Below are 115,343 nucleotides of genomic sequence, written 5' to 3'. Positions count from 1 at the left end.
CCGCGCGCAGGATCCCCAGGAAGGACTCCACCCATTCGGCGCGGTTGAACGCCAGGACGGCGACGTGCTCGCCGGGGCGCACGCCCGCGCCGACCAGGTGGCGGGCCAGCCGCTGTGAGCGCTCGCGCAGGGCGCGGTAGGTGAGCCGCCGGGGACCGGCGACCAGGGCGGTCCGGTCGGGCACGGCGTCGGCGACCGCCGCGAACAGGCGGGAGAGGGAGAAGGTGGCGTCCGGGGACGCGAAGGTGGGCACGCCTGACCTCCCGGGCACGGTCGAGGGGGCCGTCCACGGCACGGGGCTCGCGGCGGCTGGGTGGCTGTTGGTGCGACCGTACCCCTCGGAGGAGGGGCCGACCGCCGTCGGGGCTGTGGAGCGCGTCACCAGGGTCGTTATCGCAGGTCACCACGGATGTGATGGTCCCGCTCAGAGGGTGTGCGCGGCGTTTCGCGGGCGGGTTTTCGGGCATCGCCTCCGCGCTGTGATCTCTCCCACCCCTTGTGGGCTCACCGGATCATCTGCTCAACTCTTGGAGACCTCCCGCCGAAGGGGCGCGATCCGGCCCGACGGTGGGTATCAACTGTCTGACATCGGTCAATGGTGATCGGAGCGGCTAGATGGGCAACACCCAGAACCTGGGACAGCGGGACTCCGCCGGGAACCCCGGTGGAGAGGCACTCTCCGGCGCGGACCACATCGCGCTCGCACGGGCGCGGTCGGCGCACAACTACTCACCCCTTCCCGTTGTGATCGCCGAGGGCCGTGGCGCCTGGGTGACCGACGTCGAGGGCAGGAGGTACCTGGACTGCCTGGCCGGGTACTCGGCCATGAACTTCGGCCACCACAACCCCGACCTGCTCGCGGCGGCGCACCGGCAGATCGACCGGGTGACCCTCACGAGCCGGGCCTTCTACAACGACCAGTTCGGCCCGTGGGTCAGCGCCCTCGCCGACATGGTCGGCAAGGAGAAGGTCCTGCCGATGAACACCGGCGCCGAGGCGGTGGAGACCGGCATCAAGGTGGCCCGCAAGTGGGCCTACGAGGTCAAGGGCGTACCCGAGAACGAGGCGACCATCGTCGTGGCGGGCGCCAACTTCCACGGCCGCACCACCACCATCGTCTCCTTCTCGTCGGACCCGGAGGCCAGGACGGGTTTCGGTCCCTACACACCGGGTTTCCGGTCGGTGCCCTACGGTGACGCCGAGGCCATCGAGGCCGCCATCGACTCCACGACCGCGGCGGTCCTCATCGAGCCCGTGCAGGGCGAGGCCGGGGTGGTCGTGCCGCCGCCGGACTTCCTGCCCCGGGTCAGGGAGATCTGCGACCGCGAGCGGGTGCTGTTCATCGCCGACGAGGTGCAGTCGGGCCTGGGCCGCACCGGGACCGTTCGGGCCTGTGAGCACAGCGGAGTGGTCCCCGACGCCTACCTGTTCGGCAAGGCGCTGGGCGGCGGCATCCTGCCGGTGTCGGCGATGGTCGCCGACGAGGACGTGCTCGGCGTCATCCAGCCGGGTCAGCACGGCAGCACGTTCGGCGGCAACCCGCTGGCCGGTGCGGTCGGGAGCACGGTCGTGCGGATGCTGACCGAGGGCCCCTACCTGGAGAACGCGCGGCGCCTGGGCGAGGTGCTCAGACGCCGCCTCAAGGAGTTCGTGGGCGACGGGGTGGTGTCCGCGCGCAGCATCGGGCTGTGGGCGGGCATCGACGTCGACCCGTCACTGGCCTCGGGCCGGGAGCTGTGCGAGCGCCTCGCCGACCACGGCGTCCTGGTCAAGGACACCCACGGCTCCACGGTGCGGATGTCGCCGCCGCTCGTGATCAGCGAGGAGGACCTCAACTGGGGTCTGGACCGCTTCGCCGAGGTGATCCGGGAGCTTCAGGCGGGCCGGTAGGGACAGCGCGGGGCCGTGCGCGACCGCCGGTCGCGCACGGCGCCCCGGGGGCGGCGGCGGTGGCAGTGGCCCCGCTCCGGATCTGCGGCACGGCTCGCCCGCCTCGTGCGCAGGCGCCGGTTCCCGCCCGTCCGGGAGCCGCGTTCCACGGATCCGTCCGGTGACCGGAAGGCCGGGGCGGGCGCGGGGCGCGTGCGGCCGTGCGGCCCCGCAGCTCGGAGCCGCAGCGTGGAGCCGTCTTCTTTCAGGTCAGGGGGCGTCGGCCTCGTTGTCGGGCGCCTCGGTGGCGAACTCCGGGTCGAGCGGTCCGCCCAGTTCCGACCGCAGCTGCTCGGGGTCGACCTTGTCCAGGGTCTCCCGGGCCACGTAGACCTCCCGCTCGGGGCCCTCCACGATCTGTAGGCGCACCCGCTCGGCGATGGACAGCTGCCCCTGCGCGGTGGGGTGGAAGCTCGCCCGGTCCACGCGCAGGCCCTCGCCCAGCTGCCCGAGCACGATCCCGTTCAGCCAGGCCGCGTCGGCGCTCACCTCGTGCCCGCTCAGGGCGGAGAAGGTGTTCACGTACTCCACACTGCCGGTCTCGCGCCCGCCGTAGACGTCGCCGTCCGCCAGGTAGACCGTGTCGCGGATGAGCTCGTTGAACCGCTGGGCCAGACCGTTCAGCCACAGCTGGTCGCTCCTGGTCAGCGTGTAGTACATGCCCGGGGGGTCCTCAGGGAACAGCCGCGGGTAGCCCAGCACCAGGATGCGGGCGTCGGGCGCGCGGTCGCGGACCTCCCCGAGGATCTCGGTCAGGGTCTCCTCGAAGGTCCTCATCCGCCTGTCGACCTCCTCCTCCTGCTCGACGCAGACGCTGCTCTCCAGGAGCGGCATCCGCACCATGCAGGTGCGCAGGACGGGGATGAAGCCCAGATCGTTGCCGCCGATGCCCAGGGTCACCAGGGACGTGTTCTCGGTGACCCGCTCGATCTGCGACTCGGAGGTGCCGATCTGCTCGATCATCTCCGAGCCCTTGTGGCTGCTGCACGCGTAGAAGGCCAGCGAACCGGCGAAGTCGAACTCCTCGGCGATCACCCGGGGGTAGGCGTTCTCCGAACGCCAGCAGCCGCCCGCCTCGGCGGTGTCGGGGGCGTAGTCGCCCGCGCCGTCACCGGAGGAGTAGGAGTCGCCCAGGGCCACGTAGTTGCCCCACAGCGCGGCCTCCTCGGGCTCCATCCGGACCCGCCAGTCGGTCTGCTCCTCCTCGGTGAGCGGGGGGAGCTCCTCGGCCGGGCACACGCCGTCGGTGGCCTCGCACCACAGCGCCACCAGGCCCTCACGGGTGGCGGGCAACGCCAGGACGGCCACCATGACCAGGATCAGCGTGACCGAGACGGCGGCGGCGACCCGGGACCGCCGACGCCGTCGGCGCGGGCGCCCGTCACCGCCGTCGCTGCCGCTGCCGTCGCCGTCGTCCGTTCCGTCACCGGAACCGCCGTTGTCGGAGCCTCCGGTGTCCGTCGGGTCGCCGGTGCCGTCCGCGTCCTCGTCGGAGGAGTCCTCTCGGGCGGGTTGTGCGGAACCGCGAGCCCCGTCCCCGTCGGAGGAACTCCCGGGGGACGCGGCTGCCGGATCCTGTCCGGCGTGCGGGTCCTCCTTCGGCTTCCGGGGGGCGGCGTCCGGTACGCGGCCGACGGCGGAGGGGTTCTCGGGGACCGGCTCCGGCGCCTCGGGGCCCTCACCACGCGCTGACACGGCCGTTATCGCCTCCCCAGGTCCCGGCGGGCTGTCGTCACCTCCGCAAGACTATCCGGGACGGTTCGCCGCGATGACGTCCACGACCCGGTCGACGTCGGCCCCGCTCAGCGTCGCCCGGGCGGTCAGCCGCAGCCGGGACCGTCCGTCCGGGACCGAGGGCGGGCGGAAGCAGCCCACGCGCACACCCGAGGCCAGGCAGGCGTCACGCCATGCCAGGGCGGTTTCGGGAGAGGGCGCCAGCACCGACACCACGGCGGCGTCCGGGGTGCTCGCGGGCAGCCCGCGCCCGCGCAGCCCCTCCGCCAGCCGCCGCGCGCGGTCGCGCACCGCGTCGGCCAATCCGGGTTCGGCGCGCAGCACGCGCAGCGCGGCCAGTGCCGCGCCCGCCGCGGCCGGTGCCAGCCCGGTGTCGAAGACGAACGTGCGCGCGGTCTCCGTCAGGTGGCGGACCACCCGGCGCGAACCCAGCACCGCGCCGCCCTGGGAGCCCAGCGACTTGGACAGGGTCACCGACACCGCGACGTCGTCCGCGCCGCGCAGTCCGGCGGCGGTCGCCGTCCCGCTCCCGCCGGGCCCCACCACGCCCAGGCCGTGCGCGTCGTCCAGCAGCAGGGCGGCTCCGTGCCCGCGGGCCGCGCGCGCCAGGGCGGCCGCGTCGGTGAGGTCGCCGTCCACCGAGAACACGGTGTCGCTCAGCAGCAGGGCCCGTCCCCTCGCCGTCGCGAGCGCCTCGGCGGCCCGGTCGGCGTCGGCGTGGTCGTAGAGCGCCACGCGCGCCCCCGAGGCCCGGGCCAGGCGGGTCGCGTCGATGAGGGAGGCGTGGTTGTGGCGGTCGCACACCAGCAGGGGAGGGGCGCCGCCGTCGGGAGCGGCCAGCGCGGTGACCATCGCCAGGTTCGCCGCGTACCCGGACGAGAACACCAGAGCGGACTCCGCGCCGTGGAAGTCGGCGAGTTCGCGTTCCAGCTCCCGGTGCAGGCCGGTGTCCCCGGTGACCAGCCGCGATCCGCCCGCGCCCGCGCCCCACACGCGGGCGGCGTCCCCGGCTGCGGCCACCACGTCCGGGTGGCGCAGCAGTCCGAGGTAGTCGTTGCCCGCCAGGTCCAGCAGGCCGTCGACCGCGGGCCGGGGCGTGGCGTACCGCGTCAGCCCGGCCTCCGCGCGTCTGTGGGCGGCGCCGTCCAACCACGCGAAGGGGTGTCCCGGGTGCAGCGCACGCGCGGAGCGCGCACGGGCCGTGGCGCGCAGGGGCCACGGGCGGCGGGTGGACGGTGCGGTGGCGGCGGTGCTCGGCATACGCGGGACGGCCTCCTGGGTCGTGGGCGCGGTCGTGGTCGGACGCACTCCGGTCGGGTCGCGGCGGACGGGGGAGGCGGCGGGCGACGCGCGGGGGTCGGCCGCGGATGCCTGACGCGCCGACGAGGCGGGCGCGACGCGGGGCACCCGGCCCGGGCGTGCCGTCGCCGCGCGTTCGGGCCGGAAGGAGGGTGCGTCCCCGGCAGGGACCGACCCAGCGGCGGCCAATCCCGCTGGGGCGGTCCGGTCCTTCGTGCCAGGGAGGCGTCTACGACTCTGCCGTCCGGCGCACCCGCGCGTCATTCGCCGAAGCCCACAAAGATCCGCCCGGATTCCTGGTGGGACCGCACGGGGGCGCGCACGGGCGCGGGGTGAACAATGGAGCCCCATGACCCCCACGCCACCCGCAGCAGCCGGACACCGGGCGCACGCGGACCGGTCCGCCCGGATCCGCGCCGCGGACACCGCCCACCTGTGGCACCCCTACACCACCGTCCCCGCCGCGGAGCGGCCGTACGTGGTCACCGGGGCCGAGGGGGCGACACTGACCCTGTGGTCGGAGGAGGGCGAGCACCGCGTGGTGGACGCGATGTCGTCCTGGTGGTCGGCGATCCACGGCTACCGCCACCCGGTGCTCGACGACGCGGTGCGGCGTCAGGCCGACGCGTTCAGCCACGTCATGTTCGGCGGGCTCACCCACGGGCCCGCCGCGGACCTGGCCGAGGCCCTGGTGACGATCACCCCGGAACCGCTGGAGCACGTCTTCCTCGCCGACTCCGGCTCGGTGGCGGTGGAGGTCGCCATGAAGATGTGCATGCAGTACCACCGCTCCACCGGCCGCCCCGGGCGGCGCCGCTTCCTCACCTGGCGGGGCGGCTACCACGGCGACACCTTCCACGCGATGAGCGTGTGCGACCCGGACGGCGGCATGCACTCCCTGTGGGGCGACGTGCTGCCCGCCCAGGTGCACGCGCCCGCGCCGCCCTCCGGGTTCGGCGCCGAACCCGACCCCGGCTACGTGGCCGCCTTCGAGCGCCTGGCTGCCGAGCACGCCGACGAGCTGGCCGCCGTCATCGTCGAACCCGTGGTGCAGGGCGCGGGCGGCATGCGCTTCCACCACCCGGGCTACCTGCGGGAGCTGCGGCGGATCGCCGACGAGTACGGGCTGCTGCTGGTCTTCGACGAGATCGCCACCGGCTTCGGCCGCACCGGTGAGCTCTTCGCCGCCGACCACGCCGGGGTCGCTCCCGACGTCATGTGCCTGGGCAAGGCGCTGACCGGCGGCTACCTGACCCTCGCCGCGACGCTGTGCACCGCACGGGTGGCCCGGGGCATCGCCGAGGGCGAGGTGCCGGTGCTCGCCCACGGGCCCACGTTCATGGGCAACCCGCTGGCCTGCGCGACCGCGCTGGCCTCGGTGGACCTGCTGACCGGCGGCGACTGGAGGGGCGACGTGGCGCGGATCGGGACCGGCCTGCGCGAGGGCCTGGCCCCGCTCGAAGGGCTGCCGGGCGTGCGCGGAGTGCGGGTGCTCGGCGCGATCGGGGTGGTGGAGCTGGACACGCCGGTGCGCATGGCCGAGGCCACGCGGGCGGCGGTGGAGGCGGGGGTGTGGCTGCGGCCCTTCCGCGAGCACGTGTACGCGATGCCGCCCTACGTGTGCACCTCGGAGGAGGTGGCCGCCGTCGCCGACGGGATGGCCGCCGCGGTGCGGGCCTGCCTGGAGGAGCGCCGGTGAGCGTCCTGGTGGTGACGGGGACCTGCACCGGGGTCGGCAAGACGGTGGTCACCGCGGCGGTGGCCGCGCTGGCGGTCGCGGCGGGGCGGCGGGTGGCCGTGCTCAAACCCGCCCAGACCGGGGTGGGGCCCGGCGAACCCGGCGACGCCGACACCGTGGCCGGGCTCGTCCCGGGCGTGACGACGGCGGAACTGGTCCGCTACCCCGAGCCGTTGGCCCCCGCCACGGCCGCCGCCCGTTGCGGGGCCGAACCCGTGCGGGCCGAGGCGGTGGCCGAGGCAGTGTGGCGTCTGGCGGGAGCGCACGACCTGGTGCTGGTCGAGGGCGCGGGCGGCCTGCTGGTGCGGCTCAACGCCGAGGGGCAGACCCTGGCCGACGTCGCCGTTCTGCTGTCCGCGCCGGTCCTGGTGGTGGCCCGACCCGACCTGGGCACCCTGAACGCCACCGCGCTGACCGCCGAAGCGCTGCGTACCCGCGGCCTGTCCCCGGCCGGGGTGGTGGTGGGGTCCTGGCCGGACCGCCCGGACCTGGCCATGCGCTGTAACCTCACCGACCTGCCCGCCATGGGGGCGGGTCCCCTGGCGGGCGTCGTGCCGCGGGGCGGCGGGACGCTGGACCCGCGCGCGTTCGCGGACCTGGCCCGCCGCTCCCTGGCGCCCCGCCTCGGCGGGGACTGGCGGGTCGGCTCCGGACCCGGGGTCAGGCGGGAGGGGGAACCGGCGAGGACAGGGTGAACGCCCGCGCGCCCGGCCCGTGTCCGCGCAGCCACGCCGCGCGCTCCCCGGCCTCCTCCGGCGTCACCGGGGTTCCCGCCGCGGACCACCACAGCGTGCGCTCCACCTCCGGGAAGGCGCCGCTGTCCGCGCGGAAGGCCAGCACGTCCCGGTGCGCCGCCTCCACGAAGGACCGCAGGTCGCCGGGGGAGCACCACAGCGAGACGAGACGGATGTGGTCCCCCTCGTCGAGGAAGTGGACCTCCTCCAGGTGTCCGGGATCCCGTCGGGCCCGTTCGCGCAGGGCGGTGGCGAACGCGCCGAGGTGGCGGCGGTCGCCCCGCAGGACGCGCGCCTCCACCAGCACCGGCCAGCCACCGCGGGGTGTGGGACCATCTTCCCGGGCGCGGTTCGGACGGTGGCGGGGCGTGCGGCGGACGGTGTCGTGTCGGCGCTGGGCGAGGAACTGCATGACCGCTCCCGGGAAACTGGACTGCTGTCGTAGGGTCCACTCTGGCTCTGGTGGTATCCCCTCTGGCAATGCCAGTATGAAATCCGGGGACCACTCCCCACAGATCCAATGGAGGGGAAAATGGACTCTTCTCGGAGCTCCGCCGAACTCGCCGACCTCCTCGGCGCCTGGCCCCGGGGCGGTGGGCCCCTCTACCGGCGCCTCGCCGACACCCTGCGCGAGCTCGTCGACCAGGGCAGTCTCGCCCCCGGTGAGCGCCTGCCCTCCGAGCGCGCCCTCGCCGCCAGCCTCCGGGTGAGCCGCACCACCGTGGTCTCCGCCTACGACGCCCTGCGCGCGGACGGCATCCTCGACAGCAGACAGGGCAGCGGCACCCGCGTCAGCAGCCGGGTCGCGCCCGTGCGCTCGGACGGCTGGACCGCCAACGGCACGGGCAACCCCATGTACCGCAACCTCTTCCAGCGGGAGGAGGGACTCATCTCGGCCGCCTGCCTGACCACCCCCGCGCTCCCCGGCGTGGAGGAGGCCATCCGCCGGGTCGTGGCCGAGGACCTGCCCGCCCTCATGGCCGAGGGCAGCTACCATCCCAGCGGCCTGCCCGCGCTGCGCCAGGCCGTCGCCGACCACTACACCGCCCGGAACCTGCCCACCACCGCCGACCAGATCGTCGTCACCACCGGTGCCCACCAGGCCGTCAACCTGGTCGCCCAGCTCTACCTGCGCAACGGCTCGCCCGTCGTGGTGGAGGACCCCAGCTTCGCGGGCTGCCTGGACCTGATGAGCGACCGGGGCGCCCGATTCCTGCCCGTGCCCCTGGACGAGCAGGGCCTGGACGCCAACGGCGTGCGCCGCGCCGTGGCCGAGCACGCGCCCCACCTCGTCTACACGATGCCCTCGTACCACAATCCCACCGGCACGATGATGTCCGCGGCGCGCCGCCGCGAACTGGGCGAGCTGTCCGCCCGTCACGGTGTGCCGGTGCTGGAGGACCACGCCTACACCGGCCTGCGCGCCCCCGACGAGCCCCCGCCGCTGGCCGCGTTCGCCCCGCGCGGGGCCGAGGTCATCACCGTGGAGTCGCTGTCCAAGATCGGCTGGGCCGGGCTCCGGCTGGGCTGGCTGCGCGCGCCCGCCGAGATGGCCCTGCGCCTGAGCCGCCGCAAGGTCCTCGCCGACCTGGCCAGCCCCCTGCTCGACCAGGCGGTGACCGTGCGCCTCCTGGAGCGCTACGACGAGCTGTCCCGGCAGCGTTCCGCGCTGATGCGCGAGGCCCTCGACCACATGGAGGGGTTGCTGCGCGGGGCCCTGCCCTCGTGGGAGTGGCGGCGCCCGGACGGCGGGGCGGCGCTGTGGGTGCACCTGCCCGGGGTGGAGGCCCGCGCCTACGTGCAGGTCGCGCTCTGCCACGACGTGGAGCTGGTCCCGGGCTCGGTCATGTCGGCGTCCGGCGGGGAGCGCCACGCCGAGTGGTTCCGGCTGCCCTTCGCCTACGACGCCCCCACCCGTGAGGAGCTGGTCTGGCGGCTGGCGCGGGCCTGGCGCGAGCTCGACCGGCACGGGCCGGTGGAGGCCGACCCGGTCCGCCTCGTGGTCTGACGCCCGGGGCCGGGGCCGGGTGCGTGGGGCTCGGAGACGGGGACCCCGGTCACGCGGACCCCGCACAGGCGGGGCCCGGGGACCCCGTACACGCGCGAGGGCGGCATCACCGGTGGGTGGTGCCGCCCTCCGCCGTGTCCGGCGACGAGCCGGACGGGGGACCGGGGCTAGCCGATCTTGACCCCGCGGGCGTTGCTGAAGCGCTCCTGGACGTCGGCCCAGTTGACCACGTTCCAGAACGCCTTGGCGTACTCGGCCTTCACGTTCTTGTACTGGAGGTAGAAGGCGTGCTCCCACATGTCCAGCATCAGCAGCGGAACGGAGCTGAGGGCGGTGTTGCCCTGCTGGTCGTAGAGCTGCTCGATGACCAGGCGCTGACCCAGCGCGTCCCAGGCCAGGATCGCCCAGCCCGAGCCCTGGATGGTGGTGGCCACAGCGGTGAAGTGCGAGCGGAAGGCGTCGAAGGAGCCGAACTGGTCGTCGATGGCCGCGCCCAGCTCGCCCTCGGGCTTGTCACCGCCCTCGGGGGACAGGTTCTTCCAGAAGATGGAGTGGTTGACGTGGCCGCCCAGGTTGAAGGCCAGGTTCTTCTCCAGCATCGGGATGGTGCCGAAGTCGCCGGTCTCCCGGGCCTCCGCCATCTTCTCCAGAGCCGTGTTGGCACCGGCGACGTAGGTCGCGTGGTGCTTGTCGTGGTGGAGCTCCATGATCTGACCGGAGATCCACGGCTCCAGGGCCGCGTAGTCGTAGGGCAGTTCGGGAAGCGAGTACGGCGCAGACATCTCTGACGCACCTTTCCAATGACGCGGTTCGTCGTGTTCACCAGCGATGGGATCGCCTAGGCAGCAAGCTATCAGTCGGGCGGCGGCTCACCCGATGTCAGGCTCTTTACACTCCGACACGGGAATAAACCGAGGCCGCGGGCCCCGCTCCGGAGGAGCGCGCCCCGTGCCCGCGGCCGCCGCGACCCGTGGGGGAGCGCTCCGCGGCGGACGGCCCTCACGGTCGGGCCCACCACCGCCTCCTTCCGCACTGCCCGGCACGGTCGCTCCCAATCCTCGCTTTCGCGGTGAAATCCCCGCGAGTGCGGACACAGGGGCGGGGAACCCACGGAAAGCGTCGGCCGGTGTCCGTTGCCGCCGCGCAGAATTCGCAGGTGGGAGAGGAGGAATGCGCCGTCCCGGCGACGCGCGCGCACCGTGTTTTTCAACGCCGCCCCCGGGACCGCCACACGGCCGCCCGCGCACACTCCCGCGCCTGTCGCTGAGGAGGCCCTGCGGGAGGCCAGCGGGTGGTGGGGGCGGGCTCCCCGACGCCCCGGGAAAGCCTCGGATGCGCGAAAATGAGAAGCGCATGATGCTCGGGTGAACGGAAGGCGAATTGCGTGTAATCCAGGTTTCGATTCCCCTTCGGAGGCGTCCGTTATTTCCTCGAAGGGCTAAGGTCGAAAGCGTCTGAGCGGATTGCCGCCGTTCCCGAAGCACCGGGCGAAGCGGCAGTTCAGTGCCGGGAAACCAGCCCTTCCCCTCTCATCCCCCCGCGGCCCGCGCCCGGCGGAACCGTGTCGAAACTCCCGTGGAGGTATCCGCCCATGCGGTCGCTTCGCAGCCGTCTCCGTCCACTCCTGGTCACCGGCGCGGTGGTCGGCGCCGCCGTGCTCTGCGTACCAGCCGCCCTGGGGATCGCGGGCCTGATCGGCTGGACGGACGTGCTCACCCTCACCTTCCTCGGCCTGCTCGCCGGTGCCGTGGGCGTGCTCGGGCTGGGCACGCTGCTCCTGTACCGCAGGGTGGGCGCCCTCTCCAGGAGCGTGGCCACCTCGATGGACACCCACAGCCGCCGAGTCACGGAGGCGCTGGGCCGCGAACGCCTGGAGACCACCCGCGCCCTGGACGGCGTCCGCGAGCGCGTCGCCCACCTCCAGGACCACGCGCTGCCCAAGGTGAGCCGCGACCTCAAGAGCGCGGTCTCCGTACAGGGACGCGACGACTACGAGCAGCAGGTCGCCTGGACCGAGTTGCGCGAGTACCTCGACACCGCCGCGTTCATGCCGCCCCTGCGCGGCTGGGCCGCCTCCCCCGACGTGCTCCGGATCCTGGTCCGCCAGATCGACCGGCTGCGCCCCGAACTGGTCGTGGAGTGCGGCAGCGGCGCCTCCAGCGTCTGGATCGGCTACGCCCTGCGCCGCGCGGGCACCGGCAGGCTCGTCGCCGTCGAGCACGACGCCCGCTACGCCGAGCTCAGCCGCGAACTGGTGGCCGCGCACGGGCTCGACGACATCGTCGAGGTCCGGCACGCCCCGCTGGTCGAGATCGCGAACACGACGGTCACCGTCAAGGGCAAGGAACTGCCCACCGCGGACCGCTGGTACGAGGCCTCGGTCTTCGCCGACCTGGAGGGCATCGGCCTTCTGTTCGTCGACGGCCCGCCCAAGGCCACCGGCCTCCAGGCCCGCTACCCGGCCCTGCCCGTCCTGCTGCCGCGCTGCACCGAGGACGCCGTCATCGTCCTGGACGACGCCGCGCGCGTGGACGAGCGCGCCATCGGTGACCGCTGGCTCACCGAGTACCCCGAACTCCAGCGGACGGAGGAGGCCGCGGAGAAGGGCGCCCACGTCTTCAGCCGCAAGGGGCTCTGACCCCCACCACACCTTTCCGCACGCACCACCCGACGGGCCCGAGTCCGACCCGACACACCCGAGGTCACCCGATGATCACCACCGCCTTGCGGCACGCACTGCGCGCCCGTGGCAGCGAGGCCGCCCTGCTGTGCCACGTGGGAGCCGACACCCGTTCCGTCCTGGCCGGGCTGCCGTTACGCCCCGCCGACCTCCTCCTGGACCTGGACGCCCATCCCCTGGGGCAGGCCGTGGAGGTCCCGGGCGCCGAGATCCGCAACGGTGAGCCGGAGGTCGGACTCGTCGCGGTCCTGGCCGCCACGCCCACCGACCTGAACCGCGCCCTCACCGTCTCCACGCACCTGCCCCGGGCCGTGCACGTCCTTGTCGCGCTGGCCGCCACTCCCGGCCACCAGGAGCCCCCGCTCCCGGCCTCCCCGGGCATGGGCCAGTGGCGCGACCTCCAGGAGGTGCGAGTGCGCCGCGTGGACAAGAGCGGCTGGCTGTGCGAGCTGTTCTTCCCCAACGGCGTGGACACCGCTCAGGCCGTGGACGCCGTCGTGCACGGCGCCCGAGGCCGCCGAAGGGCCCCCGCGATCGCCCCGATGGCGGTCCTCAACGGGCCCGAGGCCGCCCTGTGGCGGCCCGGCGACACCGGCGCCCAAGGCGTGGTCGCGGAGGGGCCCGTCCCGCTGCGCCGGGTGACCCCCTTCGGCGACATGGCGCTGCGCGTGTCCGGGAGCGCGGAACGGCCCGAGTGGACCGACCCGGTCGTCCCGGTCCTGGACCGCTCCACCACCGGTGCCGACTCCTGGGCCCGGATCTCCGGACCGGACGGACCCGCCCGGGTGCGCGAGGCGGTACCCGACGCCGTGCACGCGGTCGCCCCCCTGGACGAGCTCACCGTCAACCCCATCGGCTTCGACAAGTCCGAGAAGGGGCCCCTGGGCGATCTGACCGTCCACGGCGACCGCGCGGTGGTCCGCGTGGGCAACAAGGACCTGGTCGCCGTCGCCGCCGACGGCACCGTCACCGACGTCGACCTGGCACGTCTGCGCCATCTGCGCGGCGTCCGGGTGGACTGGTCCGGGCACACCGGACCCAGCGCCGCGGTGCGCGCCGTCGCCTCCCTCGCCGCGGGGGGAGTGCCTCTGCTCAGCGGTCCGGTGCCTTCCTGGGCGGCCGGACTCGGCCCCTCCCTCACCGATCTGCTCACCGCGGGCGCCGAGGCCGACCTCTCCGACCGGCTCAGTCGCGAGGAGCACAGCATTCGCCTGCGCCGCGCCGCCCTGCGCGACCACGGCCAGCGCTCCCGCTGGCGGGCCCTGGGCGCCGAGGCCGGGATCCCCCTGCCCCGCGAACCCCGGGTGTCGGTCATCCTGTGTACGCGCCGTCCCGAGATGGTCGGGTTCGCGCTCGCCCAGATCGCCCGGCAGCGCGGAGTGGACCTGGAGGTGGTGCTCACCCTGCACGGCTTCGCGGCCTCCCGGCCCGAGGTGGCGTCGGCCGTCGCCGAGTTCACCGCCAAGGGGTTGCACCTGGTCGTCCACGAGGCCGACGCGGGCCAGATCTTCGGCTCGGTGCTCAACGACTCCGTCGACCGCGCCTCGGGCGACCTGATCGCCAAGTGGGACGACGACGACTGGTACGGCCCCGACCACCTGTCCGACATGGTGCTGGCCCGCACCTACTCCGGCGCCGAGCTCGTCGGCACCGGCCAGGACTTCGTCTACCTCCAGGAGGTGGACCTGACCGTGTGGCGCAGCCGCGAGTCGGAGACCACCACCCGGTTCATCGCCGGGGGCACCATCCTCACCGACCGCGTGGTGATGGAGGAGAGCGGCGGCTTCCGGCCGCTGCCCCGCGCCATCGACACCCAGCTGCTCCTCGCCGTCAACCGGGGCGGGGGCCGTATCTACCGGGCCCAGGGTCTGGGCTACGTGCTGCGCCGCACCGGTGGCGGCCACACCTGGTCCGAGGACATGGGCTACTTCCTGCACAACTACACCAGACAGTGGCTCGGCTGGCGCCCCAGCGCCCTCCTGGAGGGCGAACCCTCGCCCCTGGGCCAGCCCGCCACCGAGTACACGGGGGAGATCCGTTGACCACGCTTGACATGACTCCGGAACCGGTCTCCGGCGACCACGCGCACGCACCCGTCCTGCCCCGGGCGCGGATCGACTACAGCGACCAGCCTCGTGCGCGGCGCAACGACCACGCGGTGCTCCAGCCGCCCGCGGTCGGCGCGTGGACCCCGACCCTGTCGGTGTCGGTGGTCATCCCGGCTCACGGGCACCCGGACAAGCTCGCGCTCGTCCTCGCCTCGCTGTCCGCGCAGAGCTATCCCGCGCACCTGACGGAGGTGATCGTGGTCGACGACGGCTCCCCCGAGCCGCTCACCCTGCCGCCGGTGCGCCCGGAGAACACCCGACTGATCACCTCGGCCCCCGGCGGCTGGGGTTCGGCGCACGCCGTCAACAGCGGAGTGGCAGTCTCCTCCGGCCAGGTGGTCCTGCGCCTGGACGCGGACATGCTGGTCTACCGCGACCACGTCGAGTCGCAGATGCGCTGGCACCACCTGGTCGACTACGGGGTCGCGCTGGGCCACAAGCTGTTCGTGGACTTCGACCCCGCCGCGATGACCCCCGAGTACGTGGCCGCCGAGGTGCGCGAGGGGCGCGCCGCCGAGCTGTTCGACCGAGAGACCGCCGACCCGCACTGGGTGGAGCGCCAGATCAACCAGAACGACCGGCTGCGCAACGCCGGGCGCCTGGCCTACAAGGTGTTCATCGGCGCCACCGGCTCCCTGCACCGCACCCTGTTCGACGCCGCGGGCGGCCTGGACGGGGAACTGGTCCTGGGCGGCGACACCGAGTTCGCCTACCGGGTCTCCCAGCAGGGCGCCCTGTTCGTGCCCGACCTGGACACCAGCAGCTGGCACCTGGGGCGCTCCCAGATGCAGACCCGCCGCGACGCGGGGACCCGCTACCGCTCCCCGTTCGTGTCCAACCGGGTACCCGACTTCCACCTGCGCCGCAAGCGCCCCGAGCGGGTGTGGGAGGTGCCGATGGTCGACGTGGTGATGGACGTGGACGGCGCCACCCTGGAGGACGTGGACACCACCGCCTCCGCGCTGCTGTCCGGGACCACTCCCGACATCCGGTTGTGGCTGGTCGGCCCCTGGGACGAGCTGGACGAGGGGCGGCGTTCCCCGCTGGACGAGGAGCGGCTCGACCTGCGGCTGATCCGGGAGACCTTCCGCGGGGACGCCCGGGTGCGCCTGGTCGAGGCCGCGCCCGCGCACGACGCGCGTGTGCCCTTCCAGCTGCGGGTGCCCGCCGGGGCGGCGCTGCGCGCCAGCGCGGTCACCGACCTGGTCGACACGGCCAACAAGAGCAAGGCGGGACTGCTGTGCTCGCCCGTGCCCGGTGCCACGCGGGGCGACGGCGTTCTGCGCATGGAGCGGGTCTCCGCCTACGCCAGGGCCCGCCACCTGTGGCCCGAGGCGACCCCGGAGGAGCTGGACCGAGGGGTGGAGGAGGTCTGCGGCACCCACTGGATGCCGGGAACGGACCTCGTCATCACGGACGGGGGCGAGGCGACCGGGACCGAGGACGTCGAGGCGCTCAAGCGCAAGCTCGAACGCGCGCTCGTCGACGCGGACAGGATGCGGGCACGAGCCAAGCGGGCCGAGCGCAAGCTGCGCTGGTTCACCCCCGGGCTCACCCGCAGGGCGCTGCGCAAGCTGGCGCGCTGAACACGCGGCCCCGGCCGGGAGGGGACCCGCCCGGTCGGGGCCGCGCTCGCGTTCCGGGGCCGCTCCGGGGAGGCGCGGGCTCCGGAAGGGGCCCTCAGGGCACCCAGAGGCCGAGCGACTCGGCCACCAGGGCGGGCCGCTCCTGGCCCTCGATCTCCACGGTGTGGGTCGTGGTGACCAGGTAGCCCTTGGGGGTCTCCCGGACCGAGCTGAGCTCGATGCCGTCGCGGATGCGCGAGCCGGACACGACCGGCTGGAGGAAGCGCACCTTGTTGAGCCCGTAGTTGATGGACATGCTCGGCTTCCTCGTCAGCGAGATCGCCGACTGGGAGAAGTGGGCCAGCATCGACAGGGTGAGGAACCCGTGCGCGATGGTGCCCCCGAAGGGGCCCGCGGCCGCCCTCTCCGGGTCGGTGTGGATCCACTGGTGGTCCTGCGTCGCGTCGGCGAAGAGGGAGATCCGTTCCTGGTCGATGGTCACCCAGTCGGTGTGGCCCAGGTGCTCGCCCTGGGATGCGAGCACCTCTTGGATGTCGGCGAATACGCGCACCGCGCCTCCACGGTCGTCGGGTCCGGAAACGGGGGCCGGACGGTGCCGCAACTCTACCTAACGCTGTTCGGTTAGGGGGAGGGAACCCGGCCGGGCGCGGCGGGGCTGGGCTGCGGTGGCTGGAGTCTCGCTGGTCAGCGCCGCCGCCGGGCGCCGTTGACGCGACCGCGCTCCACCCGGGCCTCGCGCGGCCCGTCGGCGTCCACGACCAGGGCCCGGGCGGTGCGCTCGGCCACCGCGGCGCGGTCCACCGTGTGCCCCAGACCGCTCTCGGTCAGCGGGACCGGCACCACGCCGTCGTGCGCGCGCACGGGCGGGAGCACCAGATCGCGGCCGCGGTTCCCGGCTCCGGGCATCTCCACCGGAAGCGAGGCCCCCGACAGCGAGGCCAGCGCGACCGTCGCGGCGCGGCCGACCCCCGTCACCGCCGACGAACCGCACCACACCCGCCAGCCCGCGTCCACGGCGCGGTCCACCGCGCGGCGGGCCGCCGTGAGGCCGCCCAGACGGGCCGGGTCCACGTTCACCGCGCCGCCCGCCTCGGCCCGGACCGCCTCGGTGAGGTCGTCCACCGACTCCAGCGACCGGCCCAGTGCCACCGGCGTGCGCAGCTCGGCGGCCAGCCGGGCGTGCGCCGCGAGGTCGCCCGGGGCGAAGGGGTCCTCGACCGCCAGCAGGCCGAGCCCGTCCAGGACGCGCAGCGCGTCCAGGTCGGCGGGGGACTCGGTGTAGCGGCAGCCCGCGTCCGCCTGGAGGACCAGGAACGGGAAACTCGACTGCACCGCGCGCACCACGTCGGCGTCCCAGCCCGGGGCGATCTCCAGCCGGATCCGCCGGAAACCCGAACCCACCTGGCGGTTCACCTCCGTGACCACCGACTCCACGGCCACCTGGCGGGGCAGCGTCACCCCCGCGGTGAGCGCGGTGCGCTCCCCGCCCAGGGCGTGCGAGAGCGGGGTGTCGCGCTGGCGGCTCCACAGGTCCCAGCAGGCGGTGTCCAGGGCACCGGCCACGGCCGGGTCCCAGGGCAGGTCGGCCCAGGCCTCGCCCGCCTCGGTCGGACGCCGCCAGGAGTGGCTGAGCAGGGCGGGGGCGAAGGCACGGGTCAGGGCGTCCCACTGGGCCCCGCTGGCCTCGGACAGCTCTCCCCAGCCGCTCACGCCGTCACCGTCGGCCACCCGGACCAGGACGGGGCCGTCGGCGCCGGAGCCGCGGCCGCCGGCCGGGGGCCGCAGCCGGATCAGCTCGAGTTCGACGATCCGGGTCGCGGTCGCCGAGCCGGTGTGTGCCACGCTGTCCCACCTCGGTACTCGTCCTCCCGCGTTCGGCCGCAGAGCCGGACGCGCGGGCTTTCCCCCCGACCGTACCCCCGGCCGACCTGCGCGACCACCCCGAACGGTGCGGTCCGCGCCACCCGTTCGGCCGGGCGGCGCGGACCCCCGGACGGGCTCCGTGCCCGCCCGGGCGACGTGCTGTCCGTGCTCATGTGCTGCCGGGGCCGACGTTTTCTCATGCATGACAGCCCCGGCAGTCCTCACTCGGAAGAGACGACTCCACCGGCGCGCCACTCGGGCGCGCTGATGTCGCCGCACTCTATGTCGGACTCGTCGTCGGAACCCGTGCCACCCACGAGCACGACGCTGTCACCGTCGGCGGCGACGGTGGTGCCGTTCTCATCGAGCAGCCGTAGTGGACCGTCCAGAGCTGAGTACCCCTCAGGCCAGGAGACCAGGTACCTGTGTCCATCCTCGGCGGTGACGGTGAAGCAGGCCAGCCCTTCGGCGGCGGTCCCCGACAGCGTCCCGGCCAGCTGTGCCTCACCATGGCCCTCGTCAGCGCCGGTACCGGTGGAGAGAACCTCCAGCTCGTCCGTCGCGTTGGAGCAGCCGAGAGCGAGCAAGGACATCGTGGCGGCGACCACGAAAGCCGTGGGGCGGGCCCTCCTACGGTCAGTTCGTGAGAATCGAGGTTCCATTTTCCGCACCATCCAGATAACTCACTGACACGAACACCGAGATGGAGCCTACCCGCCCGTGGTGGATGCCGATTTCACGGGTGTGTCGTGTTCGGCGGCGCGGGGCGGCGTCTGCCTTGTTGGGACCCTCCGTCCGGCCCGTCCCTTCGACAGAAACAGTGACCAGTGCCTGTCCTGATGCCGCGTCGGGTTCGACGGCGGGCTCGGAGTCGACGGGGATCCGGCCGGTTCACTCCGCCTCTGCGCGTAGGAATGGATTTCAATTAGTGATGCATCTGGGCAGTATTTTTTTCATGCTGCTTCTCTGGTGTTGCTTCGAACGCTCCAGTGCCGATGGGCCGAGTGCGGTGGAAACATGAATGATGGGTGAATCAAAAAACCCTTTGGGGCGAGTCGGTCCCGGGTGTGGAATGGGTCACGGCGAGCGTGGGGCGGGTGCGCGGCTCGGCGAGTCGCCGACAGCCAGCGAGAACGTGCTGGTGCGACCGGTGGCCCGCTGCCTGTCGGTTTCCACGATGGTCCCGCATGGTGAGCGGTATTGCCGTCCCCCCGAGCCCGTGCCGAGTCTCCCCGGACCGCGTCCCAGCCCCTCCGGCGCCGCTCTGAACAGCGTTCGAACGGGATGCCCCAGCCGAACACCTCGATGAGTCGCTCACGGCGGGCAACTGACTTCCTGCGTCGCGACGCCCCTGGGAATTGGCGTGTCGCGCGGCGGCTCCGCCGCCGACTACTCGTGGTTCAGCACCTCGTCCAACGGGCGGTGCTTGGTCCCGTGAGCCTCGGCGACCGGGGCGGAGACCACGTCGCCGTCGAAGGTGTTCAGGCCCCCGGCCAGCGCCTCGTCCTCGTTCATGGCGCGCCGCCAGCCCTTCTCCGCCAGTGCCACCGTGTACCGCAGGGTGTCCTTGGTCAGGGCGTGCGTGGAGGTGTTGGGCACCGCGCCCGGCATGTTCGCCACGCAGTAGAACACCGTGTCGTGCACGTGGAAGGTGGGGTCGGCGTGCGTGGTGGGGCGCGAGTCCTCGAAGCACCCGCCCTGGTCGATCGCGATGTCCACCAGCACCGCGCCCGGACGCATCCGCGACACCAGCTCGTTGGACACCAGTTTGGGCGCCTTGGCCCCCGGCACCAGTACCGCCCCGATCACCATGTCCGACTCCAGCACCGACAGCTCCAGCTCGAAGGCGTTGGACACCACCGTCTTGACCCGGCCCTGGTAGAGGGAGTCCACGTGCCGCAGCTTGTTCACGTTCAGGTCCAGCACGGTCACCTCGGCGCCCATGCCCACCGCGATCTGCGTCGCGTTCAGGCCGGAGACGCCCGCGCCGATCACGGTCACGCGCGCCGGGCGCACGCCCGGCACCCCGCCCATCAGCACGCCGCGCCCGCCGTTGGGCCGCTGGAGGGTCACCGCCCCCATCTGCGGGGCCAGGCGGCCCGCGACCTCCGACATCGGGGCCAGCAGCGGCAGGGAGCCGTCCGGCAGCTGCACGGTCTCGTAGGCGATGCCGGTCACCCGCCGCTCCAGCAGGGCGTCGGTGCACTCGCGCGAGGCGGCCAGGTGCAGGTAGGTGAAGAGGGTCTGCCCCTCCCGCATGCGGTGGTACTCGGCCGGGACCGGCTCCTTGACCTTCAGGACCAGCTCACCCGCGGCCCACACCTCGTCGGGGGAGTCCAGGATGCGCGCGCCCGCCGCCTCGTACTCGGTGTTGGAGATGGAGGAGCCGAGGCCCGCGTCGCGCTCGACGACCACCTCGTGGCCGCGGCGGACCAGTTCGTGGACCCCGGCGGGGGTGATGGCCACCCGGTACTCGTGGTTCTTGATCTCGCGGGGCACGCCGATGCGCACGGTTCCTCCTACGGGTATCGCCGTTGATACCCCCACTGTGAACTGCGGGGGTGCCCTGGCGCCATCGCCAACATGCATCGCTGTCGACGATCTTGCTGACAGGGTGTAAGACCGATGTGTGGCCTGGGACACGGGTACCTGCCCGTGGTGCGCGGGCTCAATCCTCCCGGGAGCCCACCGCTCCGTAGGCCGCCGCCCCGGGCGCGGTCAGTCCGGGCGCTGTCGCTCCGGGCACCGCTCCACCGGGTGCTGTCGCACGGGTTGCCGTCAGTCCGGGCGTCGCCCTAACGGACGCCGCCCGCCGGGCGGCCCGAGATCCACACCCGCTCCACCCGGCCGGTCAGCTCCCGGCCCGCGTAGGGGCTCGGGTCCGCCGGGGGGATCGCCACCCGCGCGCCGGGATCGAAGGCGACCAGGTCGGCGTCGAACCCCGACGCGATCCGCCCCTTGCCCACCAGCCCCAGCAGTTCCGCCGGGGCCCGCGCCGTCCACCGCGCGAGGTCGGCCAGGCCCCGGCCGCGCCGGTGCGCCGCCGTCCACAGCGCCGACAGGCTCCACTCCAGCGTGTACAGGCCGTGGGCGGGCAGGTGCCCCGACCCCACGGTGGTGATCGCCGAGTCCCGCGCCAGCAGCGCGCTCCACAGCGCCTTGCGGTTGGCGTCCGAGCGCAGCGGCGGCCGACAGGCGTGCGCGGGCGACTCCGGCGCCAGCGACTCCGAGGGCAGGCACAGGTAGTGCGGGCAGGTGTGCGCCGTCAGCGCCACCCCCACAGCCCCCGCCGCCGCCAGCAGCGCCGCGCACTCGGCCGCCGTGAACGACCCCACGTGCGTGCGCGTCCCCACCGAGCGGGCCGCCGCGATCACCCGCTCCAGCCCGCGCCGCTCCGCCCGGGGCGGCCGGTGCTCCGCGGCCAGCGGCGGGGTTCCCAGCTCGGCCGCGTCCTCGGCGTGCACCAGCAGCACGCTGTCCAGCGCCGCGAGTTCGGCCATCGCCTTGCGCAGCTGGGCGTCGTTCAGCGCCGCGACGTCCGGGGCGCCCCCGTCCGACAGCGAGCAGTGGAAGGCCACCGCCCCCGCGGACTGGAGGTCGGCCAGGTCCAGCGGGCCGGTGCCCGGGGCCACCCCGCCCAGGAACAGCACCGGCACGGGGGACAGGGCCGCCGCGCGCTGGTGCGCCCCGAGGGCGTCCGGGCAGGTGAGGGCGGGTCGCGCCGGGGCGGGGGAGGCCACCACGCAGGTCACCCCGCCGCGCAGGGCGGCCGTCCCCGTCCGGCGGTAGGACTCGGCCAGGCCCTGTCCGGGCACGTGCACGCCGGTGCCGACGTCCACCGCGCCGGGCAGCAGCGCCACGTCGCCGAGGTCGGTCGTCTCGTGGGCGGGCATGTGCGCGCCGTGGGCGCCCACGGCCTCGATCCGACCGTCGCGCACCCCGACGGAGGCGGGCCGGACCCCCTCGGGGGCGACCACGCGCGTGGACCTGACCACACTGTCGTACACGGCCATCCGCCGTCCCCTTCGCTGCGCTCGCTGGAGGATGTGCTGAGAGGCGCCACGGGGAACCGTGGCACGGGAGGGGAGGCCGGACGCCGAAGGCGGGGGAACCGTCGTCTCGACCGGATCCGAGCGTATCGCGAAGAGCCCCGCCGCACGGGGGAATCCGACATCCCGGCCCCCGCGCCGCCCCACCGGAGGGGCGAGGGGGCGGCGCCGATCACCTCCGGCGACCCTTCCGACCGCCCGTCGGCTCTTCCGTCCGCCCCGCGGGCGCCCCGGATCCGCCAGCGGGGGTGTACGGGGAAGCCCAAGTCCGACACTGTGTAGTAGACGGACTAACCTTGGTCGAGGTGTTCCTCCGTGCGCGGCCCCTGCCGGAAAAGTTCCGGACAGCGGCGAGGCGGTCACACGGCCAAGGGCGCTGACCAGCCAGTTGTAACGAGACCGACGACGGAGTGGCGCGTGGCTCCTCCCGCACAGAACCAGAAGTCCCCCCTCAAGGAACACCATGACGACGCCCCGGGCACGGGGCGGGCGCCCCTCTTCGCCGCCGCTGCCGCCGCCCTGTGCCTGACCGGCCTGAGCCTGACCCTGGTCCTCGGCGGAGCCGCCTTCCCCGAGGTCATCCCCGGGCTGCCCGACGCCGGAGAGGCGGTCCGCTGGGGCCTGCCGCTGGCCAAGGTCACCATGGACGCCTCCGCGGTCGTGGCGATCGGCCTGCTGCTGCTCGCCGCCGTCCTGCTGCCCTCCCACAAGGGCAGGCTCTCCCCGCAGGCGACCGCCTACGTGCGCGCGGCCAGCTGGGCGGGCCTGGTCTGGGCCCTCGCCGCCGTGTTCACCCTGTACTTCCAGGCCGCGGAGTTCCTGGCCCGCAAGGTCGGCCAGATCAGCGTCGACGAGGTCACGGCCTACGCCGGGTCGGTCTCGGGCGGCATCGCGCTGATGTTCGTCGTCCTGCTCACGACCGGCATCGCCCTGTTCGGCCGCACGGCCACCACCGCCACCGGCGGCCTGTGGCTGCTCGTCCTCGCCCTGGCCGCCACCACGCCGCCCGCGCTGACCGGCCACTCGGCCTCCTCCGGCTCGCACGAGCTGGCCGTGACCGGGCTGGCCCTGCACGTGGTCTCCATCAGCGTGTGGGTGGGCGGCGTGGCCGCGCTGACCTACCACGCGCTGCGGCGCGACGCCCAGGACCCGTCGGCGGCCGCCAACCGCTTCAGCCGCCTGGCCCTGTGGGCCTACGTCGGCGTGGCCGTCAGCGGCGCGGCCAGCGCGCTGGCCCGCCTGTACTCGATCGAGGACCTGATCGCCACCGAGTACGGCCTGATCATCCTGGTCAAGATCATCCTGTTCGGGGTCCTGGGCGCGTTCGGCTACATGCACCGCGAGTTCGTCTTCAAGCGCCTGGAGGACGCCCCGCGGGGACCGGCGGGGGAGGTGTTCCGGCGCCCGCTGTTCCTGCGCGCGGCGCTGGCCGAGGTGCTCGTCATGGCCACCGTCATCGGCGTGTCCGTCGGTCTGGGGCGCACCGCGCCGCCCCCGCCGCTGGAGGGCACCGTGGACCCGGCCGCCGCCATCCTCGGCTTCCCCGTCCCGCCGCCCATGAGCGCCCAGACCCTGCTCACCCTGTGGCGCCCCGACCTGTTCTTCATCATGGTCGTGCTCGTCGCGGGCGGTCTGTACGCGGGAGCCGTGGTCCGGCTGGTGCGCCGGGGCGACTCCTGGCCCGTGGGGCGGACGGTGGCCTTCGCGGCGGGGCTGGTGACGATCGTGGTCACGCAGCTCACCGGGTTCGCGACCTACTCCATGGTGCTGTTCTCGACGCACATGATCCAGCACATGGTGCTGTCGATGCTCACCCCCATCCTGCTGGTGCTGGGTGCGCCGATCACCCTGGCCCTGCGGGCGCTCAAACCCGCCGCGCGGCGCGGGGACCGGGGGCCGCGCGAGTGGCTCAACCTGTTCCTCAACAGCCGTTTCTCCAAGACGGTCACGCACCCGGCGATCGCGGCCCCGCTGTTCGTCTTCAGCCCCTACGTGCTGTACTTCACGCCGCTGTTCGGCACGCTGATGAACGACCACCTGGGCCACCTGCTCATGGGTGTGCACTTCCTGCTGGTGGGCTTCCTCTTCTACTGGATCATCGTGGGCGTGGACCCGGCGCCGAGGAAGGTGCCCTTCCTGCTGCGCATCCTGCTGCTGCTGGTGGTGATGGGGTTCCACGCCTTCTTCGGCATCACGATCATGATGCAGTCCGAACCGCTGGCGATGGACTACTACGGCCAGTTCGACATCCCGTGGCTGGAGGACCAGGCCGCGGACCAGTACGCGGGCGGCGGCGTCGCCTGGGCCCTGGGCGAGATCCCCACCGCGCTGGTCATGATCGCGCTGGTGCGGCAGTGGTCGCGCGACGACGAGAAGCAGGAGCGCCGCCGGGAGCGCCACAGCCGCCGGGGCGGCTCCGACGACGCCGACATGGACGCCTACAACGCCTACCTGGCCGAACTCGAACGCCGCTCCCGGGGCGCGGGCCCGGCCGCGGCCACCGCGTCCCCGGAGGCGCCGCCGCGGACCGGCGAGGAGTCGGGGACGCGCGGCGCGCCGGTGGCGGAGGCCGGGGACGACGACCCCGATCCCGCCGCCAGCAAGGGCGGCTGACCCGACACGCGGGGGCGCACCGGCCGGTGCGCCCCCGCCGTCGTCCCGGGCCCGTCCCGGAGGGTGAAGGTCCCTGGCGCCGGGGCGCACGGTGGTGTTGGCTCGGCCCCATGAGGAGTTTTCGCTTCGGAACCAACATGCTCGCGGACGAGCCCGGGGACTGGGCCGACGTCTGCCGCGCCGTCGAGGCACAGGGCTTCGACGTCCTGCTGGCCCCCGACCACCTGGGCATGGCCTCGCCCTTCGTCCGCCTGGCCGCCGCGGCCGCGGCCACCAGCCGCCTGCGGCTGGGCACCTACGTGCTCAACAACGAGTTCTGGAACCCGGCGCTCCTGGCGCGCGAGGCCGCCACCCTCGACCAGGTCTCGGGCGGGCGCTTCGAGCTGGGCCTGGGCTCGGGCCACATGAAGTCGGAGTTCGACGACGCGGGAATCCCCTGGCGGCCCCACGCCGAGCGGACCGCGAACCTGGCCGCGGCCCTGGACGAGCTCGACCGGAGGCTGGCCGAGGGCGGCCAGGAACCCCGGCCCGTCCAGCGCCCCCGGCCGCCGCTGCTGATCGGCGGGCACGGGGCCGCGACCCTGACCATGGCCGCCGAGCGGGCCGACATCGTGGGCTTCAGCGGGCTCACGCAGCGGCGGCGCCGCAGACTGGGGGAGTTCTCGGTGGCGGACTCGGCCGAGACCCTGCGGCGGGTGGAACTGGTCCGGGAGCGGGCCGCCGGACGCGGGTACGAGTCGAGCGTGCTCGTCCAGATGGTGGCGGTCACCGACGACGTGGAGGCGACCACCGCCCGGATCCTGGAGCAGGCGGGGCCCGGGGTATTCCCCGAGGGGGAACCCGTGTGGAAGAACCCCTACGTGCTGATCGGCACCCCGCGGGAGATCGCGGACACGATCCTGGAGCGCCGCGAGAGGTACGGGTTCAGCTACGTGGTCACCCAGGCGCCCTACCGCGACGCCCTGGCCGAGGCCATTCCCCTGGTCCGGGCGCAGGAGGGACCGGACTGAGGGGCGGATCCGCGAAGCGGCGCGCCCCGTGCCGGAGGGCACGGGGCGCGCGGACGGAAGGTACGGGGTCAGACGGCCAGGGCGGCCACGGAGGCCCCCACCAGCCCCAGGACCAGGCAGATCAGCAGGGCCGCGGCCAGCAGCGGCAGGGAGGGCCGGAGCGAGGACAGCGCGGCCTGGCCGCCCCCCGACGACTGGCGGCGGGCCACCACCGGCAGCATCACCACGTTGACCGCGCACAGGACGGCCGCGACGCAGGCGGCCGCGGCGAACGCCGCCCAGAAACCGGTCCCGGCGGACAGCGTGTTGGCCGCGGCCAGGGTCGGCAGCGCGATCAGCACCACCACGGAGGCGATCCCGAACGCCGCCCGCGACCGGGGTGAAGCCCCGCGCGAGCTCCCGGAGACGACGAGGAGCAGACCGAGCAGGGCCGCCATCAGGATGGCGCCCACGACTCCGAACACGGCGATGTTGACCAGCGAATTCACGCTCGCCATTGTCGCACCGAAGCGGAGGTGCCCGGATCCGGGGTGGACGTGCGCGGTCAGCCGGTGTGCTCCACCCGCGAGCCCGCCGCCGTCTTGACCACCCTCAGGCGGGTGGACACCCTCTGCCGCAGGTCGGCGACGTGGCTCACCACGCCCACCGCCCGTCCGCCGTCCCGCAGCCGGTCCAGGACGTCCAGTACCTCCTCCAGGGTGTCCTCGTCCAGCGTGCCGAACCCCTCGTCCACGAACAGCGTGTCGATGTCGGCGCCGCCCGCCTCGGCGCTGGCCACGTCACCCAGCCCCAGGGCCAGCGCCAGCGAGCTGAAGAACGTCTCCCCTCCCGAGAGCGTGGCCGGGTCGCGCTCCACTCCCGTCCAGGCGTCGACCACCCGCATGCCCAGGCCCCCGGCCGAGCGCGCGCGCCCGTCCCCGGCGGCCTTGTCCACCGTGTAGCGCAGCTCGTACCGGCCGTCCGACATCGTCACCAGCCGGTCGTTGGCGGCGGCCACCACCTGCTCCAGGCGGGCCGCCAGCACGTACGCCGACAGGCGCACGTTGTCGGCGTTGTCGGAGGAGGTCCCGGCGGTCAGGCCGCGCAGCCCCTCGGCCACCGCGTAGCGGCGCAGCGCCGGTTCGCAGTCCCGCAACCGCAGGACGAGCTCCTCGCGCAGGGAGGCGAGCCGACGCGCTCGCTCCTCCAGCATGCTCCGCCAGGCCACCGCGCGGTCGGCGGCCTCCGACGCGGTCCGCGCGGCGGCGGCCAGTTCCTCCGGGTCCGGGACGGGAAGCCCCCCGGCCGCGGCCAGCTCCGGGTCGGCCAGCGACGCCTCGACGGCGGCCAGGGCGCCGTCGAAGGAGCGGGCGCGCTCGCGCAGCGCGCGGCGCCGCTCCTCGTCCAGCGCGGCCTCCCACACCCCGGCCTCGTCGGCGAACCGGGCGTCGGCCCGCTGCCGCTCGGCCTCGGCGACGGCGGTGCGCAGTTCGTCGGCCGCGCGGTCGCGGTTGACGGCCGCCTCGGCCGCGGCGCGCAGCAGGTCGGCCTCGCCGCCCAGCCTGGCGATCCGCTCGTCCAGTCCGGCGTCGTCCCCGCGCGCCCGGTCCAGCAGCGCGGTCAGCCTCCCGTGCTCGCGGACGGCGTTGTCCCGGTCGGCCCCGACCTGGGCCTCCTGCCGGGTCAGCTCGCCCTCGCGGGTACGGGCGCGCTCCAGGTCGCCGGTGACGCGCTCCAGCTCCTCCTCCACCCGCCGGGCCTCACCGGCGGCGGCCCGGGCCTCCGCCAGCGCCGCGGCGTGCGCCTCCACCTCCTCGCGGACGGTGTCGGCGGTGCCGTCCTCGGCGCGCTCCCGCGCGGCGGTGCGCCGCTCCCGCAGGGCCACCACGGCGCTCTCGGCCTCCGTACGGCGGGAGGCGGCGGTGTCGGCGGCCGTCTGGGCCCGTCGCTCCTCCTCGGCCGAGACCAGGCCCTCCCCGGAGGGCCGGGCGGGGGAGGGGTGCTCCAGCGATCCGCACACCGCGCACGGCTCTCCGTCGGCCAGCCCGGACGCCAGTTCGGCGGCCATGTGGGTGATCCGGCGCTCGCGCAGGTCGAGGGCGCGGTCGCGGGCGGTCTGCGCCTCGTCCACGGCCCCGCGGTAGCGCTCCTGCGCCTCCGCGAGCTCCCGGCCCAGCCGCTCGTACTCCGCGGCGGCGTCGAGGCGCCTGCGGGCGGCGGCCAGGGCGGTCTCGGCGGCCCCCTCCTGCCCGGCCTGCTCGTGGAGGCGCCGCAGCTCGGCGGTCAGCGCCTCCACCCGGGGCGGAAGGGAGGCAGCCAGTGCGCGCTGGCGCTCCAGCTGCGCGGCGATCTCGTCCAGGCGTGCGGTGAACGCGGTGACGGAGCGGCCCAGTGACCGGCGGCGCTCGGCGTCCGCGCGCAGCGCGTCCAGGCGGGCCAGCTCGTCCCGGCGCTCCTGCTCGGCGGCGCCCAGCTCCTCCCGCGGCACCGCCGCGTCGGGCCGCGCGGAGAAACCGGGCAGCCCGCCCACCAGGGCCAGGTGGTCGGCGACGGCCAGCTCGGCCTTGTCCAGCTCGGTGCGGCGGTTGTCGCGGGCGCGCAGGAAGGGCAGCACCGACTCGGCGCGCTCGGCGTCGTCGAGCTGGGCGTCGATCGCGGCCCGCCACGCGGTGTGCTCGGCCAGCTGGGCGCGGCGCCGACGGGCGTCGGCCAGCCGTTCCTGGCGGACGCGCAGATCACGCCCCTCGGCCAGGGCCCGCTGGGCGTCCTCGCGGGCCCCGGTGAACTCCCCGGCCACCTGTCCGGCGTCGTGTGCGGTCGCGGCGGTGACGACGGCCAGCTCCGCGGCCCAGGCCGACAGCTCCTCGGGCGGTTCGGGGGCCCGGGAGCGGCCGACCTCGGCGATCCGGTCCGCGACCGCGCGCACCTGCCCGTTGGCCGTCCGGACCTCGTGTTCGAGCCGTCTGGCGTGCGCGCCCAGCCACGTCTCCACGTCCCGGAACAGCCGGGTGTTGAAGATGCGCTCCAGGGACTCGCGGCGCTCCTCGGACTTGGCGCGCAGGAACCGCGCGAAGTCACCCTGGGGGAGCATGACGGTCTGGCAGAACTGCGCGAGGGTCAGGCCCAGGAGGTCGTTGACGAACTGCCCCGCCTCGTCGGGGCGGGTGGTGACGCCCTCCCACCTGCCGCCGGTGAACTCCTTGACGACGACCTTGGTGTTCTGCGACACCGTGCCGGTGCCCCGTTTCTTGGGGCGGTCCCAGCGCGGCTTGCGCTCGATCCAGATACGGCGTCCCTGGATCGTGAACTCCAGGACCACCCGGGGTTCGGCGTCCAGCGGCGCGTGGTCGCTCTTGGGGGAGCGGTCCTTGCCGCGGGCGCCCGGCACGCTGCCGTACAGGGCGAAGCACACCGCGTCCAGCACGGTGGTCTTGCCCGCGCCGGTGGGGCCGTGGATGAGGAAGAGCCCGCCCGCGCTGAGGCGGTCGAAGTCCACCTTCTCGGTGCCCGCGAAGGGGCCGAACGCCTGGACGGTGAGGGTGTGCAGCCGCATCAGCGCGTCCCCTCCTGGAGCCGGACCTGCTCGACGGCGGTGTTCACGAGGGCCTCCTCCTCAGGGGTGGCGGGGGTGCCGCGGGCCCACTCCACGAAGTCGCCGACCACCTGGCGCTCGCTGCGGTCGGCGACGGAGGCGGCGACCGGACGGGTGTCGGCGGCGCCGCCCTCGGGGGCGAAGTCCAGGACCAGCACGTGGGGGAAGCGTTCGCGCAGCCGGTCCATGGGGTGGGCGGGCCGGCGCGGGTCGGTCAGGGTGATCTGGAGCCAGTGGCCGGTGCGGGACTCCCACTCGGGACGGGTGAGCAGGTCCTCGATCCGGCCGCGGATCCGGGCCAGCGGGCGGGGGACGGGCGCCGCGGCGAACTCGGCGCCCGCGAGGCCGTCGGCGTCCAGGTCCACCAGCCAGTAGCCCTTGACGTGGTGCTCCTCGGAGAAGGAGTAGGCCAGCGGGCTGCCCGAGTAGCGCACGGACGGGGTGATGGTCTGCCGCCCGTGCAGGTGGCCCAGGGCCACGTAGTCCACCCCGTCGTAGACCGGGACCGGCACGTGCGAGGCGCCGCCCACGGAGATGTCGCGTTCGCTGTCGGAGGGCTCACCACCGGTCACGAACGCGTGCGAGAGGACCACCGACCGGGTGCCGGGCCGCTCGGCGAGGTCGGCGCGGACCAGGTCCATGGCGTGCCCGAGGGCCGCCGCGTGCCCCCGCTCGGGCAGGTCCCAGTGGTGGCGCGCGATCTCCGGTTCCAGGTAGGGGATGCCGTAGAAGGCCACGGGTCCGTGCTCGTCCTCGATGACCACGGGGGTGCCGACGCCGTCCAGGGAGCTGCGCAGGTGGACGCCGGAGGCGTCGATGAGGCCGGTGGCGAAGGACATCCGCGCCATGGAGTCGTGGTTGCCGCTGATGAGGACGGCCCGGGCCCCGGTCTCGCGGATCCGCCCCAGGGCGCGGTCGAAGAGCCGGACCGCGTCCACCGACGGCAGGGCGCGGTCGTAGAGGTCGCCGGCCACGACCACCACGTCGACCCGGTGTTCGCGGATCGTCTCCACGAGGTGGTCGAGGAAGGTGGCCTGGGCGTCGACGAGGTTCTCGCGGTGGAAGGAGCGGCCCAGGTGCCAGTCGGAGGTGTGCAGCAGGCGCATGGCACTGGACACTACCGAAGCCTGGCGCTCCGCGTGCGGACAAGAGCCGCCCTGTGGACGACCTCCGGGGCGGCGTTCGCCGTGGTGCTTCAGTGCGTCGGGGCGTCAGTGCTTGCGGGCGAGGGTGAGGCCGTCGCCGATGGGCAGCAGAACCTGTGTGACGCGGTCGTCGGAGACCAGCCGGTCGTTGAAGTCGCGGATCCCCCGCACGGCCGCCGACGTGTTCTCGTGGTCCACGACCCGCCCGTGGGAGAGGGTGTTGTCGGCCAGGATCAGGCCGCCCGGCCGGACGCGGGGGACCAGCTCCTCCCAGTAGCCGACGTAGCCCTCCTTGTCGGCGTCCACGAAGGCCAGGTCGAACCGCGGCTCCTCGGGCAGCGCCCGCAGTGACTCCAGGGCAGGGCCCAGCCTCAGGGTGATCCTGTCCGCGACCCCGGCGCGCTCCCAGTACCGCCGCGCCACGGAGGTCCACTCCTCGCTGACGTCCAGGGCCAGGAGGCGACCGCCCTCGGGGAGGCCGCGCGCGAAGCAGATCGACGAGTAGCCGGTGAAGGTCCCGATCTCCACCACCTCCCGTGCTCCGCAGATCCGGGTGAGCATCGTGGTGAAGGCGCCCTGCTCGGGGCCGATCTGCATGCCCCGGTGGTCGGGGAACAGCCGCGCGGTCTCCTCGGCCAGGTCCGCCAGGACCTCGTCCACGGGCTCGCTGTGCTCGACGACGTAGGCGTGCAGTTCGGGGCTGAGGCCCTCTGTGGTTCGTGTCACGCCCGACAGCCTAGGCCAGCCGGGGCCCGGCGGACAGGTGCCGGGCCGTTCCGGGGGCAGTCCGAGCGCGGCCTCGGCGGGAGCGGACCTCGTCGGAGGGCCCGCGCGCTCCCCCGGGGGGCGCTGGCGCGGAACGCCCCATCTGCCCTCTAGTACTCGGGCATCAGCGCGGGCCAGTCGAAGAGGTAGATCGTCCCCACGATGACGCCGATGGTCAGCAGCGGGGTGACGAACTTCTGCTCGACCGGGCCGTCGGTGACGAAACCCTTCCCCTGGCCGAAGCGCTTCTTGAAGAAGGGCCAGAAGATCGGCACGCCCATCTTGGTGATCATGTCGCCGAAGAAGTGCAGGACCACGCCGAAGGCCACCGCCAGGCCCAGCCAGCTGTAGTTCACCCCGGCGGTGAACAGCGCCAGCGTGATGCCCGCCGTGGCCATCGCGTTGATGACCCCTGACGCGACCTTGTTCTTGTCCAGGCCGAAGCCCAGGCCCTGGAGGGCGATACCGATCAACAGGAACACGAAGACCTGGACGGCCAACTGCGACCACAGCGCCAACAGCTGTACCAGCACGCCCATGAGCACCGCGAAGAAGAACGAGTGCGTTCCCATCCGGTGCCCGCCGAACAGGAAGCCGAGCATGCCGCTCAGCACCTCGGTGACCTTGCCGTAGGTCTTGGTCACCGTGGCGCTCTTGTGGTCCAGATCGGGCAGCAGGGCCGCACCGGCGCAGACCAGGGCACCGGCGATGACCTCACCGGGACCCAGGTGGAAGCTGAGTCCAAGGAATTCCCTGCCCTGGACCAGCGGAACGACCGCCATCCAGCCAACCACGCCGCTCAGTGCGTGCGAGTGCCCCATCATGGCGGGAACCGTAGCGGAGTACGGCATTCACTGCCAACGCGGGGTGTCCGCCGACGGCACGCCGGTCACCCAGCGCACACGGCCTGCTCCTCCGCGGCCCTCCGGGCGGCGCCCTGTCGCCACCCAGCGTGTGTCCGCGACCCCTCTCCGTGCTGTCACGGGCCCTCTGTGTGCCTTTTCGCGTCCCTTCCGTGCCCGTTCCGCACTCCGACCGCCCTTTTCCCGCGTGTCCCGGACATTTCCGGTGACGGTTTCCGGACGTCTTTCCGGCGGCATTCTCCGGGCCGAATCCAAACCGATGTCGCGGCGCTCCACGAAGGTCATTGACGCTCGTCGCCGTCCGTTGGTAAACAACCACCAACCCCCAGGTGGCGTGCCACCGACCCACGATCCTCTGACAGGAGGGGCCGCACATGAACGCCCACCACCCTCCCCCCGGTTCCCTCGTGCGACGCGCCGCCCTCCCCCTCGGTGCCCTCGCCCGCACGCTCCTCGGCGGTACCGCCCCCCACCGGGCGCCCTCCTCCCGTCACGCCCTCCTCCGCCGCGCCGCCGCCACGACCGCCGCCCTGTTCCTCCTCGCGGGCACCACCGCCGTCCCCCTCCCGGCGCAGCCCGCCTCCGCGGACACCTCCGACGGCGAGACCCTCAGCATCGCCACCGCCCAGCAGGTGGACTCCTTCAACCCCTTCACCGCGCAGCTCGCGATCACCACCAACGTCCTGCGGCACGTCTACGACTCCCTCGTCACGGTCGACCCCCAGACCAACCAGCCCGCCCCCTCCCTCGCCGAGTCCTGGGAGTCCAGCGACGACGGCCTCACCTGGACCTTCCACCTGCGCGAGGGCGTCCAGTTCTCCGACGGCGAGCCCCTGACCGCCGACGACGTGGTCTGGACCTTCACCACCATGATGGAGAACGAGGCCGCGGCCGTCGCCAACGGCAACTACGTCTCCGGCTTCGAGTCGGTCACCGCCGAGGACGACCACACCGTGGTCGTCGAACTCGACCAGCCCCAGGCCACCATGACCTCCCTCAACGTCCCGATCGTCCCCAGGCACGTCTGGGAGCCGATCCTGGAGCGGGAGGGCGACGCCTTCGCCGACTACGGCAACGAGGACTTCCCGACCGTCGGCAGCGGTCCCTTCGTCCTCACCGGCCACGACCGGGGCCGCTCCATCACGCTGGAGGCCAACCCCGACCACTGGCGCGGCGCCCCCGGCTTCGAGCGGATCGTCCTGCGCTACTACTCCGAGAAGGACGCGGCGGTGGAGGCGCTGCGCAGCGGCGAGGTCTCCTTCGTCTACGAACTCACCCAGGCGCAGGCAGCCGCTCTGGAGTCGGCGGAGGACATCGAGGTCAACACCGCCGACGGCAAGCGCTTCCAGGCCTTCACCATCAACCCCGGCGCGGTCACCCAGGACGGTGAGGAGTTCGGCGACGGGCACCCCGCCCTCGCCGACCGCACCCTGCGCCAGGCCATCGTCATGGCCATCGACAACCAGGAGATCGTCGACAAGGGGCACGGCGGCGAGGCCGTGGCCGCGGGCGGCTACATCCCGCCCCGCTACGAGGACTTCCACTGGGCGCCCGAGGGCGAGGAGGCGGTCCTGGACTTCGACCCCGAGGCGGCCAACACGATGCTCGACGAGGCCGGGTACGAGCGGGGCGAGGACGGCGTGCGCGTCTCCCCCGACGGCGACCGCCTCGAACTGCGCATGCACGTGCACCAGGACCGCCCCGACAACGTCAACACCGGGCTGGTCCTCGTCGAGCGCCTGGCCGACATCGGCATCGAGGTGGAGAACCTCACCGTCGACCCCGGCGTGCTCAGCGACGCCCTCTTCGCGGGCGAGTACGACCTCATCTTCACCGGCTGGACGGTCAACCCCGACCCCGACTACGTGCTGAGCATCCACACCTGCGGCGCGCTGCCCACCGAGCCGGGCACCATGCAGGGCGACGCCTACTTCTGCGACGAGGAGTACGACGAGCTCTACGAGGCCCAGCTCGCCGAGTACGACCGCCAGGCCCGCGCGGAGATCATCCACCAGCTCCAGGAGGTCCTCTACCGCGAGGCCGTCGTGAACGTGCTGGCCTACCCCAACATCATGGAGGCCTACCGCACCGACCACATCGCCTCCATCCAGTACGAGCCCGCCGAGGGCGGCAACATCTGGGGCCAGGACGGCTACTGGGCCTGGTGGTCGGCCGAACCCGCGGCCGAGCGGGCCGCGGGCGCCGCCTCCGGGCCCTCCGCCGGGGTCTGGATCGGCGTCGGGGCCGCCGTGCTCGTCCTCGCCGCGGTCGGGGGCTTCCTGCTGCTGCGCCGACGTTCCACCATGGAGGACCGCGAGTGACCACTGCTCCCACCGCCGCGGGAGGCCCGCCCGGGGAGGACAAGCGCGGCGGCCCCTCCCCGGCGGAACCCGCCGGGCCGGGCCGCGCCCGGCGCGCCGCGCGCTACGTGGCCGGACGGCTGACGACCGCGGCGGTCTCCCTGGCCGCCGTGGTCGTCGCCGGGTTCTTCCTCTTCCGGATCCTGCCCGGCGACCCCGTCCGCGCCATGACCGAGGGCCGCGAGGTCAGCGCCGAGCAGCGCGAGGAGCTGCGCCGCCAGTTCGGGCTCGACGAGCCGCTGTGGCAGCAGTTCCTCGACTACGCGGTCGGCCTGCTCCGCCTCGACCTCGGCACGTCCTTCCAGTACCGCGAGCCCGTCACCGAGCTCATCCTGGACCGGCTCGGCCCGACCATCCTGCTCGCCGGGACCGGCACGGTCGTCGCCGCGCTGCTGGGCCTGTTCCTGGGCGCCCGGGCGGGTTGGAGGCCGGGCAGCCGCTCCGACCGGGCCAACACCGCCGTCGCCCTGTTCTTCTGGTCGGTGCCCACGTTCTGGCTCGGCCTGCTGCTCATCGTCTTCCTGGCCTCCGGGCGCGGGTCCGTGCCCGGCATGTTCCCGACCGGCGGCATGGTCGACCCCCGCACCGGCGGGGGCCTGGAGACCGTGCTGAACACCGCCTGGCACATGGTGCTGCCCGTCACCACCATGGTCGCGGTCATCTACGCCCAGTACCTGATGATCATGCGCTCCTCGCTCATGGACGAGAAGGGCGCCGACTACCTCACCACCGCGCGCGCCAAGGGCCTGCGCGACGCCCTGGTGCGCCGCAGGCACGCCGTGCCCAACGCCCTGCTGCCCACGGTGACGCTCCTCTTCCTCAACCTCGGACAGGTCGTGTCCGGGGTGATCCTCGTGGAGACCGTGTTCTCCTGGCCCGGCCTCGGACAGCTCTTCTACTCCGGCCTGCGCGTACCCGACCTCGGCCTCGTCCAGGGCCTGTTCGTGGTGTTCGCGGCCTCGGTGATCCTCATGAACCTGCTCGCCGACCTGGTGTACCCGCTGCTCGACCCCCGGGTACGCCCGTGAACGCCCCCGCCGGGACGCCCGGCAGCCCGAGCGACGGGGAGAACAGCCCCTCCGTCCGGTCCGAGGGCCACGACGGCGGTCCCGCGGGTCCCGGCGGCCGACCCACCGGGGGAGGCACCGCCACGGCGACCGCGCCGCCGCCGACCACACCGCCCTCGCCCCGCGCCCTCGCCCGCAGACGCCGCCAGGAGGCCCTGCGCCGCTTCACCCGCGAGTACACCCGCAACCGCGCCGGGATGGTCGGCCTGACCGCGCTGCTGGCCATCGGCGCCCTGGCCCTGACCGCGCCGCTCTTCGTCGACCAGGCCGACCTCACCGTCACCGGCGCGCCCGGCACCGCCTACCAGCCGCCCAGCGCCCGGTTCCCGCTCGGCACCGACAACTTCGGCCGCTCCATCCTGGACCTGGTCGTCTGGGGCTCGCGGGTCTCGCTCACGGTGGGCTTCCTGGCCACGGCCGTCTCCGTGGTCCTGGGCACCCTGGTCGGGGTCACCGCCGGGCACTTCGGCGCCTCCGGCGGCCCCGCGGGGCGGTTCGTGTCCTCGGCGCTCATGCGCGTCACCGACTGGTTCCTGGTCCTGCCCACGCTCGTCCTGGCCGTGGCGCTGGCCGCCGTGCTGCCGCGCGGCACCGGAACCATCATCATCGCCATCGGCCTGACCGTCTGGCCCGCCACGGCACGCCTGGTGCGCGCCCAGACCCTCGCGGTGGAGGCGCGCCCCTACGTGGAACGGGCCCGCGCCCTGGGAGGCGGCCACGGCCACGTCATGCTCTGGCACGTCCTGCCCAACGTCATGCCGGTCGTGCTCGCCCAGACCACCCTGCTCGTGGCCACCTCGATCATCGCCGAGTCCACGCTGGCCTTCCTGGGCGTGGGAGACCCCACCACGATCTCCTGGGGAGGCATCCTGGACGCGGCCCGCAACGCGGGCGCGATCAGCTCCGGGATCTGGTGGTACATGGTCCCGCCCGGTCTGGCGATCGCCGTGGTCGCGCTGTCCTTCACGCTGTGCGGCCGGGCCCTCGAATCCGTCATCAACCCGCGACTCCGGGAGCAGCGTTGACCTCCCTCCTCGACGTCCGCGACCTGCACGTCACCTACAGCACGGGCGGCGGCGACGTCCCCGCCGTACGCGGCGTGGACCTGTCCCTGGACCCCGGTGACACCCTTGGCCTGGCGGGGGAGTCCGGCAGCGGCAAGTCCACCGTGGCCCTGGCCCTGCTGCGCCTGCTGCCCGAGACCGCGCGCATCTCCGGCGAGGTGCTGCTGGAGGGCGAGAACGTCCTGGACATGCGCTGGGGCCGCCTGCGCGCGGTCCGCTGGGCGGGCGCCTCCATCGTCTTCCAGGGCGCCATGCACTCGCTCAACCCGGTCCGGCGGATCGGACAGCAGATCGCCGAGCCGATGGGCGTGCACGGCACCGTCCCCGCGGCGGAGGCGCCCGCCCGTGTCGCCGCCCTCCTCGAACAGGTCGGCCTGCCCGCCTCCCGCGCCCGCGACTACCCCCACCAGCTGTCCGGCGGGCAGCGCCAGCGGGCCATGATCGCGATGGCGCTGGCCTGCGAGCCGCGTCTGGTCATCGCCGACGAGGCCACCACCGCCCTGGACGTGATGATCCAGGCCCAGATCCTGACCCTGCTGCGGCGGCTCGTCGCCGAGCACGGCATCGGCATGCTGATGATCAGCCACGACCTGTCGGTCCTGGCCTCGACCTGCGACCGGGTCGCGGTCATGTACGCGGGCCGGGTCGTGGAGCAGGGACCGGCGCGGGAGGTCGTGCACGAGCCCGCGCACCCCTACGCCAGCGCGCTCAGCGCCGCCTTCCCGCGTATCGGCGACCCGGCCTCGCGCCTGGCGCCCCGGGGCCTGCCCGGCGATCCGCCCGATCCCGCGGACCCGCCCTCGGGCTGTGTGTTCCGACCGCGCTGCGCGGTGGTCGAGACCGTGTGCGCCACGGTCGACCCGCCCCTGTGGCCGGTGGACCCCGACACCGAGGGCGCGTCCACCCGGCAGGCGGCGTGCGTGCACGTGGGCCCCGCCCGGCCGCTGACCGCCACCGGGGACGACGGGGGCCGTCCGTGACCGCGACCGCCGCACCCACCGAGGAGACGCGCCCGTGAGCACCACCGAGACCGACTCCCACGAGACACCGCCCACCCGCGGGGAGGAGGCGGCCCCCGTCCTGAGCGCCCGGGGGGTGGAGGTCGCCTTCGCGGCCGGGTTCGCCCCCGGCGGGGGCCGGGGCACCGCCCGCGCCGTGGACGGCGTCAACCTCGACGTCTCCGCGGGGGAGATCGTGGCCCTGGTGGGGGAGTCCGGCTGCGGCAAGACCACCCTGGCCCGCGTCCTGCTGGGCCTGGAACGGCCCACGGGCGGCGACGTGGCCTTCGAGGGCGCCCCGCTGCGCTACGGCTCCCGTGACATGCGCCGCTACCGTCGGCGGGTGCAGCTGGTGCAGCAGGACCCCACCGGTTCGCTCAACCCGCGCCGCACCGTCTACGAGTCCGTGGCCGAGGGGCTGCGCATCCACGAGGGCACCGTGTCCGACGAGTCCGAGCGGGTCGGCGCGGCGCTGTCCAAGGCGGGCCTGCGCCCGCCGGACCGGTTCTTCCCCCGCTACCCGCACGAGCTGTCGGGCGGCCAGCGCCAGCGCGTGGTGATCGCCGGGGCGCTCATCCTGGACCCCGAGGTGCTGGTGGCCGACGAGCCGGTGGCCTCCCTGGACGCGTCGGTGCGCGGCGAGATCCTGCGGCTGCTCCTGGACCTGCGCGCCGACCTGGGGCTGTCGGCCCTGGTGGCCACGCACGACCTGGGCCTGGCCTGGAACATCGCCGACCGGGTCGCGGTGATGTACCTGGGGCGCGTGGTGGAGCTGGGCACCGTGGAGGAGGTCCTGGCCGCCCCGGCCCACCCCTACACCCGGGCGCTGCTGTCGGTGCTGCCGGAGGCGGAGGGGGAACCGGTGGTGCTCTCCGGGGAGCCGCCGGACCCCAAGCGGGTGCCCCGGGGCTGCCGTTTCCACCCGCGCTGTCCGGTGCTGGCCTCCGGCGAGGCCGAGCGCGCCGGGGTGGCCGACCGCTGCCGCACCGTGGACCCGGCGATCCTGGCGGGCGGTGCCGAGCGGCGGGTGGCCTGCCACTGGGCGGCGTCCGACGCCACCGGCCGTGTGCGCGAGGGGGAACCGGCCTCAGGCTGAGGCGGTGCGAGGCCTCCTCCGCCGCGCTGACCACGGACGTCTCCACGTCCTCCCTTTCCATTCCCGCTTTCCGTGACCGTTTTCGGACAGGAGAAGAGAGTGATTCGTCCGGAATAGGGCTTTTATGGGGCAGGTTTGGGATCGACATGACGCACGAAACCTTTGCCTCCGACACCCTGGCCCCCGCGCCACGGCCCTCCCTCTTCACCACCGACCGCGACTTCTGGCACGGCCGGGAACTGGACCTGGACGCCTACCTGGCCCGCGTGGGCCTGTCCGGCGACCTGCCGCCCACCCTGGAGACCCTGCGCGCCGTGCACCGCGCGCACCTGGCCGCCATCCCCTTCGAGAACCTCCAGCTCGTCCTGGGCCGCCCCGTCCCGCTGGACGTCCCCGCGCTGGTGGACAAGATGGTCCTGGGACCCAGAGGCGGTTACTGCTACGAGCAGAACCTGCTGTTGGCGGCCGTGCTGGACCGGCTGGGCTTCTCCGTCACCGGCTTCGCCGCCCGTGTGCTCTCCGGCGGCGCGGGAGCCCCGCGCCCGGCCACGCACGCCCTGCTGCGGGTGGACCTGGAGGAGGGGCCGTGGCTGGCCGACGTCGGCTTCGGCGGGGGCGGCCTGCTGGAGCCGGTCCCCTTCGCCGACGGCCACCAGGAGGTCCAGGGCGGCTGGGGCCTGCGGCTGGACCGCGTGTCCGAGGTGGGCGAGGACGAGTGGCTGCTGCGCTCCTTCGACGGCCGCGGCTGGCGTCCGCTCTACTCCTTCGCGGCCACCGCGATGGTGCGCCAGGACTACGCCGTCTTCAGCCACCACCTGGTCACCCACCCGCGCTCCCCGTTCCTGGGCAGGCTGATGGTCCAGCGCATCGGACCGGGCGCCCAGCACGTGCTGATGAACACCACTCTGACCACCACCGCGCCCGACGGCACCCGCACGGAACGCGAGGTGCCCGTGGAGGAGGTGGGACAGGTGTTGCAGGAGGTGTTCGGTATCGGCCTTGACCAGGACGAACGGTCCGTCATCGAGAGGCGTCTCCGGGAGTTCACCATGGTGTGACCGGCATCACACAGCGGTGGGTGGGGGCGCGCCCACCCACCGCGACGTCCCTCACCACCTGGCCTCCCGCCGCCCAGGCTCCCCGTCCGTATCGGGAGTGTCGCGGCAACAGCGGAGATTCATGGACATCGCGCACGTTCGGCATGAGGACCGGATGGGCAGGATCATCGGGGCGCCGCCCGGCGGGGGCGGCCGCTCGCGAGGGGACAGCCCATGGCCCACCACATGACCACGGAAGACGTCCACGAGTACATCAACGGCGTCTGTTTCAAGACCGGCCCTCCCGGCAAGGTCGGAGCCGAGGCCGAATGGCTGGTCGCCGACTCCGCGGACCCGACCGCACCCGTTCCCGTCGACCGCCTCGCGGCCCTGGTGGAGTCCTGCGGCCCACCGCCCTCGGGGAGCGGCGTCACCTTCGAACCCGGCGGACAGCTCGAACTCAGCTCGCCCGCCCTTCCGGGACCGGCCCGGGCGCACGCGGCGCTCTCCGCCGACCTGGACCACATCGGCAAGGCCCTCGCCGAGGCCGGGCTCCACCTGGTCGAGACGGCCCTCGACCCCGTGCGTCCGCCCCGGCGCCAGCTCCGGGAAGCCCGGTACACGGCCATGGAGCGCTTCTTCGCCCATCACCGCCAGCCCAGCGGCTACACCATGATGTGCAGCACCGCCTCGCTCCAGGTGTGCCTGGACACGGGGAAGGATGCCGACGACGTCCGCGACCGCTGGGAACTCGTCCACCGGCTCGGCCCGATGCTCGTCGCCGCCTTCGCCAACTCCGCCGTCTGGCGGGGCCGACCCACCGGGTGGAAGTCCACCCGCTGGGCGATCTGGGCGGCCACCGACGCCTCCCGCACCCGGTCCGTCCTGGACTCCGGCAGCCCCGCCGACCCCGCCACGGCGTGGGCCGAGTACGCGCTGGCCGCCAGGGTCCTGGCGGTCCCCGCGAACGAGGGCCCCTGGACCCCCGACCCGGGTGTCACCTTCGCCCAGTGGCTCAGCGGACAGGGCCCGCGCCCGGTCACCCGGGCCGACCTGGAGTTCCACCTCAGCACCCTCTTCCCGCCCGTGCGCCCGCGCGGCTGGTGGGAGCTGCGGATGATCGACGCGCTGCCCGTGCGCTGGTGGCCGGTCCCGGTGGCGCTCGCCGCCGCCCTGGTCGACGACCCCCGCGCCCGCGCCGCGGCCGAGGAGGCCACCGAGGAACTGTGCGGGGGCCGCTTCCCCGACCGCCACCTGTGGCTGCGCTCCGCGCGCCTGGGCATGGCCGACCCCGACGTGGCCCGGTGCGCCCGCGCCTGCTTCGACGCCGCGGTCGAGGCCCTGCCCCGCATGGGCGCCGCCTCCCTGGCCGCGCTGGTCGACGACTACGCCGACCACCACACGCGACGCGGGCTCAGCCCCGCCGACACACGGCCGACCGTGCCCGGACCGCGCCCGGCGCGGGCGGAGCGCGTACGGTCCGCGGCCCCGGACCCCGGACACGCGGAAGGAGCACGGTGAACCACGAACAGGAGCTCGCCAAGGAGCGCATCGCCGCCGAACTCGACCGGGCCAGGGACCGCAGCAACGGGCTGACCCTCGACGCCCTCGACGAGGGGGAGCTGCTCGCCCAGCACTCGCCCCTGATGTCGCCGCTGGTCTGGGACCTGGCGCACGTGGGCAACTACGAGGAGCAGTGGCTGCTGCGCGCCGCCGGTGGGCGCGAGGCGCTGCGCCCGGACATCGACATCCTCTACGACGCCTTCGAGAACCCGCGCGCCGAACGGGTCAGCCTGCCGCTGCTGCGGCCCGAGGAGGCCCGCGACTACAACGCGCGCGTGCGCCGGGAGGTGCTCGACGCGCTGGAGGCCGCTGATCTCACCCGGACCGGGGCCGGCCCGGACGGCGAACGTTCCCTGCTGGACGCCGGATTCGTCTTCCACATGGTCATCCAGCACGAGCACCAGCACGGCGAGACCATGCTCGCCACCCACCAGCTCCGCAGGGGCGAGCCGGCCCTGCTGGAGGAGGCCGGGCTGGTCACCGCGCTGCGTCCGCCGGTCCGGAGCGAGGTGTTCGTACCCGAGGGCCCCTTCACCATGGGCACCGACGACGATCCGTGGGCCTACGACAACGAGCGCCCCGCACGCACCGTCGACCTGGGCCCCTACTGGATCGACACCGGACTCGTCACCAACGCCGCCTACCAGGAGTTCATGGACGACGGCGGCTACCAGACCCGCCGCTGGTGGACCCGCGACGGCTGGGAGTGGAAGGAGAGGCGGGGAGCCCTCTCCCCGGCCTTCTGGACCCGGGAGGGGACCGGGTGGTCCCGCCGCCGGTTCGGCCGCCAGGAGATGGTGCCCCCCGACGAACCCGTGCAGCACGTGTGCTTCCACGAGGCCCGGGCCTACGCCGCCTGGGCGGGCAAACGCCTGCCGAGCGAACCCGAGTGGGAGAAGGCCGCGCGGTTCGACCCGGCCAGCGGCCGGTCCCGGCGCTACCCGTGGGGCGACGCCGAGCCCGGACCCGGCCACGCCAACCTGGGCCAGCGCAGGCTCGGCCCCTCCCCGGCCGGGCTGCACCCCGACGGCGCCTCTCCGCTGGGCGTCCAGCAGCTGATCGGCGACGTGTGGGAGTGGACCTCCACCACCTTCACCGGCTACCCGGGGTTTCGCTCCTTCCCGTACGAGGACTACTCGAAGGTGTTCTTCGACGACGGGTACAAGGTGCTGCGGGGCGGTTCCTGGGCGACCCATCCCACCGCGGCCCGCGCCACGTTCCGCAACTGGGACCACCCGGTCCGACGGCAGATCTTCAGCGGGTTCCGCTGCGCGCGCGACGCGGAACCCGCCTGATGTGCCGACACCTCGCCTACCTGGGGCCGCCGCGCACGGTGCACGACCTGCTGTACGCGGCGCCCCACTCGCTGCACGTCCAGTCCTGGGCGCCGCGCATGCAGCGGTACGGCACCGTCAACGCCGACGGGTTCGGCGTCGGCTGGTACCCCCCGGGGGACGGCCGCGCCGAACCGCTGCGCTACCGCCGCGCCATGCCCGTCTGGGGTGACGCCTCCTTCGCCGACGCCGCCCGCGCCATCACCTCCGGGTGCGTGGTGGCCGCCGTGCGCGACGCCACCGTCGGGTTCGGCTCGGAGGAGTCGGGCGCCCAGCCCTTCCGCGCCGACCGGCTGCTGTTCAGCCACAACGGCGCGGTGGAGGACGACGAGGCGCTCAACGCCGCGTTCGCCTCGCCCCCGCCGCGCGGCGCGCTGGACGCCCGCGCCGCGCTCGACTCCGCGCCGCTGTTCGCGCACACCGTACGGCTGTGGCGGAACTCCCAGGACCTGTCCGCAACCCTGGCCACCGTGGTCCGGGAGGCCCGCAAGCACTCCGGGGGCCGCTACAACCTGCTGGCCAGTGACGGCGAAACCCTCGCCGCCACCGCGGCCGGGGACACCCTGTTCACCCTGCGCGAGCCGGACGGCGGGGTCTTCCTTGCCTCCGAACCCTTCGACGACGCCCCCGGATGGCGTGAGGTGCCCCAGGACTCGGTGGTCACGGCCACGGGGGAGCGCACCGAGGTCCGACCGATCGACTGACCGGCTCCGCCCATCTTTCCGACACCACCTGTCCCGGGTACATCTTCGGGGACACAGGAGGCACCATGTTCCGGATTGACCGAAACCTGACCGCGGACGACCTCGACAAGGCGCTGCGCACCGACGTCGCCGAGGGGCTGACCGCGAGGCCCAAGCGGCTCCCGCCCAAGTGGTTCTACGACGAACGCGGCAGCTCCCTCTTCGAGGAGATCACCGCCCTGCCCGAGTACTACCCCACCCGCGCCGAACGCGCGATCCTGGAGCTGCGGGCCGACGAGATCGCCGCCGCGGCCGGTGCCGAGGCGCTCATCGAGCTCGGCTCCGGATCGGGGGTCAAGACCCGTCTGCTCCTGGACGCGATGCGCCGCCAGGGCCGTCTGACCCGCTTCGTGCCCGTCGACGTCAGCGGTGACTTCCTCGACTCCTCCGCCCGCCGCGTGGCCGACGACCATCCCGGTCTGGACGTGCACGCCGTCGTCGGCGACTTCGAGGAGCACCTCGGACTGCTGCCGGTCAGCGGGGAGGGCGGGCGCCAGCTGCTGGCCGTCCTGGGCTCCACCATCGGCAACCAGGAGCCGGGGCCGCGCGCCGCCTTCCTGCGCGCCGTCCGCGCCGTCCTGCGCCCCGGGGACTCGCTGCTGCTGGGCGCCGACCTGGTCAAGGACCCCGCCCGCCTGGTTGCCGCCTACGACGACTCCCAGGGGGTCACCGCGGCCTTCAACCGCAACGTCCTCGCCGTCATCAACCACCGGCTCGGCGCCGACTTCGACCCGGGCGCCTTCGACCACGTGGCGCGCTGGAACGCCGAGCGGGAGTGGGTCGAGATGCGGCTGCGCTCCCGGGCCGGCCAGCGCGTGCGGGTCGCCGGCCTGGACCTGGAGGTCGAGTTCGCGTCCGGGGAGGAGATGCGCACCGAGGTCTCCGCCAAGTTCCGCAGGGAGGGGCTGACCGCGGAGCTGGATGCGGCGGGGTTCGCCCTCACCCACTGGTGGACCGACCCGGCGGGGGACTTCGCGCTCACCCTGGCCGACGTCCGCTGACACCGCAGGACCCGGCCCCCGGCCACCGGTGGCGCGGCTCACCGGCTGACCGGCGGCGCGGCCCGCCTCCGCCCGCTGGCGAGGGCGGCCCGGCCCGTCCGCCCACGTCGCGGGCCGGGCCGCGACGACCCGCGTCCCGGGCTCCGGTACGCTCGTGCCGTGTTCAAGGTAGGAGTTTTCGGCGCCGACGGGCGCATGGGGTCAGAGGTCGTCCGAGCGGTGCAGGGCGCCGACGACATGGAACTCGTCGCGGGGGTGGACGCCGCCAGCGACAGGGACGCGGTACTGGGGGCCGACTGCGTCGTCGACTTCACCCACCCCGACGCGGTGATGGACAACCTGGAGTGGCTCATCGGCCACGGGATCCACGCCGTCGTCGGCACCAGCGGGTTCGACGAGGCCAGACTGGAGCGCGTGCGCCGGATGCAGGAGGCGAAGCCGGGGGCCAAGGTCCTCATCGCCCCCAACTTCGGCATCGCCGCCGTCCTGATGATGCACTTCGCGCGCAGGGCCGCACCGTACTTCGACTCGACCGAGATCATCGAGCTGCACCACCCGAACAAGGCCGACGCCCCCAGCGGCACCGCCTACCGGACCGCCGAGCTGGTCGCCGAGGCCCGCCGCGAGGCCGGGACCGCGCCGATGCCCGACGCCACCACCTCCGAGATCCCCGGCGCCCGGGGAGCCGACGTGGAGGGCGTGCGGGTGCACGCGCTGCGCATCGCCGGGCTCATCGCCCACCAGGAGGTCGTGCTCGGCACCGACGGGGAGACCCTCAAGATCCGGCACGACTCGATGAACCGCACCTCGTTCATGCCGGGCGTGCTGCTGGGCGTGCGCGGGGTGGGCGGCCTCTCCGACCCCCTCACCGTGGGCCTGGACACCCTCCTCGACCTGGACTAGCGGGCCGACCGGAACCGTTGCCGGTGTGGTGCACGGGGCCTGACCCGTGGTGCCGACGGGGGCGCTTGCCGGTCACCGCACGGGGCCGCGCCGGGGAAGGCGCGGCCCCGTCCCGTTTCACGCGCCGCGGCGGCAGGTGAGGAACAGCTGGACCTCGGGCCGGGCGCCCTCGGGCTCGTAGGAGACGACCCGCTCGTCCTCCACGACCAGCCCGGCCCCCTCCACCACCCGGCGCAGCTCCCTGTTCGGGTAGCCCGACACCCGGATGTCCGTGCCCAGGAACGGGATCGGGGCGTCGTCCAGGTCGGCCTCCACCATGGACAGGCACAGCAGGCCGCCCGGGACCAGGGAGGCGCGGACGCGGCTCAGCGCCTCGGGGATGCGGGCCCTGGGCAGGCACAGCAGGGAGAAGAACGCCACGATGGCGTCGTAGGAGGACTCCGCGGGGTCCAGGTCGAGGATGTCGGCCCGGACGAACGTCGCCTCCGGCACGTTGCGGCGGGCGATCTCGACCATCCGCCCGGAGATCTCGTAGCCGGTGACCCGTGCCCCCGCCGCCACGAGCTGCCGGGCGGTGGGCACGCCCGTACCCGAGCCCAGGTCGAGCACGTGCGCGCCGGGCGGCAGCAGGTCCAGCAGCCGGCGCACCCGGTCCTCCTGGCCCTCCTTGCGGGGGAAGGCCTCGTCGTAGCGTTCTCCGATCGCGTCGAACGCCGCGGCCTGGAGGGCCGAGCGCCGTGCCCACTCCTCCGGGTCCGGAAGGTGGTCGAGGGGGTCGGGGGCGGTGTTCTCGCTTGGCACGGTGTCGTCTCTCCCTGCCGGGTCGTACGCGCGTGTCTGGGGTGCGCGCATCCTAACTCCTCCCCGCCGGACCGGGGCACAACGCGGCCTCCCGGCGTTCGGCGCGTCGTCTCAGCGTGCGTCCGCCACCGGCAGGTCCAGGCCCTCCAGGGGCGCCTCCGGCTCCTCCAGGGGCGCCTCCGGGTCCAGGACGGGGGGCGGCGGCCACCGGGGCGTCGTTGACCGCGGGGACGACCAGCTCGACCGTCGACCCGCCGCCGACCAGCTCGCGCACGCTCACGGCCAGCTCGGTGCTCCCGCGCCGCACGGTCACCTCGTCGCGAGCCCCGGGAGCCTCGGCCGGGTTGCCTCCGGAGCAGGCGGTCGCGATCAGCGTCAGCGCCGCGGCGATGAGCGCCACGGCGGTCGTGCGGGGGCCGCCATGCCCCGGAAGGCTGGGACCCGTGGGTCTCCCGGCGGTCACGGGCGCGTCCGGGCCCGCTCACGAAGGGTTCGCCGGCCGCGGGCGGTCACCGCCTCACCCCAGGAGCAGGCCGACCGAGAACAGCACGCCGAACGCCATCTGGAGCCTTCCCGTCTCGCCCAGGCCCAGCACCAGGTCGCGGCCGGTCTGGCCGCCCAGCACGCGCCGCAGCGGCGGCACCGCCAGCGGCACCGACACCAGCACCAGCGGCGTCCACCAGAACACCGGGGTCAGCACCAGCGCCGCCGCGTAGGAGAGCGCGATCGCGCCCCCGTACAGGCGGCGGGTGCCGGTGTCGCCCAGCCGCACGGCCAGCGTGACCTTGCCGGTCTCGCGGTCGGTCGGGATGTCGCGCAGGTTGTTGATCACCAGGACCGAGCAGGAGAGCAGGCCCACCGGGACCGACGCCACCCAGGCCTGCCACGGCGCGGAGCCCAGCTGCACGAACACCGTGCCCACCACGGCCACGAGGCCGAAGAACACGAATACCGAGACCTCGCCCAGGCCCCGGTACCCGTACGGGCTGCGACCCCCCGTGTAGTACCAGGCCGCAGCGATCGCCAGGGCGCCCACCAGCAGCAGCCACCACGAGGACGTGGCCGCCAGCACCAGGCCCACCGCCCCCGCGAACGCGAAGCTGCCCAGGGCCGCCGCCAGCACCTGCCGCGGGGCGGCCAGACCGGTCGCGGTCAGCCGGGTCGGCCCGGTCCGCGCCTCGGTGTCAGTGCCCTTGACGCCGTCGCTGTAGTCGTTGGCGAAGTTCACGCCGACCTGGAGCGCCATGGACACCACCAGGGCCAGCAGCGCCTTCCACCAGACGAACCCGTCCAGGGCGAAGGCCAGGGCCGTGCCGACCGCCACCGGAACGACCGAATTCGGAAGCGTACGGGGGCGCAGCCCCGAGACCCATTCACTGACCGTGGCCACGCTCCGGCCCTCCCCGCTCACCACCGGCGCGCCCGTGCGCGCCGCGACAACCACCCCACGTTAGACCCTGTCAGCGGCGCTCCCGCCCGCGCCCCGGCGGGGGGAGCGTTCGCGCCCCGGTGAGGGAGCGTCCGCGGCCCGGACCCGCCCGCGCCCCGGCCCCTCCCCGCACCTACTGGGAGATCGCCGCGTGCAGGCGCACCATCGGCAGCAGCCGCCCCATGTCGATCTCGCGGCGGGCGCCGTCCGCGCGCCACCCTGAGGCCTCGAAGAACGCCCGCAGCGCGTTGTCGGCCTCGGGCACCCACACGTGCAGGGTGCCGAAACCGTCATCGACCAGGTGGTCCACGCAGGCGTTCACCAGGCGGCTGCCGTGCCCCTGACGCGCCCGGGCGGGGTCCACGTGCAGGGCGAACACCTCCGCGTCCGTGGCGGGCCACAGGTCCGGGTCCCCGGCGGGGCCGAACGCGGCGAAGCCCACGACCGTGCGCGTCCCCTCCACCTCGTCGGTGGCCACCACCAGCCGGTGCCGGGAGGTCGGCGGCGACTCCAGGGCCGCCGTCCACTGCTCGCGGAACCGCTCCCGGGCCTCCTCACCGCCCAGCGCCCCCGACACCTCGTCGGGCAGCAGCGCCCCGTACACCGCCCGCCACGACGCCACCTGGATGTCGACCACCGCTTCCACGTCGGCGGTACGGGCGGGGCGGACGAACCGGGCACTGGACACGGAGGACTCTCCTTCGGGGTGGGCGACACGCCTGGTGACAAGATCACCTACGCCGGAGTTTCCGGACCTTGCCACAGCATGGGAACATCTACGTTGTGAGCCTCATTATCAGAGTTATCGTGAACGCGCTCGCCCTTTGGGCGGCTGTCCTCCTGATCGACGGCATCGAAGTCACCGCGCAGGACACGGTCGGCCAGATCCTGGTCTACCTCGCCGTCGGCGCCATCTTCGGTGTGGTCAACGCGGTGATCAAACCGATCGTCAAAACGGTCGGATGCCTGTTCTACGCTCTGACCCTGGGGCTGATCGGCCTCCTGGTGAACGCGCTGCTGCTCCTGCTCACCAACTGGATCGCGGGCCTGTTCGACCTGCCCTTCCAGATCGACGGGTTCTGGCCCGCCTTCTGGGGCGCGATCGTCGTCACCATCGTCAGCTGGCTGCTCAGCATGTTCCTGCCCGACGGCAACGACGACTAGCCTCTTTTTGCGGACCCCGTCCGCCCTGAACTGCGGGCGGCCCCCGGGCCCGGCCGGATGGCACGGGCCCGGGACGGGTAGGTTCGTCTTGCCGGGGACCACCAACCTCGACCCACGAGGACGGTGGACCGGACGGGGCCCGGCCCCGCGCCCCCGCCACGGGGGCACCACAGATCTTTCCCGCGACCGTCGCGCATCCGCCGGTCGCGGTGGCGCACACGCAGCGCCGACCACCCGTGCCCGAGGCATCCGCACGGGAGACCACAACTGTTTCGGAGTACACCGAGAGGAGGAGGGGCAACCACGGACCCCACCGCCCGCGGGCGGCGGTCCGCACGCCTTTCACACACGATGATGGACACCAAGAACCGCCCGTTCGGCAAGATGTTGACCGCGATGGTCACTCCGATGCTGGAGGACGGGGAACTCGACTACGAGGGCGCGGCCCGACTGGCCACCTACCTCGTCGACGAGCAGCACAACGACGGCCTCGTCATCAGCGGCACCACCGGCGAGTCGCCCACCACCAGCGACGACGAGAAGGACCGGCTGCTCCGGTCCGTCCTGGAGGCGGTCGGCGACCGCGCCACGATCGTGGCCGGGGTCGGCACCAACGACACCCGCCACAGCATCCGGCTGGCCAAGGCGGCCGAGAAGGCGGGGGCGCACGGTCTGCTGACCGTCACCCCGTACTACAACAAGCCGCCGCAGGAAGGCCTCATCCGGCACTTCACGTCGATCGCCGACTCCACCGAGCTGCCGGTGATGCTCTACGACATCCCGCACCGCACCGGGACGCCGATCGCCTCCGAGACCCTGGTCCGCCTGGCCGAGCACCCGCGCATCGTCGCCAACAAGGACGCCAAGGACAACGTCGGCGCCAGCTCCTGGGTCATGGAGCGCACCGACCTGGCCTTCTACTGCGGCACCGACATCCTCAACCTGCCGCTGCTGTCCGTCGGCGCGGCCGGGTTCGTCAGCGTCGTCGGCCACATCGTGGGCGCCGACCTGCGCGACATGATCGACGCCTTCGAGAAGGGCGAGGTCGGTCAGGCCCTGGCCATCCACCGCCGTCTCACGCCGGTCTACACGGGCATGTTCCGCACCCAGGGCGTCATCACGACCAAGGCCGTCCTCAACCTGTTCGGCCTGCCCTCCGGGCCGGTCCGCACCCCGCTCGCCGACGCCTCCGCCGAACTCCAGGCACTCCTGCGCGAGGACCTGGCCGCCGCGGGTGTCAAGGGCCCGATCGGGCTCGCCCCGCACCAGGCCGTCCCCGCCAGCGCCGTCGCCGTCGAGCGCCTCACGGAGGGATCCGTATGAGCCACCCGCACCCCGAACTGACCTCGCCGCCGCCCCTGGGCAAGGGCGTGCTGCGCATCGTCCCGCTGGGCGGCCTCGGTGAGATCGGCCGCAACATGACGGTCTTCGAGTACGAGGGGCGCCTGCTCATCGTGGACTGCGGCGTGCTCTTCCCCGAGGAGGAGCAGCCCGGCGTCGACCTGATCCTGCCGGACTTCGAGTACATCCGGGACCGGCTCGACGACATCGAGGCGGTCGTGCTCACCCACGGGCACGAGGACCACATCGGCGGCGTGCCGTTCCTGCTGCGCGAGCGGGCCGACATCCCGATCGTGGGCTCCAAGCTCACCCTGGCGCTGATCACCGCCAAGCTCGGCGAGCACCGCATCAAGCCGGAGACCGTCCTGGTGGAGGAGGGCGAGCGGCACGAGTTCGGCCCCTTCGACCTGGAGTTCTTCGCGGTCAACCACTCCATCCCGGACGCGCTGGCCGTGGGCATCCGCACCCCGGGCGGGTCGGTGCTGCACACCGGTGACTTCAAGATGGACCAGCTGCCGCTGGACGGGCGCCTGACCGACCTGGCCGGGTTCGCCCGTTTCGGTGACGAGGGCGTGGACCTGCTGCTGTCGGACTCCACCAACGCCGAGCAGCCCGGCTTCATCATCAACGAGCGCAACCTGACCGAGGCCATCGACAAGGTGTTCCGGCAGTCCGAGAAGCGCGTCGTGGTGGCCTGCTTCGCCTCGCACGTGCACCGCGTCCAGCAGGTCATCGACGCCGCCGTCCAGCACGGGCGCAAGATCGCTTTCGTGGGCCGCTCCATGGTCCGCAACATGAACATCGCTCGCGACCTGGGCTACCTGAGCATCCCCGGTGACACCGTCATCGACGTCAAGCAGCTCGACCAGATGCGCCCGGACGAGGTGCTCCTGGTGTGCACGGGCTCGCAGGGCGAGCCGATGGCCGCGCTCAGCCGCATGGCCAACCGGGACCACCAGATCCGCATCGAGGAGGGCGACACCATCCTGCTCGCCTCGTCGCTGATCCCGGGCAACGAGAACTCCGTCAACCGGGTGATCAACGGCCTGACCCGCTGGGGGGCCAAGGTCGTGCACAAGGGCAACGCCCTGGTGCACGTCTCCGGCCACGCGCCCGCGGGCGAGCTGATGTACGTGCTCAACATGGTGCGTCCGCGCAACTTCATGCCCGTGCACGGCGAGTGGCGGCACATGCGCGCCCACGCCGACCTCGCCAAGCTGACCGGTGTCCCGAACGACCGGATCGTCATCGCCGAGGACGGCGTGGTCGTCGACCTGCACAAGAACCGGGCCAGGATCGTCGGCGCGGTGCAGGCCGGGTACGTCTACGTGGACGGTTCCTCGGTCGGCGACGTCACCGACGCCGCGCTCAAGGACCGCCGGGTCCTCGGCGAGGAGGGGTTCATCTCCGTGGTCGTGGCGGTGGACTCCGGCTCCGGCAAGATCCTGGGCGATCCCGAGATCCACACGCGGGGCGCTGGCATCGGAGCCGACGCCTACGACGACGTCATCGACCGGATCCAGGACGCGCTGGACAAGGCGGCCCGGGACGGGGTCAACGACCCCCACCAGCTGCGCCAGCTCATCCGGCGCAGCGCCGGCCGCTGGGTCAACGAGACCTACCGGCGGCGGCCCATGATCATCCCCGTCCTGGTCGAGGTCTGACCGGACAGCCGACGACGAACGGCCCGACGCTGCCCCGCGGCGCGTACGGGCCGTTCGCGTTTCCGGGGCTGTTCGCGTTTCCGGGAGCGGGACCAGCGGTGGGGCGGGGCGCACAGCGGCGTTCGGGCGACACGCCGCGCCGGATACGGGCGCCGGGGGTGGACGCCGCAGTAGGCTGCCCGCCGTGGCGGGCCGTCCTGCCCGACCGTCAGCACGACCCCGTCCCCTGGAGGTGACCCCATGGCCACGCGCGCCTCCTCCGGCGGTTCCGGACGCAAGAAGCCCGCCGCGCGCAAGCCCGCGGCGAAGAAGCGCATGCCCGACGGACCCATCGCCTTCGCCGTCACCATGTTCGGCCAGTTCCTGCTGGTGCTGTGGAAGCTCGTCGCGCACACCGTCGGCGGCTCCGCCCGCGCGGTCGGCCGCGGCGCGCGCGGCCTCGACCCCGACCTGCGCCGCGACGGGGCCGGGTTGGTCCTGCTGGCCGCGGGCGTCCTCATCGCCGCCGCCGTGTGGTGGAACAGCGACGGGCTGCTCCTGGAGTACACCCGCGCGGTCGTGGTCGGCGCCTTCGGCACGTTCTCGCCGATCCTGCCGCTGCTGTTCCTGCCGATCGCGGTCAGGCTCATGCGGACCCCAGGTGACAGCAAGGAGGGCGACGCCGGGCGGCTGCTCATCGGCTTCAGCTCGATCATGCTGGGCCTGCTCGGCCTCATCCACATCGCCCACGGCATCCCGCAGCCCTCCGAGGGGCTGGGCACACTCCAGGAGGCCGGCGGGCTCATCGGCTTCGTCGCCTCGGGGCCGCTCAGCGCCGTCGTCACCCCGTGGCTGACCGGTGTCCTGCTGGCCCTGGTGCTGGTCTTCGGGATCCTCGTGGTCACCGCCACCCCCATCCGGCGCATCCCCGAACGCCTCCAGGCCCTGTTCGGCGCGCTCATGGAGCGCGACACCGGCCCCGACTCGGGCATCGGCCTGCTGGGCGCGGAGAAGAAGAAGCCCGCCAAGCCGCGAAAGAGCGGGCCCAAGAAGGGGACGGGCACGGTCGCGGGCGACCACGAGCGCCCCTACGACAGCCCGGTGCTGCCCGACGAGCCCGTCGCCCCCGCCCTCACCGACGAGGAGGAGGCCGCGCGGACCGGTGCCGGGGCCCCGGCACCGGTTACGGCCGCGGCCGAGGAGGAGACCGGGCCCAGGGGAAGGAAGGCCGCCCGCGCCAGGCGGGAGGTCCCCGACCCCACTCCGGCCCCCGCCACCACCGAGCAGCTCACCATCCCCTCCCGCGTGGTGGAGGGCGACTACGAGCTGCCCGCGCCGACCATGCTCAAGCCCGGCAGCCCGGTCAAGCCGCGCACCAAGGCCAACGACGAGGTCGTCGACGCCCTGTCGGGGGTGCTCACCCAGTTCAACATCGACGCCGACGTCACCGGCTTCACCCGCGGGCCGACGGTGACCCGCTACGAGATCGAACTGGGTCCCGCGGTCAAGGTCGAGAAGGTCACCGCCCTGGCCAAGAACATCTCCCTGGTGGTCAAGAGCGCGGACGTGCGCATCCAGTCGCCCATCCCCGGCAAGTCCGCGATCGGCGTGGAGATCCCCAACACCGACAAGGACCTGGTGAGCCTGGGCGACGTGCTGCGCTCGCCCGCCGCGACCTCCGACGACCACCCCATGCTCGTGGGCCTGGGCAAGGACGTCGAGGGCTCCAACGTGGTCGCGAACCTGGCCAAGATGCCGCACGTCCTGGTCGCCGGCGCCACCGGCGCGGGCAAGTCCACCTGCATCAACGGGCTCATCACCTCGCTGATGATGCGCGCCACCCCCGACGAGGTGCGGATGATCCTGGTCGACCCCAAGCGGGTCGAGCTGACCATGTACGAGGGCATCCCGCACCTGATCACCCCCATCATCACCAACCCCAAGCGGGCCGCCGAGGCCCTCCAGTGGGTGGTGGGGGAGATGGACCGGCGCTACGACGACCTGGCCGCCTCCGGGTACCGGCACGTGGACGACTTCAACGCCGCCGTGCGCACGGGGGAGCTGACCGCCCCGCCCGGCAGCGAGCGCCAGTACGAGCCCTACCCCTACCTGCTGGTCATCGTGGACGAGCTGGCCGACCTGATGATGGTCGCCCCCCGCGACGTGGAGGACGCCGTCGTGCGCATCACCCAGCTGGCCCGCGCCGCCGGTATCCACCTGGTGCTGGCCACCCAGCGGCCCAGCGTCGACGTCGTCACCGGCCTGATCAAGGCCAACGTGCCCTCCCGCCTGGCCTTCGCCACCTCCAGCCTCTCCGACAGCCGCGTCATCCTCGACCAGCCAGGCGCCGAGAAGCTGGTCGGCAAGGGCGACGCGCTCTTCCTCCCGATGGGCGCGGGCAAGCCCATCCGCCTCCAGAACGCCTGGGTGTCGGAGAAGGAGATCCGGGCGATCGTCGACCACTGCAAGAAGCAGTCCGAGCCCAGCTACCGCGAGGACGTGGCGGCCCCCGACACCAAGAAGAAGGAGATCGACGAGGACATCGGCGACGACCTCGACCTGCTCCTCCAGGCCGTCGAGCTGGTGGTCACCACCCAGTTCGGGTCCACGTCCATGCTCCAGCGCAAGCTGCGCGTGGGCTTCGCCAAGGCGGGCCGCCTGATGGACCTCATGGAGAGCCGCGACGTGGTCGGCCCCAGCGAGGGCTCCAAGGCCCGCGACGTGCTCGTCCAGCCCGACGAGCTGCCCGCCGTGCTGGCCGACATCCGGGGTTCCTGATCCGCGCCGCCGCGTCCGGGCGGCGGCGTCCGGGCGGCGGCGTCCGGGCGCCGACCCGCACCCGGGAAGCCGGGCTTCCTGCCCGGTGTTACGGCCTTTCCCGAAACTCCACTGGCATCCCTTAAAAACTGGCATGCCCGATTTGGTGGGATCTTGGAGGCTTCATGGGGCGTGGTGACCTGCGCGAAAGCGCCCCGGGCGGCAGAGTGGTCTCTTGCAGCTACACACAGTCGCGGGGGGAGTGCGCATGGCGACGATCGGTCAGACCCTGTCCGCCGCCCGGGTCGCGGCGGGGTACACGGTCGCGGACCTCAGCATCCGTACACGTATCCGGGAACCCGTCCTCACGGCCATCGAACAGGAGGACTTCCTCTCCTGCGGTGGGGACTTCTACGCACGCGGCCACATCCGCCGCGTCTGCCGCACGCTCGGCCTGGACCCGGCGCCGCTCCTGGCCGAGTACGACCGCGAGCACGCGTCCCGCGCCATACCCGCCTTCGTCCCGCCGCAGCGCCACCCGGCGTCCGTGCCCGAGGCGGCGCGGGCGGCCGCCGCCGCGCGCGCCGAGCTCCGCCCCGGGGAGGACGGGGAGGCGGTGATGGCCCACCGCTTCGGCGAGGACGACTCCGGTGTCGGCGCCCAGCGCTGGGGCCACTTCGAGCGCAGGCAGTTCCTGACCCGCCAGCCCGACGAGGAGCACCGGGAACACCAGGAGCCCCGCAGGCCGCGGCGGGCCGGGTGGATCCCCGGCCCCCGCCAGAGCGCCGAGGGGCGCCGCCCCCGTGTTCGGGCGCCCGCAGCCCGGGCCCCCCAGGCCGGCCCCCCGCGGGGCGGCCCCGCCGAGGGCAGGCGCCGGGGCAACAGGCACCAGGGCGGCAGGCACCAGGCCGGCAGGCACGGCGGGGGAGCCCCCGTCGCCCGCCCCGTGGTCGTCGCCGACCGCCGCCGGCCCGTCGACGCGGTCCGCCGCCACTGGCCCTGGGCCGTGGTCGGGGCCATCTTCCTCCTGGCGCTCTTCGTCGGGATCCGCACCTGGCAGGACTGGGACGCGGGCAACCCGCTGCGCTCGGCCTTCGACTCCTCCACCACCGAGAGGACCGTCGACTCCGCGGTGGGGGCGGAGGAGGCCGCGGCGGCGCAGGAGCCCGTCGAGTTCACCGTCGAACTCAAGGCCTCCGGGCGCAGCTGGGTCGAGGTCACCGGCGCCGAGGGCGAGGACCTCTACGTCGGCTACCTGCTGGAGGGCGACGTCAAGGACTACGTGACCGAGGACATGCTCAACCTGTGGGTCGGCGACGCCGGAGCGGTCAGCGTGACCGTCGACGGCGAGAACTCCGGCCCCCTCGGGCTTCCCGGCGAGGTCAAGGAGATCGTGATCGGCCCGGACGGCGTGCGGCGGTGACCGGGCCGCGCCCCGGCCCGGTTCGTTCCGGGCCGGGGTACGGGCGGGTGAGCCGACCAAGGTAATGTGGGGGGCTGCGGGCGGCGCCAGGCGACGCCGTGTACCGAGCACGGCCGAGCGGCCCGGTCCGGGACGGCCCCCCGCGCCACCCGAAGCTCTCCCACACGCTTGGAAGCCATGTCATCGCGCCGTACTGTCTCACTCGTCACCCTGGGGTGTGCGCGTAACGAGGTCGACTCCGAAGAGCTGGCCGGGCGTCTGTCCGCGGGCGGCTGGGACCTCGTCGAGGGCGACACCGAGGCCGACGTCACCATCGTCAACACCTGCGGGTTCATCGACGCGGCCAAACAGGACTCCATCGAGACCCTCCTGGAAGCGGCGGAGAACGGCGGCAGAGTCGTCGCCGCCGGGTGCATGGCCGAACGCTACGGCTCCGAGCTGGCCCAGGCCCTGCCCGAGGCGCAGGTCATCGGCTTCGACGACTACGCCGCCATCACCGACCGGCTCGACGACGTCGTGGCCGGGAGGACCCTGGTCCCGCACGACCCCCGCGACCGGCGCACGCTGCTGCCCATCAGCCCGGCCGAGCGCGACGCCTCCCAGGCCCACGTCCCCGGCCACGCCAGCTTCGCCGACGCCGCCGGGGCCGAGGGCACCGAGCTGCCCTACCGGGCCTCCGTCCCGCGCCGCCGCCTGGTCGGCGGACCGGTGGCCAACCTCAAGATCGCCTCCGGCTGCGACCGGCGCTGCACCTTCTGCGCCATCCCGACCTTCCGGGGCGCCTACCTCTCCCGCCGCCCCGACGACATCGTGCGCGAGGCCGAGTGGCTGGCCTCCGAGGGCGTGCGCGAGGTGTTCCTGGTCAGCGAGAACTCCACGTCCTACGGCAAGGACCTGGGCGACGTGCGCGCCCTGGAGAAGCTCCTGCCCCGCCTGGCCGCCGTCGAGGGCCTGGAGCGGGTCCGGGTCAGCTACCTCCAGCCCGCCGAGGTCCGCCCCGGCCTGGTGGACGTGCTCACCGGAACCCCCGGCGTGGTGCCCTACTTCGACCTGTCCTTCCAGCACGCCAGCGGCACCCTGCTGCGCCGCATGCGCCGCTTCGGCGACCGCGAGCGCTTCCTGGAACTGCTGGACACGGTCCGCGAGCGCGCTCCCGAGGCGGGCTCGCGCTCCAACTTCATCGTGGGCTTCCCCGGCGAGACCGAGGCCGAGTTCGAGGACCTGGTCTCCTTCCTCTCCGAGGCACGGCTGGACGCCATCGGCGTGTTCGGCTACTCCGACGAGGAGGGCACCGAGGCCTTCGACCACGGGGGCAAGCTGCCCGACGAGGTCGTCGCCGAGCGCGTGGACCGGCTCAACCGCCTCTCCGAGGAGCTGATGACCCAGCGCGCCGAGGAGCGGATCGGTTCGGAGGTCACCGTCCTGGTGGAGACGGTGCTGGAGGACGGGGCCTACGAGGGTCGCGCCGAGCACCAGGCCCCCGAGGTGGACGGCAGCACGATCCTCTACGGTGAGGGCCTCGCCGTCGGCGACCTGGTGCGCGCCACCGTCATCCAGTCGGCCGGCGCCGACCTCATCGCGGAGCAGGACGAGACCCACGGGGAAGCCGCGGACAGATGAGCACCCCCGACCCCGCGGCCACCCCCGCCCCCCGCGTCCCGCTGTGGAACATCGCGAACATCCTCACGATGAGCCGCCTGGTCATGGTTCCGCTCTTCGTGTGGTTCATGTTCCTGGACGGCTCATGGTGGCGGTTCGCCGCCTTCTCCGTCTTCGTGCTGGCCGCCATCACCGACCGCGTCGACGGCGAGATCGCCCGCCGGCGCAACCTGGTCACCGACTTCGGCAAGATCGTCGACCCCATCGCCGACAAGGCGCTCACCGGCTCCGCGCTGGTGGTGCTCTCCCTCCAGGGCGACCTGTGGTGGTGGGTGACCATCGCCATCCTGGTCCGCGAGTGGGGCATCACGGCGCTGCGCTTCGCGGTCCTGCGCTACGTGGTCATGCCCGCCAGCCAGGGCGGCAAGCTCAAGACGGTCCTCCAGATCGTCGCGATCAGCGTCTACCTCTTCCCGCTCCAGGTACTGCCCTTCAGCGAGGTCTTCGTCTGGTTCGCGCACATCGTGATGGCCGCCGCGCTGGTGGTCACCCTGTGGACCGGTCTGACCTACGTGTTCGACGCCGTCCGCGCGGTGCGCGCCCGCAAGGGCCGCGCCGAGTGACGGGGGAGCAGGGCCCTCCGGGGCCCGGCCCCGACCCGCGTGCCGGAGCGCTCGCCGCGGCCGGGGCCGCCCACCGGGCCCTGCTCGCCGCCGGAGCCACCTGCGCCACCGCCGAGTCGCTGACCGGCGGCCTCGTCGGCGCCCACCTCACCGCGATCCCCGGCGCCTCGGGCACCTACCGGGGCGGCGTCGTGGCCTACGCCACCGACGCCAAGGACAGCGTCCTGGGTGTGCCAGGGGACCTCCTGGCCGAGCACGGCGCCGTCCACCCCGAGGTGGCCGAGCACATGGCGCTCGGCGTCCGCCGTCTGCTGGGATCGGACTACGGCGTCGCGGTGACCGGCGTGGCCGGACCCGATCCCCAGGACGGCCAGCCCGTCGGCACGGTCTTCGCGGCCGTCGCCACGCCCGACGGTGCCACCCGGGGCCGCCGTTTCCGTTTCACCGGGGACCGTGCGGGTATCCGATACCGCACGGTCGAGGGGGCGCTGCTGCTCCTGGACTCGGCTGTGCGCGGGAGCACGGAGGAAAACACCCGGAGTTAGACTTTCCGGGCTGTTCTTCCTTTCCCCACCCTTGGGAACAAAACCACCCCCGGGCGGGGTTCCCCCTCCAGCGAACAGGACGGCAAGAGGTGCCCGAATCGGGCGTGGGGCAGGTACGGTGGTGTATATGAAGGTCGCTACCGGTGGGAGGGAGCGCGAATGATGGTCCTGCTTCGTCACCTACTTGGTGACGTGCTCAGGCGGCTCCGGCAGCGCCAGGGCCGCACCCTCCGTGAGGTGTCGGCCGATGCACGTGTATCCCTCGGTTACCTGTCGGAGGTCGAGCGGGGGCAGAAGGAAGCCTCTTCCGAACTGCTCTCCTCGATCTGCGGGGCGCTCGGCGTCCCGCTCTCACAGGTACTGAGAGAGGTCTCCGACCAGCTCGCCCTCGCCGAGCTCCAGGAGGCCGCGCTGCTGGGTGACGCGGTCACGACCGACCCCGTCTCCGCCCAGGACCTCGGCATCGACCCGGTACCGGATCGCGTTCCCCAAGTCGCCGACATGGTGGGGGTCTGACCCCTCCTCGGAACTGTCCGTCCATCGTCACCGTGACCACGACGAAGGAGCCGACCATCCGGTCGGCTCCTTCGGTGTTCACGGGACCTTCGCGCGCGGCGGCGGTCAGCGGTGGGTGTGGTTCACCCAGGCCTCGGGGTCCTCGGCCAACGACCGCACCTTCTCGGGCAGCTCGTTGGTCACCAGGTGCTGGAGGTTGACGCCCTCCAGGATCGCGCGCTCGCTGGCGCGCAGGGCGATCCACACCTGCTGGAGGCTGCGGGCCGCGCCGTCGTAGTCGACGTGTTCGGGGCGTTCCCCGCGCACGTTGGCGAGCGGTCCGTCGACCGCGCGGATGATGTCGGCCAGGGAGATCTCCCCCGCCGGACGGGCCAGCCAGTAGCCGCCGACGGGACCGCGCTGGCTGCGTACCAGACCGGCCCGGCGTAGCTGGGTGAGGATGTTCTCGAGGAATTTTCCGGGGATGGCCTGCGCGCGTGCGAGCTGTTCGGCCGTCACCGGCCCCTCGTCGGCGACGGCGAGCTCCGCCGCCGCGCGTAGCGCGTAGTCGACCCGGGCTGAAAGGCGCATGCTGTGATTATGCCGTGTGTAAGTGGGCGAATGGGGCACCGGGCGTCGACGGGAACGCCGACGACCGGGATGCTGCAGGCTAAGGGTACTTCTCCTACCGGGTTGCGGGGACATCGGTGACGTTCCCGCTCCCGGGGGTGTCCCGTCCCAGTATGTCCGCCGCGGTGACGCCCGTCACCGGAACGCGCCGACCCGGACGGTCGCGGACCGGCCGGGTCGGGGAGTCGAGCCAGGGCGCTCAGTTCACGCCGGGGGAGGGGACGCCCACCGGCGCCCCCAGCAGCTCGGCCGCGCTCAGTCCGTTCACGTGCGCGGCGCCGTAGGTGCTCACGTGCGCGCCGCAGTCGGGCCGCCAGATGGGCAGGCCCATCTCCACCACCACGGCGTCGGGGTGCGCGCTGAGCAGGCGGTTGACGAGTGCCTGGGCGGAGGGGTAGCGGTGCGCGTCCCGCACCACCACGACCAGGTCGCGGTCCCGGGCGCTGGCGGCCAGCCGGTCAGCGTGCGCGACGTCGGGGGAGACCCGCTCGGTGCCCGGGAACCAGGGGGACAGGCCCCAGGGGACCTCTCCCACCGCCATGCCGGAGGGAGCGTCCACCTCCACCACGTAGGGGTCCGCCAGCGGCGGCAGGTCGCCGTCCACGCGCACCGCGCGGCGGGCGCCGACCAGGCCCACCCCGTCGGCCGCGGGCACGTCCGAGCGCCGGGTCTGGGCCGTGCGGATCCAGGTGCGCAGCTCGGCGTTGCGCCCGGCGGCCTCCTCCAGGCGCTCCCCGGACAGGCGTCCCTCCCGGACCGCGTCCACCAGCGCGGCGCGGATCAGCTCGACCTGGTCGGCGTAGACGAACCGGCCCAGGCACAGCAGGTCCACCCCGGCGGCCACCGCGCGCACGCAGGCCTCGGGGATGCCGATCCGGCCGCTGACGCCCTGCATGTCCATGGCGTCGCTGACCACGGTGCCGGTGAAGCCCAGCTCGCCGCGGAGCAGGTCGTTGAGGATGCGCGGGGTGAGCGTGGCGGGGCCGTCGCCGCCCAGACCGGGCATCTCGATGTGCGCGGTCAGGATCGACCGGACGCCCGCCTCCACGGCCGCGCGGAACGGCAGGAGCTCGCGGCGGCGCAGCAGGTCGGCGTCGGCCTCCACGCGCGGCAGCACGTGGTGGGAGTCCTGGGAGGTGGCGCCGTGGCCGGGGAAGTGCTTGGCGCACGCGGCCACGCCCGCCTCCTGGAGGCCGAGCACGGCGGCGGCCGCGTGGCGGGCCACCAGTTCGGGGTCGGAGCCGAAGGAGCGGGTGCCGATCACCGGGTTGTCGTCGGCGACGTTGACGTCCACCGAGGGCGCCAGGTCCAGGTTGAAGCCCAGCTCGGCCAGGCGCCCGCCCAGGGAGCGCAGGGTGGCGCGGGTCAGGCCGGGGTCGTCCACCGCGCCCAGAGCCGCGTTGCCGGGGTAGTCGCTGCCCTGCGCCTGGCCGATGCGGGTGACGTCGCCGCCCTCCTCGTCCAGGGAGATCAGCGGGGTGTCGGTGACCCCGGCCAGGGTCGCGTTGAGCGCGGCCACCTGCTCGGGGCCGTCCAGGTTGTTGTGGAACAGACAGACGCCGGAGATCCCGTCCGCCAGACCCTCCAGGACCCAGCGCGGGGCTTGGTAGGACTCGAAGGGCACCAGCAGCGTGGCGTTGGCCAGACGCGCCAGGGTCGGGTCGTACGGCATGACGAACTCCGTTCGGTGAGCGAAGGGGTGCCCGTGGTCGGGCAGACGAAGGGCGGAGAAGCGGGGGGAGGGGGCGAAGGCGGAGGGCGCGCCCGGGGCGGGACCCGCGGTGTCCGTCGCGGGACCCGCCCCGGCGGGAGGGGCGTGGTCAGCCCTTGACCGCGCCCATGGTCAGGCCGGAGACCATGCGCCGCTGGACGAACAGGAAGAAGATCATCACGGGGATGGTCAGCAGGGTGGAGGCGGCCATGATCGGTCCCCACTCGGTGCCGAACCGGCCGAAGTAGTAGGACAGGGTCAGCGGCAGCGTGTAGTTGTCGGTGCTGCGGCCCAGGAACGTCAGCGCGACGATGAACTCGTTCCACGCGGTGATGAAGGCGAAGATGCTCGCCGCGACCAGGCCCGGTGCGACCAGGGGCATCAGGATGCGCCAGAAGACGGTCCAGGCGTTGGCGCCGTCGATGGCCGCGGCCTCCTCCAGCTCCTTGGGCACCGCGGCCACGAAGCCCCGCAGCATCATGATGGTGATCGGCAGGGACACGGCCGTGTACACGATGAGCAGGCCGGACAGGTTGCCGAGCAGCTCCACGCCGCTGATGTCGGACAGCTGGCGGAAGTTGATGAAGATGGAGATGATCATCGCCTCCATCGGCACCATCTGGATCACCAGCAGCAGGATGATGAAGGCGGTGCGCAGCCGGAAGCGGAACCGGGCCACGGCCACGGCGGCCAGCAGCGACAGGAACGCGCCCATGGCCACGGAGGCCACGGTGAGGAACAGGCTGTTGCCCAGGAACTGCCAGAAGTTCACCCCGGGGATCAGCTGGCCGTTGAGCACCCGGTCGAAGTGCTCCAGGGTCGGCGCCACGGGGAAGACCGTCTGCTCGCGGGTGAAGATCTCGCCCACCGGCTTGAAGGCCGTGATGATCATCCAGTACACGGGGAACACCGAGAACAGGAACACCGCGAGGCCGGCCAGGTACAGCGGAAGACGGCGCAGGCGGCGCAGCGGGCCGCGGCGGTGGACGCGCGGCGGGCGGCTCGGGCCGCCGGTCCCGGCGCCCCCGGTGGCGCGCTCGCGGACGGCGCTGGCGGAGGTCTGGTCGATCGCGGTCATCGGGTCTCCCCCTGGCGGATCATGATGCGCAGGTAGTACGCGGTGACGGCGAGGATCATCACGGTCATGACCACCGCGATCGCCGAGCCCATGCCGTAGTTCGCCGGGCTGGCGCTGAAGCCCTGCTGGTAGATGTAGTACGAGAGCAGGTAGACGTCCTTGTTCTGGAAGCTGTTCGCCAGGATGTACAGCTGGGTGAACACGCGCAGGTCCCAGATGATCTGGAGGACCAGCAGCAGGGCGAACAGCGGGCGCAGCATCGGGAACGTGACGTTCCAGAAGGCCTTCCAACCGCCCGCGCCGTCCATCCTCGCGGCCTCGTACAGCTCGTACGGGATGCTCTTGAGCCCGGCGAGCACGGAGACGGCCACGAAGGGGAAGGACTGCCAGACGATCACGGTGATGAGGATCGTGAACAGCGGGAGAGGTTCGAGGAACCAGTTGTACTCCAGCCATCCGCTGCCCACCAGCCAGTCCGGCATCCGGTCCAGCATGACGTTGACCAGGCCCCGCTCCGGCAGGAACAGCCAGCGGAAGACCAGGGAGGCGCTCAGGGCGGGGGTGGCCCAGGCGAGCATCATGCCCAAAGCCACGAACGCCGAGAACCACTTGGGGAGCTTGTTCAGCAGCAGCCCCACGAGGGTGCCCAGCACCATCGTGATGCCGACCATCAGCACGCAGACCACGACCGTGTTGCGCAGGATCCCCCAGAACTCGGGGTCGGTCAGCAGCGCCTGGTAGTGCGCGAAGCCGTTCCAGGTCGGCCCGGGCTGGTTCGGCAGGAGGTTGCGGGTGGTGAAGCTGGTGAGCGAGTACCACACCATCTGCACGATCGGCCACAGCAGCACGACCGCCAGGAGGATCAGGGCCGGGGCGATGAGCAGGTACGGGGTGGGAAGCATGCGGCGGCGCGGAGCGGGCTCGGAGGCGGGGGCCTTCACGGCCTCCTCGCGCTCGCGCGCGGGCGCTGGTTCGACGGTTTGTGCCATGGTCTTCTCAATCGAGGCGTGGGCCGACCGCGGCGGGCGGGGCCTGGGGCCCCGCCCGCGCACAGCTCTACTCAGTGAGGCGGTGCGGACTAGGGCCTGTCTTGTGAACAGGCATCAGCGTGAGGGGTCGTTCGGGCGCCCACGGGGTTCTGGAGGTGGCGGAGGCTGGTTCACGAGGAACGAGTGAACCAGCCGCAGGCACCGAAGGTTCCCGCGTCGAAGGGCGCCCGAACACGGGCCGAAGCGAAGCGGAGGCCCCAGAAAGCACGGACTACTCGACCGGCTCGTTGAGGATCGAGGTCAGCTCCTCGTTGGCCGCCGCCAGGACCTCCTCGGCGTCGCCTCCCTGCACGATCTCCAGGACGGCGCCCGGCAGGATCTTGTTGTCCTGGTCGGCCGCGGTCCAGCGCGGGGTGGTCGGGAAGAACCTGATGTTCTGCATCTGCTCGGCGGCCGCGGCGGTGGCGGGGTCCTGCTGGTACTCCTCGCTCTCCAGCAGGTGCGGGTAGGCCGGGAAGAAGCCCGCGACGTCGGCGTAGCCCTTGCCGCCCTCCTCGTCACCGAGGACGGTGAGCAGCTCGAAGGCCAGGTCCGGGTGCTCGGTGGTGGTGAACACCGTCAGGGCGGAACCACCCGCGAGGGCCGGGGCCATGCCCTCGGCGCCGGGGATGGGCGCGGCGACGATGTGCTCCATGACGGCCGGGTCCGCGGCCTGCTCCTCCATGGAGCCGACCGCCCAGCCGCCGTCGATGTACATGCCCAGCTCGCTGTTGGCCATGTCGGCCAGCGCGATGAGCTCGTTCTGGCCGACGTAGTCCTGCGGCGAGATGCCGTCGGTGGTCAGGCTGGCGTAGAACTCGATGGCCTCGACGGTGGCGGGGTCGGTGAGCTTGCCCTCCCACTCCTCGCCGTTCTGCTCCGCGATCGAGCCGCCGTTGCTCCAGATGAAGCTGGCGATGCCGTTGGTGAAGTCGGTCGGCGCGGCGAATCCGGGGACGTCGTACTCCTCCTCGATGGCCCCGGCCACCTCGACGAGCTCGTCCCAGGTCGTCGGCGGCTCGTGGCCGACCTCCTCCAGCCAGTCCGCGCGGTAGTACAGGGTGCGCACGCCCGAGAACCACGGAACGCCGTACTGCACGCCCTCGTAGACACCGGACTCCAGGGCGTTCTCGTCGATGCCCGCGGCGGCGTCCCAGCCGCTGACCTGCTCGGTGATGTCCATCAGGGCACCCTGCGCGGCCCAGTTCGGGACCTGGTCGTTGCCGACCTCCAGCACGTCGGGGGCGTCGCCGCCGGCGAGGGCGTTGGTGATGGCCTCCTGCGCGTCGGGCCAGGGGATGAACTCGACCTCGACGGAGACGTCCGGGTTGCCCTCCTGGAAGCGAGCCTCGGCGTCCTCGAAGTACTCGACGAGGGGCTCCTGGGAGGTGCCCATGACCCAGACGGTCAGGCTGTCGGCCTCGCCGCCCCCGTCACCGGATTCGGAGCCGCCGCAGGCGGAGGCGAGCAGGACCACGGCCGTGGCCGCGGCGATCTTCGGGAACCTCATCTGTATCTCTTCTCCCTTCGCACGCGCGTCGGGGTGCGACGCCTGTGCTCGAACCGACCTGGGATGATCGTGAGATCACCCGGCGGCTCGACGTCTTGTGGGGGTTGTGCTGGGATAGCACGTTGGCCGCCCCGCCGGAGCGGGTACCGGGAGGGCCCAGCGGGTATCGGAAGGGCCCGAAGCGGGCCTTACGAGGACGTGACCTCCTGTGAGGTTGTGAGCTAAATTAACAGGAAACTTTCCTAATAAAAACAGGGTGAGGTGTCACGGTTATGTCTCAACGTCCGGGGACTCCCCGGCTGCTACGCCAGCTCAACGACCGCGCGGCACTGGAACTGCTCCTGTCCGCCGGGCCTTTGACCAGGACGCAGCTGGGAACGCGTACCGGCCTTTCCAAGGTGACCGCCTCCCAGTTGCTCGCGCGACTGGAGGAGCGGGACCTGGTGCGTGTCGTGGGCAGCCAGGCGGGCGGGCGGGGGCCCAACGCCGCGCTGTACGCGGTGGTGCCCGAGAGCGCCTACGTCGCGGCCCTGGATGTCAGCGCGCGCCGGGTGACCGCGACGATCGCCGACATCACGGGCCGGATCGTCAGCGACGTCGCGGTCGACCCCAGCGCATCCGACGACCCCGTCGCGCTCGTCCACACCGCGGTGATGCGCCTGGCCGACACCGCCGGGGTCGCGCTGGACAGGGTCCGCGCCTGCGTCATCGGCACCCCCGGCGTCGTCGACCCCCGCACCGGCGACATCCGCTTCTCCTTCGACCTGATGTCCTGGCACGAGGGCATCCTGGAGGCCCTGCGCGCCGACCTCAAGCGCTCGGTCATGATCGAGAACGACGTCAACCTGGCCGCCCTGGCAGAGCACTCCGAGGGCGCCGCCGCCGGGGTGGCCGAGTTCGTCCTCATCTGGCTCAGCGCCAACGGCGGCGTGGGCATGTCCACCATGATCGACGGCCGCATCCACCGGGGCCGCTCGGGCGGCGCGGGCGAGATCGGTTACCTGCCCGTGCCCGGGGCGCCCATGCCCACCGACGTGGGGCTGTCCGGCGGCTACGAGTCCCTGCGCGACGGAGCCAGCCGCGAGCTGCCCCACGGGTTCCAGGCGCTGGTCAAGGCGGGGCAGGTGGTCGAGCTCGCCGCCGGGTACGGCATCGAGGGCACCGACGTCACCGAGGTGGTCGGGGCGGCCTCCGCCGCGGGGACCCCGCAGGCGGACGCCTTCCTGGACGACTTCGCCGAGCGCCTGGCCCGCGGGGTGGCCGCCGTCACGGTGATCCTGGACCCCGGCCTGGTGGTGCTCGGCGGGGACGTGGCCCTGGCGGGCGGTGTGAAGCTGGCCGAGCGGGTCCAGGCAGCCACCGCGCGCATCGCCCCGAACGCGACCGAGGTCGCGCTGGGAAGGGTGGAGGGCAGCCCGGTGGTGCGGGGCGCGCTGCTGCACGCCCTGGAGCGGGCACGGGAGGACGTCTTCTCCTCGACGGTGTGAGTCCGCCGGGCTCCGGCCCCGTGGGAGCCCTCCCACGGCGGCGGGCGGCCAGCGGCGGCCCACCCCCCGGCGGCCCCTTCCAGGCCTTCGCCCGCGTCCCGGCACCCCTCACCCGGCCGGGGCGCGGGGAACCCCTCAGGGCACCAGTTCGAAGGAGCCGAAGACCTCCTCCGCGATCGGCGCGTACCCCTCCCGCTCCGACTCGGGGACGTCGAACCGGAGGTAGTACCCCCTGTTCTCCTCCGCGGCGACGGCGTACCTCCACAGCATCCACCGGTCGGGTTGGTTCCAGCCGCTGTCGCGGTAGGTCGCCTCCATGCGGGAGGTGTCCCATCCCGAAGGCGCGGACGGATCGTCCTCCAGGCTGAGCTGCCGCCAGTCCGAGACGTTCGCCTCGCCCACGAACGCGGTCTCCGCGGCCTGGTGGTACTCGCGGGCCGTACCTGGCTCGACGCCCTCCAACGAGAAGACGGTGAAGCTGATCCGGTGGTCGCCGTTGGGAGAGTGGAACTCGTATTCGGACAGGACCCCGTGGTCCTCGGCCTCCGCGTCCAAGGCGACGTACACGGTGCGCCACTCCCGGGGACAGCGCATGACAACGCCGTCATCGTCGAAGGTGGAGTACTCGACCGGCGGTGCGGAGGGTGTGGCGGGCACCGAGTCCGCGGCCCGCTCCGGTTTCGCGGCCTCGCCAAGCGCCGGGGCCACGGCGGCGTCCCCGGGAACGGGCGGGGACGGCCACTGGACCGCCACCAGTACGGCGGCCGCGACCACCGGCACACACGCCAGGCTGAGCCCGAGCAGCAACGGGCCCCGTGTCCGCGAACCGGACGGTGGGAGCGGGGAGCCGGGCCGTGGCGGCGATGCCTCGGGCGGAGCGCGGTTCGGTTCCGTCGGTCTCCTGTGGTGCGGGGCGGGTCCGGGCTCGTGCACGGGGACCTCCGGCATGGGGGACGGGGCGCACCTGATGGTAGGCGGGCGAAGAACTGGAGGCGGCGGGGAGGGCTCAGGACGGCCGGGCCAGTCCCCGGACCATCACCACGCGAGGGAGCACCCGGATCCCCGCCCGCTCCTCGGCCCGCCAGACCTCCTCCAGCCCCGGGCCCCACTCCGCCCGGGGGAGCACGGCGAACCCGCGGGCGGCGTACCAGGGTCCATTCCACGGCAGGTCGCGGAAGGTGGTGAGTGTGAGGCGGGTGTGACCGGCGGCAGCCGCCTCGGCGCACACCGCCTCCAGCAGGGCACCGCCGATCCCGCGCCTGCCGTGACCGGGGTGCACGGCCAGCTGCTCCAGGTGCGGGCGCCCGTCCACGGTCACGGTCGCGGCCAGGCCGACCACGGGGGCGCCCGTCACCGGGTCGTCGGCCACCAGGACCCGCTCCGCGTGCGCGAGCACCTCCCGGGGGTCGTCTGGGGGCAGGACCACTCCGGCCCCGGCGAACACGGAGTCCGCCGCCAGCGACACCTCCACCACGCGTGGTTCGTCCTCCGGCCGCATCGGTCGGATTCCCTGTGGTCCCACCAGTCCCCCTCATATTCTCCCGACGCGGACGCCATCCTTGCCGGTTACAGCCGCCGCGGCCAGTCGTTTTCGCGTCCGCGGTGACCGGAGAAGGCGCACGGGCCCACCCGTGGAGCGCGGGCTGACGGTGCGCCGTAGGGGGTCGGGACAGAGCGCTCCGCAACGCTCCGCCGCAGGAGCCGGGTCCTCCGCAAAGCGCGACCGTCCGCCCGTGGAGCGCACAGCGGCGGTGCGCCCTACGGGCGCAGGCGCAGTCCCTTCGGGGTCACGTGGAACCCCGCCGCCACCAGTGCGGCGTCCACCGGCGTCGCGAACACCTCCGTTCCGTCGGCGCGCTCCACCGTCAGCGCCCCCGCGCGTCCGTCCCGCACCGCCCCGGCCAGGGCGCGGGCCGCCCGCTCCAGCAGGGCGGGCGGCGAACCGAAGGTCAGCACCGAGCGGCCGCCCCGGCCCACGTACAGGGTCAGCCGCCCCTCGTCGATCACCACCAGGGCGCCCGCCGACCGGCCGGGCCTGGCTTGGGCGTCCCCGGGCCAGGCCAGGTCCGTGCCGAACGGGTTCGCCGGGTCGGTCGCCGCCAGCACCACCGGTTCCGCCGCGCCGCCGGAGACCGCACGCAGCCGGTCCACCGCTCCCGGCAGCGCGAACTGGGCGCCGCCCAGCCCGTCCACGAAGTAGCCGCGGCGCACCCGGCCCGACTCCTCCATCGTCCGCAGCACCCGGTACTCCTCCGGGGAGATCCGCCCGCCCTGGTACCCGCGCACCAGCACGCCCCGGCGCTCCAGCCGCGCCTCCAGCCGGGCCAGGACCCGCCTGGTGGGGTCGCCCTCCCGTTCGGGCAGAGCCCACCACCGCCCCGCGGCCGTGGGCGGTCCCGACCGGGTGGGCAGCACCGGACGCGCCCGCCGCCCCGCACGCGAGGGCGCGCGGCGCGGAGCGGTCCCCGAGCCCAGGACCGCGCGCAGCGGGGCCAGGGTGTCGTTGGTGACGCAGCCCGACCACACCAGCTCCCACAGCGCCGCGACCAGCTCCGTGTCCGTCACGGCCGAGGCGCCCGCCACACGGTCGGCGATGTCGCGGAAGAACAGCGCCCCGACCCCGCGCAGCACCTCCAGCGCCGCGTGGGCCGTGGAGCCCTCCTGCGGCGGCACCGGTTCGGGCAGCAGCAGGGCCGCCTCGTCGGCCGGGGCCAGGCACACCCACCCGTCCTGTCCGGGCAGCCCGCCCGCCCCGGCCCACACGACCTCGCCCGCCTGCGTCAGCTCGTCCAGCCGGTTGGGCGCGTAGTCCTCCACCCGGGAGGGCAGCACCAGCGACTCCAGCGCCGACGCCGCCACCGTCGCGCCGCGCAGCGACTCCACGGCCTCGAACACCGCGTCCGGTCCGCGCCACCGCTCACCCGCGACGGCGCGCTGCCACAGCGGCGCGAACGCGGCCAGGGCGGTCTGCGCGACCGGCTCCACCTCGCTCCGCAGCCGTGCGACCGACCCGCGCCGCAGCCGCCGCAGCACGTCGGCGTCGCACCACTCGGTACCCGTCCCGCCGGGCCGGAACCCGCCCTGGTGGACCCGCCCCTGCCGGGACAGCTCCCGCAGCACGCCCTCCACCACGTCCGCGCCGAGCCCCAGGCGCGCTGCTGCCTCCTCGGAGGAGAACGGCCCGTGCGTGCGCGCGTAGCGCGAGACCAGGTCGCGGGTGGGCGCCTCCACCGCTTCCAGGAGTGACCCGGGCACGGTGGCGGGCGGCCGCGCGCCCAGCGCGTCGCGCAGCCGCGCCGCGTCCTCCACCGCGCACCAGCGCCCGGTGCCCGCCACGGTCATCCGCACCGCCCGCCCCGCGGACTCCAGCTCCTCCAGCCACTCCCGCCGGGCTCCCCGCGCCCCGGCCTCCTCCGCGGTCAGCGGACCCACCTCGCGCAGCAGGTCGGCCGCGCCCTCGGCGTCCCGGGCGCCCGAGCCGGGAGCGGTCCGCTGCAACAGCGCGCCGACCTCCTCCACCACGCGCGGGTCGAGCAGCTCCCGCAGGTCCGCCTCGCCCAGCAGGTCGGCCAGGAGCGAGGCGTCCAGGGTCAGCGCCTGCGCGCGCAGCTCGGCCGCGGGGGCGTCCCCCTCGTACAGGAACGCCGCCGTGTACTCCATCATCAGCGAGCGCGCGAACGGCGACGCGGCCTCGGTGCGCACCTCCACCACCCGTGTCCGGCGGGACCGGACGCCCTCCAGCGCCTCCACCAGGGCGGGCACGTCGAACACGTCCCGCAGGCACTCGCGCACCGCCTCCAGCACGATCGGGAACGACCCGTACCTGCCCGCCACCGACAGCAGGTTGGAGGCCCGCAGCCGCTGCTGCCACAGCGGCATCCGCCGGCCCGGCCGCTGGCGTGGCAGCAGCAGGGCCCGCGCCGCGCACTCGCGGAACCGCGCGGCGAACAGCGCCGAACCGGGCAGCTCCCCGGTGACCGACTCCTCCACCTCCTCGGGGTCCAGCGCCACCAGGTCGGCCAGCTCGCCCGGCCGGTCCCAGCCCCCGGCGTCCGGCAGCCGCAGCACGATCCCGTCGTCGCCGTGGACGACCTGCGCGTCCGCGCCGAACCGGTCCCGCAGCCGCCGGGCCAGGGCCAGCGCCCACGGCGCGTGCACCCGCGCGCCCAGCGGGGAGTGCACGACCGCGCGCCAGTCGCCGACCTGGTCGCGGAAGCGCTCGACGACCACGGTCCGGTCGTCGGGCACGTGTCCGGTGGCCTCCCGCTGCTCGGAGACGTACTCCACCAGGTTGCGCGCGGCCCACGGGTCCAATCCCCTCCCCTCGGCCAGGGCCAGCGCCTCCGCGTGTTCCGCCCCGGCCAGCTCCCGGGTCAGCGCGCCCACCGCCCGGCCCAGCTCCGCGGGCCTTCCCTGCGCGTCGGCCTTCCAGAACGGCATCCGCCCCGGCCGCCCCGGCGCGGGGGAGACCAGCACCCGGTCGGCGGTGATCGCCTCGATCCGCCACGAGGTGGACCCCAGCACGAACACGTCGCCCACCCGCGACTCGTAGACCATCTCCTCGTCCAGTTCGCCGACCCGGGTGGGCGCCCGCCCCGGCGCGGCGGCCCCGTCCCGTCCGGCCAGGTGCACCCCGTACACGCCCCGGTCGGGGATGGTGCCGCCGCTGACCACCGCCAGCCGCTGCGCGCCCGGGCGCGCCCGCAGCACGTCCGCCTCCCGGTCCCACACCAGGCGGGGACGCAGTTCGGCGAACTCGTCCGAGGGGTAGCGGCCCGACAGCATGTCCAGGACCGACTCCAGCACCGTGTCGGCCAGGTCGGCGAAGGGCGCGGCCCGCCGGACCAGGGCGGCCAGTTCGGGCACCGGCCAGTCGTCCATGGCGGCCATCGCCACGACCTGCTGGGACAGCACGTCCAGGGGGTTGCGCGGCATCTCCAGGCGTTCGATGCCGCCCGCGCGCATCTGCCCGACCACCACGGCCGTCGCCAGCAGGTCTCCCCGGAACCGGGGGAGGAACACCCCGCGCGAGGTCTCGCCGACCTGATGCCCCGCCCGGCCGACCCGTTGCAGGCCGCTGGCCACCGACGGCGGCGAGGACACCTGCACCACCAGGTCGACCGCGCCCATGTCCACGCCCAGCTCCAGGCTGGAGGTGGCCACCACGCAGCGCAGCCGCCCCTCCTTCAGTTCGTCCTCGATCAGGGCCCGCTCGGTCTTGGACATCGAGCCGTGGTGGGCGCGGGCGACCACCGGGGGGCCGCCGCGGCTGTGCCCGGACTGGGCGATGACCTGGGCGGGAACCTCCTCCGGCGGCAGGCTCCCGCCGTGCCGCTCGGTGTGCAGGTCGTTGATGCGGGCGCACAGCTTCTCCGCGGTGCGGCGTCCGTTGGTGAACACGATGGTGGAGCGGTGGGACTCCACCAGGTCCAGGACGCGCCGCTCCACGTGCGGCCACAGGGATCCGCCGCCACCGGCGCCTCCGCCACCCTCCGCGCCGTCGGCGGGGCGGGGCGGCGCCGGTTCGCCGGGCTCCTCCATGTCGGGGACGGGCACCACCACGCGCAGGTCCATGCCGGGGGCGCCCGGCGGGGCGACGACGTCGGCGCCGCCGAGGAACCGCGCCACCAGTTCGGGCGGGCGCACGGTCGCCGACAGCCCGATCCGCTGCGCCGGGCGGTCCAGCAGGGCGTCCAGCCGCTCCAGGCTCAGCGCCAGGTGCGCGCCGCGCTTGCTCCCCGCGAGCGCGTGCACCTCGTCGACGATGACCGTGTCCACCCCCGCCAGCCCCTCCCGGGCGCGCGAGGTGAGCACCAGGAACAGCGACTCGGGCGTGGTGATGAGCACGTCCGGCGGTCGGGTGGCGAGCCTGCGCCGTTCGGCGGCGGGTGTGTCGCCGGTGCGCACCCCCACGGTGACCGGGGACAGCGCGTGGCCTCCGGCCTCGGCGGCGGCCGCGATCCCGGCCAGGGGGACGCGCAGGTTGCGCTCCACGTCCACCGCGAGGGCCTTGAGCGGGGACACGTACAGCACCCGGCAGCGGCGGGCGCGGTCCTCGGGGACGGGGGCCGAGGACAGCCGGTCCAGCGACCACAGGAAGGCCGACAGGGTCTTGCCCGAGCCGGTCGGGGCCACCACCAGCGTGTTCCTCCCGTGCTGGACCGACTCCCAGGCCCCGGTCTGTGCGGGGGTGGGACCCGCGGGGAAGGCCTGGCCGAACCAGGCCCGGGTGGCCGGTCCGAAGCGTTCGAGAGGGTGTGGCGCACGGCTCATGCCGCCAGTGTGCCCGCGGGCGGGGACAAAGGGGAGCGGACGCGGCGGACACGGTGATCACCGATACTGGGCCCGATGAGACTCACGGTTTTCTGGAACAACATGTACGAGCAGTTCGGCGAGGTCTACTCACAGAGCGTGGCCCGCGACCACGTCCTGGAGGGGCTCGGATCCCGCACGGTGGAGCAGGCGCTCGCCGACGGGACGGCGCCCAAGGCGGTGTGGCGCGCCGTGTGCGAGGCCTTCGACCTGCCCGCCTCCAGACGCTGATCCGGGAACAGGCGTCCCGCGAGATCACCTTCGTTTCGTACGCCGCATCGAACACAGGTTCGGGTAGTGTGGGTTGTCCACAGGCGGACGTGGGACGTCGCGATTGTCGTACCGACCGCGTAGCGTCGTGCTCACCATGAAGAAAAAGGCATCCACCCAACAACAGGGGTATCCCGTGGCATCTGGAGACCGAGACAAGGCTCTCGAAACAGCGCTCGCCCAGATCGAGCGGCAGTTCGGCAAGGGCTCCATCATGCGCCTGGGCGACGACGACCGCCCGCCGGTGGAGTCGATCCCCACCGGGGCGATCGCCCTCGACGTGGCGCTCGGCATCGGCGGTCTGCCCCGGGGCCGCGTCGTGGAGATCTACGGCCCCGAGTCCAGCGGTAAGACCACCGTCGCCCTGCACGCGGTGGCCAGCGCCCAGCGGATGGGAGGCATCGCGGCCTTCGTCGACGCCGAGCACGCGCTCGACCCCGAGTACGCCAAGAAGATCGGCGTCAACACCGACGACCTGCTGCTCTCGCAGCCGGACACCGGTGAGCAGGCGCTGGAGATCGTCGACATGCTGATCCGCTCCGGCGCGGTCTCCATCATCGTCATCGACTCCGTGGCGGCCCTGGTGCCCCGCGCCGAGATCGAGGGCGAGATGGGCGACAGCCACGTGGGGCTCCAGGCCCGCCTGATGTCCCAGGCGCTGCGCAAGATCGCCGGTGCGCTGCACCAGACCAACACCACCGCGATCTTCATCAACCAGCTGCGCGAGAAGGTCGGCGTCATGTTCGGCTCGCCCGAGACGACGACCGGCGGCAAGGCGCTCAAGTTCTACGCCTCGGTGCGCCTGGACGTGCGCCGCATCGAGACGCTCAAGGACGGCACCGACGCGGTCGGCAACCGCACCCGCGTCAAGGTCGTCAAGAACAAGGTCGCGCCGCCCTTCAAGCAGGCCGAGTTCGACATCCTCTACGGGGTGGGCGTCTCGCGCGAGGGCAGCCTCATCGACCTGGGCGTGGAGCACGGCATCGTCCGCAAGTCGGGCGCCTGGTACACCTACGAGGGCACCCAGCTGGGCCAGGGCAAGGAGAACGCGCGCAACTTCCTGCGCGAGAACGCCGACATGGCCAACGAGGTCGAGAAGAAGATCAAGGAGAAGCTGGGTGTGCCCGTCAAGGGCGACGACAGCGCCTCCGGCCCGGCCACCGACACCGCCGAACCCGCCAAGGCGGGCACGGAGGAGGCCCCGGACACGGCCGCCGCCAAGGCTCCGACCAAGCGCGCCGCGGCCAGGACCCCCAAGGCGCCCGCGGCTGATGCGTGAGGGGAGCCGGTCCCCGGACCGGCACCACCCCGAGGACGACGGCCCCTTCCCGGGCGGGGCGGCCCCGCCCGGGAAGGATCCCGGGGCCGAGGCCCGCGCCCTGGTCCTGCGGATGCTCACCCACTCCCCGCGCACCCGCGCCCAGCTGGAGCGGGCGCTGTACCGCCGGGAGTACGAGGAGGAGGTCGTCACCTCGGTCCTGGACACGTTCGGCGAGGCCGGACTGATCGATGACGCCGCCTTCTCCCAGGCCTGGGTGTCCTCCCGCCACCACGGCAGACGGCTCTCCCGCCGTGCCCTGGCCCAGGAGCTGCGCACCCGCGGCGTGGAGGAGGACACCGTCCGGGAGGCCGTCGGCGAACTCAGCGACCAGGACGAGGAGGAGGCCGCCCGCGACCTCGCCCGCCGCCGCCTGGCCGCGACCCGGGGCAAGGACAAGGAGACGCGGACCCGACGCGCCCTGGGCTTCCTCGCCCGCAAGGGCTACTCCTCGGGCCTGTCCTACCGGGTGGTCCGCGAGGAGCTCGAACGCGAGGGCGTGGAGGCCGAACTCCACGCCCCCGACCCCGACTTCTGAGTCGGCACCGCCGACTCCGCCTCGGGTACCGTCACCGTGGGCTGGGTCCTGACTCCGGCTTCTGAACCGTCACCGCCCGGTGGCCCCGCCGCGGCTCCCGTGTCCCGTTGCGCCCCGCTCCCAGAGATTCCCGAGAGGGTCAGTCGCCGACGTCGGTCGGGCCAGCGGTGGCCTCCGCGGGCTGAGGGGGCCGCCCGTCCTGTCCGTCCTGCCCGGCGTCCCGTGTGAGCGCGGCGGCGGTGTCCACGGTGCCCCCGGACCCCCCGGGGCCCTGCGCACCTGGCTCCCGGGAGTCCTCCGCGGCCGGTTCCGCGCCGTCCTCGGCGGCCACCGTCTCCGGCGGAGCGGTCACCAGCTCCAGCGGTGCCACGTCGGCCTCGAAACCGAACACCCGCGCGTAGAAGGCCAGCTCCGACTCCAGGGAACGGATCCGCGCCTCCTGCCCGGTGAACCCGTGCCCCTCGCCCTCGAACTCCACCAGTGCGTGCGGCGCCCCGCGCCGCCCCAGCGCCGTCGCCATCGCCGTGGCCTGGTCCGGGGTCACGACCCTGTCCTCCAGGCCCTGCACCAGCAGCACCGGCACGTCGATCTCCCCGGCGCGGTTGACCGGAGAGCGTTCCCGGTACCGCTCCGCGAACCCCGGCAGCGTCCCCACCAGGGAGTCCAGGAACCGCGACTCGAAGTCGTGCGTGGTCTCGCTGAACCCCAGCAGGTCGGTGACCCCGAAGAGGGACACCCCGCACGCGAACGTGTCCCCGGTCAGCGCCATCAGCGCCGTGTACCCGCCCGCGCTCGGACCGCGGATCGCCAACCGCCGGGGGTCGGCCACCCCCTGTTCCACCAGGGCCCGGGCCGCGGACACGCAGTCCTCCACGTCCACCACGCCCCACTCCTTGTGCAGGCGCTTGCGGTACGGGCGCCCGTACCCCGTGGAGCCGCCGTAGTTGACGTCCACCACGCCGATCCCCCGGCTGGTGAAGTAGGCCTTGGCCAGGTCGAACTCCCGCGTGCTGACCGACACCGGGCCGCCGTGCGCCCACACCACGTACGGCGCGGGGCCGTCCGCGGGCGCGTCCGGGTGGGTCGGCGGGTACACGTTCGCGTGCACCGGCGCCCCGTACCGGCCCGGCAGCGTCTCCTGCCGGGGGACGGGCAGGTAGGCGGCGTCCGGCAGCTCCTCGGCGGCCCGGCGCAGCACCTCCACGACCCCGGAGACCGGGTCCAGCCGCACCAGGCACGGCGGCTCGGTCGGCGAGGAGGCCACCGCCACCACGGTGAGCCCGTCGGTGTCCAGCATCGACCACGTGGTCAGGCCGGTCGCCACCGGCGTCAGGTCGAGGGTGTCGGGGTCGTAGACACTCGGGGTCATGTCGGCGTGCCCGTGCAGCGCCACGACCCGGCCCGAGTCCAGCACGCAGAACGACCGGTTGCCCAGGCGGCCCGGGGAGGCGTGGAACTCCTCCTCGGCCGGGTACAGCGCCAGTGCCTGCCCGGTTATCCCCGCCTGGTACAGGTTCCACCAGCCCGGCCAGTCCGAGGCCACGTACAGCGTCGCGTCGCCGGCCCAGGTCGGGGAGACCACCGACTCGTCCACACCGCCCTTGAGGGTGTACTCGCCGGTCAGCCCGGTCTCACCCAGGGCGCCCACCCGCAGTTCGCTGCCGTCCCAGGGCATCCTGGGGTGGTTCCACCGCACGTAGGCCAGATGGGCGCCGTCCGGTGACGGGGTGGGGGAGGCGTAGAAGTCCGCGCCCGAGACCAGTTCGCGCACCGCGGAGGGGTCCTGCGCGCCCCGGCCCGACAGCGGCACCGACACGATCGAGCGGTGGACAGCCCCCTCCTCGTGCCTCTCGCGCACGCACAGCACGGCGCGCTTGTCCGCGCTCAGCGCCGGGTCGGCGTAGCGCGAGGCGCCGTCGTCGGGGGTGAGCGGCACCGGCTCCGAGGAGCCGCGTTCCAGCAGGTAGAGACGCTGGTCGGAGGACTGGGAGAACACCACGCCCATGCGGGTGAGGGCCTTGTCGTCGCGGCGCGGGACCGGCAGGTAGGCGCGCCCGCCGTACTCGTGCACCCGGGTCCCCGCGCTCCAGGGCGCGGGCAGCAGCTCGGTCACCGTTCCGTCGGCGTCGCGCCGCATGAGGGTGGTCCGGCCCTCCTCGGGGCGGCCCTCCTCCCACCAGACCTCCGCGCCCGCGACGGACGGGAACGCCATCCGCCGCACTCCTCGGGCGACGTCACCGGCGCTGATGGGCGATGGCCAGGAGCCGTGGGGGCTCGACAGTTCAGACATGTCCGCTCAGGATGGGTCGTGGGTTCGATGCGATGACATGTCGACCTTAGTCGTCGTTCGCCCGCTTGTGCAGTCCCGAAGGACCCTCAGCGCGGCGTCCCCGCGGCCGCGCTCCGAGGGCCGGGACGACGACGGCCCCGTACACGCCGCGGGGCGCGCACGGGGCCGTACCGACCGTGGGGAGGAGGGGTCAGCCCTTCCTGTCCCGCTTGCCGTCCGTGTCGTCGCCGTCGTCGGACTCCGCCGGGCGGGGCCCGTCCAGCGTGTCGGGAAGCGGCTCCTGCACGGTGGGCTCCACCGCCACGGTCCCCGCGGGGCCGTTGGCCTTCAGGCTGTCGCCGCCGGTGCCGCCGCCGGTGCCCGAGGGCCTGACCGGGACGTCCGCGCCGCCCACGGGCTTGGCGGAGGGCCTGCCGCGGCGGGCGTTGCGCCGCTCCAGCCAGATCGCGACCCGGCTCAGCGAGAGGTTGATGGCGATGTAGATGGCCGCGCAGATGATCGCGGCGGGGATCACGTTGCCCTCGCGCGTGGCCAGCAGGGTGAAGCTGCGCAGCATCTCGGGGAAGGCGATGATGTAGCCGAGCGCGGAGTCCTTGAGCAGGACCACGAGCTGCGCCACGATCGCGGGCATCATCGCGGTGATCGCCTGCGGGATGAGGATCATCCGCATGTTCTGGCCCCTGGTCATCCCGATGGCCTGCGCGGCCTCGGACTGGCCCTTGGGCACCGCGAGGATGCCCGCGCGGAAGACCTCCGCCAGCACGGAGCCGTTGTACAGGGTCAGGCCCGTGACGACGGCGGCCAGCGCGGAGACCTGGAAGGTGCCCGGGGGGATGTCGAACAGCTGGTAGGCCACGATGGGCAGCGCCATCGTGAAGAAGATCAGCATCAGCAGCGGGATGCCGCGGAAGAACTCCACGACGGCCCCGGCCGGGACGCGGATCCACCACTGGTCGGACAGGCGGCCGATGCCGAACACCAGACCGAAGACGATGGCCAGGACCGAGGCGGTCAGCGCCGCGGTCAGCGTGTTCTGCAGGCCCGGGAGGACGTAGTCGGTCCAGGTGGCGGGCCGCAGGAACGGCTCCCACTTGTCCGCCGTCCACTCGCCCGCGGGGTTGACCGCCCAGGTGGCCGGGTCGCCCAGCAGCCCCCAGGTGAGCGGGTTGAACAGGGAGAACCCGGTGTTGCGCAGGGTGCCGTTGAACCCCAGGTACAGGATCCCCAGGCCGATCACGGCCAGGAACACGGTGATGACCGTGTAGACGACGTTGCGCCTGCGGGCCTTGGGGCCGGGTGCGTCGAAGAGGACGGAGGTCTGCGCGCTCATCGGACCACCGCCACGCGCTTGGAGAGCCAGCCGAAGAAGTAGCCCGTCGGCAGGGTCAGGATCAGGAAGCCGATCGCGAAGCCGACGAAGGTCGGCAGGACCGGCGCGATGCCCTGGTCGAACATGAGCTTCATCTCCCTGGACGCCTCCTGAACGCCCAGCCCCGCGACGGAGGCGACGGTCGTGTTCTTGATCAGCGCGATGAGCACGCTGCCCAGCGGGCCGACGACGGTGCGCAGCGCCTGCGGGATGACGATCATCCGCAGGTTCTGGGTGAAGGTCAGGCCCAGCGAGCGGGCCGCCTCCACCTGGCCGAGGGGGATCGTGTTGATCCCCGCCCGCAGCGACTCCGAGACGAAGCAGGCGGTGTAGCCGGACAGGCCGATGACGGCCCACCAGAACACGTCCCACGCGACGGTGTCGGACAGGAACAGGCCCAGGGCGCTGTTCAGGCCCAGACCGCAGAAGAGCAGGACCAGGGTCAGGGGCGTGCTGCGGATGCCCTCGACGTAGGCGGTGGCCAGACCGCGCAGGAGCGGGACGGGGGAGACCCGCATGGCCGTGAGCAGGATGCCCAGGACGAAGGAGAAGAGGGCACTGAGGAGGGTGAGCCGGACGGTCCATGAGAAACCGTCGACAACCCTGTCGATATTGCTGAGAAAGGCTTCCATGGGTCCCAGCTGGTCAAGGGCCTCGCGGCGGGGCCGGAGCCGGCCCCGCCGCGAGGCGCACGGTCATAGGGAGGGGGACCTACTGGCAGGCGTCGACCTCGGGAGCGGCCTCCTCGTAGGCGAAGTCGGTCTCGCCGAAGGCGCTCTCCAGGGCCTCGGTCGTGTAGCCCTCATCCCACATCTTCTGGATGGCGGCGTTGACCTCCTCGCACCGCTCCGTGGAGCCGTCGGGCAGGCCCACGCCGTAGCGCTCCTCGCCGAAGGGGTTGTTGACCACGCGGTAGGTGCCGGGGTCCTGCGCGGCGAAGCCCGCGAGGATGGTGTTGTCGGTGGTCACCGCGTCGACGGCGCCGTTGCCCAGCAGCGACAGGCACTCGGAGTAGTTGCCCGCCTCCCGCAGCTCGGCGTCGATGCCCATGTCGTCGACGATGTTGTTGGCCGACCGGGAGCCGGAGGCCGAGCACAGGACCTTGCCCGCGAGGTCCTCGGGGCCCTGGATGTCCTCGTTGTCGGCCTGGACCAGGATGTCCTGCTGGGCGACGTAGTACGGACCGGCGAAGTCGACGACCTCGCGGCGCTCGTCGGTGATCGAGTAGGTGGCGATCACCATGTCGACGGTGCCCTGCTGGAGGAAGGACTCGCGGTTGGCGGAGGCGGCCTCGGTCCACTCGATCTGCTCGGGCTCGTAGCCGAGCTCGCCGGCGATGTAGGTGGCCACGTCCACGTCGAAGCCGACGGGGGCGTCGCCGTCCAGCAGGCCCAGGCCCGGCTGGTCGTACTTGACGCCGATGGTGATGGTCTCGCCGCCACCCTCGCCGCCGCCCTCCTCGCCACCGCTGCCGCCGCCGACGTCGGCGGTGCCGCAGGCGCTGAGGGCGAAGGCCAGGGCCGCGGTGCCGCCCAGGATGGTGCTGATGCGACGAACTCGCATGTGGGGTACCTCTTCCTTGCTTCGTGCGAAGAACGCGGGGGAACCTAGTGGGTCAGGATCTTGGACAGGAAGTCCTGGGCGCGCTCGGACCGGGGGTTGGTGAAGAACTCGTCGGGGGTGTTCTCCTCCACGATCTGTCCGTCGGCCATGAAGACGACCCGGTTGGCCGCGCGGCGCGCGAAGCCCATCTCGTGGGTGACCACGACCATCGTCATGCCCTCGGCGGCGAGGTCGGTCATGACGTCGAGGACCTCCTGGACCATCTCCGGGTCCAGGGCCGAGGTCGGCTCGTCGAAGAGGATCACCTTGGGGTTCATCGCCAGGGCGCGGGCGATCGCCACGCGCTGCTGCTGACCCCCGGAGAGCTGCGCCGGGTACTTGTTGGCCTGGTTGCCGATCTGGACGCGCTCCAGCAGCTCCATGCCGCGGGCGTCGGCCTCGGCCTTGTTCATGCGCAGGACCTTGGTGGGGCCCAGGGTCACGTTCTGGAGCACGGTCTTGTGGGCGAACAGGTTGAACGACTGGAAGACCATGCCCACGTCGCTGCGGAGCCGGGCCAGTCCGCGGCCCTCGGCGGGCAGCGGCTGTCCGTCCAGCGTGATGGTGCCGGCGTCGATCGTCTCCAGGCGGTTGATCGTGCGGCACAGCGTCGACTTGCCGGAACCGGAGGGCCCGATGACGACTACCACCTCGCCGGAGTTAACCGTCAGATCGATGTCGCGGAGCACGTGCAGGTCGCCGAAGTGCTTGTTGACGTTCTCCAGCACGACGAGAGGAGTTGAGGTCATGTTCGGAACCTAATGGGTCCATGTTGCCGTGTCATCACGAAATCGCCGCCCGTCTGCGGAGTAGCAGACTTGTTACGGCGTGATCGGCGAAACTGTTATGGGTTTGGACGGTTAAGTGGCCGTTTGTCGCTCCCTGTCGCGATTCCGTTCTTCAGCGTCTCACATCGGCCGCTCCCGGCCACGCTCCGCCTCCCCGTCCGCCACGGGGTCCGGGGGAAAGCCCCAGGTGGGGTCGTCGGGCCCGTGCGACGGTCTCCGCGCGGTGCGCGGCACCGGATAGCCTGGTTCCGTGAGCCAGAGTCGTACCTACCAAGTGCGGACCTACGGCTGCCAGATGAACGTCCACGACTCCGAGCGCCTCTCCGGTCTGCTGGAGGACGCTGGGTACGCGCGCGCAGCCGAGGACACCACCGCAGACATCGTCGTCTTCAACACCTGTGCGGTCCGGGAGAACGCCGACAACCGCCTGTACGGCAACCTCGGGCACCTGCGCCCGGTCAAGGACGCCAACCCGGGGATGCAGATCGCCGTCGGGGGGTGCCTGGCGCAGAAGGACCGCGGCGAGATCGTGCGCCGCGCGCCCTGGGTCGACGTCGTGTTCGGCACCCACAACATCGGCTCCCTGCCCGCCCTGCTGGAGCGCTCCCGCGTCCAGCGGGAGGCGCAGGTGGAGATCGCCGAGTCCCTGGAGCACTTCCCCTCCACGCTGCCCAGCCGCCGCGAGTCCGCGTACGCGGCGTGGGTGTCGGTCTCCGTCGGCTGCAACAACACCTGCACCTTCTGCATCGTGCCCGCACTGCGCGGCAAGGAGCAGGACCGCCGCCCCGGTGACGTGCTCGCCGAGGTGCGCGCCCTGGTTGACGAGGGCGTCAGCGAGATCACCCTGCTCGGCCAGAACGTCAACGCCTACGGCAGCGGCTTCGGCGACCGGCAGGCCTTCTCCAAGCTGCTGCGCGCCTGCGGCGAGGTCGAGGGGCTGGAGCGGGTGCGCTTCACCTCCCCGCACCCCCGCGACTTCACCGACGACGTCATCGAGGCCATGGCCGAGACCCCCAACGTCATGCCGCAGCTGCACATGCCGCTCCAGTCGGGGTCGAGCCGGGTCCTCAAGGCCATGCGCCGCTCCTACCGTCAGGAGCGCTTCCTCGGCATCGTGGAGAAGGTGCGCGCCGCGATGCCGCACGCCGCGATCACCACCGACATCATCGTGGGCTTCCCCGGCGAGACCGAGGAGGACTTCCAGGAGACGCTGCACGTGGTCCGCGAGGCGCGGTTCTCGATGGCGTTCACCTTCCAGTACTCCAAGCGCCCCGGGACCCCGGCCGCCACCATGGAGGACCAGGTCCCGCCGGAGGTGGTCAAGGACCGGTACCAGCGCCTGGTCGACCTCCAGGACCAGATCTCCTGGGAGGAGAACCAGAAGCTGGTCGGCCGCGAGGTCGAGCTGCTGGTCGCCGAGGGCGAGGGCAGGAAGGACGGCGAGCACCGCCGCCTGTCCGGCCGCGCCCCCGACAACCGCCTGGTGCACTTCGCGGTCGGTGACAGCGACGACCCGCGCCCCGGCGACACGGTGACCGTGGAGGTCACCTACGCCGCCCCGCACCACCTGGTGGCCGACTCCGGCGTGCGCGCCCTGCGGCGCACCCGTGCGGGCGACGCCTGGGCGGCCCGCAACGGCCAGCCGGTCCGGGAGAGCAAGCCGGAGGTGCTCCTGGGCATGCCCCGGATCGGGGTTCCGGCCGAGGAGCCCGCTCCGGCGGGCGGCTGCTGCGAGATCTGACCCCGCACCGACAGCGGTCGCGGCCCCCGGCACCTTCGTGCCGGGGGCCGCGGTCGTCTGGCTGCTCAGCCCTGCCCTCTGGGGGCCGCGGAAACCGGGTGGGGCCTCAGAGCCGGACGGGCAGGCTGTCCAACCGCATCGTGCCCGGGACCTTCCCGGGCAGGGGCTCGCGGCCGGGTACCAGGGACAGGCCGGGGTAGGCGGTCAGCAGGGACCCGACCGCCACCTCACCCTCCTGTCGGGCCAGGGCCGCGCCCAGGCAGTAGTGGATGCCGTGGCCGAACCCCACGTGCGCCTCGCCGGGCCTGCCCTGGTGGCGGGTGATGTCGAACCGGTGCGGGTCCGGGTGGACCCTCGGGTCGCGGTTGGCGCCCGCCAGGACCGCGATCGCCCGCTCGCCCGCGGCCAGGCGGCCGCACCTGAGCTCGACGTCCTCGGCCGCGTACCGGGCCTTGGCGATCACGGCGGTGCCCCCGTAGCGGAGCATCTCGTGCACGGCGGAGGGCAGCAGCCCGGGGTCCTGCCGGAGGCTCTCCCACTGGACCGGGTGGTCGAGCAGGGCCCGCACCCCGTTGCCCAGCACGTGCGCGGTGGTCTCGTGCCCGGCGATGACGAGGGTGAACACCAGGGTGATCAGCTCGCTCTCGCTCAGGCGCCCGCCGTCCTCGTCGCGCGCCCTGACCAGGGCGCCGAGCAGGTCCTCGCTCGGCCGGGACCGGCGTTCGGCGAGCATCCCCTCGATGTGGCCGATCATCTCGCCGAGCGCGTCGTTCATCAGCTCGGGCCGGGTGGGGTCGAACCTGGACAGCTGGTCGCTCCACGCCCGCCAGGTCTCGCGGTCCTCCTCCGGAACGCCGACCAGGTCGCAGATGACCGCGATCGGCAGCGGGTAGGAGAAGTGCGGCATGAGGTCCACGACCCCGTCCCCGTCTGCGAGGTCGGGCAGCCGTGCCAGCAGGTCGTCGGTGACGCGCTGGACCGCGGGCCGCAGCTCGTTGACCCGGCGCACGGTGAAGGTGCGCGAGACCAGCTTGCGCAGCCGCGTGTGGTCGCCGCCGTCCTTGTCCAGGAGGGACTCGGTCAGGTAGGTGATCAGGTCGGGGCGGATGCCCAGCCCCCTCAGCGCGTCGGAGCGGGTGGCGGAGGCCCGATCCCCCGACACGTTGGCGGGGTCCAGCACGAAGCGCCGGTCACTGAGGATGGTTCGCACGTCCTCGTCGTCGACGAAGAGGACGGCCTCCATCGTGTCCACGAAGAGGGCCGGTGCCGAGCCGCCCGCGGCCCGGACCCGGTCGATCACGGAGTGGGGGTCGGCGGTGAACTCGGGGGAGCGCAGGTCGATCAGGTCGTCGGACGGGGCTGCGGCTGTCATGGGCCCTCCTCTGGGGCTCAGGTGGAGCGTGTCGTCTGTTTCTGCCGGGTGATCTCCGCGTGCAGGCGTTCGTCCAGCGCGGAGAAGAGCGCCAGGGCCCTGTCCCGGGCCCGGCGGGTGTCCTCCGGGGAGGCGTCCCCCTCCAGGAGCAGTCGGATGCTCCTGGCCATGAGCTCGGCGCGCGTGCCGTGGTCGGGCACGTGCATGCCCTGTTCCTCCAGCACCGGGGGCGTGACCAGGTGGCCTATGACCAGGGAGTTGTAGGCGTACAGCTGCTCGTCGGGGGAGCGGTCGCCGTTGAGCAGGCCGTGCTCGCGCAGGATGTCCCAGTAGGTCTGCAGGGCCCTCTGCCGGTCCCGTACGGTGTCGCCGACCAGGGCGGCCGCGTCGCGGGAGAGGTTGCCCAGGGACTCGGTGCCGTTGGCGAACAGCGCGCGGATGGTCGGCGAGTCGAGGTGGAACAGGTAGAGCGCGCGGGCGACCTCGCTGGGCCGGACGTTCTCGGGCGAGGCGCGCATGGAGTCCAGGATCTGGCGCAGCACGTCGAGCTGCGCCCGCATGACCACCGTGAGGAGCAGCGCCTCCTTGGTGGAGAAGTGCAGGTAGACGGTCCCCTTGCCGATCCTGGCCCGCCGGGCGACGTCCTCGATGGTGATCTTGCGGTGTCCCCAGGCGACCATCAGCTCCTCCGCCGCGTCCAGGATGCGGTCGGCGCGCAGTTCGCGCTCGCTGGCGGTCGGGGGTGTGGATGGGGCCACGGTGTGCTCCTGCGAGTCGAGGGCGTGCGAGGTGCTGCTGACCACGCGTGTTGACGCCGATGACCATATCCGCACCTCCTCCCTCTGACTGTGTGACCAGATTTCAAAACCAGTCACACAGTCAAACTAGGTCACCCGGGAGGCCGGGGCAAGGGCTTTCGGGAGGGAAAACGGGAGCAGGTTGTGGAAGACGGACGGCCGGGCCCTTCGCGGGCCCGGCCGTCACGTGGAGGCGGGTGTTCGGCGGACGCGGACCCGCCGCGGGGTCACCGTGCGGAGCGGGGCACCCAGGTCGACACGTCCACCAGTGCCTCGCCCGGCTCGTCCGAGGTTCCCGACAGGGCCCGCTCCACCTGGGTCAGGGCGCGTTCCACCAGGTCGGGGGAGTCGTGGGGGAGCCAGCTCACCCGCGGGTCGCGCCGGAACCACGACTCCTGGCGGCGGGCGAACCGACGCGTGGCCTGGGCGGTGTCCGCCTTGGCCTCCTCCTCGGACAGCGTGCCGTCCAGCTGGGCGAGCGCCTGCGCGTAACCGAGCGCGCGCGAGGCGGTCCGGCCCTCGCGCAGCCCGAGCCTGTCCAGCTCGCGGACCTCCTCCAGCAGGCCCTGCTCCCACATGCGGTCCACGCGGGTGCCGATGCGCTCGTCCAGCTCGGCCCGGGGGGCGGTCAGGCCGATCTGCGTGCACGGGTAGAAGGAGGTGTGGTCCGGCAGGTTCGCCGTGAACGGCTCCCCGGTCAGCTCGATGACCTCCAGGGCGCGCACGATCCGCCGCCCGTTGCCCGGCAGGATGGCGCGGGCCGCCGCGGGGTCGGACTCGGCCAGGCGGGCGTGCAGGACGCCCGGGCCGACGTCGCCGAGCTCCGCCTCCAGGCGTGCGCGGACCGCGGGGTCGGTGCCGGGGAAGTTCAGGTGGTCCAGGACCGAACGCACGTACAGGCCCGAACCGCCGACCAGGACGGGGAGAACATCGCGGTCGGCACACTGCTCGACGCGGTCGCGCGCCATGTCCTGGTAGCTGGCGACGTCCGCGGGTTCGCTGACCTCCCACACGTCGAGCAGGTGGTGGGGCACCCCGCGTCTCTCGGCGTCGGTGAGCTTGGCGGTGCCGATGTCCATGCCGCGGTAGAGCTGCATGGAGTCGGCGTTGATCACCTCGCCCCGGCGCCCCGTGCGCTCCTCCAGCCGCAGGGCCACCTCGACGGCCAGGTCCGACTTGCCCACAGCGGTCGGGCCGACGACCGCGATCACCTTGATCATTGCTCCAGCGTAGTCAGCCCCGGGCCCTGCCGGACCGCCGAGCGGGGGACGGGGGAGGTGGTCGTCCGCGCCTAGGATGGTCGGCATGCGATTCGCCAAGGGCCACGGAACAGAGAACGACTTCGTGATCCTCCCCGATCCCGACGGGGAGCTCGACCTCACGGAGGAGGCCGTCCGCCTGCTGTGCGACCGTCGGGCCGGGATCGGTGGTGACGGCGTCCTGCGGGTGGTGCGCACGCGCGCCCTCGGGGAGGCCCTCGCCCCGGCCGCCCGCACGGCCGAGCGCTCCGAGTGGTTCATGGACTACCGCAACGCCGACGGGAGCGTCGCCGAGATGTGCGGCAACGGTGTGCGGGTGTTCGCCCGCTACCTGCTGCACGCGGGGCTCGTCGAGGGAGACCGCTTCGAGGTGGGCACCCGTGACGGAGCCAAGGAGGTCCAGGTGGACTCCGAGGGCGGCATCACCATAGACATGGGCCGCGTGGAGATGCAGGGGACCTCCTCCGCCAAGCTCGCCCGGCAGGTGGTGCACGGTGAGCAGATCTCCGTGGGCAACCCGCACCTGGCCTGCGAGGTGGCCGTGCCGGTCGTCGAGGTGGACCTGAGCGAGCTGCCGGTGCTGGACGTGGAGGCCTTCCCCTCCGGGGCGAACGTCGAGGTGTACCGCGAGGTGTCTCCGGGAGTGCTGGAGATGCGCGTGTACGAGCGGGGCTCCGGGGAGACCCGCTCCTGCGGGACCGGGATCGTCGCCGCCGCTGCCGCCGCCACCCCCCGTGGGGAGAGCGCGACCTGGAGGGTGCGGGTCCTCGGGGGCGAGTGCACCGTTTTCCTGGACGCGGACGGCGCGAGGCTGAGCGGCCCGGCCGTCATCGTGGCCGAGGGTGAGACGACCCTGGTGTAGCTCCCCGGCGGCGTGCGCGTCGGTGCGGGGCGGGCCGGCGCCCGGCCGGGGTTCGCGCGACGCCCCCCGGCCCCCGCGCACCGGGCCGCCCGGACCGGCTTCCCCGCCCCAGGGGGCGGAGCGCCGGTCCAGGCTCCCGGCCGGGCTCTGCCGGACGTCCCGCCTCAGCTCCCGGGACGCGCGCCGACCTCCTCCACCCAGCCGGACCAGACGAAGGACCGGTAGGACGTGGTCACCGGCAGCTCCAGTCCGTGCTGGGCCAGGGAGCCCTCACCGCCCGCCTCCTCCAGCACGGTGGCGTCGCGGTAGAGCAGGTCCCCGGTGTCGGGGGCGAAGAGGTAGCGGTAGCGCGTCACCTGGTCGGGCTCCGCGATCCGCACCTGGAAGAGTTCTCCCTCACGGGCCAGGGGGTCGCGCGTGCCCCCCGCGTACTCGACGCCGGGAAGCCCGGCCAGGACCTCCATGAGGGCCGCCTCCTCGGCCCCGTCCAGGGGGCGGTGGTCGTAGAGGTTGTTCAGGGCGTTGACGAGGGCGGCGTCGGTCGCGGGGTCCTCCCCGCTCCAGGCGACGAGGGCGTCGGCCATGGCCCCGGCCCCGGTGGGCAGCTCCTCGGGGAACAGCAGGACCGGATCCAGCCTCTCCTCCACGTCCTCGGCCTGCCGGTCGAGGAACTCCCGGTGCTCCTCCGCGTCGCCGGTGGTGTCCTCGGCCGCGCCCGGGGTGCTGACCGCGCGGGTGTCGCCCTCGGGGCCCTGCCACCGCTGCCACTGGTAGGGGATGAACCCCGCGCTGTGCAGGTCCTCGTCGCTGGGCTCCTCACCGGCGTAACTGGTGACGGAGAGCAGCTCCACTCCGGAGGAGGAGACGTAGGCGACGTCGCCCTCGCCCGGGGCGTCACCGCCGTCGCGGGCGGTCTCGGCCAGGGCGAGCAGCCGCTGCTCACCGGGTTCGGGGGTGGAGCCGACCACCTCCAGGGGGGTGGGCGGCGCGGCGTAGGCGGCGGGGACGCCGACGGGGTCCCCGGAACCGGTGCCGAGGACGAGCACGGCGGCGGTGGCGGCGGCCGTGAGGGCGGCGGCGCCGGCCAGGGCCGGGGGGCGGAGCCACAGGGGGCGGCGGGCAGGGGTGTCGTTCATCAGGGTGATGGCCTTCGTCCGTGCGTGCTGGCGGTCGGCGTGGCCGACCGTCTTCCCGGCGCGCGGGTCGGTGTCGTTCAGGAGCGTGCGAAGCGCGGTGACGTCGTCCACGAGGCGTCCTTCCTGTCCTCCGCGGGGTATGCGGTGTCGTCCATGAGCACCTGGAGGCGCTTGCGTGCACGGTGCAGCCGTCCGCGCGCGGTCACGGGTGAGCAGCCCACCACGCGCGCGGCCTCTCGGCTGCTCAGACCCTCCCAGGTCACGAGCATCACGAGCTCGCGGTCGGTGTCGGAGAGCCGGGCCAGGGCGCTCAGGGCCGTCTGGCGGCGGACGACCCGTTCGGCGTCGTCTTGGGAACCGCCCCAGACCTCCTCCGGGGGAGGGGGGACCTCACCGCGCTTCCTGACCTCGCGCAGCTTGGCGAGGGTGATGCGGCGGGCGCAGGCGTACAGCCAGGGCAGTTCCCGGCCCTCGGGCACCCCCGTCCGCCGCCGCCAGGCGACCGCGAAGGACTCCGAGGCCACGTCGTCGGCCAGGTCGGGGCCGACCCTGCGGCGGGCGTAGTCGTACACCGCGTCGTAGTACCGCTCGAACAGCGTGTTGAACGCCGTGTGGTCGGGTGGATCGCCGTCGTTGTCGCGCACCATCGGCAGCTCCTCTCTCTCACCCCCTGTGTCGCCGGAGCGGCCGTTGTTCGGGGGGAGGACGGGAAAACTGCCGGAACGTACGTGGTGTGCGTCACAGGGGCGGGGCCGGGGCGGCTCAGCGACGTCCCAGCAGCTGCGCGACGGTCAACCCTCGCAGCGAGGCGTCCAGCACCCGGGCGGTGTGGGTCACCGCGACCGGGGAACCCGCGCGTTCCATGGCGGACGCTATCTGGAGCGAGCACCCGGGGTTTCCCGACACCAGGACGTCGGCGCCGGTGGAGGCCACGTCCCGCCCCTTGCGGTCGCCGAGTTCCCGGGCGGCCTCGGGCTTGAGCAGGTTGTACACCCCCGCCGAGCCGCAGCAGATCTCGCTGTTGGGCAGGTCGGACACGCGCAGTCCCGGGATGTCCGCGAGCAGGGCGCGGGGCGGCCGGGTGACGCCCTGGCCGTGGGAGAGGTGGCACGCGTCGTGGTAGGCCACGTGCAGGGGGAGGGGGTGGCGCTCCGCGCGCGGCCCCAGCTCCACCAGGAACTCGGTGAGGTCCGCGACCCGCTCGGACAGGGCGCGCCCCCGCCGCACCCAGGCCCGGTCCGCGCCCGCCTCGGCCAGGGTGCGGTCGAAGTGCTTCATGCTGGACCCGCACCCGGCCGAGTTGACCACGATCCGGTCCACCCGCTCGCGTTCGAACACCTCGACCAGGCTCCGGGCGAGGTCGGCCGACTCCTCCATGCGCCCGGCGTGCCCGGACAGGGCCCCGCAGCAGCCCTGGGCGCGGGGGATCACCACGTCGCAGCCCTCCAGGGCCAGCACCCGCGCGGTCGCGGTGTTGACCTCGGGGAAGAATGCCCCCTGCACGCAGCCCACCAGCATGCCCACCCGGGCCCGCGCCCGGCCCACGGCGGGCACCAGCTCCGGCAGTGCGGGAGGCGGAGACGACAGCGGCGGCGAGATCCGCTCCATGGTGGCCAGGGCGGGGGAGACCCGCTCCAGCAGCCCCGTGCGCCGCACCAGCGAGGAGACGCCGCTGGCCTGGTAGGCGCGCAGCGGTCCGCGCAGCAGCCCCAGCCTGCGCCGGTACGGGAACAGCGCGAAGATCGCCCCGCGCAGCGCCCGCTCGCCCACGGGCCGCTCGTGCTCCTTCTCCACCCGGTGCCGGGTGGTGTCGATGAGGGCGTCGTAGGCCACCCCCGACGGGCAGGCGGACACGCACGCCAGGCAGCCCAGGCAGTTGTCGAAGTGCCCGACCGCGGTCTCGGTCAGCACGTCCTCGGTGTGCGTCTGCGCCATCAGGTGGATCCGTCCGCGCGGCGAGTCCATCTCCTGGCCCCACAGCACGTTCGTGGGACAGGTGGGCAGGCAGAAACCGCAGTGGACGCAGTCGTTGAGCAGGTCGGAGAACAGCCGGTCGCGCTCGTCCGCGGTCGATGGGTCGGTCACGGGCCCTCCCAGGGTGTTCGCACGTGTTCAGATGCCGCCCGCGAAGCGCCCGGGGGCCAGGCGGTGTCCGGGGTCGAGGGAGTCCTTGACCGCCCGCATCAGCGGCAGCCCGGGAACCTCCCCCCACAGGTCCACACCGGCGGCGTGGACGTGCGGTTCCGCGCGCAGCAGGGTCATCGTCCAGCCGGGTACCGAACGCACGCCGTCGAGCACGGCCGCCACCTCGGCGGCACCGGTGCCCGGCGGGAAGGACGCGTACAGCGCCCCCGCCCGGACCGAGCCGCCGACGCCCGCGCCGGACAGCTCGTTCACCCGCACCGCGGCCCGGACGCTCTCGGCGGGCGGCACGGACACCAGGGCGAGCGTGCCCTCGGCGGGCAGCACGCCCCAGCCCTCGGGCAGGGCGTCGGCCACCTCGGGTTCCGTGCCGGTGGCCGCGGCGATCTCGTCCACCCGCGTCCCGACGCCGCCCGGGGTTCCCTCCAGCACCACCCGCAGACTGCCCGAAGGCCAGTCCAGTTCGACCGCCGCGGGCGTCGCCGTGCACCGGCGCAGCGCCGTCAGCATGCCCTCGGCGTGCGCCGCGGAGGCCGCCGGGAGGGTCACCACGCGCAGGGCCCGGGGGAGCGGGTGCAGGCGGAAGGCCACCGAGGCGATCACGCCCAGGGTGCCCAGGCCGCCGGTGTGCAGCTTGGCCAGGTCGTACCCGGCCACGTTCTTGACCACCCGGCCGCCGCTGCGCGCCACCACGCCGTCGGCGCGCACCACCGTCATCCCGATGACCAGGTCGCGCAGCGCACCGGTGAGCAGGCGGCGCGGACCGCTCACGCCCGTGGCCACCATCCCGCCCACGGTGCCGCCCGTGCGCACGGGGTCCGCCGACAGCCGCTGCCCGGCGGCGGCCAGCACGTCGTACAGCTCGGCCACGGGGGTTCCCGCGCCCACCTCCACCACCAGGTCGCCCGCGATGTGCTCGGTCCACGACAGGTCGGCGGTGTCCACGAGCAGGTCCAGGCCGCGCGGGAGGCCGCCCCAGTCCAGGGCCGTGCCCCCGCCGCGCGCGACGACGGCCAGCCCCTCCCGGGCGGCGGACGCCATGACCCGGCCCAGAGCCCGGGTGTCGGCGGGACGTGCCACGCGCGCGGGGACGAGGCCGCCCACAGCGTCGGCGCCGGTCCCCTCGCGCAGTGCGCCGCCCCGGGCGTCCGGTCCCTCGACGAGTGTCACGTGTTCTCCCCCGTGCTCGCGGTCCGCCCGCGCCTCAGAACTGCTCGGCCCTTCCCGCCTCCACCAGCGGGTGCACCCCGGTGCGCACCCCGGGCCGCTCGCCGCACAGGCGCGGGGTGGGCAGCAGCTTGTCCGGGTTGGCGATCCCGTCCGGGTCCAGGGCCCGGCGGAACAGGTCGAAGGTGGCCAGGTCGTCGGGGCCGTACATGCGCGGCATCTTGCACGCCTTGTCCACGCCCACCCCGTGCTCGCCGGTGATGGAGCCGCCGTGCTCGATGCACAGGTCGAGGATGGCGCCGGAGACCTCCTCCGCCCGCTCCGCCGCGCCCGGCTCCGCGTCGTCGAACAGTACGAGCGGGTGCAGGTTGCCGTCCCCGGCGTGGAAGACGTTGGCGACGCGGATGCCCGAGGCCGCCGACAGCTCGGTGATGCGCCGCAGCACCTCGGGCAGGGCCGTGCGCGGGACGACGCCGTCCTGGACGATGTAGGCGGGGCTGATCCGGCCGACGGCGGCGAAGGCCGACTTGCGGCCCTTCCAGATCCGGGCGCGCTCGTCGGCGTCGCTGGCGGCGCGGGTCTCGAAGGCGCCCGCCTCCGCGCACAGCCGGGTGACCTCGGCGAGCTGGGCCTCGACCTCCGCCGCGGGCCCGTCCAGCTCCACGACCAGCACGGCCGCGGCGCCCTCGGGGTAGTCGCAGGCCACAGCCCTCTCCGCGGCCTCGATGGCCAGCGCGTCCATCATCTCCACGGCCGAGGGCAGCACCCCGGCGGAGATGATGGAGCTGACCGCCCGGCCGCCCGCGTCCATCGAGGTGAACGCCGACAGCAGGGTGACGGTGCGTTCCGGGGACCGGGTGAGGCCCACGGTGATCCTGGTGGCCACACCCAGGGTGCCCTCGGAGCCGATGAAGGCCCCGACGAGGTCGTAGCCGTGCGCGCCGGGGTTCTTGCCGCCCAGGCTCACCTGCTCGCCGGAGGGGGTGACGATGTCCAGGCCGCGCACGTGGTTGACGGTGAACCCGTACTTGAGGCAGTGGGCGCCGCCGGAGTTCTCGGCGACGTTGCCGCCCACGGAGCACACCTGCTGGCTGGAGGGGTCGGGCGCGTAGTAGTAGCCGTGGGGTGCGGCGGCGCGGGTGACGTCCAGGTTGGCCACACCGGGTTCGACGACCGCGCACTCGTTCTCGACGTCGATCTCCAGGACGCGGCGCATGCGCGAGGTGACCAGCAGGACGCCCTCGGCGCGGGGGAGCGCTCCCCCGGACAGGCCGGTGCCCGCGCCGCGCGGGACGAAGGGCACGCCGTTCTCGGCGCACAGGCGCACGACGGCGGCGACCTGCTCGGCGGTGGTGGGCAGCACCACGACGCCGGGGAGGGCGCGGTGGTGGGGCAGCCCGTCGCTCTCGTAGGTGCGGCGCTGGGCGGCGTCGGTGAGCACGCCGTCCTCGCCGCAGATCCGGCGCAGCCGCGGGACGAGCCCGGCCACGGCCGCCTGCGCCGCCTCGGTCTCGGACATGGGCGCCTCCCGGTTCCACCTGCGCGGACACGGACGGTCCCGCCCGCTTCCGGACGCGACCTCGCAAGGTGAACGTACGACTGCACCCCTCGCGCATGCAAGGGGTGCAGTGGAAGTTGTCTTCCGTCTTATGAAATTAGTGTCGGGCTACGGCATGCGCTCGTAGGCGGGCAGGGTCAGGAAGTCGACGTACTCGTCGGCCAGGGCCACCTCGGTGAACAGTTCGCCTGCCTGCTGGTACAGGTTCTCGTCGAAGTCCGCGCCCAGCTGCTCGCGGATGGCGGCGAGCTCCTCGTCGATGATCCCCCTGACCAGCTCGGCGGTGACCTTGGGGCCGTTGTCGAGCGTGATGTCGTTGTGCAGCCACTGCCAGACCTGGGAGCGGGAGATCTCGGCGGTCGCGGCGTCCTCCATGAGGTTGTGGATGGCCACCGCGCCGTTGCCGCCCATCCACGTCGCCAGGTACTGCAGGGCGACGTTGACGTTGCCGCGCAGGCCCGCGAGGGTGACGCCGCCCGGAGTCCTGTCCACGGCCAGCAGGTCCTGGGCCGAGACCTCGACCTCGGGGCGCTGCTTGTCGATCTGGTTCGGGCGCTCGCCCAGGACGCCGTCGAAGACCTCCATGGCCACCGGGACCAGGCCCGGGTGGGCGACCCAGGAGCCGTCGAAGCCGTCGCCGGACTCGCGGGACTTGTCGTCGCGCACCTTGGCGAAGGCGGTCCTGTTGACCTCCTCGTCCCTGCGGGAGGGGATGAAGGCCGCCATGCCGCCGATGGCGTGGGCGCCGCGCTTGTGGCAGGTCTTGACCAGCAGCTCGGTGTAGGCGCGCATCATGGGGGCGGTCATCGTGACGGCGTTGCGCTCGGGCAGCAGGAACGTGCGGCCGCGGGTGCGGTGCGTCTTGATGATGCTGAACAGGTAGTCCCAGCGGCCCGCGTTGAGGCCCGCGGAGTGCTCGCGCAGCTCGTAGAGGATCTCCTCCATCTCGAACGCGGCCGGGATGGTCTCGATGAGGCAGGTCGCGCGGATGGTGCCGCGCGGGATGCCCAGGCGCTCCTGGGCCAGGACGAAGACGTCGTTCCACAGACGCGCCTCGAGGTGGCTCTGCATCTTGGGCAGGTAGAAGTAGGGGCCCCTGCCCTTGTCGATCTGGCGCTGGGCGCAGTGGAAGAAGTAGAGCGCGAAGTCCAGCAGGCCGCCGCTGACGCGCTGGCCGTCCACGAGGACGTGCTTCTCGTCCAGGTGCCAGCCGCGCGGGCGCACGACGACGGTGGCGAGCTCGCCGTCCTCCTTCAGGGCGTAGGCCTTGCCCTGGGGGGAGGTGAAGTCGATGGTGCGGTCGAGGGCGTCGCGCAGGTTGAGCTGGCCCCCGATCATGTTCTCCCACAGCGGGGTGTTGGCGTCCTCGAAGTCGGCGAGCCACACCTTGGCGCCGGAGTTGAGCGCGTTGATGGTCATCTTGCGGTCGGTGGGGCCGGTGATCTCCACACGGCGGTCCGTGATGCCCGGGGCGGGAGGGGCGACCCGCCAGCTGTCGTCCTCGCGGATGTGCTTGGTCTCGGGGAGGAAGTCGAGGTCGGCCCCGGCCGAGATCTGCTCCTGCCTGGTCACGCGCGCTTCGAGGAGCTCCTGGCGGCGCTCCTCGAAGGTGCGGTGCAGTTCGGCGACGAGGGCGAGGGCGTCCTCTGTGAGGATCTCGTCGAACCGTTCGTGGAGGGGGCCGGTGATCTCGACCCCGTGCGTGGCGCCCATGGAAAACCTTCCGCAATACGAAATAAGCTTCTGGTATGTGGAAAACGAAGCTACCGTCCGGTTCGTGGACGGTCAACGTCGCGCGTGTCTCATTGACCGGGGAGTTTCCCTGGATGGGAAGGCCGGAAAAACTTCTCCCGCGACTTCCGTACCCGTCGTCGGGGCGGGTGCGGGGTGTGTCCCGGGTCCCGTGGAGCGTTGTGCCCGCCGTGCCCTGCGATAATTCAGATGCCCTCGCGGAGGCGAGATGCCACCATTGACAGGGCACCCGCCGCCGCCCGGTCGCGGGAAGAATCGAGGCGGCGGCCACGTTGACCCACCTGGAGGGATATGAATACAGCTGACACCCGCGGAAGCGTCCACGACGGCCACGAGGCCGAGGACGCGTTCCGCGAGGCGATCACCGTCGGGGACGGGGTCGAGGCACACGACGCGTCCCGCGAGGCCGGAGCCACCGGCGGAGACCGCTACGACGACCCGGGCAACGCCCCCGACCAGGGTGCGATGGAACTCGCCGAGCGCCACGCGCTGCGCCGCGTTCCGGGACTGTCCACCGAGCTCACCGACGTCACCGAGGTCGAGTACCGCTCCCTGAGGCTGGAGCGCGTCATCCTCATCGGCGTGTGGACCAGCGGCTCCCAGGCCGACGCGGACAACTCGCTCACCGAGCTCGCCGCCCTGTCCGAGACCGCGGGCGCGCTCGTGCTGGAGGGGGTCACCCAGCGCCGGTCCAAGCCCGACCCCGCCACCTACGTCGGCAAGGGCAAGGCCGCCGAGCTGCGCGACATCGTGGAGGCCACCGGCGCCGACACCGTGATCTGCGACGGGGAGCTCACGCCCGGCCAGCTGCGCCAGCTGGAGGACGTGGTCAAGGTCAAGGTGATTGACCGCACGGCCCTGATCCTGGACATCTTCGCCCAGCACGCGCGCAGCAGCGAGGGCAAGGCCCAGGTCGAACTCGCCCAGCTCAGCTACCTGCTGCCGCGACTGCGCGGCTGGGGTGACGCCCTGTCCCGTCAGGCGGGCGGCTCCGGCGGCGGTGGCGCGGGCGGCGGCGTGGGCCTGCGCGGACCGGGTGAGACCAAGATCGAGACCGACCGTCGGCGCATCAACGACAAGATGGCCAAGCTGCGCCGCCAGCTCGCCCACATGCGTACCGCACGCGACGTCAAGCGCGACGTCCGGCGTACCCGCGCGGTGCCGTCCGTGGCCATCGCCGGGTACACCAACGCGGGCAAGTCGAGCCTGCTCAACCGGCTGACCGGCGCCGGGGTCCTGGTCGAGAACGCCCTGTTCGCCACCCTGGACCCGACCGTGCGCCAGGCCCGCACACCCGACGGCCGCGGGTTCACGCTCAGCGACACCGTCGGATTCGTCCGGCACCTGCCGCACCAGCTGGTGGAGGCCTTCCGCTCCACCCTGGAGGAGGTCGCCGACTCCGACCTGGTCCTGCACGTGGTCGACGGATCCCACCCCGACCCCGAGAGCCAGATCAACGCGGTCCGGCACGTCTTCGCCGACATCGACGCCGGTGACGTGCCCGAGCTCATCGTGGTCAACAAGGTGGACGCCGCCGACCCCGACGTGCTCAAGGTGATGCGCACCCGCTACCCGGACATGGTCGAGGTGTCGGCGCGCACCGGTGAGGGCGTCTCCGCCCTGGTGGAGGCGGTCGCCGCGGCGCTGCCCGAGCTGGCGCACGAGGTGCGGGCGCTCGTCCCGTACTCGCGGGGCGACCTCATCGCCCGGATCCACGAGGAGGGGCGCATCCTCAGCGAGGAGCACACCGCCGAGGGTACGGCGATCCACGCCTTCGTCCCGGCCCTGCTCGCGGGCAGACTCGACGAGTACACGCCCAGCACGGTCTGAGGCACGCGCGGTCCGCCGCGCACGGCCGGGGCGCCCCGACGGGGGCGCCCCGGCCCCGCCGTGTCCGGGGGCGCGGGCGCCGACGCGGCGCACGGGCGCATCCCCGTTCGGACGACGCACGCGAACACCCAGCTCACCGCGGCCGTCCGTGGCACTGATCACTCCGTGTGCCCGCGGTTTTTGTTGGGAGACCGTCCTATTCGTCCTCCCGGGGAGGTGTACACGGAGTCCGCGGATGGACTACGGTTTTGGAGCACTGGCCGCCAGTGGCCGCTGTCCCGCGACAGCCGACCCCTTTGCCACTGCCACGGCACCGCGGCGGCCGCAGGCCGCCCCCCACCGGCTCTGTCGGACCGCTCCAGATACGAGGTCGCCATGTCCGCCCGTGTATCCCACGACCGTGTCCCGCAGTCGTACCGGCGGATCTGACCGGCGAGGGCGGACGACCCCATGACGGCGGTACTCCTCAGCAACATCGGCCGGCTGTGGACCGGGAGCGAACTGCTCACCAAGGCCGCGCTCCTGATGGACGACGACCGGGTGGCCTGGGTCGGGCCCGCCGCCGAGCTCCCCCAGTGCATCCCCGGCGTGGTGGACGACCTCACCGACGTCGACGACGTCGTCAACATCGGTGGCGGCATGGTCACCCCCGGGCTGATCGACGCCCACTGCCATCCGGTGTACGCGGGGGACCGCTACGCCGAGGTCAACATGTGGGCCAAGGGTGCCTCCAAGGGGGACATCTTCGCGGCCGGGGGCGGTGTCTCCACCACCGTCACCATCACCCGGGGCACCGATCCCTGGACCCTGTGCAACGCGGTCCGCGAACGGCTCCGGCACTGGGTGCTGACCGGCAGCACCACCGTGGAGGCCAAGACGGGCTACCACCTGACCAGGGACGGCGAACTTGCCGACGTGCGCCTGCTGCGCTCCCTGGAGGAGGAGCCGGGCATGCCGCGCCTGCACGTCACCTTCTTCCCGGCGCACGGGGTGCCGCCCGAGTTCTTCGGCAGACCCAGGGAGTACGCGGCCACCGCCGCCTCCTGGCTCAACGACGCCGCGCTGGCCGGTGCCGACGGGGTGGACGTGTACTGCGACAACCAGCAGTTCACCACCGAGGACGCCCGCATGCTGCTGGGGGTGGGCCAGTCCGCGGGGCTGCGCACCACCCTGCACGCCTGCTCGCGCCCCCGGCACGGCGCCGTGCGCATGGCCGCCGAGATGGGCTGCTCCTCGGTGGACCTGCTGCACGAGACCGACGAGCAGGACGTCCTGGCGCTGGCCGCCACCCGCACGCCGGTGGTGGCCTGCCCGACGACCTCGCTGCACGAGCGCCGCACCCCGCCGGTGCGGGCGCTGCTCGACCACGGTGTGCCCATCGGACTGGGCACTGACCACAACCCCGGCCAGTCGGGCACGATGTCGATGCCGCTGGTGATCTCACTGGCCATCTCCATGTTCGAGATGACCGTGCACGAGGCCCTGCACGCCGCCACGGTGGGCAGTGCACGCGCCCTGGGCCTGACCGACCGGGGCGTGCTCGCGCCCGGCAGCCTGGCCGACCTCGTCCAGTGGGACGCCGACCACGAGGGCGCCTTCGCCTGGTCGATGGGCCTCAACACCCTGCGCGTGTGGCAGGGCGGCAGGACCATCCGCTGAGGCGGTGCTCCTTCCGGGGGCGGCGCCCGGCCCGCCACCGCTCCCGGCAGTCGGCCCGCGGGCGCGGTCCGTTCCGTCGCGCCGCTCAGCGTGTGCCGCGGGCCCGGGCGATCTCGATGACGGCCCGCTCCAGTGCGTACTCGGGGTCGCGTCCGGCGCCCTTGATGAGCGCGTCGGTCTCGGCGACCACCGCCATGGCCCGGGTGACCCCCGCCGGGCTCCACCCCCGCGCCTGCTGACGCAGGGTCCGCAGCTTCCACGGCGGGACCTTGGCCCGCTTGGCCAGGTCCGCCTCGGACATGCCGCGCGGCGGCTGGGCGGCCACGGCGATGCCGCGCACCGCACCGGCAAGCGCGCTGTTGATGAGCACCGGGGCGGTACCCACCGCCAGCGACCAGCGCAACTGCTCCAGCGCCTCGGGCAGGCGCCCCTCCACGGCGCAGTCGGCCACGGTGAACCCCGAGGCCTCCGCCCTGCCGGAGTGGTACCGGGCCACCGCCGCGGCGTCCACCCGGCCCTCGGTGTCGGCGATCAGCTGGGTGCAGGCCGCCGCGATCTCGCGCAGCTCGCTGCCGACCGCGTCCACCAGCGCCTGAGCGGCGTCGGCGGTGATCTGGCGTCCCGCCTGGGAGAACTCGCCCTTGACGAAGGCCACCCGCTCGGCGGGCTTGCTGGGCCCCTTGCAGTCCACGCGGTGGGCGCCCGCCTTGACCGCGGCCTGGAGCAGGGCCTTGCCCTTGTTGCCGCCCGCGTGGGTGAGCACGAGGTTGACGTCGTCGGCCGGGTCCCCGAGGTAGTCGGTGACGGTCGCCGCCAGGTCCTTGGTCAGGTCCTGGGACGAGCGCAGCACCACCACCCGCCGGTCGCCGAACAGCGAGGGCGAGGTCACCTCGACGAGTGTGGACATCCCCACCTGGGCGGGCACCAGGTCGTGGACGTCCACGCCGGGGTCGGCCTCGCGGACCGCCGCGACGACGGCGGCGACGGCCCGGTCGACGAGGAGTTCCTCGTCCCCGACGATGATCGTGAGCAGGGCGGGTGCAGGCATACACAGAGGATGCCACGCCCCGCCGACCAGCCGGGCGCCTCACCGCCCGTTCGGGCACCCGGCGCGCGGTCGGCGGGCACGCTCCCGCCCCGTCGCCCGCACCGCCCGTGGCCGGTGAGGCCCGTACGCGGTGCCTCCTACGGCACCACCCCCTGTCGCGCTGCCTTCCGCCGCGCTCCCCGCTGCGGCGCCGTCTCCTACCGCGCGGGGTCGGGTCCGCGCACCACGGCCTGTCCGGGACCGGAACCGCCGCCGTCCAGCACGGCCACGTCCCCGTCCCGGTCGGTGCGCAGGTTCACCCGCGCCACCCGCTCCAGGATGTTCCACGTGAACGGCGCCGGATGCCCGTAGGTGTTGTCCGCGCCCACCGAGGTCACCGACACCACCGGGTCGGTGGCCTCCAGGAAGGCCGGTTCCTGGCTCCCCGCCCCGTGGTGGGGCACGGCCAGCACGGTCACCCGCAACAGGTCGGCGTCCGGTCCCTCCAGCAGCCTTCTCTGCGCCTCCTCCTCGATGTCACCGGTCAGCAGCACCGTCAGCGCCGCCCCGTCCGCCCGGACCACCACCGAGGCGTCGTTCACCGAGCCCGTGAAGCCGGGCTCCGGCCACAGCACGCGCAGCAGCCAGGGCCCCACCCGCAGCCGCTGGCCCCGCCCGGCCTCCAACAGCCGCACCCCGGCCCCGGCCAGCAGCCGCCCCGTGGCGCTCTCCCCGAACCCCGGCGGCGCCAACGCGGCCCCCACCCTCCGGTGCCGCAGCACTCCGGACGTCCCGTCCACGTGGTCGGCGTGGTCGTGACTCAGGACCAGCAGCGGGACCTCGCGCACCCCCAGCCGCCCCAGGCAGTCGTCCACCCTGTCCGGGTCCTCGCCGGTGTCGGCGACCACCGCCGAACCCGGACCCGCCGACAGCACGAACGCGGTGCCCTGTCCCACGTCGCACGCCACCAGCGCCCAGCCCGTGGGCGGCCATCCGCCTGGCACGCACCGCGCGGCCAGGGCCAGCAGCAGCACGGCCGCCAGCACGGCGGCCACGACACGGCGCAACCGCCCGTGCGTGAACACCAGTACCGCCAGCACGGCGGCCAGGACCAGCCCTCCCACCAGGTCCGACCGCCACGCCAGCGCGCCGTGCGGGACCCGCGCGCCCGCCCCCGCCACCGCCGCGATCCACGACACCCCCAGCCCGGGCAGGTGCGCGGCCACCGCCGCCGCCCCCGGCCACGCCACCGCCAGGGCCGCCACCGCCGACCCGGTCACCGTCACCGCCGCGACCACCGGGGCGGCCAGGACGTTCGCCGGAACCGCGATCCACGAAAGCTCGCCCGAGAGCAGGACCAGCACGGGGGAGACCGCCACCTGCGCGGCCAAAGCCACCGCCAGCGCCTCAGCCACCGGACGGGGCAGGCGTTCCGACCACGCCCGGGTCCACGGCGGCACCAGCAGCAGGATGCCCGCGGTCGCCAGCACCGACAGCGCGAACCCGAAGGAGGCGGCCAGCCCCGGCGCGACGAACAGCACTCCGACCACCGTGACGGCCAGCGCGCCGAGCCCCGCGTGGGCGCGCCCCGTCGCCAGCGCCAGCAGGCCCAGCGACCCCATGAACGCCGCGCGGACCACGCTCGGCTCCGGGCGGCACACCAGGACGAACAACCAGATCACCGCGGCCCCGCCCGCCACCGAGCACCACGGGGGCGCCCGCAGCAGCCGGGTAGCCGCCAGCACGAAGCCGGTCAGCACCGCCAGGTTGGCCCCCGAGACGGTCAGCAGGTGGGTCATCCCGGTATCCCGGAAGTCCTCGGCGGTCTCCGGCGGCACCCCGGACGCGTCGCCGACGATCAGTGCAGGGAGGAGCCCGTTTTCGGGCCGGGGCAGCCCGGAGGAGGCCTCCCGCAGACGCTCCCGCACCAGACCGGCGAAGCTCTGCAGACCGCCGGGCCGCCCCACCTCCTCCGGCGGCCCGCGCACCAGGACCAGGGCGGCGGTGAGGGGGTCGTCCTCCGCGCCGAGGAAGACGCCCCGCGCCCGGAAGGTCTGCCCGGGCAGCAGTTCGCGCCAGCCCGACCCCGAGGCCAGGACCACCATCGGAGCCGCGGACCCGCGTTCGGTTCCCCCGGACCGCACCCACGCGGTACGGGCGTCGACCACCCAGGCCGCCCTGCCCGGACGGGGAGTCCCCGTCCGCGGACGCGGGTCGGCCGTCACCACCGCCTCGAACTCCGCCTCGCGCCCCTGCTCCGCCGCCTCCCTGGCCGCGCTCCGCTCCACCCGGTGCACCTGGACACCGGCCACCGCCGCCACCGTGGCCACGCAGGCCAGCGACGCCGCGGCGGTGAGCGCCACCGCCTCCAGCGGCGGACGCACCGCCGCCAGGAGCACGACCGCCGCGCCGGCCCCCGCCGCCCCGGCCAGGGACCAGGCCGCCCACGACGGGACGGCGAGCGCCGCCAGCGCGGCCAGCCAGGCCGTCGCCGCGGGCGCCAGCAGGCGCAGGTCGGGCGGCCTGTCCAGTCCGTAGGCGTCCGCCCCCAGCCACGTCGCCACCTCCGCTCACCCCACCGTCACGTGGGGTTGGAGGTCGGCGAGGACCTTGTCGCCGATCCGGTCCACGTTGACCAGGTCGTCGACGCTCCGGAACGGCCCGTGCTCCTCGCGGTAGGAGACGATGTTGTCGGCGATCACCGCGCCGACCCCGGGCAGGGTCTCCAGTAAGGCCCGATCCGCCCGGTTGATGTCCACCAGCCCCCCGGTCCCCTGCGGGCCGCTCCCGGGGACGCCCGCGCCCGCGGGTGCGGGGACGCCCACCAGGACCTGCTCGCCGTCGACCAGCGGACGGGCCAGGTTGAGCAGGTCGAGGTCGGCGTCGGGCAGCGCGCCGCCGGCCTCCTCCACGGCGTCGGCCACCCGCGACCCCGACGGCAGCGTGTACAGCCCGGGGTCGGACACCTCACCGCCCACGTGCACCACGAGGTCCTCCTCCGGCGCCGCGGCCCCGGCCGCTCCGGCACCCGTCTCCCCGGCTTCCGTCCCCGTCTCCCGCACGCTGTCGCTCTCCGCCGCCGTCGCGGGCACGGGTGCGGCGCGGGTGACCATCTCGGGCGCGGGCACCGTGGTCGGCCGGTGGTACAGCGCCAGCACCAGCACGACGGCCAGGGCGCCCAGCACGGCCAGGGCCACCACCGCCCGCCGGGACAGGGCCGCCCGGGGCGGCAACCGCCGGGCCAGCCGCTCCAGGAGCGAACCGGGCGGCTCGGGGACGAACTCCGCGTATCCCGACGGCGGGCGCTCCGGGCGGCGGTGCCGTCCCCCGGTCGGGTCAGACCACGCGTCCGGACCGGACGCGCCCTCCGGTGCGTCAGCACGGCGGGCGGACCCGGCGGTCCTCTCGTCCGCGTTCTCCCCGGTGCCCCGCCTGACGGGCCCCGCCGCCTTCGCGCTCCGGATCTCCCCGGAGGGCCGCGGTGCGGGCACCACGGCCTTCCCGTCCCGGTTCTCTCCCGAGGTCCGTGGCGCGGGCACGGTCGCCTTCCCCGTCCGGCTCCCCTCGACGGCCCGCGGTGCGGGCACCGTCGCCCTCCCGGCCCGGTTCTCCTCGGAGGGACCCCGTGCTGACGGGGACCCGGCCGGGGAGGGGTCCGGGGGAACGGTCACGCCGAGCAGGTCGTCGGGATGGCGCTCTGGCCAGCCCCGGCTCCGGTCCACGCGGTCACCGGAGGTCCTCCCGCCCCGGTGTCGCGGGGCCGGAGGCCGGGTCGCGGTGTCCTCGGAGGCGTCCGGCCGCCGGAGGCCGGTGGCCGGATCTCGGCGGGGCGCGGTCTCGGGGCGGCCGATGCGCTCCGGGCAGGGTGCGCCGCCGGACGCCTCCGGCCGGTACGGGGTGTGCGTCCCGGTCACCGCGTACGGCGCACTCGGGATCGGCGGGACACCGCGGGGCGGCGGCGCGGGTTGCGCATGCGAGCGGGGGATACGCGCGCGCAGGCGCCGGGCGGCGGGTGAGGCGTCCAGGGTGAGCGCGCGGAGCCGGTCCTGCTGGTCGGTCTCGGGGGAGTGGCGCCGGGTGCGGCGCTGAGTAGTCATAAGACCACGTTAGGAATCCGGAATCGCTGTGTCAGCACCCGGTTTCAGGCTGTGGACAACTCTCGTCCCGGCCTCTTCGACCTGCGTGGACGGCGGTGGGCGACGACGTTGGGCGCACGAAAAACCCGGCCGGGTGCGTGCGCACCGGGCCGGGTCGAGCCGTCAGTCTCAGGCGGCCTGAAGAGAGTGCAGGCGCTTGGCGATCGCGCTCTTGCGGTTCGCGGCCTGGTTCTGGTGGATGACGCCCTTGCTGGTGGCCTTGTCCAGCGCGCGAGCGGCGGCGCGCTGGGCGACGGTGGCCTTCTCGACGTCCCCGGCCTCGGCAGCCTCACGGAACTTGCGGATGGCCGTCTTCAGCGAGGAGCGCACCGCCTGGTTGCGGACACGAGCCTTCTCGTTCTGCCGAATGCGCTTCTTCTGCGACTTGATGTTCGCCATGCGAAAACGTGCTCCAGTTGATCTTGGTCATCGCGCCGACCGAACCAGGCGGCCCAACTCGCGGGCAGCCGTTCCGCGAGAGGCCGGCGTGGGCGCCGACGCAGGGTGTGTGAGTCCACAGGGCCCGAAGCCAATGTGGAAGTTCCGAGACACGGACTTCCAGTATGCCTCACCCACAGACCCGAAAAGACTTCAGGGGACCTCAGCCGACCTCATGCGCTCAGGACAGCAGCCACCCCGCCGTGTAGGCCGCCACGTCCTCCTCGGTCGCCTCGTCCCCCAGGTAGAAGGCCACCCCCAGGGTCATCCCCTCCGGCGGTTCGGCCTCGGTCATGCCCAGCCTGACGGCCGTCAGCGCGGTCGCCACCGACTCGTCCGACTCCTCCGGGGCCCACTCGCCACCGCCGTACGTGGGCAGCCCGAACCGCACCGCCACGTCCTCACGCGCGCGCAGGGCCGTCACCGCCTCGGTCACCTGCCGCACCAGGAACCCGCCGTACAGCGCGTCGCCGGGCATCCCCGCGCCCACGCCCGGCAGCACCACCTCGTCGGCGTGCTCGGTCACCCGGTCCAGGTAGCCCTTGGACCAGTACTTCTCCTCGCGCTCCATGACGAACGAGGGCACCCGCCCGCCCGGCACCAGCTCCACGTGGTGGGCCTGCACCGACAGCACGGGCTCCTCGCCCAGCTCCTCGCGCACCATCGACATGAGCGTGGGGATCGACGGGTCGTTCACGGTCACCGGGCGGATCTCCAGGTGCACGCCCGCGAACCCGTCCGCGGCCACCTCGGCCACCGCCGGGGCGAGCGCCGCGCGGGCCTGTTCGTCGAGCCGGTCCCGCAGCAGCGAGGACCCGTTCTCCACGTGCCGAAGCCACGCCAGCGCGCGCACGTCGGGGTACTCCCGCTCCAGCCAGGCCAGCAGGGAACCGGTGTCCTCCACCCGTCGGACCGCGCCCTCGGCGTCGATCTCGCCCGCGTACACGTACACCGTGTCCACCCCGCCGGTGTCGAGCACCCGCGCCAGGGAGCCGGTGTCCTCCCAGGAGCCCACCCACGCCGCGTCCGTGCCCCGCGAGGCCGCCCACGGCGCGGGTTCACCCGAGAACTGGAAGGCCAGCAGGGCCCCCGCGCCCGCCACCACGACCGCGACCGCGGCCACACCCGCCAGCAACCGTGTCAACAGCCACTTCAACCGCCCGCTCCTCCCACGTCCAGGACCGCGCGCGGCCCCTTCCCACCCGTCGCCCGCCACCACCCTCGACGGTCGCGCCGCGCACACAGTCCTTCCTGTACGGCCCGTTCCTGGTCCCGGGTCACATAATCTGGACACCAGACCCGCGCCCGCGCCCCATACTGCCGCACGGCCCGCTGCCGTCACCGAGAGAGGGCACCCGGCCGCCGTGGGATGATGGACGACGCCGTCGGCCTCCGCCGCGGCGGGGCGACACCGCCGCGAGGCGCACACGACCCGGACCCGACCTGTGAACGGAGCACGGTGGCACAGCCGAACTGGACCGATCCCGCGCTGATCCGCAACTTCTGCATCATCGCGCACATCGACCATGGCAAGTCGACGCTGGCCGACCGGATGCTCCAGATCACCGGTGTCGTCGAGGACCGCCAGATGCGCGCCCAGTACCTGGACCGCATGGACATCGAGCGCGAGCGCGGCATCACCATCAAGTCGCAGGCGGTGCGCATCCCCTTCACCGCCCTCGACGACCGGACCTACACGCTCGACCTCATCGACACCCCGGGGCACGTCGACTTCACCTACGAGGTCTCGCGCTCGCTGGCCGCCTGCGAGGGCGCGGTCCTGCTGGTGGACGCGGCGCAGGGCATCGAGGCGCAGACCCTGGCCAACCTGTACATGGCCCTGGAGAACGACCTCACCATCATCCCGGTGCTCAACAAGATCGACCTCCCGGCCGCGCAGCCGGAGAAGTACGCCGAGGAGCTGGCCGGAATCATCGGCTGCGAGCCCTCCGACGTGCTCAGGGTCAGCGCCAAGACGGGCGAGGGCGTCGAGGAGCTCCTCAACGAGATCGTCAACCAGATCCCGCAGCCCGTCGGCGACGCCGACGCCCCGGCCCGCGCGATGATCTTCGACTCGGTCTACGACACCTACCGCGGCGTGGTCACCTACGTCCGGGTGATCGACGGCAAGCTCAGCCCGCGCGAGCGCATCCAGATGATGTCCACCCGCGCCTCGCACGAGATCCTGGAGATCGGCGTCAGCTCGCCCGAGCCCACCAAGTGCGGCGGGCTCGGGGTGGGAGAGGTCGGCTACATCATCACCGGCGTCAAGGACGTGCGCCAGTCCAAGGTCGGTGACACCATCACCGCCCTCAACCGGCCCGCGACCGACATGCTGTCCGGGTACCGCGAGCCCAAGCCCATGGTGTTCTCGGGCCTGTACCCGATCGAGGGCACCGACTACCCGGTGCTGCGCGACGCCCTGGAGAAGCTCCAGCTCAACGACGCCGCCCTGGCCTTCGAACCGGAGACCTCCGCCGCCCTGGGCTTCGGCTTCCGCTGCGGCTTCCTGGGCCTGCTGCACCTGGAGATCACCCGGGCCCGCCTGGAGCGCGAGTTCAACCTCGACCTCATCTCCACCGCGCCCAACGTCATCTACCGGGTGGACATGGAGGACGGCACCGAGCACGTGGTGACCAACCCCAGCGAGTTCCCCGCCGGGAAGATCGACTCCATCTACGAGCCGATGGTCAAGGCCACCGTGCTCAGCCCCTCCGACCACATCGGTCAGATCATGGAGCTGTGCCAGGAGCGGCGCGGCGACCTCCAGGGCATGGACTACCTGTCCGAGGACCGCGTGGAGATGCGCTACACGCTGCCCCTGGCCGAGATCGTCTTCGACTTCTTCGACCACCTCAAGTCCCGCACCAAGGGCTACGCGTCACTGGACTACGAGCCCACCGGAGAGAAGGCCTCCGACCTGGTCAAGGTCGACATCCTGCTCCAGGGCGAGGCGGTCGACGCCTTCTCCGCCATCGTGCACAAGGACAAGGCCTACGCCTACGGCGTGGAGATGACCAAGAAGCTGCGCGAGCTCATCCCCCGGCAGCAGTTCGAGGTGCCCATCCAGGCCGCCATCGGCGCCCGGGTGATCGCCCGTGAGAACATCCGCGCCATCCGCAAGGACGTGCTCTCCAAGTGCTACGGCGGCGACATCAGCCGCAAGCGCAAGCTGCTGGAGAAGCAGAAGGAGGGCAAGAAGCGGATGAAGATGGTCGGCCGGGTCGAGGTGCCCCAGGAGGCCTTCATCTCCGCGCTGTCCACCGACAGCGGCGGCGCCGACGACAAGAAGAAGAAGTAGTAGCCCTGCCCCCACGTGCTCGCGAGCCTGTGAGCACGTGGAGGGCACGGACACGCAGGGGCGCCCCGCTCGGGGCGCCCCTGCGCGTTCTCCTCAGTACCGTTTCCTCAGCCCTTGACCGCTCCCGCGGTCAGGCCCTCGGTGATGTAGCGCTGGAGGAACCAGAACACCGCCAGGGTGGGCAGGGACAGCATGATGGCGCCCACCGCGAACATCCCGAAGTTCGCGTTGCGCTGCGAGGCCACCAGCTGGTACAGCCCCAGACCCAGCGTCTTGGCGTCGGTGTCGCGCAGGAACACGCTCGCCATCAGGAACTCGTTGATGGTGGAGATGAACACCAGCAGGCCCACGATCGCCAGCACCGGCGTGACCAGCGGCAGCATGATCCGGAAGAACACCTGCGCGTGCGAGGCCCCGTCCATCTGCGCGGACTCGTCCAGCTCCTTCGGCACGGTGTCGAAGAAGCCCTTCATCAGCCACGTGTTGATGCTCAGCGCTCCGCCCAGGTAGACCAGCAGCAGGCCCCACCGGGTGTCGAAGCCGATCGCCGGGTAGTACTCGCCTACGCGTGAGAACATCAGGTAGATCGCCACGATCGCCAGGAACTGCGGGAACATCTGGATCACCAGGAGCCCGATCAGCCCCACCCGGCGGCCGCGGAAGCGCATGCGGCTGAACGCGTACGCGGCCAGAGCCGACAGCAGCACCGTCACGGCGGCGTTGGTGAAGGCGAAGAACAGCGAGTTCGCGTACCAGGTCGTGAACGGGGTGTTGCTGAACAGGTCGACGGCGTTGTCCAGGCTGGCCCCGGTCGGCCACAGCTGCGCGCTGGACAGGGTGCCCAGCGGGTTGAGCGCCGCCGACACCACGAACAGCACCGGGAAGAGCGCGAACGCCACGACCAGCAGCATCACCACGTGGCGCCAGCCGTACCTGCGGGCCCACAGGCCCAGACGGACTCCGGTACCGCGTCGGTAGGGCGCGCGCACCGCGCCCGTGGTCCCGACCGCCATCAGTCCACCTCCTTGAGGGCCTTGCTCCTGCTGAGACTGACCACCGACATCACCGACACGATCAGGAAGATCATCACCGACAGCGCCGCCGCGTACCCGTACTGGGCGGTGGCCTCGTTGAAGGCGAGCCGGTAGGTGTAGGTGATGAGCAGGTCGGTGGCCCCGGCCGTCGGGCTCTCCGGCGAGAAGGGACCGCCCTGCGTGATCAGCCACACCGCGTTGAAGTTGTTGAAGTTGAACGCGAACGTCGAGACCAGGATCGGTGTCATCGCCACCATCAGCAGCGGCAGGGTGACGTTGCGGAAGGCCTGCCAGGGGCCCGCGCCGTCGATCTGCGCCGCCTGGCCCAGCTCGCGCGGGACGGCCTGGAGGGCTCCCGTGGCCACCAGGAACATGTACGGGTAGCCCAGCCAGACGTTGGCCAGGATCACCGCGGCCCGGGCAGACCACACGTCGCCCAGCCAGTCCACCTCCAGGCCGAGCACCCGGTTGAACAGGCCGAAGTCGGTGTTGAACATGTCCCGCCACAGCAGGAACATCGCCAGCGAGCTCATCGCGTACGGCAGGACCACCAGGATCCGGTACACGACCCTGCCGCGCAGCCCGGGCGCGTGCAGGGTGAGCGCGATCGCCAGGCCCACCACGAACACCAGGAAGGTGACGGAGGCGGCGAAGGCGATGTTCCACACCAGGATGCTGAAGAACGACGACGCGAAGGTCGGGTTGAACAGGAAGCGGGCGAAGTTGTCGAAGCCCACGCCGACCTGCCAGCCCTGGGCCAGCCGCTCCCCGTCCTCGTTGTAGAACGCGCCGCGCTCGTTGTCCGCGTGGTAGACGATGCCGGTCTCGGCGTCGGTGACGCAGTCGCACCCGGCGTCGTAGGCGCGGGTCGCGCTCCCCTCGAAGGCGGTGGACAGGCCGCTGGAGCGGATGCCCGTGCCGCTGCCGGTGGGCACCGCGAACTCCCGGAGTTCGTCGCTGCGCGCGTTGACCTGGGTGGGGGACAGGACCGTGTACCCGAAGGCCTCGGTGATCTTGCCCGAGGGCTCCACGGTCGCTCCGTCGAGCTCGGTGAGCCCCTCATCGGTTCCGGCGTAGGCGCCGCCCTCGGGGTCGGTGAGCAGGAAGACCAGCTCACCGGTCTCGGGCGAGCCGGTGACCGCCACGGTCAGGGTGTACTCCTCGGCCCCGTCCGGGCTGCTCACCGAGTAGGCCTCGATGGAGGCGATGGCCTGTTCCTTGTCGCCCCGGTGGCCGTCGCTGAGGTTGGTCACCGAGGTGCTCATCGTGTAGAGCACCGGCAGGATCTGGAAGGCGGTCAGGAACAGCACGCCCGGGATCAGGTACTTGGCCGGGACGGTGCGCTTGGACAGGTAGATCCAGTAGACGAGGCCGACCACGGCCACGACCAGTCCGATGCCCCACCAGTTGTCCGCCACGTACAGGGGCAGGACCGCCCACACGCCCAGGGCGGTGAACAGGCCCAGCAGGGCGATCTTGACGAGCTGTCCGCCCAGCGACCCGCCGCCGGCGAACCGGCCACCAGGCAGGGGTGGGCGGGCGGGCGCCCCAGGTGAGGAGGCGCCCGCTGTCTTCTCCGACGTCACCGCTATCCGCCGATCTGCGCGGCGATCGTGTCGTGGGCGGCCTCCATGGCCTCGCGCACGTCCTCACCGCCGATGATGGCGGCCTGGGCGATGCCCAGCGGCTCCCAGGTCTCGCCCATCTCGGGGATGGAGGGCATCGGCATGCCTTCGGCCCCGGCCTCGGAGATCGCGGCGATGGTGGGGTCGTCGGCCGAGACGCTCTCCAGGGCCTCGGTCTGCACCGGCATGCGGGGGTCGGCCTCGTAGAGGCTGAGGACGAAGTCGGTGTCGGTGACGTAGTTGGTCACGAACTCCTGGGCCAGGGCGCTGTTGGCACTGCCCTCGGTGACGAAGAACGCCTGGTAGCCGATGTAGGGGCTGGCGGGCTCCTCGCCCTCGAAACCGGGGATGGGGCTGATCTCGTAGTTGACGCCCGCCTCGTTGGCGTCGGCGACGTTCCACGGGCCCGCGACGAAGAAGGGGGCCTCGCCCTCGTAGAACAGGGAGGCGTCGTTCTCAAGAGTGATGGAGCGGCGCAGCACGCCCTCCCCGGCCTCGCCGTACTCGGCGATCTTCTCCATGGCCTCGACGGACTCGTCGGTGCCCACGCCCAGGTCGGTCGGGTCCCAGTTGCCCTCCTCGTCCTGGCCGAAGAGGTAGCCGCCCGCGGAGGTGAACAGGGCGTTCATCCGGTAGGGGTCGCCCTCCTGGCCCACGGCCATGGACAGGACCTCGCTGGTCTCACCGGAGTCCTTGAGCTCGGTGCCGACCTCGACCATCTCCTCGAAGGTCGCGGGGGCCTCCGGCGCCAGGTCGGTGTTGCGCATGAGGAAGATGTTCTCCTGGGAGTAGGGAACACCGAAGAGCTGGCCGTCGTAGTTGAGGGCCTGCAACGAGGTCTCGTCCAGGCCGGAGGCGCGCTCCTGGGGCAGCTCGATGGGCTGCACGGCACCGTTGCGCACCAGGTTGCCCGTCCAGTCGTGGGCGCCGATGAAGACGTCGGGGGCGTTTCCGGCCTGGTGGGCGTTGAGCACGTCGCCCTGGATGTCGCCGAAGGTCAGGCCCTGGACCTCGACCTCGATGCCGTTGGCCTCGGCGAACTCCTGGGCGGCCGCCGTGATGGCGTCGGCGCGCTCGGGATCGGACCAGATGACGAGACTGCCCTCGGCGGCGGCCTCCCCGCCCTCGTCGGTGCCGCCACTGCACGCGGTCGCCATCAGTGCGATCGCGGCGATACCCGTGACCGCTGGTGCGCTGCGGAATCTCATGCTGTCTTCCTTCCGGGAGGCCGTGCTGAGGAGGTCGCGCATGCGTTCCGGCCGTCGAGGGCATGCGTGGTGATGTGACGCTAGCAATAACTTGCAAGCTTTGAAAGACTTTGCGAAGCTCTCGCATAAAGATGTGGAAACGCCGCGGAAACGGGCGCGTGACACCGTTCGCTGGGTAGCCGTGCGGTGACCGTTTGTTGATCAGTCCTGTGACGGGCAGCGATTGAGTAACACCATTGAACACGCCACTCGAACCCCGTTCGGATCCGGCCCGCCGCAGGGGGGAGCGTGCCGGAAACAGCGACCGGGCTCCCGTGGAGCGCGGGCAGCCGCTGGGTTGGGGGTAGAGCGTCGCGGTGCCAGCAAGTCAACGGGGTGTGTGGTCCAGGTCTGCGGTCGCGCTTCGTTCCGGGGGTTGAGGGTGTCCCGCCTTGGGCCCTCCACAAACCCCAACCACCCGCCCGTAGAGCTGACAGCGATGGTGCGCCGCAGGGGGGGTGACCCTTCAGAGGACCCCAACCAGGCACTCGTAGAGCTGACAGCGGCGGCCCGCCGCAGGGGGTGTCCCTTTCCAGGCGACCTCAACCAGGCACCCGTAGAGCTGACAGCGATGGCACCCCGCAGGGGGTGACCCTTTCCAGGCGACCTCAGCCGGGCACCCGTAGAGCGTGCGGGTTCCCCGTCCGCCCGTGGGGGGTGGGCGGTCGTGGTGGGCACTGGCTCCAAGGGTCAGTGCTGGGGGCGGGGACCGACTGAGGGCAAGTTCGCCTAGCGAACTTGGCGAAGGAGATCCCTTGACTCCGGTCACTCCAGGGGTCTGGTGGGCGTCACGAAGGCGTTCGGGAGAACACCAGGAGGAACGCCCACCGGGAGTGACCCCTCAGCCATCCGGGGGCGGGGGGTACACGGTTCAGACCAACATCAGCCACCAAGCCCCGCACGTGACCGGGCGTCGTAGGGGGTCCGCACGTTGTAGAGCGTCGCTGCGTCAGCAACCACGCACCCGTAGGGCCCGGGCTGACGCTGGAGACAGCGGGGTTGTCGTGGAGCATCCCTGTGCCAGCAAGGCGGTGCCGACCGGCGTCGCCCCACACCGGGCGGCACCGGACCCCGGGCCCGGCACCGCCCGCGCGGACTCAGCCACTCAGCCGTGCAGCCACACCACCGTGCAGCCACACCGCCGCTCAGCCGTGCAGCCACACCACCGTGCAGCCACACCGCCACACCGCCACACCACCGCTCAGCCACTCAGCCGCGCAGCCACACCGCCGTCTCGGCGGGCAGCGTCAGGGTGCCCTCGGCGGGCTCGCCGACCGGTCCGCTGGCCACGAGCACCTCACCGCCGGCCGCGATCTCCACGGGCTCCCCGGTGAGGTTCGCCGCGACGCGCACACCCGGCTCACGCTCGAAGTACAGCACCCCGCCGGGCGCGTCCAGCCAGGCCATCGAGCCGTCGCCGAGCGCGTCCAGCTCCCGGCGCAGGCGCAGCGCCGTCGTGTACAGCTCCAGCGTGGAGCCCTCCACCCCGCGCTGGGCGGCGCGCGACAGGGCGCCCCAGCCCTCAGGCATCGGCAGCCACGGAACGCTGCCCTCGGGACCGAACCCGTGCGGGGCCTCGTCGCCGCCCCACGGCAGCGGCACCCGGCAGCCGTCCCGGCCGCGGTCGGTGCGGCCCGAACGCTCCCAGGTCGGGTCCTGCAACGAGTCCTCGGGCAGGTCGGTGACCTCGGGCAGTCCCAGCTCCTCGCCCTGGTACAGGTACACCGAACCCGGCAGGCCCAGCATCAGCAGCGTCGCCGCGCGCGCACGGCGCAGCCCCTGCTCCCCACCGCCGAAGCGGGTCACGTGACGGGTCACGTCGTGGTTGGACAGCACCCACGTGGTGGTCGCGCCCACCGCGGTGTTGGCTGCCAGGGACACGTCGATGACCTCGCGCAGGCGCCCGGCGTCCCACGGCGCGGTCAGGTACTCGAAGTTGAACGCCTGGTGCAGCTCGTCCGGACGCAGGTAGCGGGCCACCCGGTGGGCGTCCTCCACCCACGCCTCGGCCACCAGGGCGCGGTCACCCGGGTACTCGGCGGCGATCCGCGCCCAGCGGCGGTAGATCTCGTGCACGCCGTCCTGGTCGAAGTAGGGCAGCGAGGTGCTGCCGTCGAGCATGTCGGCCTTGGCGTCCTCTGCGATGTCGGGCATCGCCGGGTCCTTGACCATGCCGTGCGCGACGTCGATGCGGAACCCGTCCACTCCCCGGTCCAGCCAGAAGCGCAGCACGTCGTCGAACTCGTCGTGCACCTCCTGGTTGGTCCAGTCGAAGTCGGGCTGCTCGGGGTCGAACAGGTGCAGGTACCACTGCTCGGGGGTGCCGTCGGGCCGCTTGAGGCGGGTCCAGGCCGGGCCGCCGAAGATCGACTTCCAGTTGTTCGGCGGCTCCTCCCCGTCGGTCCCCCGGCCGTCCCGGAAGATGTACCGCGAGCGGGCGTGCTCGCCCGGTCCGGCGGCCACGGCCTCCTTGAACCACCGGTGGGCGGACGAGGAGTGGTTGGGGACCACGTCGATGATCAGGCGGATGCCCATCCCGTGGGCGGTCTCCAGGAGGGCGTCGAAGTCCTCCAGGGTGCCGAAACGGGGGTCGACGTCGCGGTAGTCGGCGACGTCGTAGCCGCCGTCGGCGAGGGGGGAGACGTAGAACGGCGTCAGCCAGATCGCGTCCACACCGAGTTCGGCCAGGTGGGGGAGGCGCTCGCGGATGCCGGCGAGGTCGCCCTCACCGTCACCGTTGGAGTCGGCGAAGCTGCGGACGTAGATCTGGTAGATCGCCGCGTCACGCCACCAGTGCGACTGAGGCTCCATCAGCGGGGGTCCTTCCCTGTGACGAGTGCAAGTTCTTGCGCAAGATTACCGCCAATTTTCGGCCATGTGACGACGATCTCGACTAGAGTTGCGCCCATGGGTCCACGACTTGCCGACATCGCGCGGCACGCAGGCGTCAGCGAGGCCACCGTCTCGCGGGTGCTCAATGACAAGCCGGGCGTCGGCAGCGACACCCGCAAGGCCGTCCTGACGGCGCTGGACGTCCTCGGCTACGAGCGCCCCGCCCGGCTGCGGCAGCGCTCCGCGGGACTGGTCGGCATGGTCATACCCGAGCTGGAGAACCCCGTCTTCCCGATGTTCGCCCAGGCGGCCGAGGGAGCGCTCGCCCAGCGCGGGTACACGCCCGTACTGTGCACCCAGACACCCGGCGGGATAACGGAGGACGAGTACGTGGAGCTGCTGCTGGAGCGCAACGTCTCCGGCATCCTCTTCGTCTCCGGGCGCCACGCCGACACCACCGCCCCCCACGAGCGCTACCACGCCCTGGTCTCGCGCAGACTCCCGATCGTGCTGGTCAACGGGTACGCCGACGCCATCCCCGCCGCCTTCATCTCCTGCGACGACCGGGAGGCCGGGCACCTGGCCGTCAACCACCTGGTCGCCCTCGGCCACACCCGCATCGGCTTCACCAGCGGCCCCGAGCGCTACGTCCCGGTCCGCCGCAAACTCGACGGGTACCACCAGGCCCTGGCGCAGCACGGCCTGGACGGCGAGGACCTCGTGGAGCTGTCGCTGTTCGGCGTGGAGGGGGGCCACGCCGCCGCCGTCCGGCTGATCGAGCGCGGCGTCACAGCCATGGTCTGCGGCTCGGACATGATGGCCCTGGGCGCCATCCGCGCCGCCCGTCAGCGCGGCCTGCGCGTCCCCCGGGACTTCTCGGTGGTGGGATTCGACGACTCCCAGCTCATCGCCTTCACCGATCCCCCGCTGACCACCGTCCGACAGCCGGTCAACGCCATGGCGCTGGCCGCCGTGCGCGCCCTGTGCGACGAGATCGCCGGACACCCCGTCTCCCACACCGAGTACGTCTTCGACCCCGAGCTGGTCGTCCGCGGCTCCACCGCCATCGCCCCCGCCAGGAACCCCGCACCCGTCACCCAGATCGACGCCGTCCCCGCGCACGCCCGGGCGGAGCGTCCCCGGGTCTGACCGCGTCCCGGGGTCTGACCGCGTTCCCTCTCCCCTCCCAGCACACCTCCCCGCTCCAGTTCCCCGCACCCTCGCTCCCACCACCTGTCCCCGCCTTCGAGCCCGGCTCTCCCTGTCCCGCTCCGCCCCCGTACCCGGAACCCCGTGCCCGGGCCCCGCACGCCCGACACGGGGACCAGGGCACACCGGCCGGTCGGCGACACTGGAGGCATGCCTTCCGTTGCCCTCGACGGCGATCCCGTACCGAGCACCGGGGAACTGCCCGGGCAGTCCCTCGCCGAACTCGGCGGGCGGCCCCTCGGGTTCTACGTCCACGTGCCCTTCTGCGTCACCCGCTGCGGTTACTGCGACTTCAACACCTACACGGCCGAGGAGCTGGTCTCCCGCGACGGCACCGCCACGGCCTCCCGCGAGACCTACGCCGACCAGGCGATCGCGGAGGTCGCACTGGCCGACCGGGTCCTGACGGGGGAGCGCCCGCCGGTCAGCACGCTGTTCGTCGGTGGCGGCACGCCCACCCTGCTGTCGGCGGAGGACCTGGGCCGCGTCGTCTCCGCCGTGCGCGAGCGCTTCGGGTTCACGCCCGACGCCGAGCTGACCACCGAGGCCAACCCCGAGACGGTCACGCCCGACTACCTCGCGCGGTTGCGCGAGGCCGGGTTCACCC

General features: G+C 73.1%; 90 protein-coding genes (2 of these 90 cut by a window edge). 40 read left to right on the top strand and 50 right to left on the bottom strand.

What is annotated here, in order from left to right; genetic code table 11:
• Window positions 1-253 carry the beginning of an acyl-CoA synthetase gene (locus FYW99_RS03835; protein ID WP_150250295.1) on the bottom strand. The gene continues 1,421 nt to the left of window position 1, outside the view, so 253 of the gene's 1,674 nt are visible here — the first part of the coding sequence; it begins with the start codon at window positions 251-253; the stop codon falls past the left edge of the window.
• Window positions 254-615: 362 nt separating this feature from the next.
• On the opposite strand from FYW99_RS03835, the gene rocD reads away from it, so the two are divergent.
• On the top strand, window positions 616-1,890 hold the full coding sequence (gene rocD, locus FYW99_RS03830; RefSeq protein ID WP_150250293.1) for an ornithine--oxo-acid transaminase: 1,275 nt from the start codon (window positions 616-618) through the stop codon (window positions 1,888-1,890).
• 249 nt (window positions 1,891-2,139) lie between these two features.
• Here rocD and FYW99_RS03825 read toward each other — a convergent pair whose 3' ends face one another.
• Together FYW99_RS03825 and FYW99_RS03820 are read right to left on the bottom strand one after the other, a co-directional pair.
• Complete coding sequence (locus tag FYW99_RS03825) at window positions 2,140-3,624, bottom strand: SGNH/GDSL hydrolase family protein (RefSeq protein ID WP_150250291.1); 1,485 nt, start codon at window positions 3,622-3,624, stop codon at window positions 2,140-2,142.
• 51 nt (window positions 3,625-3,675) lie between these two features.
• Window positions 3,676-4,923, bottom strand: a complete 1,248-nt coding sequence (locus FYW99_RS03820; RefSeq protein ID WP_150250289.1) for an 8-amino-7-oxononanoate synthase — start codon at window positions 4,921-4,923, stop codon at window positions 3,676-3,678.
• 388 nt (window positions 4,924-5,311) lie between these two features.
• Here FYW99_RS03820 and FYW99_RS03815 point away from each other — a divergent pair, with 388 nt between their 5' ends.
• A complete protein-coding gene (locus tag FYW99_RS03815; RefSeq protein ID WP_150250287.1) occupies window positions 5,312-6,661 on the top strand; it encodes an adenosylmethionine--8-amino-7-oxononanoate transaminase in 1,350 nt (449 codons plus the stop codon).
• On the top strand, window positions 6,658-7,395 hold the full coding sequence (gene bioD / locus FYW99_RS03810) for a dethiobiotin synthase (protein WP_150250285.1): 738 nt from the start codon (window positions 6,658-6,660) through the stop codon (window positions 7,393-7,395). Before FYW99_RS03815 ends, bioD begins: the two co-directional genes overlap by 4 nt.
• Here bioD and FYW99_RS03805 read toward each other — a convergent pair.
• Window positions 7,361-7,846 (bottom strand): DUF3291 domain-containing protein, encoded by a 486-nt coding sequence (locus FYW99_RS03805; RefSeq protein ID WP_150250282.1) that lies wholly within the window; start codon window positions 7,844-7,846, stop codon window positions 7,361-7,363. The genes bioD and FYW99_RS03805 overlap by 35 nt on opposite strands.
• Window positions 7,847-7,966: 120 nt before the next feature.
• On the opposite strand from FYW99_RS03805, the gene FYW99_RS03800 reads away from it, so the two are divergent.
• On the top strand, window positions 7,967-9,442 hold the full coding sequence (locus FYW99_RS03800; RefSeq protein ID WP_150250280.1) for an aminotransferase-like domain-containing protein: 1,476 nt from the start codon (window positions 7,967-7,969) through the stop codon (window positions 9,440-9,442).
• Window positions 9,443-9,609: 167 nt separating this feature from the next.
• Here FYW99_RS03800 and FYW99_RS03795 read toward each other — a convergent pair whose 3' ends face one another.
• Window positions 9,610-10,224 (bottom strand): superoxide dismutase, encoded by a 615-nt coding sequence (locus tag FYW99_RS03795; RefSeq protein ID WP_017565449.1) that lies wholly within the window; start codon window positions 10,222-10,224, stop codon window positions 9,610-9,612.
• 809 nt (window positions 10,225-11,033) lie between these two features.
• Here FYW99_RS03795 and FYW99_RS03790 point away from each other — a divergent pair.
• From FYW99_RS03790 to FYW99_RS03780, 3 genes are all read left to right on the top strand, one after another.
• The gene (locus tag FYW99_RS03790) at window positions 11,034-12,080 is read left to right on the top strand and encodes a class I SAM-dependent methyltransferase (protein WP_150250278.1); all 1,047 of its coding nucleotides are present in this window, start codon (window positions 11,034-11,036) and stop codon (window positions 12,078-12,080) included.
• 71 nt (window positions 12,081-12,151) lie between these two features.
• Window positions 12,152-14,164, top strand: a complete 2,013-nt coding sequence (locus tag FYW99_RS03785) for a glycosyltransferase family 2 protein (RefSeq protein WP_150250276.1) — start codon at window positions 12,152-12,154, stop codon at window positions 14,162-14,164.
• 11 nt (window positions 14,165-14,175) lie between these two features.
• On the top strand, window positions 14,176-15,816 hold the full coding sequence (locus FYW99_RS03780) for a glycosyltransferase family 2 protein (protein ID WP_190394556.1): 1,641 nt from the start codon (window positions 14,176-14,178) through the stop codon (window positions 15,814-15,816).
• A 94-nt stretch (window positions 15,817-15,910) separates the two neighbouring features.
• Here the strand turns inward: FYW99_RS03780 and FYW99_RS03775 are convergent, their stop codons facing one another.
• The 5 genes from FYW99_RS03775 to FYW99_RS03755 all read right to left on the bottom strand — a co-directional run bounded on the left by FYW99_RS03775 (window position 15,911) and on the right by FYW99_RS03755 (window position 21,692).
• Window positions 15,911-16,366 carry a MaoC family dehydratase gene (locus FYW99_RS03775; protein WP_150250273.1) on the bottom strand — a complete coding sequence of 152 codons (456 nt, stop codon included), beginning with the start codon at window positions 16,364-16,366 and terminating at the stop codon, window positions 15,911-15,913.
• A gap of 134 nt (window positions 16,367-16,500) precedes the next feature.
• Window positions 16,501-17,658, bottom strand: a complete 1,158-nt coding sequence (locus FYW99_RS03770; protein WP_150250271.1) for an enolase C-terminal domain-like protein — start codon at window positions 17,656-17,658, stop codon at window positions 16,501-16,503.
• 242 nt (window positions 17,659-17,900) lie between these two features.
• A complete protein-coding gene (locus FYW99_RS03765; RefSeq protein ID WP_150250269.1) occupies window positions 17,901-18,272 on the bottom strand; it encodes a hypothetical protein in 372 nt (123 codons plus the stop codon).
• A 796-nt stretch (window positions 18,273-19,068) separates the two neighbouring features.
• Entirely contained in the window at window positions 19,069-20,190 is a 1,122-nt protein-coding gene (ald, locus tag FYW99_RS03760; protein WP_150250267.1) for an alanine dehydrogenase, read from the bottom strand.
• Window positions 20,191-20,474: 284 nt separating this feature from the next.
• The gene (locus FYW99_RS03755) at window positions 20,475-21,692 is read right to left on the bottom strand and encodes a dihydroorotase (protein WP_150250266.1); all 1,218 of its coding nucleotides are present in this window, start codon (window positions 21,690-21,692) and stop codon (window positions 20,475-20,477) included.
• Between the two features lie 453 nt (window positions 21,693-22,145).
• On the opposite strand from FYW99_RS03755, the gene FYW99_RS03750 reads away from it, so the two are divergent.
• Window positions 22,146-24,341 carry a bifunctional copper resistance protein CopD/cytochrome c oxidase assembly protein gene (locus FYW99_RS03750; RefSeq protein WP_150250264.1) on the top strand — a complete coding sequence of 732 codons (2,196 nt, stop codon included), beginning with the start codon at window positions 22,146-22,148 and terminating at the stop codon, window positions 24,339-24,341.
• Between the two features lie 110 nt (window positions 24,342-24,451).
• Window positions 24,452-25,351 carry a TIGR03621 family F420-dependent LLM class oxidoreductase gene (locus FYW99_RS03745; protein ID WP_150250262.1) on the top strand — a complete coding sequence of 300 codons (900 nt, stop codon included), beginning with the start codon at window positions 24,452-24,454 and terminating at the stop codon, window positions 25,349-25,351.
• 68 nt (window positions 25,352-25,419) lie between these two features.
• On the opposite strand, the gene FYW99_RS03740 is transcribed toward FYW99_RS03745, so the two are convergent.
• From FYW99_RS03740 to FYW99_RS03720, 5 genes are all read right to left on the bottom strand, one after another.
• Window positions 25,420-25,848: a hypothetical protein gene (locus tag FYW99_RS03740; RefSeq protein WP_150250260.1), complete on the bottom strand. Its 429-nt coding sequence runs from the start codon at window positions 25,846-25,848 to the stop codon at window positions 25,420-25,422.
• 47 nt (window positions 25,849-25,895) lie between these two features.
• Window positions 25,896-28,883: an AAA family ATPase gene (locus tag FYW99_RS03735; RefSeq protein WP_150250258.1), complete on the bottom strand. Its 2,988-nt coding sequence runs from the start codon at window positions 28,881-28,883 to the stop codon at window positions 25,896-25,898.
• Window positions 28,883-30,040, bottom strand: coding sequence for an exonuclease SbcCD subunit D (locus FYW99_RS03730; RefSeq protein WP_223838687.1), 1,158 nt, complete (start codon window positions 30,038-30,040; stop codon window positions 28,883-28,885). The genes FYW99_RS03735 and FYW99_RS03730 overlap by 1 nt, the downstream gene beginning before the upstream one ends.
• A 93-nt stretch (window positions 30,041-30,133) precedes the next feature.
• A complete protein-coding gene (locus FYW99_RS03725) occupies window positions 30,134-30,793 on the bottom strand; it encodes an O-methyltransferase (protein WP_150250256.1) in 660 nt (219 codons plus the stop codon).
• A 149-nt stretch (window positions 30,794-30,942) separates the two neighbouring features.
• Entirely contained in the window at window positions 30,943-31,656 is a 714-nt protein-coding gene (locus tag FYW99_RS03720) for a metal-dependent hydrolase (RefSeq protein WP_150250254.1), read from the bottom strand.
• Between the two features lie 413 nt (window positions 31,657-32,069).
• Between FYW99_RS03720 and FYW99_RS03715 the strand changes: the two genes are divergently transcribed.
• The 11 genes from FYW99_RS03715 (at window position 32,070) to dapB (ending at window position 44,861) form a co-directional block, all read left to right on the top strand.
• Window positions 32,070-34,016, top strand: coding sequence for an ABC transporter substrate-binding protein (locus FYW99_RS03715; RefSeq protein WP_150250252.1), 1,947 nt, complete (start codon window positions 32,070-32,072; stop codon window positions 34,014-34,016).
• The gene (locus tag FYW99_RS03710) at window positions 34,013-35,083 is read left to right on the top strand and encodes an ABC transporter permease (protein WP_150250250.1); all 1,071 of its coding nucleotides are present in this window, start codon (window positions 34,013-34,015) and stop codon (window positions 35,081-35,083) included. The genes FYW99_RS03715 and FYW99_RS03710 overlap by 4 nt, the downstream gene beginning before the upstream one ends.
• Window positions 35,080-36,147, top strand: coding sequence for an ABC transporter permease (locus tag FYW99_RS03705; protein WP_150250248.1), 1,068 nt, complete (start codon window positions 35,080-35,082; stop codon window positions 36,145-36,147). Before FYW99_RS03710 ends, FYW99_RS03705 begins: the two co-directional genes overlap by 4 nt.
• Complete coding sequence (locus FYW99_RS03700; protein WP_150250246.1) at window positions 36,144-37,166, top strand: ABC transporter ATP-binding protein; 1,023 nt, start codon at window positions 36,144-36,146, stop codon at window positions 37,164-37,166. The genes FYW99_RS03705 and FYW99_RS03700 overlap by 4 nt, the downstream gene beginning before the upstream one ends.
• A 34-nt stretch (window positions 37,167-37,200) precedes the next feature.
• Window positions 37,201-38,280, top strand: coding sequence for an ABC transporter ATP-binding protein (locus FYW99_RS03695; RefSeq protein WP_150250245.1), 1,080 nt, complete (start codon window positions 37,201-37,203; stop codon window positions 38,278-38,280).
• Between the two features lie 146 nt (window positions 38,281-38,426).
• Window positions 38,427-39,338 carry an arylamine N-acetyltransferase family protein gene (locus FYW99_RS03690; RefSeq protein WP_150250243.1) on the top strand — a complete coding sequence of 304 codons (912 nt, stop codon included), beginning with the start codon at window positions 38,427-38,429 and terminating at the stop codon, window positions 39,336-39,338.
• Between the two features lie 213 nt (window positions 39,339-39,551).
• Window positions 39,552-40,838 carry an ergothioneine biosynthesis glutamate--cysteine ligase EgtA gene (gene egtA / locus FYW99_RS03685; protein ID WP_150250242.1) on the top strand — a complete coding sequence of 429 codons (1,287 nt, stop codon included), beginning with the start codon at window positions 39,552-39,554 and terminating at the stop codon, window positions 40,836-40,838.
• The gene (egtB, locus tag FYW99_RS03680; RefSeq protein WP_150250240.1) at window positions 40,835-42,175 is read left to right on the top strand and encodes an ergothioneine biosynthesis protein EgtB; all 1,341 of its coding nucleotides are present in this window, start codon (window positions 40,835-40,837) and stop codon (window positions 42,173-42,175) included. The genes egtA and egtB overlap by 4 nt, the downstream gene beginning before the upstream one ends.
• Window positions 42,175-42,918, top strand: a complete 744-nt coding sequence (egtC, locus tag FYW99_RS03675; RefSeq protein WP_150250238.1) for an ergothioneine biosynthesis protein EgtC — start codon at window positions 42,175-42,177, stop codon at window positions 42,916-42,918. The genes egtB and egtC overlap by 1 nt, the downstream gene beginning before the upstream one ends.
• Window positions 42,919-42,983: 65 nt before the next feature.
• A complete protein-coding gene (gene egtD, locus FYW99_RS03670; protein WP_150250236.1) occupies window positions 42,984-43,958 on the top strand; it encodes an L-histidine N(alpha)-methyltransferase in 975 nt (324 codons plus the stop codon).
• A gap of 159 nt (window positions 43,959-44,117) precedes the next feature.
• On the top strand, window positions 44,118-44,861 hold the full coding sequence (dapB, locus tag FYW99_RS03665; protein WP_150250234.1) for a 4-hydroxy-tetrahydrodipicolinate reductase: 744 nt from the start codon (window positions 44,118-44,120) through the stop codon (window positions 44,859-44,861).
• 117 nt (window positions 44,862-44,978) lie between these two features.
• Here dapB and FYW99_RS03660 read toward each other — a convergent pair whose 3' ends face one another.
• The 4 genes from FYW99_RS03660 to FYW99_RS03645 all read right to left on the bottom strand — a co-directional run bounded on the left by FYW99_RS03660 (window position 44,979) and on the right by FYW99_RS03645 (window position 47,779).
• Window positions 44,979-45,662: a class I SAM-dependent DNA methyltransferase gene (locus FYW99_RS03660; RefSeq protein ID WP_150250232.1), complete on the bottom strand. Its 684-nt coding sequence runs from the start codon at window positions 45,660-45,662 to the stop codon at window positions 44,979-44,981.
• Window positions 45,663-45,714: 52 nt separating this feature from the next.
• Window positions 45,715-46,062 carry a hypothetical protein gene (locus FYW99_RS03655; RefSeq protein ID WP_150250230.1) on the bottom strand — a complete coding sequence of 116 codons (348 nt, stop codon included), beginning with the start codon at window positions 46,060-46,062 and terminating at the stop codon, window positions 45,715-45,717.
• Between the two features lie 117 nt (window positions 46,063-46,179).
• Window positions 46,180-47,052 (bottom strand): 1,4-dihydroxy-2-naphthoate polyprenyltransferase, encoded by an 873-nt coding sequence (locus tag FYW99_RS03650; RefSeq protein ID WP_150250228.1) that lies wholly within the window; start codon window positions 47,050-47,052, stop codon window positions 46,180-46,182.
• A gap of 172 nt (window positions 47,053-47,224) precedes the next feature.
• Window positions 47,225-47,779, bottom strand: a complete 555-nt coding sequence (locus FYW99_RS03645) for a GNAT family N-acetyltransferase (RefSeq protein ID WP_150250226.1) — start codon at window positions 47,777-47,779, stop codon at window positions 47,225-47,227.
• 95 nt (window positions 47,780-47,874) lie between these two features.
• Between FYW99_RS03645 and FYW99_RS03640 the strand changes: the two genes are divergently transcribed.
• The 9 genes from FYW99_RS03640 (at window position 47,875) to FYW99_RS03600 (ending at window position 58,702) form a co-directional block, all read left to right on the top strand.
• Entirely contained in the window at window positions 47,875-48,255 is a 381-nt protein-coding gene (locus tag FYW99_RS03640) for a phage holin family protein (protein ID WP_150250224.1), read from the top strand.
• A 351-nt stretch (window positions 48,256-48,606) separates the two neighbouring features.
• Window positions 48,607-49,578, top strand: a complete 972-nt coding sequence (gene dapA / locus FYW99_RS03635) for a 4-hydroxy-tetrahydrodipicolinate synthase (protein WP_150250222.1) — start codon at window positions 48,607-48,609, stop codon at window positions 49,576-49,578.
• Window positions 49,575-51,260, top strand: coding sequence for a ribonuclease J (locus FYW99_RS03630; protein ID WP_150250220.1), 1,686 nt, complete (start codon window positions 49,575-49,577; stop codon window positions 51,258-51,260). Before dapA ends, FYW99_RS03630 begins: the two co-directional genes overlap by 4 nt.
• 240 nt (window positions 51,261-51,500) lie before the next feature.
• Window positions 51,501-54,017, top strand: coding sequence for a DNA translocase FtsK (locus tag FYW99_RS03625; RefSeq protein ID WP_150250218.1), 2,517 nt, complete (start codon window positions 51,501-51,503; stop codon window positions 54,015-54,017).
• A 247-nt stretch (window positions 54,018-54,264) separates the two neighbouring features.
• Window positions 54,265-55,419, top strand: coding sequence for a helix-turn-helix domain-containing protein (locus FYW99_RS03620; RefSeq protein ID WP_190394538.1), 1,155 nt, complete (start codon window positions 54,265-54,267; stop codon window positions 55,417-55,419).
• 177 nt (window positions 55,420-55,596) lie between these two features.
• Window positions 55,597-57,039 (top strand): 30S ribosomal protein S12 methylthiotransferase RimO, encoded by a 1,443-nt coding sequence (gene rimO, locus FYW99_RS03615; protein WP_150250216.1) that lies wholly within the window; start codon window positions 55,597-55,599, stop codon window positions 57,037-57,039.
• A complete protein-coding gene (gene pgsA, locus FYW99_RS03610; protein ID WP_150250215.1) occupies window positions 57,036-57,641 on the top strand; it encodes a CDP-diacylglycerol--glycerol-3-phosphate 3-phosphatidyltransferase in 606 nt (201 codons plus the stop codon). Before rimO ends, pgsA begins: the two co-directional genes overlap by 4 nt.
• Window positions 57,638-58,186: a CinA family protein gene (locus FYW99_RS03605; protein WP_150250213.1), complete on the top strand. Its 549-nt coding sequence runs from the start codon at window positions 57,638-57,640 to the stop codon at window positions 58,184-58,186. The genes pgsA and FYW99_RS03605 overlap by 4 nt, the downstream gene beginning before the upstream one ends.
• 159 nt (window positions 58,187-58,345) lie before the next feature.
• The gene (locus FYW99_RS03600; protein WP_013151706.1) at window positions 58,346-58,702 is read left to right on the top strand and encodes a helix-turn-helix domain-containing protein; all 357 of its coding nucleotides are present in this window, start codon (window positions 58,346-58,348) and stop codon (window positions 58,700-58,702) included.
• A gap of 105 nt (window positions 58,703-58,807) precedes the next feature.
• Here the strand turns inward: FYW99_RS03600 and FYW99_RS03595 are convergent, their stop codons facing one another.
• From FYW99_RS03595 to FYW99_RS03575, 5 genes are all read right to left on the bottom strand, one after another.
• Window positions 58,808-59,272 (bottom strand): RrF2 family transcriptional regulator, encoded by a 465-nt coding sequence (locus FYW99_RS03595; protein WP_150250210.1) that lies wholly within the window; start codon window positions 59,270-59,272, stop codon window positions 58,808-58,810.
• A gap of 238 nt (window positions 59,273-59,510) precedes the next feature.
• Window positions 59,511-60,983, bottom strand: a complete 1,473-nt coding sequence (locus tag FYW99_RS03590) for a glycoside hydrolase family 3 protein (protein WP_150250209.1) — start codon at window positions 60,981-60,983, stop codon at window positions 59,511-59,513.
• 148 nt (window positions 60,984-61,131) lie between these two features.
• The gene (locus FYW99_RS03585) at window positions 61,132-62,100 is read right to left on the bottom strand and encodes a carbohydrate ABC transporter permease (protein WP_150250207.1); all 969 of its coding nucleotides are present in this window, start codon (window positions 62,098-62,100) and stop codon (window positions 61,132-61,134) included.
• On the bottom strand, window positions 62,097-63,089 hold the full coding sequence (locus FYW99_RS03580) for a carbohydrate ABC transporter permease (RefSeq protein ID WP_150250205.1): 993 nt from the start codon (window positions 63,087-63,089) through the stop codon (window positions 62,097-62,099). Before FYW99_RS03580 ends, FYW99_RS03585 begins: the two co-directional genes overlap by 4 nt.
• A gap of 271 nt (window positions 63,090-63,360) precedes the next feature.
• Window positions 63,361-64,638 carry an extracellular solute-binding protein gene (locus tag FYW99_RS03575; protein WP_150250203.1) on the bottom strand — a complete coding sequence of 426 codons (1,278 nt, stop codon included), beginning with the start codon at window positions 64,636-64,638 and terminating at the stop codon, window positions 63,361-63,363.
• 272 nt (window positions 64,639-64,910) lie between these two features.
• On the opposite strand from FYW99_RS03575, the gene FYW99_RS03570 reads away from it, so the two are divergent.
• Window positions 64,911-66,125: an ROK family transcriptional regulator gene (locus FYW99_RS03570; RefSeq protein WP_150250201.1), complete on the top strand. Its 1,215-nt coding sequence runs from the start codon at window positions 64,911-64,913 to the stop codon at window positions 66,123-66,125.
• Window positions 66,126-66,260: 135 nt separating this feature from the next.
• Here FYW99_RS03570 and FYW99_RS03565 read toward each other — a convergent pair whose 3' ends face one another.
• The 3 genes from FYW99_RS03565 to FYW99_RS03555 all read right to left on the bottom strand — a co-directional run bounded on the left by FYW99_RS03565 (window position 66,261) and on the right by FYW99_RS03555 (window position 72,398).
• On the bottom strand, window positions 66,261-66,905 hold the full coding sequence (locus FYW99_RS03565) for a hypothetical protein (protein WP_150250199.1): 645 nt from the start codon (window positions 66,903-66,905) through the stop codon (window positions 66,261-66,263).
• A gap of 226 nt (window positions 66,906-67,131) precedes the next feature.
• Window positions 67,132-67,623: a GNAT family N-acetyltransferase gene (locus FYW99_RS03560; protein ID WP_150250197.1), complete on the bottom strand. Its 492-nt coding sequence runs from the start codon at window positions 67,621-67,623 to the stop codon at window positions 67,132-67,134.
• 260 nt (window positions 67,624-67,883) lie between these two features.
• Window positions 67,884-72,398 carry an ATP-dependent helicase gene (locus FYW99_RS03555; RefSeq protein WP_150250195.1) on the bottom strand — a complete coding sequence of 1,505 codons (4,515 nt, stop codon included), beginning with the start codon at window positions 72,396-72,398 and terminating at the stop codon, window positions 67,884-67,886.
• A gap of 75 nt (window positions 72,399-72,473) precedes the next feature.
• Here FYW99_RS03555 and FYW99_RS03550 point away from each other — a divergent pair, with 75 nt between their 5' ends.
• The 3 genes from FYW99_RS03550 (at window position 72,474) to recX (ending at window position 74,563) form a co-directional block, all read left to right on the top strand.
• Complete coding sequence (locus FYW99_RS03550) at window positions 72,474-72,668, top strand: DUF3046 domain-containing protein (protein ID WP_150250193.1); 195 nt, start codon at window positions 72,474-72,476, stop codon at window positions 72,666-72,668.
• A gap of 175 nt (window positions 72,669-72,843) precedes the next feature.
• Window positions 72,844-73,986 carry a recombinase RecA gene (gene recA / locus FYW99_RS03545; RefSeq protein ID WP_150250191.1) on the top strand — a complete coding sequence of 381 codons (1,143 nt, stop codon included), beginning with the start codon at window positions 72,844-72,846 and terminating at the stop codon, window positions 73,984-73,986.
• A complete protein-coding gene (gene recX, locus FYW99_RS03540; RefSeq protein ID WP_150250189.1) occupies window positions 73,979-74,563 on the top strand; it encodes a recombination regulator RecX in 585 nt (194 codons plus the stop codon). Before recA ends, recX begins: the two co-directional genes overlap by 8 nt.
• 139 nt (window positions 74,564-74,702) lie before the next feature.
• Here recX and FYW99_RS03535 read toward each other — a convergent pair whose 3' ends face one another.
• The 5 genes from FYW99_RS03535 to FYW99_RS03515 all read right to left on the bottom strand — a co-directional run bounded on the left by FYW99_RS03535 (window position 74,703) and on the right by FYW99_RS03515 (window position 80,573).
• Window positions 74,703-76,853: a S9 family peptidase gene (locus FYW99_RS03535; RefSeq protein ID WP_150250187.1), complete on the bottom strand. Its 2,151-nt coding sequence runs from the start codon at window positions 76,851-76,853 to the stop codon at window positions 74,703-74,705.
• Window positions 76,854-77,043: 190 nt separating this feature from the next.
• Window positions 77,044-78,183 carry an amino acid ABC transporter permease gene (locus tag FYW99_RS03530; protein WP_150250185.1) on the bottom strand — a complete coding sequence of 380 codons (1,140 nt, stop codon included), beginning with the start codon at window positions 78,181-78,183 and terminating at the stop codon, window positions 77,044-77,046.
• The gene (locus tag FYW99_RS03525) at window positions 78,180-78,854 is read right to left on the bottom strand and encodes an amino acid ABC transporter permease (RefSeq protein ID WP_150250183.1); all 675 of its coding nucleotides are present in this window, start codon (window positions 78,852-78,854) and stop codon (window positions 78,180-78,182) included. Before FYW99_RS03525 ends, FYW99_RS03530 begins: the two co-directional genes overlap by 4 nt.
• A gap of 79 nt (window positions 78,855-78,933) precedes the next feature.
• Window positions 78,934-79,785, bottom strand: a complete 852-nt coding sequence (locus FYW99_RS03520) for a glutamate ABC transporter substrate-binding protein (protein WP_150250181.1) — start codon at window positions 79,783-79,785, stop codon at window positions 78,934-78,936.
• Window positions 79,786-79,829: 44 nt separating this feature from the next.
• Window positions 79,830-80,573, bottom strand: coding sequence for an amino acid ABC transporter ATP-binding protein (locus FYW99_RS03515; protein WP_190394537.1), 744 nt, complete (start codon window positions 80,571-80,573; stop codon window positions 79,830-79,832).
• Between the two features lie 313 nt (window positions 80,574-80,886).
• Here FYW99_RS03515 and miaB point away from each other — a divergent pair, with 313 nt between their 5' ends.
• Window positions 80,887-82,353, top strand: a complete 1,467-nt coding sequence (gene miaB / locus FYW99_RS03510) for a tRNA (N6-isopentenyl adenosine(37)-C2)-methylthiotransferase MiaB (RefSeq protein ID WP_223838739.1) — start codon at window positions 80,887-80,889, stop codon at window positions 82,351-82,353.
• 106 nt (window positions 82,354-82,459) lie between these two features.
• Here miaB and FYW99_RS03505 read toward each other — a convergent pair whose 3' ends face one another.
• From FYW99_RS03505 to miaA, 3 genes are all read right to left on the bottom strand, one after another.
• Entirely contained in the window at window positions 82,460-83,725 is a 1,266-nt protein-coding gene (locus FYW99_RS03505; RefSeq protein WP_150250178.1) for a cytochrome P450 family protein, read from the bottom strand.
• A 17-nt stretch (window positions 83,726-83,742) separates the two neighbouring features.
• Window positions 83,743-84,528 (bottom strand): TetR/AcrR family transcriptional regulator, encoded by a 786-nt coding sequence (locus FYW99_RS03500; RefSeq protein WP_150250707.1) that lies wholly within the window; start codon window positions 84,526-84,528, stop codon window positions 83,743-83,745.
• Between the two features lie 221 nt (window positions 84,529-84,749).
• Window positions 84,750-85,742 (bottom strand): tRNA (adenosine(37)-N6)-dimethylallyltransferase MiaA, encoded by a 993-nt coding sequence (gene miaA / locus FYW99_RS03495; RefSeq protein ID WP_150250176.1) that lies wholly within the window; start codon window positions 85,740-85,742, stop codon window positions 84,750-84,752.
• Between the two features lie 76 nt (window positions 85,743-85,818).
• Between miaA and dapF the strand changes: the two genes are divergently transcribed.
• Window positions 85,819-86,643, top strand: a complete 825-nt coding sequence (dapF, locus tag FYW99_RS03490) for a diaminopimelate epimerase (protein WP_150250174.1) — start codon at window positions 85,819-85,821, stop codon at window positions 86,641-86,643.
• A gap of 164 nt (window positions 86,644-86,807) precedes the next feature.
• Here the strand turns inward: dapF and FYW99_RS03485 are convergent, their stop codons facing one another.
• From FYW99_RS03485 to aceB, 6 genes are all read right to left on the bottom strand, one after another.
• Window positions 86,808-87,890, bottom strand: coding sequence for a CU044_5270 family protein (locus tag FYW99_RS03485; protein ID WP_150250173.1), 1,083 nt, complete (start codon window positions 87,888-87,890; stop codon window positions 86,808-86,810).
• The gene (locus FYW99_RS03480; protein WP_150250171.1) at window positions 87,857-88,426 is read right to left on the bottom strand and encodes an RNA polymerase sigma factor; all 570 of its coding nucleotides are present in this window, start codon (window positions 88,424-88,426) and stop codon (window positions 87,857-87,859) included. The genes FYW99_RS03485 and FYW99_RS03480 overlap by 34 nt, the downstream gene beginning before the upstream one ends.
• Window positions 88,427-88,541: 115 nt before the next feature.
• Entirely contained in the window at window positions 88,542-89,864 is a 1,323-nt protein-coding gene (locus FYW99_RS03475) for a (Fe-S)-binding protein (RefSeq protein ID WP_150250169.1), read from the bottom strand.
• Between the two features lie 27 nt (window positions 89,865-89,891).
• A complete protein-coding gene (locus FYW99_RS03470) occupies window positions 89,892-91,091 on the bottom strand; it encodes an FAD-binding oxidoreductase (RefSeq protein WP_150250167.1) in 1,200 nt (399 codons plus the stop codon).
• A 34-nt stretch (window positions 91,092-91,125) separates the two neighbouring features.
• A complete protein-coding gene (locus FYW99_RS03465) occupies window positions 91,126-92,607 on the bottom strand; it encodes an FAD-linked oxidase C-terminal domain-containing protein (protein ID WP_150250165.1) in 1,482 nt (493 codons plus the stop codon).
• A 147-nt stretch (window positions 92,608-92,754) separates the two neighbouring features.
• Window positions 92,755-94,359, bottom strand: a complete 1,605-nt coding sequence (gene aceB / locus FYW99_RS03460) for a malate synthase A (protein ID WP_150250163.1) — start codon at window positions 94,357-94,359, stop codon at window positions 92,755-92,757.
• A gap of 330 nt (window positions 94,360-94,689) precedes the next feature.
• Between aceB and hflX the strand changes: the two genes are divergently transcribed.
• Window positions 94,690-96,228, top strand: coding sequence for a GTPase HflX (hflX, locus tag FYW99_RS03455; RefSeq protein WP_150250162.1), 1,539 nt, complete (start codon window positions 94,690-94,692; stop codon window positions 96,226-96,228).
• Between the two features lie 450 nt (window positions 96,229-96,678).
• A complete protein-coding gene (locus FYW99_RS03450) occupies window positions 96,679-97,887 on the top strand; it encodes an amidohydrolase family protein (protein ID WP_150250160.1) in 1,209 nt (402 codons plus the stop codon).
• Window positions 97,888-97,972: 85 nt separating this feature from the next.
• Here FYW99_RS03450 and holA read toward each other — a convergent pair whose 3' ends face one another.
• The 5 genes from holA to FYW99_RS03425 all read right to left on the bottom strand — a co-directional run bounded on the left by holA (window position 97,973) and on the right by FYW99_RS03425 (window position 104,644).
• The gene (gene holA / locus FYW99_RS03445) at window positions 97,973-98,935 is read right to left on the bottom strand and encodes a DNA polymerase III subunit delta (RefSeq protein WP_150250158.1); all 963 of its coding nucleotides are present in this window, start codon (window positions 98,933-98,935) and stop codon (window positions 97,973-97,975) included.
• A gap of 197 nt (window positions 98,936-99,132) precedes the next feature.
• Complete coding sequence (locus tag FYW99_RS03440; protein ID WP_150250156.1) at window positions 99,133-101,478, bottom strand: ComEC/Rec2 family competence protein; 2,346 nt, start codon at window positions 101,476-101,478, stop codon at window positions 99,133-99,135.
• A 6-nt stretch (window positions 101,479-101,484) separates the two neighbouring features.
• Window positions 101,485-103,011, bottom strand: a complete 1,527-nt coding sequence (locus FYW99_RS32135; protein WP_223838683.1) for a ComEA family DNA-binding protein — start codon at window positions 103,009-103,011, stop codon at window positions 101,485-101,487.
• Window positions 103,012-103,179: 168 nt separating this feature from the next.
• Window positions 103,180-103,449 (bottom strand): 30S ribosomal protein S20, encoded by a 270-nt coding sequence (rpsT, locus tag FYW99_RS03430; protein WP_150250154.1) that lies wholly within the window; start codon window positions 103,447-103,449, stop codon window positions 103,180-103,182.
• A gap of 220 nt (window positions 103,450-103,669) precedes the next feature.
• Window positions 103,670-104,644, bottom strand: a complete 975-nt coding sequence (locus FYW99_RS03425) for a hypothetical protein (protein WP_150250152.1) — start codon at window positions 104,642-104,644, stop codon at window positions 103,670-103,672.
• A 303-nt stretch (window positions 104,645-104,947) separates the two neighbouring features.
• Here FYW99_RS03425 and lepA point away from each other — a divergent pair, with 303 nt between their 5' ends.
• On the top strand, window positions 104,948-106,789 hold the full coding sequence (lepA, locus tag FYW99_RS03420) for a translation elongation factor 4 (RefSeq protein WP_150250150.1): 1,842 nt from the start codon (window positions 104,948-104,950) through the stop codon (window positions 106,787-106,789).
• A gap of 107 nt (window positions 106,790-106,896) precedes the next feature.
• On the opposite strand, the gene FYW99_RS03415 is transcribed toward lepA, so the two are convergent.
• The 4 genes from FYW99_RS03415 to FYW99_RS03400 form a co-directional block, all read right to left on the bottom strand.
• Entirely contained in the window at window positions 106,897-107,802 is a 906-nt protein-coding gene (locus FYW99_RS03415; protein ID WP_150250148.1) for a sugar ABC transporter permease, read from the bottom strand.
• Complete coding sequence (locus tag FYW99_RS03410; RefSeq protein ID WP_150250146.1) at window positions 107,802-109,409, bottom strand: ABC transporter permease subunit; 1,608 nt, start codon at window positions 109,407-109,409, stop codon at window positions 107,802-107,804. The genes FYW99_RS03415 and FYW99_RS03410 overlap by 1 nt, the downstream gene beginning before the upstream one ends.
• Before the next feature lie 2 nt (window positions 109,410-109,411).
• Entirely contained in the window at window positions 109,412-110,656 is a 1,245-nt protein-coding gene (locus FYW99_RS03405) for a sugar ABC transporter substrate-binding protein (RefSeq protein ID WP_150250144.1), read from the bottom strand.
• Between the two features lie 1,248 nt (window positions 110,657-111,904).
• A complete protein-coding gene (locus tag FYW99_RS03400; protein WP_150250142.1) occupies window positions 111,905-113,506 on the bottom strand; it encodes a glycoside hydrolase family 13 protein in 1,602 nt (533 codons plus the stop codon).
• 96 nt (window positions 113,507-113,602) lie between these two features.
• Between FYW99_RS03400 and FYW99_RS03395 the strand changes: the two genes are divergently transcribed.
• Together FYW99_RS03395 and hemW are read left to right on the top strand one after the other, a co-directional pair.
• Complete coding sequence (locus FYW99_RS03395; RefSeq protein ID WP_150250140.1) at window positions 113,603-114,676, top strand: LacI family DNA-binding transcriptional regulator; 1,074 nt, start codon at window positions 113,603-113,605, stop codon at window positions 114,674-114,676.
• A 210-nt stretch (window positions 114,677-114,886) separates the two neighbouring features.
• Window positions 114,887-115,343, top strand: the 5' end (the start) of a protein-coding gene (gene hemW / locus FYW99_RS03390; protein ID WP_150250138.1) for a radical SAM family heme chaperone HemW. It continues 776 nt past the right edge of the window; the window shows 457 of its 1,233 coding nt (coding positions 1-457); its start codon is at window positions 114,887-114,889; the stop codon falls past the right edge of the window.

This window comes from Nocardiopsis deserti (assembly GCF_008638355.1).
In the GTDB taxonomy this organism is placed as follows: Bacteria; Actinomycetota; Actinomycetes; order Streptosporangiales; family Streptosporangiaceae; genus Nocardiopsis; species Nocardiopsis alborubida.
The sequence above is the reverse complement of the archived record's forward strand: the minus strand, read 5'-3'. Positions and strand labels throughout refer to the sequence as shown.

Excerpts from the sequence above, each read along its gene's own strand:
- rocD (WP_150250293.1), top strand. The coding sequence starts at position 616 with ATGGGCAACACCCAGAACCTGGGACAGCGGGACTCCGCCGGGAACCCC.
- FYW99_RS03820 (WP_150250289.1), bottom strand. The coding sequence starts at position 4,923 with ATGCCGAGCACCGCCGCCACCGCACCGTCCACCCGCCGCCCGTGGCCC.
- FYW99_RS03815 (WP_150250287.1), top strand. The coding sequence starts at position 5,312 with ATGACCCCCACGCCACCCGCAGCAGCCGGACACCGGGCGCACGCGGAC.
- FYW99_RS03805 (WP_150250282.1), bottom strand. The coding sequence starts at position 7,846 with ATGCAGTTCCTCGCCCAGCGCCGACACGACACCGTCCGCCGCACGCCC.
- FYW99_RS03800 (WP_150250280.1), top strand. The coding sequence starts at position 7,967 with ATGGACTCTTCTCGGAGCTCCGCCGAACTCGCCGACCTCCTCGGCGCC.
- FYW99_RS03795 (WP_017565449.1), bottom strand. The coding sequence starts at position 10,224 with ATGTCTGCGCCGTACTCGCTTCCCGAACTGCCCTACGACTACGCGGCC.
- FYW99_RS03790 (WP_150250278.1), top strand. The coding sequence starts at position 11,034 with ATGCGGTCGCTTCGCAGCCGTCTCCGTCCACTCCTGGTCACCGGCGCG.
- FYW99_RS03785 (WP_150250276.1), top strand. The coding sequence starts at position 12,152 with ATGATCACCACCGCCTTGCGGCACGCACTGCGCGCCCGTGGCAGCGAG.
- FYW99_RS03780 (WP_190394556.1), top strand. The coding sequence starts at position 14,176 with ATGACTCCGGAACCGGTCTCCGGCGACCACGCGCACGCACCCGTCCTG.
- FYW99_RS03765 (WP_150250269.1), bottom strand. The coding sequence starts at position 18,272 with ATGTCCTTGCTCGCTCTCGGCTGCTCCAACGCGACGGACGAGCTGGAG.
- FYW99_RS03755 (WP_150250266.1), bottom strand. The coding sequence starts at position 21,692 with ATGGCCGTGTACGACAGTGTGGTCAGGTCCACGCGCGTGGTCGCCCCC.
- FYW99_RS03745 (WP_150250262.1), top strand. The coding sequence starts at position 24,452 with ATGAGGAGTTTTCGCTTCGGAACCAACATGCTCGCGGACGAGCCCGGG.
- FYW99_RS03740 (WP_150250260.1), bottom strand. The coding sequence starts at position 25,848 with ATGGCGAGCGTGAATTCGCTGGTCAACATCGCCGTGTTCGGAGTCGTG.
- FYW99_RS03735 (WP_150250258.1), bottom strand. The coding sequence starts at position 28,883 with ATGCGGCTGCACACCCTCACCGTCCAGGCGTTCGGCCCCTTCGCGGGC.
- FYW99_RS03720 (WP_150250254.1), bottom strand. The coding sequence starts at position 31,656 with ATGATGGGGCACTCGCACGCACTGAGCGGCGTGGTTGGCTGGATGGCG.
- FYW99_RS03715 (WP_150250252.1), top strand. The coding sequence starts at position 32,070 with ATGAACGCCCACCACCCTCCCCCCGGTTCCCTCGTGCGACGCGCCGCC.
- FYW99_RS03690 (WP_150250243.1), top strand. The coding sequence starts at position 38,427 with ATGACGCACGAAACCTTTGCCTCCGACACCCTGGCCCCCGCGCCACGG.
- egtA (WP_150250242.1), top strand. The coding sequence starts at position 39,552 with ATGGCCCACCACATGACCACGGAAGACGTCCACGAGTACATCAACGGC.
- egtC (WP_150250238.1), top strand. The coding sequence starts at position 42,175 with ATGTGCCGACACCTCGCCTACCTGGGGCCGCCGCGCACGGTGCACGAC.
- egtD (WP_150250236.1), top strand. The coding sequence starts at position 42,984 with ATGTTCCGGATTGACCGAAACCTGACCGCGGACGACCTCGACAAGGCG.
- dapA (WP_150250222.1), top strand. The coding sequence starts at position 48,607 with ATGATGGACACCAAGAACCGCCCGTTCGGCAAGATGTTGACCGCGATG.
- FYW99_RS03630 (WP_150250220.1), top strand. The coding sequence starts at position 49,575 with ATGAGCCACCCGCACCCCGAACTGACCTCGCCGCCGCCCCTGGGCAAG.
- FYW99_RS03625 (WP_150250218.1), top strand. The coding sequence starts at position 51,501 with ATGGCCACGCGCGCCTCCTCCGGCGGTTCCGGACGCAAGAAGCCCGCC.
- FYW99_RS03620 (WP_190394538.1), top strand. The coding sequence starts at position 54,265 with ATGGCGACGATCGGTCAGACCCTGTCCGCCGCCCGGGTCGCGGCGGGG.
- rimO (WP_150250216.1), top strand. The coding sequence starts at position 55,597 with ATGTCATCGCGCCGTACTGTCTCACTCGTCACCCTGGGGTGTGCGCGT.
- pgsA (WP_150250215.1), top strand. The coding sequence starts at position 57,036 with ATGAGCACCCCCGACCCCGCGGCCACCCCCGCCCCCCGCGTCCCGCTG.
- FYW99_RS03600 (WP_013151706.1), top strand. The coding sequence starts at position 58,346 with ATGATGGTCCTGCTTCGTCACCTACTTGGTGACGTGCTCAGGCGGCTC.
- FYW99_RS03595 (WP_150250210.1), bottom strand. The coding sequence starts at position 59,272 with ATGCGCCTTTCAGCCCGGGTCGACTACGCGCTACGCGCGGCGGCGGAG.
- FYW99_RS03590 (WP_150250209.1), bottom strand. The coding sequence starts at position 60,983 with ATGCCGTACGACCCGACCCTGGCGCGTCTGGCCAACGCCACGCTGCTG.
- FYW99_RS03585 (WP_150250207.1), bottom strand. The coding sequence starts at position 62,100 with ATGACCGCGATCGACCAGACCTCCGCCAGCGCCGTCCGCGAGCGCGCC.
- FYW99_RS03580 (WP_150250205.1), bottom strand. The coding sequence starts at position 63,089 with ATGGCACAAACCGTCGAACCAGCGCCCGCGCGCGAGCGCGAGGAGGCC.
- FYW99_RS03575 (WP_150250203.1), bottom strand. The coding sequence starts at position 64,638 with ATGAGGTTCCCGAAGATCGCCGCGGCCACGGCCGTGGTCCTGCTCGCC.
- FYW99_RS03570 (WP_150250201.1), top strand. The coding sequence starts at position 64,911 with ATGTCTCAACGTCCGGGGACTCCCCGGCTGCTACGCCAGCTCAACGAC.
- FYW99_RS03560 (WP_150250197.1), bottom strand. The coding sequence starts at position 67,623 with ATGCGGCCGGAGGACGAACCACGCGTGGTGGAGGTGTCGCTGGCGGCG.
- FYW99_RS03555 (WP_150250195.1), bottom strand. The coding sequence starts at position 72,398 with ATGAGCCGTGCGCCACACCCTCTCGAACGCTTCGGACCGGCCACCCGG.
- FYW99_RS03550 (WP_150250193.1), top strand. The coding sequence starts at position 72,474 with ATGAGACTCACGGTTTTCTGGAACAACATGTACGAGCAGTTCGGCGAG.
- recX (WP_150250189.1), top strand. The coding sequence starts at position 73,979 with ATGCGTGAGGGGAGCCGGTCCCCGGACCGGCACCACCCCGAGGACGAC.
- FYW99_RS03535 (WP_150250187.1), bottom strand. The coding sequence starts at position 76,853 with ATGTCTGAACTGTCGAGCCCCCACGGCTCCTGGCCATCGCCCATCAGC.
- FYW99_RS03530 (WP_150250185.1), bottom strand. The coding sequence starts at position 78,183 with ATGAGCGCGCAGACCTCCGTCCTCTTCGACGCACCCGGCCCCAAGGCC.
- FYW99_RS03525 (WP_150250183.1), bottom strand. The coding sequence starts at position 78,854 with ATGGAAGCCTTTCTCAGCAATATCGACAGGGTTGTCGACGGTTTCTCA.
- FYW99_RS03520 (WP_150250181.1), bottom strand. The coding sequence starts at position 79,785 with ATGCGAGTTCGTCGCATCAGCACCATCCTGGGCGGCACCGCGGCCCTG.
- FYW99_RS03515 (WP_190394537.1), bottom strand. The coding sequence starts at position 80,573 with ATGACCTCAACTCCTCTCGTCGTGCTGGAGAACGTCAACAAGCACTTC.
- FYW99_RS03505 (WP_150250178.1), bottom strand. The coding sequence starts at position 83,725 with ATGACAGCCGCAGCCCCGTCCGACGACCTGATCGACCTGCGCTCCCCC.
- miaA (WP_150250176.1), bottom strand. The coding sequence starts at position 85,742 with ATGATCAAGGTGATCGCGGTCGTCGGCCCGACCGCTGTGGGCAAGTCG.
- dapF (WP_150250174.1), top strand. The coding sequence starts at position 85,819 with ATGGTCGGCATGCGATTCGCCAAGGGCCACGGAACAGAGAACGACTTC.
- FYW99_RS03480 (WP_150250171.1), bottom strand. The coding sequence starts at position 88,426 with ATGGTGCGCGACAACGACGGCGATCCACCCGACCACACGGCGTTCAAC.
- FYW99_RS03465 (WP_150250165.1), bottom strand. The coding sequence starts at position 92,607 with ATGTCCGAGACCGAGGCGGCGCAGGCGGCCGTGGCCGGGCTCGTCCCG.
- aceB (WP_150250163.1), bottom strand. The coding sequence starts at position 94,359 with ATGGGCGCCACGCACGGGGTCGAGATCACCGGCCCCCTCCACGAACGG.
- hflX (WP_150250162.1), top strand. The coding sequence starts at position 94,690 with ATGAATACAGCTGACACCCGCGGAAGCGTCCACGACGGCCACGAGGCC.
- FYW99_RS03450 (WP_150250160.1), top strand. The coding sequence starts at position 96,679 with ATGACGGCGGTACTCCTCAGCAACATCGGCCGGCTGTGGACCGGGAGC.
- holA (WP_150250158.1), bottom strand. The coding sequence starts at position 98,935 with ATGCCTGCACCCGCCCTGCTCACGATCATCGTCGGGGACGAGGAACTC.
- FYW99_RS32135 (WP_223838683.1), bottom strand. The coding sequence starts at position 103,011 with ATGACTACTCAGCGCCGCACCCGGCGCCACTCCCCCGAGACCGACCAG.
- rpsT (WP_150250154.1), bottom strand. The coding sequence starts at position 103,449 with ATGGCGAACATCAAGTCGCAGAAGAAGCGCATTCGGCAGAACGAGAAG.
- FYW99_RS03415 (WP_150250148.1), bottom strand. The coding sequence starts at position 107,802 with ATGGCGGTCGGGACCACGGGCGCGGTGCGCGCGCCCTACCGACGCGGT.
- FYW99_RS03405 (WP_150250144.1), bottom strand. The coding sequence starts at position 110,656 with ATGAGATTCCGCAGCGCACCAGCGGTCACGGGTATCGCCGCGATCGCA.
- FYW99_RS03400 (WP_150250142.1), bottom strand. The coding sequence starts at position 113,506 with ATGGAGCCTCAGTCGCACTGGTGGCGTGACGCGGCGATCTACCAGATC.
- FYW99_RS03395 (WP_150250140.1), top strand. The coding sequence starts at position 113,603 with ATGGGTCCACGACTTGCCGACATCGCGCGGCACGCAGGCGTCAGCGAG.